Raw genomic sequence first — 112,287 nt, forward strand, 5'->3', positions numbered from 1 at the left:
CGAGGAAACGACGGCTTCCGGTCTCGTCATCCCCGACACCGCCAAGGAGAAGCCCCAGGAGGGCAAGGTTCTGGCCGTTGGCCCGGGCCGTATCGACGACAAGGGCAACCGCATCCCGGTCGACGTGAAGGTCGGCGACGTCGTCATCTACTCGAAGTACGGCGGCACCGAGGTCAAGTACAACGGCGAGGAGTACCTGATTCTCTCCGCCCGCGACGTGCTCGCGGTGGTCAACTGACCTTGCGCCGCGCGGCCGGAAGTCCCGGCCTGACGTGGTTGTCAGCCAGACGCCCCGGCCCCGCGGACAAGGGGTCGGGGCGTTCGGTTTCTCAGACGTGAAAGGGACGCAAGGCGAGCATGCCTAAGCAGATCAACTTCAACGAAGACGCGCGGCGGGCGCTGGAGCGGGGCGTGAACAAGCTCGCCGACGCCGTCAAGGTGACCCTCGGGCCGCGCGGGCGCCACGTCGTGCTCGGCAAGAAGTACGGCGGTCCGACCATCACGCTGGACGGCGTCACCGTCGCGCGCGACATCGAGCTGGAGGACCCGTTCGAGGACCTCGGCGCGCAGCTGGCCAAGAGCGTGGCCACCAAGACCAACGACGTGGCCGGTGACGGCACCACCACGGCCACCGTGCTGGCGCAGGCGCTGGTCGCCCACGGTCTGCGCAACGTCGCCGCGGGCGCGAACCCGGCGGCGCTGAACCAGGGCATCCAGGCCGCCACCGACAAGGTCATCGAGGCGCTCAAGGCCAAGGCCACCCCGGTGAAGGGCCGCGACGAGATCGCTCAGGTCGGCACGGTCACCTCGCGCGACGCCCGGATCGGCGAGCTGCTCGGCGAAGCCGTGGAGAAGATCGGTGAGGACGGTGTGATCACCGTCGAGGAGTCCTCCACGCTGGCCACCGAGCTGGTCATCACCGAGGGTGTGCAGTTCGACAAGGGCTATCTCTCCGCGCACTTCGCCACCAACCCGGAAGAGCAGCGGGCGGTCCTGGAGGACGCGTGGGTGCTGCTGCACCGGGAGAAGATCTCCGCGCTGGCGGACCTGCTGCCGCTGCTGGAGAAGGTCGTTGAGACCAAGAAGCCGCTGCTGATCATCGCCGAAGACGTCGAAGGCGAGGCGCTGTCCACCCTGGTGGTCAACTCGCTGCGCAAGACGTTGACCGCGGTGGCGGTGAAGGCTCCGTTCTTCGGCGACCGGCGTAAGGCGTTCATGGACGACCTGGCGGTGGTGACCGGCGCGCAGGTGGTGTCCTCGGAGGTCGGCCGCAAGCTGTCCGAGGTGGGACTGGACGTGCTGGGCAAGGTCCGGCGCGCGGTCATCACCAAGGACGAGACGACGCTGGTCGACGGCGCAGGCACCAAGGAGGCGCTACAGGCGCGCATCGCGCAGATCCGGCGCGAGATCGAGACCACCGACTCCGACTGGGACCGCGAGAAGCTGCAGGAACGGCTGGCCAAGCTGGGCGGCGGCGTCGCGGTCATCAAGGTCGGTGCGGCGACCGAGACCGAGCTGGCCGAGCGCAAGCACCGCATCGAGGACGCGGTGGCGTCCACCAAGGCCGCCGTCGAGGAGGGCATCCTGCCCGGCGGCGGGTCGGCGCTGGTGCACGTGGCCAAGGAGCTGGAGGGCGACCTCGGCTTGACCGGCGACGCAGCGACCGGCGTGTCGATCGTGCGGGACGCGCTGACCGCGCCGCTGAACTGGATCGCCACCAACGCCGGCTACGAGGGCCCGGTGATCGTCTCCAAGGTGGCCGAGCAGGACTGGGGTCGCGGTTTCAACGCGCTCACCGGCGAGATGGCCGACCTGGTCACCGCCGGTGTGGTCGACCCGGTGAAGGTCACTCGCTCCGCGGTGGCCAACGCCGCCTCGATCGCGCGACTGGTGCTGACCACCGAGTCGTCGGTGGTGGACAAGCCGGAGGAGTCCGACGAGGACGAAGGCCACGACCACTGACCCTGGAATGTCCGGCGGGGCGGTCACCTGAGGGTGGCCGCCCCGTTTTCTGTGCGGTGGCGGGTGTCGGCGCGCTGATTCCTGCACCGTGGCGCGTCCCGGTAGCCGGTTTCCGCATGGCGCTCCGGATCGCACCGGAAACGAGGCGGGCTCCCTGCCACGGCCTGTATCGCACGCGAAACGAGACCGGTGCCATGCCGCGCCCACATGAAACGGGGCGGGCTCCCGGTGTCCGGAAACCCGCCCCGCCGGCGTCGTGGTGGGAGGTCAGCTACTGGCGGCCAGCGCCAACGCCCGCTCCTTCTTCTTGCGCGATTTGATGATCGTCTCGCGTTCGGATTCCGACAATCCGCCCCAGATTCCGTATGGCTCGTGCACCGCGAGCGCATGAGCTCGGCACATTTGCAGCACCGGACACGATTGGCAAACCGCTTTTGCGCGCGCCTCGCGTCTTGCTCGCGCCGGGCCCCGTTCCCCGTCGGGATGGAAGAAAAATGCGCTGTCCATTCCCCGGCACGATCCCTCGAGTTGCCAATCCCAGACATCGGCGTTGGGGCCGGGTAGCCTGCGTGTATCTGCCATGGTGATCCGCCTCACGGTCGCCGTATGTTCCGGCTGGTGGTGCGCCGAAGTCGGTATTTCGACTGCTCCATTCGGCGCAGTGGCCGTAACGTTAGAAGCGCGCCAATAGTTGTTCAACAGTCCAAGGTCATTTCATTCAATAGGTATCCCCCGCGCGAGTTAGCCACCTCCCTCCAGGCCACCTGGGGTGGCACTGACCTACTGGTCAGCCGACGTTTACCCACATGAGCCGGCATGTATTCACGGCTTGCTCTGAAGTTGCTGGAGCGTGGCGCGGCCGGGATATTTGGGGCGTGCGAGCGGGGATATCGCGGTCCGAGGTGCAACGCGCCGAACGCCAGACCGGTGAGCCCACCCTCCCGGTGTCGGCGGTGGCGCGGCGACTCGGCGTGGCCCCGGCGACGCTGCGCACGTGGGATCGCCGCTACGGCGTCGGGCCGAGCGATCACACCGACGGCAGGCATCGCCGGTACTCCCCGCACGACATCGCCCGGCTGGAGATCATGCAGCGCGCGCTGCTGGCAGGCGCCTCGACGGCCGAGGCGGCCAAGTACGCGCTCGAAGCGATGGTGACCGATCCCGCGGTGGCCGACATCCCCGTGCAGCCGCGTCGACACGGCATGCCGGACGAGCCCCCGCAGGCCTCCCGGCTGGCGCGCAGCCTCAGCGCAGCGGTGTTGCGGCTGGAAAGTCATCGGGTGCAGCTGCTGCTGGAAGAGGCGATCGAGACCGCGGGGCCCGCCGTGGCATGGGAAGAGGTCGTCCGCCCGGTGCTGAGCGCGATCGGTGGCGGGTGGCGCGCGTGCCATGCGGGCGCGGAGTCGAAGCATCTGCTCAAGACGCTGATGTTGGCGGCGCTGCATCGCGCCACACCCGTCGCCCGCCGTCCGCGCAACCACCACCCGGTGCTGCTGGCCGACGAGCCGGGCGAGCGGCCGGACCTGACGGTGCACGCCCTGGCGGCGGAACTGGCCCGACGCGGCATCCACCCCATGACTTTCGGCGGCGGCCTGCCACCGGAAGCTCTGGTCGCGGTCGTCCGCCGGACCAAGCCGGCGGTGGTCGTGCTGTGCGCACAGCGCAGCGAGATCGCCGACGCCACGATCTTTCGACGGATCGCGCGGGGGCGTTCTCGGGGCCGCCTGTTCGCCTGTGGCCCGGGGTGGCAGGGCTTGGACCTGCCCAGGACCGTCGAACCGCTGACGACGCTGCCCTCCGTCGTCGACCGGGTGAGCTACGTGCTGCTGGGCTGAGTGGGCGGCTGTGTTCTGCGGTGCTGAGGGCTTGTTCGCGGTCGCCGGCCGGGACGGTTGCGTGCTGCGGTGCCGAGGGCTCGCTCCCGGTCGTCGGCTGGGAGGTTGCGTGTTGCCGGGCGAGGGTTCGCCCGCAGTTGTCGGTTGGGTCGGCTGCGTGGTGCTGGGTCGAGGGGCAGCCCTCGGCCGTCGATCGGGTCGGCTGCGGGCCGCCGGGCTGAAAGCTCGATACTGACCCGGTGAGCGAGCTGCTGGCCGACCTGCGCGCGATGGCGTTCCACGGCGCGCCCATCGACCAGAGAACGTTGGCTCGCGGCGCGTCAGGTGATCCCGAGGCGCGTTGGCTGACTGGCGTGACGCTCGGCGCTCAGGGGCGCTACGCGGCGGCCTATGCCCTCCTCGAACCGATGCGCACCGCCGCCGACACGGTGCTGGCGTCCTTGGCGTGCAGCACGATCGGGTCGCATCGCAGGCAACTCGGCGGGCACGGGGAGGCCAGGCGCTGGGATTCGACCGCCCTGAAGCTCGCCGCACAGGTCGACGCCGACGAAGCGATGGCCGACGCTCTGTTGGGGCTGGCCGCCGACGCGCTGGCGGTAGGCCGGCTGGCCGAATCCACGTCCCTGGTCTCGCGGGCCGAGAGCCGGGCGCGGAGCCAGTGGCGCACCGAGATCCGGCACGGCTGGGTGACCGCCGAGCTGGCGCTGGCCTCAGGTCGAGCGGCCGACGCCGTAGCGCCTGCGGAGGCGGCGGCGCGCTTATCTCGTGAACATCTGGCGGCCCGCCACGCGGCGAAATCCGACATCGTTCTCGCCGTCGCGCTCACCACGGCCGGCGATCCTGACGGCCGAGCCCGCCGCCTGGCCGTTGACGCCCTCGACACGGCGACCACGGCCGGTTGGTATTCGCTGTGTTGGCCTGCGGCCCTTGCGGCCGCCGACGCGACGCCGCACGACGGTGGCGAGGAGCCCGCGAAGGCCGACTTGCGTGCCTGTGCGGCAGCGCACCTACACAGAGTGTTACGAGCCGCCGATCCCGTGGCGCGCCGGGTCGCCGAGCGGTCACCCTGGGTGCCGAAGTTAGACAAACGTCCCGATTGACCCGAAATACGGACATCCGAGGGAAGAAACTCGAAAAATAGGCCACCAGATCGTGTCAAGGTTGGCCCGAAAGCGTCCGATAGGGGTTATGAGACGTCACCCGGCTGCCGGACAGCTTGACCGTTCCGGACTAGCTGGTTGCCCTCCGTGTGGGGACGCATCGGGGGACTGGCCGCTGGCTGGTGACTGTGAGTAGCGTGTGATGGACGATGAGAGAGGAACTCCCGTGACGACGGTCTTGATCTGTGACGACCGGCGCAGTGTTCGCGAAGGGCTGACGCGGGTGATGTCAGCTGTGCCAGGGGTCAGTCGCATTGACTGCGTGGCGCACGGTGACGAGTTGCTCGCGCGCTTCTCCCGACAGCCGGTGGACGTCGTGCTGGTGGGGACGCAGCGCGCGGTGCCGACCGGCGTGGAGGCCACCCGGCGGTTGGTGGCGGCCAACCCGCAGGCGAACGTCATCGTCTTCGGCGCCCCGGACGACGCGGGGAGCATCGCGGCGGCCATCGCCGGCGGTGCGCGGGGCTACCTGCGGTGGGACGCGTCCCGCCCCGAGCTGGTCGCCGCGCTGGCGCACACGCTGGCCAGCACGTCGGTGCCGACACAGCGGCAGCCGTCGGACCCGGGCGTCCAGCTGACCGAACGGGAGCTGCAGGTGCTGCGCGGCATGAGCCAGGGCAAGAGCAACGGGCAGATCGGCCGTGAGCTGTACCTGTCCGAGGACACGGTGAAGACGCACGCCAGGCGGCTGTTCCGCAAGCTGGGCGTGCGGGACCGGGCGCAGGCGGTGGCGCACGGGTTCCGACGAGGTCTCGTTTCCTGAGAGTGCGGGAATGAACAAGGGCCTTGCGACCGCGAGGCCCTTGTTCGTATGTCTGGATGCGTGCTGGGGTGCTGGACTTCGACCGGTACGGTGGTACGCAGCGGCACGGGGTGACCCGTCAGTAGCCACGCGCCGAGCACTTACCAGCACTTTGTCGTCAATGAGTAACACTGGGACAGTTGTCTGCGATGGCCAATGTGGGGGACGGACTGGACGAGTCGGTCGCCGCTGCCGTAGAGGGTGAGCCTCAAGCGGTCGAGCGGTTGCTGGCTGCCATTCGTCCTTTGGTTGTGCGCTATTGCCGAGCGCGCGTCGGCCGACGGGAAAGGTCGTTTGCCTCGGCGGACGACGTGGCCCAGGAGGTGTGCCTCGCGGTGCTGACGGCTCTGCCTACGTACCGGGATCAGGGACGACCGTTTCTGGCCTTCGTCTACGGCATCGCACAGCACAAGGTTGCCGACGCGCACCGCGCCGCCGCCCGCAACAAGGCGGAGCCGGTGGCCGAAGTACCTGATGACGTCGAAGGTGACGTCGGTCCCGAACAGCATGCCCTACAAGGCGAGCTGAACAAGCGAATGACGAAACTGCTCGAGATCCTGCCGGAGAAGCAGCGCGAGATCGTGGTGCTGCGGGTCGTGGTGGGACTGTCGGCGGAGGAAGCCGCGGAAGCGGTCGGGTCGACACCGGGTGCGGTGCGCGTGGCACAGCACCGGGCGCTGGCTCGGCTGCGCAAAGCGTTGGCCGCAGAGGAGGTGGTCTGAGTGTCGGACTCTTACGACGAGTCGTCGACGCCTGACCTGGCGGCCGTGCACGCCGACGACGCGTTGCTGGACGCCTTGGGCGGCTCGGACCGCAAGGTCGCCGACGAGCTCGGCTCCGCCGAGCTGAACTCGCTGCTGCTGGCGTGGAGCCGGGAGGTCGACAGCGAGCCGATGCCGGAACTGGTGGACACCGAGACCGCGGTGGCCACCATTCGCGCGGCGCGTGAGCAGCAGCGCAACAACAAGGCCCGCCGCAGGCGCATGCTGGTGCCGGTGGCCGCTGCGGCTGCCGTCCTCGGCGTCACGTTCGGCGGGGCGAGCATCGCCGCCCGCGACGCTCAGCCGGGCGACACCCTGTGGGGCCTGACCCAGGTGCTGTACGCGGACAAGGCCGCGTCGGTGGAGGCCTCCTTCCACGTGCGGGCGGAGTTCAAGAAGGCCCGTGAGGCGCTCAACGACGGCGACATCAGCGTCGCCAAGGACGCGCTGGACAAGGCGCAGAAGTCGCTGCGCGACGTGGCGGAAGAAGAAAACCGCGACAGTTTGAAGCAGGAGCACGACCAGCTTCGGCAAGAGCTGGACGCCGGCGGTGGCGGTGACAACTCCGACGACGAGCCGTCCACGCCGGAGGGCGAGGACCCGACGTCGAGCGACGACCCGTCCTCGCCGGGCAGCCACGAGCCGAGTGACCCGTCACCGAGCGACCCGAGCAGCGAGCCGAGTGAGCCGAGCAGCGAGCCGTCGACCCCGCCGTCGACCCCGTCCAGCTCGGAGTCGCAGGAGGCGAGCTCGTCGCAGACGCGGACGCAGTCCGAGACGAGCACCGACTCGAACGGGTAGATCCAGGCACGACGAACAGCGCTGCGCACGGCCGTCAGGCTCGCGCAGCGCTTTCTTTTCGAGTGATCTGGCCGGTGGTCAGCGTGCGGCGTCGGTCGCGCGTACGCCCTCAGCGAAACCGCGGCAGTAGTCCCAGCTCACATAGTCCATCGGGTTCGGAGCGAACGCGGGCTCGTGCGGCCGGATCTGCCCGTCGGTGAGCAGTTGCTCGAGACTGGCCCGCAACAGGTGCCACTCGTGGTAGTGCGGCTCGTTGCAGTCGGCGCAGTCGACGACGATGCCACGGATCCCCCGCGGCTCGAGAAGCTGCTGGTAGACGCGCAGATCCTGCAGGTCGGCCAACAGCTCGGCGCGCTCGTCATCGCTGATCGGCGTTGCCGGTTCGTCATCCATCGCGGCCAGATCCCGCGCCGGGTCGTGCGGGTCGTCGGCGAACGGGTCGGGCGGCATGTCATGCGAGTGCACGACAAGAACGGTACAGGGTCGGCTCGGGTGTCTGTCCAGATACCATCGACGCATGACCAGCCACACCCGGCCTGACGAGGAGTTCGTCCCGAGCAAGTTCGCGCCACTCGGGCTGACATTCGACGACGTATTGCTGCTCCCGGCGGAAACGGACGTTGTGCCGAGCGAGGTGGACATCTCCGCCCGGCTGTCCCGCAACATCACCCTGCGGATTCCGGTGGTCTCGGCCGCGATGGACACCGTGACCGAGGCGCGCATGGCGATTGCGATGGCCCGTCAGGGCGGGATCGGCGTGCTGCAGCGCAACTTGTCCATCGACGACCAGGCCTCCCAGGTCGAGGTGGTCAAGCGGTCCGAGGCCGGGATGGTGACCGACCCGGTGACGTGTTCGCCGGAGGACACGCTGGCCGAGGTGGACGCGTTGTGTGCGCGGTATCGCATTTCCGGCGTGCCGGTGACGGACCCGGACGGCACCCTTGTGGGCATCATCACCAATCGCGACATGCGCTTCGAGGTCGACCACTCGCGGCCGGTCGCCGAGGTGATGACCAAGCCGCCGTTGATCACCGCTCAGGTCGGGGTGTCGGCGGACGTCGCGCTGAGTCTGCTGCGCCGCCACAAGGTGGAGAAGCTGCCGATCGTCGACGGCGCGGGCAAGCTGCGCGGCCTGATCACGGTCAAGGACTTCGTCAAGACCGAGCAGTACCCGAACGCCACCAAGGACCCGGACGGCCGGCTGTTGTGCGCGGCAGCGGTCGGGGTCGGCGCGGATGGCCGTAAGCGCGCGCACGCGCTCGCGGACGCCGGTGTGGACGCCATCGTGGTGGACACCGCCCATGGCCACTCGCGCAACGTGCTGGAGACGATCGCCCTGCTCAAGAAGGAGCTGGGTGACACGGTCGACATCATCGGCGGCAATGTCGCCACCCGCGCGGGTGCGCAGGCGATGGTCGATGCCGGCGCCGACGCGGTGAAGGCCGGCGTCGGGCCTGGCTCGATCTGCACCACGCGGGTCGTCGCCGGGGTCGGTGTGCCGCAGATCTCCGCGATCTACGAGGTCGCGCAGGCATGCGCGCCTGCCGGTGTTCCGGTGATCGGCGACGGTGGCATCCAGTACTCCGGGGACATCGCCAAGGCCATCGCGGCCGGTGCGTCCACGGTGATGCTGGGCAGCCTGCTGGCCGGTACCGACGAATCGCCCGGCGAACTGATCCTGGTCAACGGCAACCAGTACAAGACCTACCGCGGCATGGGGTCGCTGGGCGCCATGCAGTCGCGCGCCAACGGCAAGTCCTACTCGCGCGACCGGTACGCCCAGGACGACGTGCTGTCGGACGACAAGCTGGTGCCGGAAGGCATCGAGGCCCGCACGCCGTATCGCGGGCCGCTGGCCACCGTGCTGCACCAGCTGGTCGGCGGGCTGCGGTCGGGCATGGGCTTCACCGGCGCGCGCACGATCGAGGAGCTGCAGCAGGCCCAGCTGGTGCGGATCACCGCGGCCGGGTTGAAGGAGTCGCACCCGCACGACGTGGTGATGACGGCGGAGGCGCCGAACTACACGGTGCGTAAGTAGCGGCCCCCGCCGAGGGGTCGGCATGCGGCCGACGCGGAGAAAGCTAGGCTCTACCGCGTGCGTGATGTAGTCGAGATCGGCATGGGCCGAACCGCCCGGCGGGCGTATGACCTGGACGATGTGGAGATCGTGCCGTCGCGGCGGACGCGGTCGTCCAAAATCGTCTCGACCGCCTGGCAGATCGACGCCTACCGCTTCGAGCTGCCGCTGGTGACCCATCCGACGGATGCCATCGTCTCGCCGCAGACGGCCGTCGAGATCGGCAAGCTCGGTGGGCTCGGTGTGCTCAACGCGGAAGGCCTGTGGGCCCGGCACAGCAACGTCGACGAGGTGTTGCAGGCGCTGCTGGTCGCCGCGGAGAACATGGAGGACCCCGCGGCGCTGACCCGCGAGCTGCAGCGGCTGCACTCGGAGCCGGTGCGTCCGGAGCTGATCGCGGCGGCGCTCAAGCAGGTGCGGGACGCCGACGTCACGGTGGCCGCGCGGGTCAGCCCGCAGAACGCCGCCGAGCTGACGCCGCACCTGTTGTCCGCAGGCGTGGAGATCCTGGTCGTGCAGGGCACCATCGTCTCGGCGGAGCACGTCAGCGGCGAGGACAACGAGCCGCTGAACCTCAAGGACTTCATCTCCGACCTGGACATCCCGGTCATCGCCGGTGGTGTCAGCGACTACCGCACGGCGATGCACCTGATGCGGACCGGAGCGGCCGGTGTGCTGGTCGGCCACGGTTACTCCCCAGGAGTCACCTCGACCGACCGGGTGCTGGGTATCGGCGTGCCGATGGCCACCGCGATCATCGACGCCGCCGCGGCCCGCCGGGACTACCTCGACGAGACTGGTGGCCGCTACGTGCACGTGATCGCCGACGGCGCCATCAATTGCAGCGGTGACCTGGCGAAAGCCATCGCTTGCGGCGCGGACGCCGTGATGCTCGGTGCCCCGCTCGCCGGTTACCGCGACGCGCCTGGCCGTGGCCTGTACTGGACCGCGGCCGCCGCGCATCCGTCGCTGCCGCGCTCGCGCATCGCCATGGGCCCGGACGTCGACGTCGACCTGGAGACGCTGCTGTACGGGCCGTCGTTCGAGCCGGACGGCCGGATCAACCTGTTCGGCGCCCTGCGCCGGGCGATGGCCAAGACCGGTTACTCCGACCTGAAGGAATTCCAGAAGGTCGGGCTCACCGTGCGGGCCTGATCGCCGTGACGTCGGTGACTCGTCGGTAACTTACCCGTAGTCAGCAGGCGGGTCCGCGATTACGCTGGCCGGTATGCCCACCACGCACGACTACGACGTCATCATCGTCGGCTCCGGATTCGGCGGCAGTGTCTCGGCGCTCCGGCTGACCGAGAAGGGATACCGGGTCGCGGTCATCGAGGCAGGCAGGCGGTTCTCCGACGAGGATTTCGCCAAGACGTCGTGGGATCTGCGCAAGTTCCTGTGGGCGCCGGAGTTCGGCTGCTACGGCGTGCAGCGCATCCACTTGCTCGATGACGTGCTGGTGCTGGCCGGAGCCGGTGTCGGCGGCGGGTCGCTGAACTACGCGAACACGCTCTACCGCCCGCTGAAGCCGTTCTACCAGGACAAACAGTGGGCGCACATCACCGACTGGGAGTCCGAGCTGGCGCCGTACTACGACCAGGCCTCCCGCATGCTCGGTGTCGTCGAGTGCCCGCTGGACACCCCGCACGACGAGGTCATGCGCAAGGTCGCGGCCCGGATGGGCATCTCGGAGACCTACCACGCGACACAGGTGGGCGTGTACTTCGGCAAGCCGGGTGAGCGCGCGGCGGACCCGTACTTCGGCGGCGCGGGCCCGGAGCGCACCGGGTGTATCGAGTGCGGCAACTGCATGGTCGGGTGCAGGCACAACGCGAAGAACACGTTGACCAAGAACTACCTGTACCTGGCCGAGCAGAACGGCGCCAAGATCATCCCGATGACCACGGTCACCGCGGTGCGGGAACGCTCCGACGGCGGCTTCGACGTGGACATTCGCAAGACGGGCAAGCGGTCCAAGCACTACCGGCACACGCTGACCGCGGCGAAGGTCGTGCTGGCCGCGGGCACCTGGGGCACCCAGAACCTGCTGCACAAGATGCGCGCGACCGGCCAGCTGCCCCGGCTCTCCGCCCGGCTCGGCGAGCTGACCAGGACGAACTCCGAGGCGATCATCGGCTCGTCCCGGTTCTCCGTCGACCCGAACCGGGATTTCAGCCGCGGCATCGCGATCACGTCGTCGATCCACCCGGACGAGAACACTCACCTGGAGCCGGTCCGCTACGGCAAGGGCTCGAACGCGATGGGTCTGCTGCAGACGCTGGCCACCGAGGGCGACAGCGACGTGCCGCGCTGGAAACAGTTCCTGTCGTATCTGGTTCGCCACCCGATCATCGCCGCCCGGTTGGTGCACCAGTACCGGTGGAGCGAGCGGACGATGATCCTGCTGGTCATGCAGAGCCGGGACAACTCGCTCACCACGTACACCACCAAGCGGTTCGGTCGCTGGTGGTACCGGTCCAAGCAGGGCCACGGCGAGCCGAACCCGGCGTTCATCCGGGCAGGCTACGAAGCCAACCAGGCCATCGCCGAGGAGATCGGCGGCATCGCGGGCAGCACGTGGAGCGAGTTGTTCAACATCCCCATGACCGCGCACTTCCTCGGCGGCTGCGCCATCGGCGCGAACCCGGAGGAAGGTGTCATCGACCCGTACCACCGGGTGTTCGGTCATCCCGGCCTGTCCGTGGTGGACGGCGCCGCGGTCAGCGCGAACCTCGGCGTGAACCCGTCGCTGACCATCACCGCGCAGGCGGAGCGGGCGATGTCGTTCTGGCCGAACAAGGGTGAGGAAGACCCGCGTCCGCAGCCGGGCAGCCCGTACCAGCGGATCAAGCCCGTGCCGCCGCGCCGCCCCGCCGTGCCCGAAGGGGCACCGGGCGCGCTTCGCTTGCCGCTGGTCGACGTGCGCTGACCGACCGCCGGGTCAACCTCCCGGCCGCTGACACGTCCTGCTGGGCAGGAGGTGTCAGACATGACGGTGTCCAGACGCACGGTGCTCGGCGCACTCGGCGCCGGCCTCGCCACGCTCTCCGGGTGCACCGAGGCGATCCGCGCCGATCTGGGCAGCCGGGAGGTGTCCGAGTCGACGGGGCCGTTGGCGCCGCCGTCCACGGTGCAGCCCGCGGGCTCGAGCAAGGGCTGGTCGGGCCTGCGCGACGCTCTCGAGGGACGCCTGGTGTTGCCTGCCGATTCCGGTTACGCCGCCGCGAAGCGGGCCTTCAATCCGCAGTTCGACACGCGGAAGCCGGCGGCGATCGCTCAGGTCGCGAGCGCGTCCGACGTGCAGCGCTGTGTCGAGCACGCACGGTCGGCCGACGTGCCGGTCGCCGCACGTTGCGGCGGGCACAGCTACCCGGGCTACTCCACACCGGCACGCGGGCTGATCATCGACCTCGGCAGGCTGCGTCACGTCACCGTGCGCGACGACGGGACCGCCGTCATCGGTGCCGGTGCCAGGTTGGGCGACGTCTACGCGGCACTCGCCGCGCGTGGACGGTGCCTCCCCGCCGGATCATGCCCGACGGTCGGCATCAGCGGCTTGACGTTGGGTGGCGGTATCGGCGTGCTGAGCCGGCAGTACGGGCTGACGTGTGATCAGCTGGTGTCTGCGCGCGTCGTGACCGCGGACGGTACGTACCGCTCGGTGTCCGATCAGCGGCACGCCGACTTGTTCTGGGCACTTCGCGGTGGCGGCGGAGGCAACTTCGGCGTGGTCACCCACTTCACCTTCCACACGGTCGCGGCTCCCCGCGTCACGATCTTCTCGCTGCGGTTTCCGCCGGGCAGCACCCCTGCCGTGCTGGGCGCCTGGCAGGAGTGGGTTCGCTCGGCATCCAACCAGCTGTGGTCGAACCTGGTCGTCACCTCGGGTTCGCCGCCGAGCTGCCGGGTCGGCGGCACCTTCGTCGGAGGGGCCGGCCCGCTGCAGACGCTGCTCGACCGCCTGGTGCGCGCCGCAGGGGCGACGCCGAGCACGCGCGTGGTGGGCGAGAAGTCCTATCTCGAGGCAATGCGCTACTTCGCAGGCACCGCCACCCGCGAACGCTTCTTCGGGACCTCACGCATCATGCAGCGGCCGCTGGCCGACCCGGCGCAGCTGGTCGATCCGGTCGACGGGCAACCGGGCGTGGTCCTCATCGTGGATGCCCTCGGTGGGAAGGTGGCCGCGCACCAGCCGTCCGACACGGCGTTCCCGCACCGCTCGGCTTTGGCCACGGTCCAGATCTACACGCAAACCCACGCCGACACCGCACGAGCGGTCCGTGACGAGCTCGGTGCCGTGCTGGGCGGCCACGGCTACGTGAACTACCTGGACCGCACGATGCCGTCGTGGGGCAAGGCGTACTACGGGCGCAATCTGCCGCGCTTGCGCACCGTCGGGCAGCGCTACGACCCGGATGGTGTGTTCGACTTCGCTCAGAACGTCTCCCGCGCCTGAGTTGTGCGGGCGACCTGCGATGATGAGGTACATGTCGCAGCAGCAAGCCGGCCCGGTGCTCGTCGTCGACTTCGGTGCGCAGTACGCGCAGCTGATCGCCCGGCGAGTGCGCGAGGCCCAGGTGTACTCCGAGGTCGTCGCGCACACCACGCCGGTGTCGGAGATGCTCGAGCGCAACCCGTCGGCCATCGTGCTCTCCGGTGGCCCGTCGTCGGTCTACGAGGAAGGCGCCCCGGGAGTCGACCCGCAGCTGTTCGAAGCGGGCGTGCCCGTGTTCGGCATCTGCTACGGGTTCCAGGCGATGGCCCGCGCGCTGGGCGGCGAGGTCGAGCACACCGGCAACCGGGAGTACGGCCGCACCGAGCTGTCCGTCACCGACCCCGGCGTGCTGCACGCGGAGCTGCCCTCGCGGCATCCGGTGTGGATGTCGCACGGTGACGAGGTGAGCAAGGCGCCGGAGGGTTTCACGGTGACCGCGGCGAGCCCGCGCGCCACGGTCGCCGCGTTCGAGAACCTCGAGCGTCGCCTGGCCGGCGTGCAGTACCACCCCGAGGTGGCGCACTCGCCGCACGGGCAGGAGGTGCTGAGGCGGTTCCTGCACGACATCGCCGGGGTGCGCCCGCAATGGACGACGGCCTCGATCGTGGACGAGCAGGTGACGCGCATCCGCGAGCAGATCGGCGACGGGCGGGCGATCTGCGGCCTGTCCGGTGGCGTCGACTCCGCGGTCGCGGCCGCGCTGGTGCAGAAGGCCATCGGCGACCGGCTGACCTGCGTGTTCGTCGATCACGGGCTGCTGCGTGCGGGGGAGCGCGCCCAGGTCGAGCGGGACTTCGTGGCCGCCACCGGGGTGCGACTGGTGACCGTCGACGCACGCGATCGGTTCCTCGACGCGCTGGCCGGGGTCACCGACCCGGAGCAGAAGCGCAAGATCATCGGCCGCGAGTTCATCCGGGTGTTCGAGCAGGCCGAGCGCGACCTGAAAGCCGAGGGCGACTACCGCTTCCTGGTCCAGGGGACGCTGTACCCGGACGTGGTGGAGTCGGGTGGCGGCTCGGGCGCGGCGAACATCAAGTCACACCACAACGTCGGCGGGCTGCCGGACGATCTGCAGTTCGAGCTGGTCGAACCGCTGCGGCTGCTGTTCAAGGACGAGGTCCGCCGGGTGGGCGCCGAACTGGGCCTGCCGGAGACGATCATCCACCGGCACCCGTTCCCCGGCCCGGGCCTGGCCATCCGCATCGTGGGTGCGGTCGACGCCGAGCGGCTGGAGACGCTGCGGGCGGCCGACGCGATCGCCCGCGAGGAGATCTCCGCGGCCGGTCTGGACCGCGAGATCTGGCAGTGCCCGGTGGTGTTGCTCGCCGACGTGCGCAGCGTGGGGGTGCAGGGCGACGGCCGCACCTACGGCCACCCTGTGGTGCTGCGGCCGGTCTCGTCCGAGGACGCCATGACGGCCGACTGGACGCGACTGCCCTACGACGTGCTGGAGCGCATCTCCACCCGCATCACCAACGAGGTCGCCGAGGTCAACCGGGTCGTGCTGGACGTGACGTCCAAGCCGCCGGGCACCATCGAGTGGGAGTGACGCTCCTCAGCGGCGCAGCGACGAGGCGAGCAGCCCGATGCCGAGCAGCCCGGCGATCCCGGCGAGGATCCAGCGCAGGTCGATCGCGGGCAGCCAGCTCTCGCCGCCCAGGATGTAGGCCGCGACCAGCACAGTCGCCAGGCCACCGGCCAGCGCGACCGGGTCGAGGCTGCGTTCCTGGGGAGCGGGGTCAGCGGACACGGGTCACCTCCACGGTTCCGGCCATGCTGGAGACGTCGAGGGTGATCTGCGGCCCCTCGCCGACGCCTTCCTCGGTCACGGTGACGTCGTCCACGCCCAGGCCGTGCACCTGACGGCCGAGGCAATCGATCTGGCCCATCGAGTTCTCGCAGGTCAGCGTGACGTCCGCGGTTTCGGGGAGGATCACGTTCGCTTCGCCCATGCCGACCGCGACCTTGGTTCTCACCGGCTCGGAGTCCGCAGGCAGGTCGGTCAGATCCAGTGTGATCGTGCCACCGGTTCGCTGGTAGACGTCGCGCACCTCGGCGGCGCTCTGCGGGCGCGCGTTCAGTTCGCCGAAGCCGCCGCCGGGCATCTCCGCCAGCGGCAGCGTGGTGACCAGCAGGCCCGCGATGCTCAGCGGCACCGCCAGCCCGAGCAGCGGGCGCCCGCCGCCGGTGAACGCGCTGAACACCATGCCGATGCCCAGCACAGCCAGGCTGGTCCCGATGACGGTGTCGAGCGTGAACCACGGGACGCCGAGGATCGCCAGCGTCGACGTCACGGCCGCGGTCAGCAGCATCGCCCCGACGGTGATCGCGGCGCTCACCGCGTGCCGGCGGGGAGTGGGCGGACGGCCGCCAGGCCCGCTCGGCCCGCTCGGTTGAGGGGCGGAGCCGGACTCCCCGTGTGACGTCACCGGCTCGTCGGAGAACTGCCAGCCGAGCGGGTCGGCGCCGAGCGGGTCCCACACCCCCGCCGGGGGCTGGTAGTTGCTCTCCGTGGCCTCGTCCGGCGACAGCGTCGACGGCTGTGCCGAGAAGGATGCCGACGCGGCGTGCCCGGCAACCGGCGCGGTCGGCCGATTCCGGTCGCCTCGGGTGTGGTGCAGCATGAACACTCCGATGAGGATGAGAGCGGTCAAGGCGATGCCGGTGCCCTGCAACCAGCCGCTGAACGTCCATCCGGACGTGAGGAACAGCGCGATGCACAGGCCGATGGTCACGTGCGGCGGCGTCGTGCTGTGGCCCTTGCCGACCAAGGACTCGAGCGCGGACACGTCGTCCCGCTCGTCCGGCAGCAACAGCCAGCCGATCAGGTAGAGCGTGACGCCGAAGCCGCCGAAGACGGTCGCGACGAGCAGCGCGATGCGCACCAGGACCGGATCGATGCCGTAGCGGGCGCCGATACCGGAAGCCACGCCCGCGACCACCCGTCCGCGCACCGTGCGCCGCGGGCGAGAAATCCAGAAGTCCTTCAGCGTGTCGGCCAAGTCGGAGCCGCCGCCGGACCGGTTGCGCGCTGCTGTGCTCATGGCATCGATGATGCTCGTTCGGCCCGGGCGCGCACATCGGGGAACAACCCTGATATCGGCCAGGTCGAGGCACACTAATCAGGGGGAATCCCTGATGCGGCACCTGCCTGACCCGTGTGAGCATGATCGCTGGTGACTAGACGACGCGAGCAGCCGAACAACGAGCTCCGGGCCACCGCGACCGCGGCGAGCCCGATGCTCGTGCGCGCACCAGCCGGGGTCAAGGTGCCCGCCCGAGCCACGCCGTCCGCGGTGGTGAGCCCGGAATCCGTTGATCGGCTGACCCGCAGGCGCAGCGGCCGGGTTCTCGCCGGCGTCGCAGGCGGGGTGGCCGACCACCTCGGGGTGAAGGTCGGCACGGTCCGCTTGGTGTTCGCCTTGCTGAGCGGGCTCAGCGGCGCGGGCGTGCTGCTCTACGGCCTGCTGTGGATCTTCGTGCCGCAGCGATCGGCCGAGGACGACGTCGAAGTCACCCCGCGCGAGCGTCAGCAAGCCCTCGGGCTGTTGGCACTGGGCGGCGTGCTGGCGGTGCTCGGGGGCACGCTCAGCGGGTCGTTCAGCGCCTGGGTGGCAGGCCCGCTGGCGATCGCGTTGGTCGGTGCCGTGCTGGTGTGGCGCGAGGCCGACGAGTCGCAGCGCCGCCGCTGGCGCCGGGGACCGGTCGGGGCGGTCCTCGGTGGGGGCGGCTGGCAGGCGGCGCTGCGCATCCTCGCCGGCGCCGCACTGGTGCTCAGCGGCATCGGTGTGGTGGCGTTGCGCGAGGGAACGTTCGAACAGATCCAGTTCGCCGTCATCGCGGTGGTCGCCACGCTGATCGGCGTCGCCGTGCTGACGGTGCCGTTCTGGCTGCGCATCACGCGTGACCTCGGTGAGGAGCGCCGGGAACGTATCCGGTCCGAGGAACGCGCCGAGATCGCCGCCCACCTGCACGACTCGGTGCTGCAGACGCTGGCGTTGATCCAGAAGCAGGCGGATTCGCCGCGGGAGGTCGTGCGGCTGGCCAGGGGACAGGAGCGCCAGCTGCGCACATGGCTCTACGGCGCGTCCGGTTACGGCGGCGACGATGCCGAGCGTTCGGGCTCGACGCAGCGGTTGTCGGAAGCGTTGGCCGAGGTGTGCGGCGAGGTCGAGGACACCTTCGCCATCTCGGTCCAGCACGTCACGGTCGGCGACGTCGACCTCAGCGAGCCGATCGTCGCGGTGGTGCAGGCCGCCCGCGAGGCCATGGTCAACGCCGCCAAGCACGCCGGCGTGCAGGAGGTCAGCGTGTACGCCGAGGTCGAGCCGGGCAAGGTGTCGGTGTTCGTGCGAGACCGGGGCAAGGGATTCGATCCCGACGCGGTCCCCGCGGACCGGCACGGCCTGGCCGACTCGATCAAGGGGCGGATGAGCCGCAACGGGGGCAATTGCGAGGTACGCACGACCATCGGCGAGGGGACCGAGGTGCGGCTGGAGATGCCGGTGCCGGACGCCGCATGAGCCTGGAGCGGACCCGGGCCGGGGATGCCGCGTGAGGTCACAAGACTCCCCGGCTCGTGCGCTTGCGCTGTACTAACCTGGACCAACGGCCGGCGTGGCCGATTCTGCTTGAGGTGAGGGGCGAGATCGGATGACCCAAGCACGTGAACCGGTGACGGTGTTCCTGGTCGACGACCACGGGTTGTTCCGCGCCGGTGCTCGCACCGAGCTGGAGAACTTCTCCGACAAGGTCCGCGTCGTCGGCGAGGCGGGCTCGGTGCGGGAAGCGGTGGCAGGCATCGCCCGCACCAAGCCGCAAGTGGTGCTGCTGGACGTGCACATGCCCGACGGCGGCGGAGCCGAAGTGCTGCGGCGCATCCGGCCCGAGCATCCGGACGTGGTGTTCCTGGCGCTGTCGGTGTCCGACGCGGCCGAGGACGTCATCTCGGTCATTCGCGGCGGCGCCCGCGGGTACGTGACCAAGACGATCTCCTCGCGCGACCTGGTGCAGGCGATTCTGCGGGTCGCCGACGGTGATGCGGTGTTCTCGCCGCGGCTGGCGGGGTTCGTGCTGGACGCGTTCGCCGACCGCCCGGGCGCCGCGCCGATCTCCGACCCGGAGCTGGACCTGCTGACGCCGCGGGAGCGGGACGTGCTGCGTCTGCTGGCGCGCGGGTACGCCTACAAGGAGATCGCCGCCGAGCTGTTCATCTCGGTGAAGACGGTCGAGACGCACGTGTCCTCGGTCCTGCGCAAGACCCAGCTGTCCAACCGCTACGAGCTTTCCCGCTGGGCGTCGGACCGTCGGCTGGTTTAACGCGAAATTCTTCGTCAGGTGGTGATTCCGCGGCGATTTGGGGCCAGGATTAAGGCACCAACTCATCGACGGGCCTACGCGCCACAAGCGCACCGGCCCCATCGCTGAAGGAGTCACCACCATCATGACCCTGGGAGTATTCGAGAGAGGGACTGGTCACGAGCAGGTCGTCTTCGGCTACGACCGCAAGACCGGTCTCAAAGCGATCGTCGGGCTGTATTCCACCGCTCTGGGCCCCGGCCTCGGCGGCACCCGCTTCTACCCGTACGCCGGCGAGGACGACGCCATCACCGATGTGCTGAACCTGTCGCAAGGCATGGCGTACAAGAACGCGCTCGCCGGGCTGCCGCTCGGCGGCGGGAAGGCCGTGATCATCGGCGACCCGCGGAAGGACAAGACGCCGGAGCTGCTGGCCGCTTACGGCCGGTTCATCGACTCGCTGGCCGGCCGGTACATCACCGCGGTCGACGTGGGCACCGACGCCGCAGACATGGACGTCGTGGCGACCCAGACCAAGCATGTGGTGGGCCGTTCGCCGAGCGCGGGCGGGATCGGGGACCCGTCCCCGTACACCGCTTACGGCGTCTACCAGGGAATGCGGGCCGCCGCGGAGCACCGCTGGGGCAGCCCGAGCCTGTCCGGCAAGCGCATCGGCGTGTCCGGTGTCGGCAAGGTCGGCCACCTGTTGATCGGTCATCTGCTCGAGGAAGGCGCCACGGTCGTCATCACCGACGTCCGGCAGGAAGCCATCGACGCCGTCCGGCGCCTGCACCCGGACATCGAGGTGGTCGCCGACACCGACGAGATGGTGCGCACCGAGCTGGACGTCTTCGCGCCGTGCGCGATGGGCGGTGTCCTGCACGACGGCAATGTCGACACGCTGTCCGCGCAGATCGTCTGTGGCGCGGCCAACAACCAGCTGGCGCACCCGGGCATCGCGGAGGCGCTGCGTAAGCGTGGCGTGCTGTACGCGCCGGACTACCTGGTCAACGCCGGTGGCGTCATCCACGTCGCGGACGAGCTGCACGGCTACGACGCCGAGCGTGTCCGGCAGCGGACCGCGCGCATCTTCGACACCACGCGGGAGGTGCTGCAGCTGGCGGAGAAGGAAGACGTCTGCCCGCTGACGGCCGCCAACCGGATCGCGGAAGAGCGGATGGCGAAGGGCTCGCCGCTGGTGGCGGCGCACTAGACGCTCGCAGGGGACCGGGGCCGTGCACCGCGGGTGTGCGGCCCCGGTGCTTGACCTCGAACACCGTGCGCTCCGGTTGCTCGGCGGCGTCAGACCAGGACGAGTTCGGCGAAGACCACACCGACCAGGACGGCGAGCACGATGGCCGCGGCCATCATCGGCGCCGACGGCAGCCCGTACGCCTTGGGTCCGCGGGGCCGGGACGCTTGTGCGAGGTCGAGGTCGTTGCGTGGCCACGGAATCGCCGTGGTCCGGGGCGGCACCGGGGCCTGCGGGCCGGTGATCACCACGGGATGCCGGCCCGGGTTGGCGTGGTCAGCCGGTGCGACCGCGATTCTCGGCCTGGTCGGCTGCTCGCTGTTCGCGGTTTCGGGCGGCTCTGCGGTCGCCGGGCGGGGCGCAGGAATCGTGCGTTGCTCGGCGAGGTGCGGTGCCTTGGCGGCCGCCCGCAGCTCGGCCCACGCGGTCTCCATGGTCGGCCGCAGCGCGGGATTGGCCGATAGCATCCTGCCCAGCAGCGGCTGCAGGGCCGTGTCGGCGAGGTGCCGGAACTTCGGTGGCTTGTCGTCGCTGAACGGGACGGTGCCCTCGCCGGCGTAGAACAGCGTGGCGCCGAGCGCGAACACGTCCGACTCCGTCGTCGGCCGGTCGCCGTCGATGACTTCCGGCGCTTGGAAATCCGGGTTCGCGTGCAGGCCGCCGACACCGAAGTTGGTGATCAGCACGCCACCGTCGTCGGCCAGCAGCACGTTCGACGGCTCGATCGCGCGGTGCAGCAGGCCGATCTCGTGCGCGGCCGCCACCGCCGCGGAGACCTGCGTGCCCAGCATCGCGGTGTCGGCGAACGCGAGTCTGCCGTGGCCGTCCAGGAAGTCCGCCATCGACCGGGACGGCACGTACTCGCTGACGATCCACACGCGGGGACCTTCGGCCAGCACGTCGTAGACGGTCACCGCGCAGCGATGCCGCAGCCGGGCGGCGTGCTTGGCCTGTTCCAGCGCGAACGAGGCGTCCTGCGGGCTGCGTAGCGCAACCGGTTTGGCGACGACCGTGCGGTTCACCCTGGTGTCCTGGGCGATCCACACGGATCCGGCACGCCCTTGCGCTATCGGCTGAGTGAGCCGATAGCGCTCGCCGATCAGCGTGCCTTCCATCGCCCCCTACCCGTCACTGATCGGTCGACACCTCGGACGAGGGGGGCGGATCCTCGGTCGTCGTGCCCGGCGGACCGTCGGAGTCGCTGGTCGGGTCCTCCGGCTCCGAGGTCGGTGCACTGGACGGAGGAATCTCGGGTTCCTCCGGCTCCGCCGACGGCTCGTCCTCCGGCTCCGGAGGCTCGGTGGTGAAGTCGTCCGGCGGCGGTTCCCAGTTGTTCGTGGTCGTCGTCGTGGTCGTCGTGGTTGTTTCCTGCGACGTCGTGGTGGCCTGCTTCGCCGGACGGGCCGACGAGCTGGTGGTGGTCTGCGTGCTGGTGTTGCCTGCGGGCGCCTCCTCGCCGGAGGTGAGGTACAGCGCCGCAGCGGTCACGCCGCCGACCACCAGCGCGGCCGCCGCTGCCGACTTGAGCCAGCCGCCACGCCGAGGCTCCTCGTCCTCCTCGGGCGGCAGCGGTTCCTCCTCGGCAGGGCGCAACGCGGCCGTGCGATCCGCATAGCCCATCGGCCGGGTGTAGTCGTCGGACTCGGCCGGGTAGTCGTCGTAGTCGTCGTACTCGTCGTAGTCCTGGTAGTCCTCGTCGCCCAGGTCGCCTGCCATGGCACCGGCACCCGCGACGGCACCTGCCGCCACCATGGCGGTCGGGTCGCTCTCCACCGGGCCGCCCAGCGGCGTCTCGCCCCGCGCGACCGCCGACAACAGCCGCTCCGCCTCTTCCGCGTCCGGCCTGCGCTCCTTCTCCGGATGCAACAGCACGGCAAGCACGCTGGTCAGCGGACCGGACCGGCGCGGAGGGTTGATCTGGCCCGCGGCGACGGCGTGCAGCAGGCCGAGCGTGTTCTCGCTCAGGCCGAACGGCGGCTGCCCCTCGGTCGCCGCGTACAGCGTGGAGCCGAGGGAGAAGATGTCCGATTCCGGGCCGGGGGTCTGCCCGATGGCGACCTCGGGCGCCAGATACGCCGGGGTGCCCGCGATCATCCCGGTCTTGGTGACGGTGACGTCGTCGGTGGCACGGGAGATCCCGAAGTCGGTGATCTTCACCATGCCGTCCCGGTCGAGCAGGATGTTGCCCGGCTTGATGTCCCGGTGCACCACACCGACCCGGTGCGCGGCGGCCAGTGCGGCGGCGATCTGCGCGCCGATCCGCGCCACCTCCAGCGGCGGCAGCGTCTCGCGCTGCTGCAGCACCGCGGCCAAGCTGGTCGACTCCAGGTACTCCATGATCAGGCAGGGCTGCCCGTGTTCGTCGGTGACGACGTCGAACACCGTGATGGCGTTCTGGTGGTGCAGCCGCGCGGCGATGCGCCCTTCGCGCATCGTGCGCTGCCTGGCTTCCTCCTGTTCGGCCTCGTTGAGACCGGGCTGCAACATCAATTGCTTGATGGCCACCGTCCGGCCCAGCAGTTCGTCATGCGCCTGCCAGACAGCACCCATGGCGCCGGTGCCGATCCGCCTGATGATGCGGTATCGGCCGGCGACAACACGACCTTCGTCGCTCAAATTGCTGCCCCTGTTTCCTCGGCGAGCACCGCGCGGCGGACTTTACCTCACACGCATGCCCCAGTGGTGGGTTGTTGCCCAGGTTAGGGGTTCACTGTCCGCACACGGACCCGGTACCGGCTTGCACCCCCGCCCGGGGGGTGGCAAGCCGCTGTGAGGACAGCAACACGACGTCGGTGATCGCGGGCGGGTCGACCTGCAGCTGGTGGTCGACCCGGTACGCCTCGCCGTCGGTGGTGGTCATCAGCACGGTGGCCTGCACCAGGTCATCGGCCAGTTGACGCAGGTCACGGACCTGGATCCGGTCGAGTTCGCGCCACACGGTCAACAGTGTCCGGCGCTCGTCGTCCGACAGCCTGCTGCCCAGCATGGCCAGCGCCCGCGCGGGTTCGTCGGCCAGCCTCCGGTAGAAGATGATCGCCAGCTCGCACGGGTCGGGGGTCCACATCGCTCGATGTGACGATGCGGGTTCGCTCGCCCCCGGTGACGTACCGGCGCTTCCGGCCGCGGAGGCCGCACCGCCCGGGCGTTGGGCCGCAGGGGCAGGCGCGGCGGCCACCTCGCCGTCGTGTTCGATACCCGCCAGGGCCCGGACGCCGGTCACGTGCTGCGTCGCACCCTGCTGCGGGGCGTCGCGACGCTGACGGTCCAGGAACGCCGCAGCGACGATGGCCGCACACAGCAGCGCCACCGCCGTCACGAGCGCAGCGAGCTTGGCCACCCGCATCGCGGTCGGCTCCGGCTCGGGTTCGGCCGGCTGCTGCGCCGGCCATTCGACGGCGTCATCTGCGAGGTCACCTTCGAGCACGCTCGGGTCACGCATCAGCTCGTTCAGCTCGTCGACATCGACATCGGGGTCGTTCAGCACAGCGGGGTAGAAGACCTCCTCGATGCGGCTGGGCGACCGAGTGGACCGGCCGCCGCCACGAGAGAAGCCAACCACCGGCATCGCCTCGCTTCGGCGCGTCTGTCCGACAACTGGGCCGGCGGTGCGGGCTGTTCCGCACCGCCGGAAACGCACCTACAGCCAACGATGGCGACCCACGTCAGGGCCAGTAATTGTCGGTAAAGGGACGCTCACTGTCGGCAAGCGGTTCAGAGGTCCCCCAACTGGCGTAAGAGATGCACGTGCAGGGGAAATTTCAGCGGCAATCCTGCGTGATTTTGTCGCCCTCTTCGAACCGCAGGGTGCACTGTTGGGTCTCGGTGCTGCCGTCGGTGTAGGTCACCTCGACGGTGTTCACGGTGACCCTGTTCTGCTGGTCGATGTAGATCCGCTTGACCTCGAAGTAGGCCACGTCGGAGTACTTCTCGGCCAGTGCGTCCGCGCCTTGGTCGTGCAACTTGCCGCCGGTTTGCGCGTGCGCCACCTCGGGGTTCTCGGTGACCTCGTTGAGGAAGGTCTCCGAGCGGTCTCCCATCGTCTGCGCGTCCGGCGGGAAGTTGTAGAACGCGTCCCGCTTGACCTCGCGCGGCGCAGGCGTCGGTGGCGGCTTCTCCGGCGGTTCGGGCGCGGGGGAGGAGGCCCCTTCGCTCGGCGACGGTTGCGGTGTGCTGGAGCCCTGCTGGGACGTCGTGCTCCCCGGGGTGGAGTTGCCAGCGCTGCTGGAGTCGCTGACATCGGCCACGTCGGCGATCCGCTGCGGCGTCTTCGACGTGCCGGACTTGGTGCGCGTCGCGTCCTCGTCGTCGGGCCCGCGGTCGGCTAAGCCTTCGTCGTGCGTGATCGGTGGCTTGCCGTGGAACCCGGTCCAACCGTCCACCTCGGCGTTGGTCTGGGGCTGTTGGCTGACCAGGTACGACCCGGCGAGCACCAGCGCGACCGCGACCCCGCAGGACGACATCGTGGCGAACCAGGCCGCCTTGCGCCAGCTGCGCGGGGGAGTGACCGACGCCGGGACGTTGCCGAGGTCGAACTTGCTCAAGCCGTCCACCGGCGGCGCCAGGTACACGCGGACGTCCTCGGACTCCTCGGTCGCGGGGGTCAGTGTGATCTTGGTGCGACGCGGCTTCTCGGGCGATTCGGCCGCCTGGGCCGGGATCGCGATCCTCGGCTCCGACTTCTGGGCTGCGGCAGCCGCCTTCTCAGGGGCCTTCGCCCGCTGCGTTGCTGTGGCGGGCGGCCGCTCGGGCTCGGGGTTCAGCGCCGCCGCGATCGACCGCGAGGCTTGCTCCTGCCGGGCTGCGGCGACCGGATGTGCGGGCTCGAATTCCGCAGCCGGATCGGGCTGGGGTCGTTCGGCCGCCTCGGTGTTCTCAGCCGAAGCTGGTGCGGTCTCCGACGCTGCGTGCTCGGAGGTCACGGCTGCCGCCGGCTCGGACGCCGTGGCTGCTGCCGGCTCAGCCGTCATGGCCGCTGCGGCAGCGCTGCTCTCGCTCGCCGGCGGAGCCTCGGCCGCTGCCTCTGCCGGCAGCGGGATGGGCAGCACTCCGGACATCGAGCCGATCGGAACGATCTCTTCGGTGGGGGCATCGGGAGCGCGGTGGCGGCCACCGTCGCTCACCGGGTCGACCGCGGGCGTCCACGTAGGTCCGCTGCCCGCCTTGCGCCGGTGCCGTCCCGGACGATGGGCCGGGGCGGTGCGTTGAGAACCCGCATCGCTCATGCCCCAGAGACCCCCCTTGCCGGTGTAGTTGACGGCACTGTTCGGGCGATTCCGCCGTTTGGAGTAGCGGAGAGTGATCTCGCGTGCGCGGTACGTCGTGACCGATGCGCGCGAATCTTCACGTGCACCAGCGTAGGAACTAACAGTGAGTTACCCCAGTCGGGGCGACAATTTGCCCCTAATGTCACCCGAGTGCGCGCCTCCGTCCGGGTGAAGTCACGCAATGATTACGGTTTGGCCGGCGGAAACCTTGTCGGTCAGCCGCCGATGCGGTATCGCTCCTGGGTTTCCCGCAACGACTTCACGGCGACGGCGCCCCCGCCACCCGCCACCAACGCGGCCAGCACGTCGACGGCGATCGAGTCGGCCCCGGTCATCGCCCAGCCGACCAGTGCCACGGCGGTGGCCCCCAGCGCCACCGCCCACCGGCCGCGCACGTAAGCGGCCACCGGGGCACCACCTGCCCGCTTGGCGGCCGCGTTGTTCAACAGCGCGAGGTAGGCGTCATGGCCGAGCGCGGCGAGCACGCTCGCGATGGCGATGACGACGGCGATGAGGTTGACGATCGTGCCCATACCTCGAGTGTGAACCGCTCGTGCGCGGCCCGCCTCAGGGTTTTCCCGGAGATCTGTGTCGCCGTGCGGCTACCTGCCGAGCCGTCCCCGGCCCAGGTTGAGCAGGGCGAGCGCGAGCTGACGACCGTCCGGGCCGAGCTCGCGGTAGCGGGCGAGCACGTCCATCTCACGGTTGTAGACGATGCGCGGGCCGCCTGCGGCCATCCGCGCGGCGCCGATCTTGCGCGAGACCTCCACCCGGCGCTTCACCAGACGCAAGATCTCGGCGTCGAGGTGATCGATTTCCGCTCGCAGCTCGTCGATGTCGTGCTCGGTCGGCTGTTCCGTCTCGGTGGTCACGGTTTCCTCGTCTCCTCCCGGCCACCCGGCCCCCGAGCCGACGAAAGCCCCGGGGTCGGTGGACTCCGGGGCTCGGTGTGATGGCTTGTCAGGCACTAGGCGATCACGGGAGCCGGAGTCCGGATCCCGTAGAAAAATCGCCCGTCGTAGTGCCGCATGCGGTCATTCTTGCACAGGACTGTGCCCAGCGGGTAGCCGCGACGGTGTGATGTGGGTGGGGACAAGTACCGTGGACAGTCGATGAGCACCCTTTTCGACCTCCCCGAACAGACTCCCGCCGACCGTGCGGCGGAAGAGCTGCTTGCCGACCTCAACCCGGCCCAGCGCGAAGCGGTCCAGCACACCGGCAGTCCGCTGCTGGTGGTGGCGGGCGCAGGGTCGGGCAAGACCCGTGTGCTGACCAGGCGGATCGCCTACCTGCTGGTGGCCAGGGGCGTGCATCCCGGCGAGGTCATGGCCATCACGTTCACCAACAAGGCGGCCAACGAGATGCGCGAACGCGTCGTCGAGCTGTGCGGCCGCCGGGCGAACGCGATGTGGGTGTCGACGTTCCACCGCATGTGCGTGCGGGTGATGCGCCGCGAGGCGAAGACGCTCGGCATGTCGTCGAACTTCAGCATCTACGACGCCGACGACACCAAACGCCTGGTCACGCTGGTGATCCGGGATCTGGACCTGGACCCGAAGAAGCACCCGCCGCGCGGCGTGGCCAATCAGATCTCGGACTGGAAGAACGAGCTCGTCGACGTCGAGGCCGCTGCGGCTGCGGCGGCCGACGGCGCGCAGCGGGTGGCCGCGGAGGTCTACGCGGAGTACCAGCGGCGGTTGGAGCAGGCCAACGCGTTCGACTTCGACGACCTGATCATGCGCACGGTCCACCTGCTCCAGCAGTTCCCGGACACCGCGGAGTACTACCGCAGGCGGTTCCGGCACGTGCTGGTCGACGAGTACCAGGACACCAATCACGCGCAGTACACGCTGGTGCGCGAGCTGGTCGGCACCGAGGAGTCGGAGTCCGGCGTCGAGCCCGCGGAATTGTGTGTGGTGGGCGATGCGGACCAGTCGATCTACGCCTTCCGTGGCGCGACGATCCGCAACATCGAGGAGTTCGAGCGGGACTTCCCCAATGCGCGCACGATCCTGCTCGAGCAGAACTACCGGTCGACGCAGACGATCCTGTCCGCGGCCAACGCGGTCATCTCGCGCAACCCGAACCGCAGGGACAAGCGGCTGTGGACCGACGCAGGCGACGGCGACAAGATCGTCGGTTACGTCGCCGACAACGCGCACGACGAGGCGGCGTTCGTCGCGGGTGAGATCGACGCACTGGTCGATTCCGGGAAGGCGAAGTATTCCGACATCGCGGTCTTCTATCGCACCAACAATCAGTCCCGGCCGTTCGAGGAGATCTTCATCCGGCTCGGCCTGCCGTACCGCGTGGTCGGCGGTGTGCGGTTCTACGAGCGCCGCGAGGTCCGGGACGCACTGGCCTACCTGCGGGTGCTGGCGAATCCGGAGGACACGGTCAGCCTGCGGCGCATCCTCAACGTGCCCAAGCGCGGTATCGGCGAGCGGGCCGAGGCGGTGGTCGCCACGCACGCCGAACGGGAGCGGATCTCGTTCTACTCGGCCCTGCGTGCCGCCGCCGAGGGCAAGGTCGAGCTGCTGAACACCCGCTCGCAGAAGAACATCGCCGCGTTCGTCGAGCTCTACGACGGGCTGCGGGAAATGGTGCTCGACGACGCCGACCCTGCGGACATTCTGGAGGCGGTGCTGGACCGTACCGGCTACCGAGCCGAGCTGGAGGAGTCCGACGACCCGCAGGACGCCACCAGGGTGGACAACCTCACCGAGCTGGTGACCGTGGCGCGTGAGTTCGCCGAGAACGCCTCGGCCGAGCCGTTGGACGCCGATGCCGCGGCCGCGGCCGATTCGCCCGCGCAGAGCTTGCTGGACGGCTTTCTGGAACGGGTGTCGTTGGTGTCCGACGCCGACTCCGTTCCGGACCCGGACGCCGACGGGGATGCCGAGGAGCATGCCGGCGTGGTCACGTTGATGACAGTGCACACGGCCAAGGGGCTGGAGTATCCGGTGGTGTTCTGCACCGGCTGGGAGGACGGCGTCTTCCCGCACATGCGGGCGTTGTCGGACCCGACGGAGCTGGCGGAGGAACGACGGCTGGCGTACGTGGCCATCACGCGCGCCCGCGAGCGGTTGTACCTCTCGCGGGCGGTGGTGCGCGCCGCGTGGGGCTCGCCGGTGACCAACCCGGCGTCCCGGTTCTTGGACGAGATTCCCGCCGAGTTGCTCGACTGGCGGCGCGAGGAGCCCATGGAGAGCTCGTCGGGGCCGCGCGCGGTGACCAGGTGGGGCCGTGGTGGCGGTTGGGGCGACGGCTCGGCGCAGGCGCGTATTGCGGCCGGTGGCATGCGTACGACGTCGTTCACCGGCTGGAAAGCGGCCTCCGCCAAGCCTGCGTTGCAGTTGGAGGTCGGGGACCGGGTCAATCACGACAAGTACGGCCTTGGCACCGTGATCGCCGCTGAGGGATCGGGGCCGCGCGCCACCGCGACCATCGACTTCGGGTCAGCCGGCACGGTGCGCCTGATGCTGATCGGCAGCGTGCCGATGGTGAAGCTGTGACGTTGGCGCTGTGCACAGGTGGAGTGCCGTAGGCACGGTGCTGGCGGCGCTGTGTTGCCGGCGGCATGACTGCCGCGCGGCCGTTGGTGTTGCGTTGTCGGCGGTGTGACGCGGTAGCGGTGACGTGCGGGTGGTCCCAGCCGACGGCGCGACGCGTCGCCTGCTGAGACCACCCGCGGCGCAACGCCCTGTCCCCGAGTCGCGAGCGCTGCTACTTCCATCCCTCATGGTGTCTGCACCCGCATACCGGCGACCCCGGTGATCACGCCTCCGCTCGGCGGTGTCCCCGGGTGATCAGTACCGAAGCCGTGCGAGTGCTACCCCGTTAACGATCACGTACCCGTGACGCAGCGAGTTCATGCGGTTCGCCCGCGCTCAGCACTGTGACAAGGCGCACGTCGGTGCTACAGTGGTGTTCGAACATATGTTCGATCATGCTGGGGGTGCGATGGATGAATGGTTCACGCTGTTCGCGGCTGCCGTCTGGCGCTATCTCGAGGGAGTCGGGGGTGCGCCTGCGGTGGCGCACTCGGAGACGCAGAAGCTGGCGGCGGCTTGGCGGGCGCTGCTTCGTCTGCATGAGGCCGATCAGCGGGGAACGTGTTCTCGGTGTGCACGCGGTCACCGGGGCAACTGCACGGTCTGGCAGGTCGCCATCGGCTACTTCGTACGGAGGCCCAGCTGAGGCGGGCAGGTGTGCTCAGGTGTCGCGTGTCCGAGGCGGGTGGGTGCGTGTTCGGCCGCACGTTCCGCTCCGGGTGCGCGGTCGGACTGGCATGTCGCCGCTTGCGCGTGACCAGCCAGTCGGGGCGGCCGCTCCTCGGCGTCTGGTCGTACTGTCGCGAGAGCAGCCGGAGGTGCGAGGGCGTGACTGGCCGAATGGGCCGCCCTGGGCGCGGGAGTGGCCGTGGGCTCGGTCGAGGATGAGGCCGCCGTCGACAGGCGATCGGTCAAGCGGCTTGCCGCACGCGGGCAGGCCGAAATGTGCCGCCGGTGCGCTGCCCTCGACGAGCGATCAGGTGTGGCCTCTGGGGATCGTGATGGATCAGAGGTTGACGCCGTGCTGAGCGAGCCAGCCGAGCGGGTCGATCTTGGTGCCGTTGTCGCCCGTCCAGACCTCGAAGTGCAGGTGCGGCCCGGTGGACTGGCCGGCGTTGCCGATCTCGGCGATCTGCTCGCCCGCCTTGACCTTCTGGCCCGCGACCACGTTGTAGTGGAACATGTGGCCGTAGACGGTGACCGTGCCGTCCTCGTGCTGGATCCGCACCCAGTTGCCGAAGCCGCTGGCCGGGCCGGCTTCGATGACCACGCCGTCGGCCGCCGCGACGATCGGGGTGCCGATCGAGTTGGCGATGTCGATGCCGTAGTGCGTGGTGCCCCAGCGGGCGCCGAACACGGAGGTCAGCCGACCTTCGGTGGGCTTGACCACGTCCGGGCGCATGGCCTCTTCGCGCGCCTTGCGGGCGGCTTCGGCCTCGCGCTCCTTGCGCGCGTCGGTGAACTGCTGCGCGCCGCTGAGCTTCTTGGCCTCGGCTCGCGCCGAGGACGCCGGGCCGGCTTGGTCGACGTTGACGAGCACGGGTGCGGCGGGTGCTGCGGCGTCGCCGCCGACGCCACTGGCGCCGTAGGAACCCTGCGAGCTGGCAAGCGATACGTCATCGGCGGTTTGGCTGGCAGCGCCCTGAAGGGCCTGACCTGCGGTCGCTGCAGCGAAAGCGCCTGCGGCCACGGCGGCGACAACCATCCGGCCCCGCAGCGCCGAGGAAGGCGGAGCGAGACGGTGGTGGGTGCGCGGCCGATCGGCGGCGCTCTCCATGGCGACCTGCAGGGCCGGGGACGCAAAACCGCCGGGGGAGCGGTGTCGAGCCAAGGCGGGGCCTTCCAGTACTCGGGGTGCCGATCGCGTCCGTGGAACCGGGCGGGGGATCCCGGTGAGCGGCTTCGGGGGAACCGCTCCAAGTTGCGTGACGCAACCCGTCCCGTTCGTGATCGGACTGTAATGGGGACCGCGAGACTGTAACGAATCGGTACCGCAGGGTGCAAGGTCCCCCCCGGGCTTCTGGGCCAAGTGAGTGGCCTAGATCGCACTGCGAGCTGGGGTAATGACCGACAGTAGTTTGAGTTTTACGCCAATTGGGGTGGTCGTATGTCGTGAAACGTGTCTGATTGATGTAGTTCGACCGGTTCGTTAGGCCGTTCGGGCAGTAGGGCCTGGTCCGATTGCGGATCACTGCCGCGTGGCGCAGGAGACCCCGCCGCGGGCTTGCTACGTTCGCAAGCAATGCCTGCTACATCGCGCTCCTCCGCTGCGAAGTCGGCGGAGTCGACAGCGAAGTCGGTGTCCGGGACGGCGGTGCCAACGGCCGTTCCGCGGCTGCTTACCCCTGCTCTCGTTGCCGCCGTGGTGTCGGCCGCCGCACTGACGGCCGCCGGAGTGCACGGCGTCGTCCAAGAGGCGCCGGACGCGGGCGGGCCGGCATTCACCTCCTGGCCGCTGCTGACCGTGCTCGCCGTGCTGCCCGCTGCCGTGGCCGCACTGCTGGTCTACCGCGGACGGTCCGCGACCGCCGCCGGCGTGCTGATCGGTGTGGCGGCCCTGGCCCCGGGGCGTGCGCTTGCAGATGTGCAGTTCGCCGTGGACTCCTCGCGCGCGACCAGGCCCGAGTTCCTCGTGCCCGGCTCGGTCGGTGCCGACCCGTCGTGGATCGGGTTGCTGTTGTTGCTGACCGGCCACATCGCTGCCGTCGTCGCGGGCGTACTGGCGGTGCGCGCATCCACAGCTCTGCCGGATGACGGACAGGCGCCCGAGGCAGGCAGTCGAGCGGTCGGCATGGCTTCGGTGGTCGTAGCGCTTGCGCTCGCGGTCGGGCTGCTGATGCCCCCGTACGTCTCCGCTGACGCCAACCTGTTGGACAACTCGGCGTTGGACGGCCCCCTGCTGGTCGTGCTGGGTGTGCTCGCGTGCGGGCTCGGCGCGGTGGTCGCGGTCGTGATCGCGCTCAGCGAGCGGTCGTGGGGTCGATTCACCGGGGTGCTCGCCGGTGTGGCCGTCGCGGGCGTGGCCATCGCGCTGCCGAACCTGGCAGCTGCGGTGGTGCGGCCTTGGCTGTCCGCCACGGCGGGTCCGATCGTGGTGCTCGTGGCCGCGGTCGCCCTGCTGGGCGTGCCCGTGGTCGGCACGGTGGCGTCCCGTCGCGAGTCCAGCGCGGCCGGTCCGAGCTCGCGAAACCTCTATGTCGCTGCGGGAGTCCTCGCGCTGCTTGCCGCCATCGGGGCCGTAGTGGGTTCCGGGCAGCCGCTGGTGCGGACGGCGACAGGAGGGGCGGCGGCGCTGTCCGACGCCCAGGTCTGGCTGATCCCGGCCGGTGTCGTCTACGGCCTGCTTGGCGTGGGCATGCTCGTGCCGCGGCTGGCGCCGCTGGTGCGGCCTGCGGTCGCGGTGGCGTGGGTCGGCGTGGTACTGGCCTCTGGACCGGCGCTGCAACTGGCCGTGTCCGCGCCGGATGTACTGGTCGATTCGACAACCGGCGCAGGCGCTCTGTGGATCGCGTTCGCCGTGGCGGCCGCAGCGCTTGCGGCCGGGTGTGCCGTGACCGCAGGCGTGATGGAGCGGGACGGAACCGCGGAGGTGACCAGCCCTGCGGTGCTGCGATGGCTCGCGCTGACGACTGCTGTGGTGGCGGCGGGGACCTTCGTCTTCTCGGCAGTCGGCACCACCGATCAGTACCGAGGGGTCGCGCTGGTGCACCCGCTCGACGTCGCGTTCGGCGGGGCACTCGTCTCGGCAGTGGTGGTCGTGGGCGCCCTGGCGCTGGTGCCGTGGAGCAGGCCCGCCCGCGCGGCGGGCACGCTCGTCGGCGTCCTGTGCGTGCTCCTGGTCCGGATGCTCGAGCCGTTCCTCGTGTCGGCCGCTGTCGGAACCGGCGCATGGCTGGCCGTCGGGTGCGCCGTTCTCACGCTCGTCTTGCTCTCGCTGACCTTCCGGCACGGCCGTGCCAAGAGTGATCGGTGACCCACTTCCCGGTCCTGGGCTGCAGGTTCACCGGGCGAGTCGCTAGGGTCACTGTGTCACAGAACTGTCCGGAAGCTGTCCCGCAGTTGTTCCGACAGTCGTTCCACAACGACGTGTCGTCAGGAGATGCTCCACGGTGGACCTCTACGAGTACCAGGCGAGGGATATCTTCGCCGCCCACGGCGTCCCGGTGCTGCCGGGCTCCGTGGCAGCCACACCCGAAGAAGCACGCGCCGCGGCCGAGAAGATCGGCGGCCAGGTGGTTGTCAAGGCCCAGGTCAAGACCGGTGGCCGCGGCAAGGCCGGTGGCGTGAAACTGGCCGACAACCCGGACGAAGCGCGTGAGAAGGCCGAAGCCATCCTCGGCTTGGACATCAAGGGCCACATCACCCGCAAAGTTCTCGTCGCCCAGGCCTCCGACATCGCGGAGGAGTACTACTTCTCCTTCCTGCTGGACCGCGCCAACCGCACGTTCCTGTGCATCGCCTCCGCGGAAGGCGGCGTCGAGATCGAGCAGGTCGCCAAGGAGAAGCCGGAAGCGGTGGCCAAGATCCAGATCGACCCGATCGCCGGTGTCGACCTGGTCAAGGCGCGCGAGATCGCGGCCGAGGCCAAGTACCCGGAGGCGATCAGGGACGCCGCGGCCGAGGTCATCGTCAAGCTGTGGGAGACCTTCGTGGCCGAGGACGCCACGCTGGTCGAGGTCAACCCGATGGTGCGGGACCCGCAGGACAAGATCATCGCGCTGGACGGCAAGGTCACGCTGGACGACAACGCGTCGTTCCGTCAGCCCGGCCACGCCGAGCTGGTGGACGTGCAGGCCGAGGACCCGCTGGAGGCCAAGGCGAAGGCCAAGGACCTCAACTACGTCAAGCTGGACGGGCAGGTCGGCATCATCGGCAACGGCGCCGGTCTGGTCATGTCCACCCTGGACGTGGTCGCTTACGCGGGCGAGAAGCACGGCGGCGTGAAGCCGGCGAACTTCCTCGACATCGGTGGTGGCGCCTCCGCGGACGTCATGGCCGCCGGCCTGGAAGTCATCCTGAGCGACCCGGACGTCAAGAGCGTGTTCGTCAACGTCTTCGGCGGCATCACCGCGTGTGACGCGGTGGCCAACGGGATCGTGCAGGCCTTCAAGCTGCTGGAGGAGCGCGGCGAGCAGATCACCCGCCCGCTCGTGGTCCGGCTGGACGGCAACAACGCCGACGAGGGCCGCAGGATCCTCGACGAAGCGAAGCTGCCCGGCGTGCAGCGGGTGGACACCATGGACGCTGCGGCCGACAAGGCCGCCGAACTCGCGAACGCGGGGGTCTGACAGCGATGGCTATCTTCCTCAACGAGAACTCCAAGATCATCGTCCAGGGCATGACGGGCTCCGAGGGCACCAAGCACACCGCCCGCATGCTCGCCTCCGGCGCCAACGTGGTCGGTGGTGTCAACGCCCGCAAGGCAGGCCATCAGGTCGAGATCGGCGGCAAGCAGCTGACCGTGTTCGGCACCGTCAAGGAAGCCATGGCGGAGACCGGCGCCGACGTGTCGGTGCTGTTCGTGCCGCCGAAGTTCGCCAAGGACGCGGTGATCGAGGCGATCGACGCCGAGATCCCGCTCGCCGTGGTGATCACCGAGGGCATCCCGGTGCACGACTCGGCGTACTTCTGGGCGCACGCCAAGGCCAAGGGCAACAAGACCCGCATCATCGGCCCGAACTGCCCGGGTGTCATCAGCCCCGGCAAGTCCAACGCGGGCATCATCCCGGCGGACATCACCGGCCCCGGCAAGATCGGCCTGGTCTCCAAGTCCGGCACGTTGACCTACCAGCTGATGTACGAGCTGCGCGACATCGGCTTCAGCACCGCGGTGGGAATCGGTGGCGACCCGGTCATCGGCACCACGCACATCGACGCGCTGGAGGCGTTCGAGGCCGACCCGGAGACGTCGGTCATCGTGATGATCGGCGAGATCGGTGGTGACGCCGAGGAGCGGGCGGCCGAGTTCATCAAGGCCAACGTCACCAAGCCGGTGGTCGGCTACGTCGCGGGCTTCACGGCCCCGGAGGGCAAGACGATGGGGCACGCGGGCGCGATCGTGTCCGGCTCGTCGGGCACCGCGGCGGCGAAGAAGGAGGCGCTGGAGGCGGCAGGCGTGAAGGTCGGCAAGACCCCCAGCGAGACCGCCGAGATCGCACGCGAACTGTACAAATCCCTCTAAAGCGGCACAGTTCTCGGTTCGAAGGGCGTTTCGGCCACCGCATCGGTGGCAGGAGCGCCCTTCGGCGTATTCTTCGCCAAGGCGTCCGGCAAAACGCGGTGAAACCAACTTGCCCCGGTGTACGTCGGAGCGGCGACGTCGGTTAACGTCCGCGCACGACGTGCCAGGTCCACGCGGCGCGTGGTGTCGGCCCGAGTTCCGCATAACACAACAGGAGAGACGGATGAACTACCCGAGTGGTGGGTTCCCTGCGCAGGGGCCGCAACAGCCGCAGCAGCAAGGCGGCCAGTACTACCCACAGCAGCAACAGCGTGCCGGCATGAAGATGGACATCGGCACGATCCTGCACCTGGTGATCGCCTTCTTCGGCCTGCTGATCCTGTTCTTCGGGTTCATCGACTTCGGCTCGGCGTTCGGTGGCGCGGTCAGCGCCTACGAGATGTTCTACGGCTGGATCCCGGCGCTCTACCTGACCGCAGGCCTGCTGGCGCTGCTCGGGGTGCTGCCGGGTGACGCCAAGCCCGGCGCCTTGCCCGCGATCGTCTCGCTGGCGACCACGTTCGCCCTGCTGTTCACGACGTTCGAGGGGCCGAGCCTGGAGGCAGGCGGCATCCTGATCCTGATCGTCGGCATCCTGCAGACGCTCGGTGCCGTCGCCGCCTACTTGATCTCCGAGAAGGTCATCAAGATCCCGGCGGGCGGCCAGCCGCAGCAGTTCGGCCAGCCCGGCTACGGCCAGGCGCAGGGCTTCGGTGGCCCGCAGCCGCAACAGCAGCAGTACGGCCAGCAGGGTGGTCAGCAGCAGGCACAGCAGCCCACCACCTACACCGGTCACCAGGGCCAGTTCTCGCAGCAGCCGCCGCAGAACGGCTGACGATCCGCACGTCACGGCCGGCGTTCCGGACGGGACGCCGGCCGTTGTGCTGTCCGGACACCCGGCCGGGTAAGCGTCGACACAGCGCGGCGCGCCTACCCCCGGATGGGCGAATCCGGATGTCAAGCTGCAAACACGATGGTGAGGCAGGGAGTCGCCCGCGGCGTCGGGACGGAGCGCATGCGCGTTCTCCTGACGGTCGCGACATTGCCGCTGCTGGCGGGATATGCGGCCGTGGCAGCGCTGCTCGCGGTGGTCGCCGCGCTGGCCACGCAGGCGTCGTTCTCGCCCGGTCAGATTTTGCTCGCCGCGGCGCCCGGCTGGCTCGGTGCGCACCAGGTGCCACTGACCTTGAGTGGGGAACCGCTCGCGATGCTGCCGATGGCGCTGACCGTGCTGCTCGGTGTGCTCATCGCTCGTTCGGCAGCGGGCGCGGTCGAACGGCTGGACGGCCGCAGGACGCATCGCGCCCTGGTGATCGTCAGCACGATGGCTTGCGCGCACGCGGTCGCCGGGGTGGGCATCGCGATCGCCTCGTACGGCGCACGGCTGTCCGCCGACCCGCTTGAGTCGTTCTTCATCCCCGGGTTGGTCGCGGCCGCGGCGGCGACGCTCGGACTGGTTCGTCCCTGTGGGTTGATCGCTGCGCTGCGTCCCTACCTGGTGCCGGTCGCCACGGCCGGCCTGCGCGCCGGACTGCTCGGCCTTGTCGGGCTGCTCGCGGCCGGTAGTGCGGTCTTCGCGATCGCTTCCGTGCTGTCCGCTCCGCAGGCGCAAAGTCTGTTCACCGCGGGGGCGCCGGGCTTCGGCAGCGGGCTCGGGATGCTGTTGCTGTGCCTGGCCTACGTGCCGAACGCCGCACTGGCGGCGGTCGGATTCGTCGTCGGGCCCGGGTTCTCCTTCGGCGACCTGCAGCTCAGCCCGTACTCGTACAGCACGGCGGACGTGCCCGCCGTGCCGCTGCTCGCCGCGCTTCCCGATGGGCCCGCCGACTGGTGGCGCGCGCTGGTGATCCTGCCGCTCGGCGTGGGTGTTCTCGTCGGCCTGCGCTTGCGGAAGTCGTCGCCGAGTCCGCTGCAGCGCCTGCGGTCGGTCTTCGTCGCCGGTGCCGTGGTCGGCTTCGGCATCGTCGTACTCGGCGCACTCGCGAGCGGGCGCATCGGGACGTCCGGCGGCCTGATGTTGGATCTCGGCGCGGTGTCGCTGGCCTCGTTCTGCTGGGTAGCCATACCGGCTGCCGTCGTCGCGTACTTCGCCGGTGAGCGGCCGCGGAAGCGAGCCGAGCCGAAATCCCAGCACGACGAGGACACCGCAGACGAGGAGACCGACGAACCAGAGTCGGAAGCCGAGGACGAGAAGCCGGACCAGGACGCGAAGCCGGAAACCGAAGACGAGGAGCCCGCCGAAAGCTCTGCCACCGATCAGGAGTCGGAGCCGCCGAAATCCGGCGAACCGCAGCCCGAGGAGGACGAGCAGGCGGAGAGCGAGCCCACAGCTGACGATCCCGACGAAGACGCTCAGCCGGAAAGACTCTAGGGTTGCTGGTGTCGTCATCCCGGTGAGAACGAGGCGCGTAGGTGCATAGCGAGTCCGAGTCCCCCGCAGAATCGGTGATCAGGCTCGAGCTGCCGAACCCGGCGCGGCTCGTGGTGTTGGCGTCCGGGTCGGGCACCTTGCTGCAGTCACTGATCGACGCCACTGCCTCTCCCGACTACCCGGCCGACATCGTCGCAGTGGGCTCCGACCGGCCGCAGGCGCAAGCGCTGCACCGAGCCCGCGCCGCCGGGATCCCGGACTTCGTCGTGCGACTTGCCGACCATCCCGACCGGGCGGCGTGGGACACCGCGCTGACCGAGGCCGTCGCGGCCTACCGGCCGGACCTGGTGGTGTCGGCGGGTTTCATGAAACTGCTGGGCCCACGCTTCTTGGAGAAGTACGACTCGCGCGTGGTGAACAGTCACCCGGCGCTGCTGCCGTCGTTCCCCGGCATGCACGCGGTACGCGACGCGCTGGCCGCCGGCGTCTCGGTCACGGGCACGACGGTGCACTTCGTCGACGCCGGGGTGGATTCCGGGCCGATCATCGCCCGCCGGTCGGTGGAGGTCCTGCCCACCGACGACGAGGAGAGCTTGCACGAGCGGATCAAGGTCATCGAGCGGACTCTGCTGGTCGACGTGGTCAGCACGTTGGTCCGGCACGGCTGCACCATCGTCGACGGGAGGGTCGAGATTTCATGACTGGTACGCGTCCGGTGAAGCGCGCACTCATCGGGGTGTCGGACAAGACCGGCCTGGCCGAGCTGGCCACCGGGCTGCACAAGGCAGGCGTGGAGATCGTTTCCACCGGCGGCACAGCCAAGGCCATCGCGGACGCCGGCGTACCGGTCGTCCCGGTCGAGCAGCTGACCGGCTTCCCCGAGTCGCTGGACGGCCGGGTGAAGACGCTGCACCCGGCCGTGCACGCCGGATTGCTGGCCGACCTGCGCAAGCCGGAGCACGTCCAGCAGCTCGACGAGCTGGGCATCGCCCCGTTCGACCTGCTGGTGGTCAACCTGTACCCGTTCGAGCAGACCGTGGCCTCCGGTGCGGCGCCGGACGAGTGCGTCGAGCAGATCGACATCGGTGGGCCCGCGATGGTGCGGGCGGCGGCCAAGAACCATCCGAGCGTCGCCGTCGTCGTCGACCCCGCGCACTACGAGTGGGTTCTCGAGCGTGTCGCGGCAGGCGGGTTCACGCTGGCGGAGCGGCAGAAGCTCGCGGCGCAGGCCTTCGCGCACACGGCCAGTTATGACGTGGCGGTCGCCTCCTACCTAGGCAGCGTCGTGGCGCCGGAGACCGACACCGTGTTCCCCGCCTGGGTGGGTGCGACGTGGCAGCGTTCCGGCGTCCTGCGCTACGGCGAGAACCCACACCAGCAGGCGGCGCTGTACGTGTCGGGTCGTCCTGGCCTGGCCTCGGCGCAGCAGCTGCACGGCAAGGAGATGTCGTACAACAACTATGTCGACGCCGATGCCGCGCTGCGGGCCGCGTATGACCACGAGCAGCCCGCCGTGGCGATCATCAAGCACGCCAACCCGTGCGGAATCGCGGTCGGTTCGGACGTCGCAGAGGCCCACCGGAAGGCGCACGCGTGCGACCCGCTGTCCGCGTTCGGCGGCGTGATCGCGGTGAACACCGAGGTTTCCGTCGCCATGGCCGAGCAGGTCGCCGACGTTTTCACCGAGGTCATCGTGGCGCCGTCGTACGAGGACGGCGCGGTCGAGGTGCTGCAGCGCAAGAAGAACGTGCGGATCCTCGTCTGTCCTCCACCGGAGCGCACGGGTGCCGAGATGCGGGCCGTCTCCGGTGGGTTGCTGCTCCAGCAGCGTGACGCGGTGGACGCCGACGGGGACGACCCGGCCAACTGGACGCTTGCGTGCGGTCCCGCCGCCGACGAGGCGACGTTGGCCGACTTGCGGTTCGCCTGGCGTGCGGTGCGCGCGGTCAAGTCCAACGCCATCCTCCTGGCATCCGACGGCGCGAGCGTCGGTGTGGGCATGGGTCAGGTCAACCGGGTCGACTCGTGCCGGCTCGCGGTACAGCGGGCAGGCGACCGGGCAGCCGGGTCGGTGGCCGCCTCGGACGCGTTCTTCCCGTTCCCGGACGGGCTCGAGGTGCTCGTCGAAGGTGGCGTGCGGGCCGTCGTGCAGCCGGGTGGCTCGGTGCGTGACGCCGAGGTCGTCGCGGCCGCGGAGGCAGCGGGTATCACGATGTACTTCACCGGCGTCCGGCACTTCGCCCACTGAGTCACCGCGTCACCGCAGCGATTCGAGTCCGTGGAACAAGCAGCTGGCGATGTAGGTCGGTCAGCACCGAATCGCGGATTCAGGGAATGACTGTGCGCTGCAGTTCGGCCGTGCCTTCGCACAGTGCTTGAGAGCGGGCGTCGAGGCGTTCGTCGCGGGCCGCCAGCATCCGGCGGACCTCTTGCAGGCCGTGCGGATGACGCAGGTGCGGCATCACCTCGGCCAGCATCGGGATGGGATAGCCCGCCTGGCGCAATTGGTGAACGATGCGCGCGTCCCGGACCTGGGCAGGTGTGTAGCGCCGCGTCCGGGTGTGCGGGTCGCGGTCGGGGACGACGAGTCCCTCCGCGTCCCAGTGCCGCAGCGTCGACGTGCGGATTCCGAGTGCGTCCGCGAGTTCGGAGATCGTCATCGCATCCGATGCGCGAACGTCTGCGATGGGCTCGAGAGTGATGGCCTCGGCTGCCTGCTTGGCCATGGCGAGCTGTTGGCGTTGCCGGTGGAGATCTGCGTGCGCGGCGTCCAGCAGCGCCAGTGCTTGCGATCGCGCGTTCGCATTCACTGCGCGCAGCACCTTCTTGGCTTCGACGGGTCCCATTCCGGCAGCGAGTCCGCGATAGGCCAGAGCCGCGTGAACGTGCTCGTCGCGGTAGACGCGATGGCCCCCCGGCGTACGGTCGGCCGGCGGCAGCACGCCACTGTCCTCCAGCAGGCGTATTTGCTGGACCGAGTATCCGCTGCGCCGTGCCACATCGACCGTGCGTAGTGCGACTTTCGACTTGGCGCCCATCAACCAGCACGGTAGCGACAAAAGTCGCCATAAGCACTTCAATGCGACGCTTCAAGCATGGACATGAAGGAGATCATCGACTTCGTCGCCGGGATGCCCGGGGTGTTGGCCATGCTCCCCGGGCCTGGGGACGGAACACCCGAGCTGGCCTGGGGTGACGCGTTCTTCTACTACGCACCGGACGGCGTGCCACCGAAGACCGGACAGCCGTTCGCCACGATCGTGACCAAGGACTACCCGGGCGACGAGGACTCCCGGCTCAACCGGCCTGGGGCCTTCCGGGTGAACCTCTTCGCCGGCCACGAGGCGTTCGAGCGGTGGACCGGGCAACGGCCGCGGGATTTCCGGCCGGGTTCGGTCGACGTGAGCCGATCCGATGTGATCTTCGGCCACCCGGTCTACGGCACGCTCGGCTGGCTGGCCGTGGTCAACCCTGGGCCGCGAACGGAGGCGGATGTGCGTGTATTGCTCCGAGATGCCTACCAGCTCGCCCGGACCCGTCGCGAGCGCCGAGAAGAACGCAGGAGGCCCGCGACGCCGTAAATCTGCTTCGGTAGTGCGCGGAGCATCTGCAGGTGAGAGTGAACATTGGGAAACGATGCTTGCGGTGGGGTAAGTTTCCCGCGTGACCACGCAGGGCCATCCGAGGCGTCAGCCGCCTGGCTACCGGCCGCCGCCGTCCGCGGCCTACCACCGGCCGCCCGCGGCAGGTCCGCCGCGCCGGCCGCGGTCCCGGCGCAGCTGGCCGTTCGTGGTGCTTGGTCTTGTGCTGGTCGCGGTGCTGCTGGTCGGTGGTTACCTGGCGCTGGTCTACTACCGCTCGGTCGGCGCTTCCCCACGCGCGGAGCCCGTGCCGGAGGAGTGTGAATTGCCTGCCGAGTTGCTCGCGGAGGCGGGTACGCCGAGCTGGCAGAGTGGTCCGTTGCGGATGCGAGGTGGCGTCGAGGGCGTGGGCTGCGAATGGGTCGCCGCCGCTGACGAGAACGTGCGCAAGCGTCGGCTGCTCGTCACCGTTGATCACTATCCGTCGCCCGACGCAGCCGAGGAAGCGCTGGTCGAACGCACCGCGAAGGACGAGTCGCTGGTCGAACAGGACGCGGTCGGTGACAAGGCTTTCGTGCGGGCGGTCGACGGGGCAGCCGTGTTGGTGGGTCGCCGGGGGAAGACCTTGGTCGACGTGCAGCTCGGTGGCTCGGACAAGACTTTTCTCAGCGGCCTGCTCGGCGAATCGGAGGAGGTCGCCGCGCCTGCCGGGAGGTTGCGGGAACTGACGATCGCGATCGGCCGGGAACTGCTCGACAACGTGCGCTGAGCGCCGCCGAGTACGTCTTCGGCTGAGCGCCGTCGAGTACGTCTTCGCAGGCCGGCCTGGGGCTGGTCGGCCTGTCGTTGTCACGGTCGCGATGGCCCGATGGTGTGGCCGTTCATCACGCGCTTGACAAGCGTCGGTCGGTGGCGTTCACTATGGATATCGAACATATGTTCGAAGGCGAGGAGCCACCGTCTCTCCACGGTGGCCGATGGCCGGGCTGGCGGTCGCCCGGTCATGGTTCCCGGGAGGTGATGGGTATGGCGGGCGCGCTCACGTCCACGGTGCCAGGGGGCACTGACACCGTGGACGGTGCGGTAGCCCGGCTGGCGTCGTTGCCGGGGTTGACCACCGCGAGCGAGGTGGCCGCCGACGTTGCGGGAGCGTCGGCGGCGGGCAAGCTCCTCCCGGTGGTGCCTGAACTGGAGGCCGTGCTGCCCCTCAGGGGCCTGCGGAGGGGCAGCACGGTGTCCGTCACGGGGTCGCGGGCGGCGTTGCTCGCGTTGTTGGCGCGGGCGACCGCGGCGGGGTCGTGGGCAGCCGTGGTGGGGCTTCCGGATGTCGGCCTCGTTGCGGCCGCCGAACTGGGTGTCGAGTTGCGCAGGTTGGCGCTGGTGCCTCGCCCGGGTCCGGATGCGGTGCGGGTGGCCGCGAGCCTGTTCGACGGGGTGGACATCGTCGTCCTGCCCGGCGGGGCGGGCACGACGGCGGCGTCCGCCCGGCGGTTGTCCGCTCGCGCACGGCATCGCGGTGGTGTGCTCATCGCCGAAGGCCGCTGGCCGGGGGCCGAGGTGGAGCTGACCTGCGCGCCGGGTGCGTGGGATGGGGTTGACGAGTTCGGTAAGGGCTATCTGTCCGCTCGCACGATGCGGATCCGGGGGCGCGGGAGGTCGTCGGCTCAGGTGCGGGAGACGACCGTGCTGTTGCCGGGGCCGAGCGGCCGTGTCGAGGCGGGTGAGCAGGCGCTACGGCTCGAGGTGGCGAGCTGATGGCGCGACGAGCACGGGGACGTTCACCGCGCAGCCGCTCGTCCGCGCGAGGCCGGCGTTCGGTGCGGTCGCAACCTGCGGTGGACCGTGCCGCTGGGCCGCCGTCCGAAGGCGCGAGTGTCGCCGCAGAGTCCAGTGCGGTCGATGCGCAGCGGCCTGCCCGGTTGGTGGTGGTGTGGTGTCCGGATTGGCCGGTGACCGCCGCGTGCGTGGCTGCGGGCGTTCCGTTGCACCATCCGGCGGCGGTGTTCTCGGCCAACCGGGTCGTGGCCTGCTCGGCAGTGGCGCGGAGCAACGGCGTTCGCCGGGGGATGCGTCGGCGGGAAGCGCAGGCTTCCTGCCCGGATCTGGCGGTATTGGCGGTCGACCCGGCGCGGGACGCGCGACTGTTCGAGCCGGTGGCCGCGGCGGTGGAAGAGCTGGTGGTCGGGGTGGACGTGGTGCGTCCCGGAGTGGTGGCCGCCCCGGCGGACGGTGCGCTGGCCTACTTCGGCGATGAGTATCGGCTGATGGAGACCCTGATCGACCACGTGTCGGCGAAGGCAGGCGTGGAAGTGCAGATCGGGATCGCCGACGGGCTGTTCGCCGCGTTGCTGGCTGCTCGTCGGTCGTGCGTGGTGGAGCCAGGTGCCAGTCGCCGGTTCCTCGCCCCGCTCCCGGTGACCGAGCTGGACCAGCCGGGCAGTGTCCTTGCCGAGTACGACGGCAGCGAAGAACTGGTCGACCTGTTGCGCAGGCTCGGGCTGCGAACCTTGGGCCAGTTCGCCGAGCTGCCGGAACGCACCGTGAGCTCGCGGTTCGGCAGGCTCGGCATGTTGGCGCATCGGCTGGCCAACGGGCTGTCCGAGCGTCCGCTGGACCGGAGGAGGCCGCCTGCCGATCTGGCGGTGGACGAGACGTTCGACATTCCGATCAGCAGGGTGGAGGAGGCCGCCTACATCGCGGAGCGGCTGGCCGACGAGCTGCACGCGAAGCTGGCAGGCCGCAACCTGGCCTGCACCCGGCTGGGCATCTACGCGCGGACCGAAAGCGGCGAGGAGTTGTCCCGGGTGTGGCGCTGCAGCGGCGGGGAGAGTGGCACCAACGGCGTCCCGGTCGCCGCGCGCGGTATCGCCGACCGGGTGCGTTGGCAGTTCGACAGCTGGTTGCAGGGTGAGCAGCGGCCCCGGAGTGGCGTCGTCACGCTGCGCCTGGAGCCGGAGGAAGTGGTCGAGGCCGGCCTGCTGCAGCTGCATCTGTGGCGTGGTGGGCTCGGCGACAATCCGGCGGACGACCAGGCCGATGAGCGGGCAGGCAGGGCATTGGTGCAGGTGCAGCGGCTGCTCGGGCCGGAAGCAGTGGCCACCGCGGTGCTGGACGGTGGGCGCGGCCCGGCCGAGCGAGTGCGGCTGGTGCCCTGGGGCGACGTGCGAGGCGACGAAGCCAAGGGCGCTGGTGCGCGAAGCGGGTCCGGGCAAGCGGAGGTCGCGCCGTGGCCAGGGCGGTTGCCTGCGCCTTCACCGGCGACGGTGCATCCGGAACCGGTGCGGGCGGCGGTGGTCGATCACCGGGGCCGTCCGGTACGGATGACCGCTCGCGGTGCGCTGAGCGCGCCACCTGCTCGGGTGGCGGTCGACGGTGGGCCGTTGTGGGAGGTCGCGGCCTGGGCGGGGCCGTGGCCGCTGGACGAACGCTGGTGGGATCCGGGCGCCGACGGTCCGGCGGCGCGGGTCCAGGTGGTGCTGGCCGAGGGGGGCGCCCCGGCGGGCAAGGCGCTGCTGCTGCGCTGCCGTGACGAGCGGAGCCCTCGGTGGCAAGTGGAAGGGGAGTACACGTAATGGGCTGGTTCAACTCGCCGCTGCCCTGGTCGGAAATGGAGCGCACCCTCTCCGGCAGGCCTACGCAGCAGCACGGCGACGGCGGGGACAGCCCGGCGTGGACCAGGCGCCGTGAGGGCTACTTCCGGCCGGACGACTTGGCGGAGCTGCAGTTCGACGACGATGCCGGGGCGCGGACCCGGGTGCCGTACGCCGAGCTGCACTGCCACTCCAACTTCAGCTTCCTGGACGGCGCCAGTCATCCGGAGGAGCTGGTCGAAGAGGCCTCCCGGCTCGGGTTGGACGCCATCGCGTTGACCGACCACGACGGCATGTACGGGGTGGTTCGCTTCGCCCAGGCGGCCAAGGAACTGGGGGTGCGGACGGTGTACGGGGCCGAGCTCAGCCTGGGCAGGCGCGATGAACCGAGGGGACCGACGGCGAGCGGGGCGAAAGCGAACCGGGCAAGGGCGAACGCGCCGGCGGTGAACGGGTCGGCGGCGAGCGGGCCGGCGGTGAACGGGCCGACGTCGAACGGGCGGCGCGCGAGCACGACCGAGCAGGATCTGCCGCCGCAGCCGGAGGCCCGCACGGGTTCCGCCGACCCGGGGAGCGAGCATCTGGTGCTGCTCGCCAGGGACGCGGAGGGCTATTCCGCGCTCTGTGCGGCGATCACCGACGGGCAGCTGGCCGGCCACGAAGACCCGGTGAACCGGCTGTCCGAGAAGGGACGGCCGCGGTACCGGCTGCCCGAGGTCGCCGAGCGGGTAGCCGGGCGGGTGGCGGTGCTGACCGGCTGTCGCAAAGGTCCGCTGCGTTCGGTGTTGCCCGCACCGGACGCCCCGCAGGAGGAGCGGGTCGGTGGGTACCGGCGGGCCGCGGAGCGGTTGAAGGAGCTGACCGTCCTGTTCGGCAAGGACAACGTCTATGTGGAGCTGTTCGACCACGGATTGCCGGTCGACACCGCGCACAACGACACCATGGCGGCGTTGGCGGCGGAGTTCGGTCTGCCCACGGTGGCCACGACCGGCGCGCATTACGCGGCGCCACCCCGCGGCAGGCTGGCGGCGACGGTGGCGGCGATCCGGGCCCGGCGCAGCCTCGACGAGCTGGACGGCTGGTTGCCGCCGTCCGCGAGTGCGCACTTGCGGTCCGGTGCGGAGATGCAGGCGCGGTTCGCGCGCTATCCGGGTGCCGTCCAGCGTGCCGCTTTGCTGGGGGTGGAGTGCGCGTTCGACCTCGAGCTGCTCGCCCCCGATCTCCCGCCGTTCGACGTGCCGCCCGGCCACAACGAGGTGAGCTGGTTGATCCAGCTGACCTACGAGGGCGCCGTGCAGCGCTACGGCACTCGCTACCAGAACCCGGAGGCCTACGCACAGATCGAGCACGAGCTCAAGGTGATCACCGAGCTGAACTTCCCCGGCTACTTCCTGATCGTGGCCGACATCGTGCGGTTCTGCCGGGAGAACAACATCCTCTGCCAGGGCCGTGGCTCGGCGGCCAACTCGGCGGTGTGCTACGCGCTGGGCATCACCAATGTCGACCCGGTCGAACACAAGCTGCTGTTCGAGCGGTTCCTGGCGCCGGAGCGGGACGGACCACCGGACATCGACGTGGACATCGAGTCGGACCGCCGGGAGGAGGTGATCCAGTACGTCTACCGCAAGTACGGCAGGTTGAAAGCCGCTCAGGTGGCCAATGTCATCACCTACCGGGCACGTTCGGCGGTGCGGGACGTGGCCAAAGCGCTGGGCTACGCGCCGGGGCAGCAGGACGCGTGGAGCAAGCAGATCGACCGGTGGACCACACAAGCGGCCAATGTGGACAACGACGTGCCGGACGAGGTCATCGCGCTGGCCAACCAGCTCGGTGACTTCCCGCGTCACCTCGGTATTCACTCCGGCGGGATGGTGCTGGCGGACCGGCCGGTGAGCGAGATCTGCCCGGTGGAGTGGGCACGCATGGCCGAGCGCAGCGTGCTGCAGTGGGACAAGGACGACTGTGCCGCGGTCGGTCTGGTGAAGTTCGACCTGCTCGGGTTGGGCATGCTCTCGGCGATCAAGTACGCGGTGGAAATGGTGCGCGACTACCAGGGCATCACCATCGACCTGGCCAAGCTTCCGCTGGAGGATCAGAACGTCTACGACATGCTGTGCCGGGGTGACGCCGTCGGTGTCTTCCAGGTGGAAAGCCGGGCGCAGCTGGCGACCCTGCCGAGGCTGAAACCGCGCAGCATCAAGGAACTGGCGATCGAGGTCGCGCTGATTCGGCCCGGCCCGATCCAGGGCGGATCAGTCCACCCCTACATCCGTCGCCACGCGGGCGTCGACGAAGTCACCTACGACCATCCGCTGGCCAAGAACGCCTTGGAGAAGACGCTCGGGGTGCCACTGTTCCAGGAACAGTTGATGCAACTGGCCATCGACGTCGCCGGGTTCAGTGCCGCGGAAGCCGACGAGCTGCGGCGCGCGATCGGGGCGAAGAGGTCGGTGCGCAAGATGGAGGCGCTCCGCCAGCGTTTCTACGACGGAGCGAAAGCCAACGGGGTGGATCAACCGACCGCCGAGCGGATCTTCGCGAAGCTGGTGGCCTTCGCCAACTTCGGTTTCCCGGAAAGCCACGCGCTGAGCTTCGCCTACCTGGTATTCACCAGCGCCTATTTGAAGCGCTACTTCCCTGCGGCGTTCTGCGCTGGGTTGCTCCGCGCACAGCCCATGGGGTTCTACTCGCCGCAGACGCTGGTGGCCGATGCTCGCAGGCATGGCGTGACCGTGCTGGGCGTGGACATCAATGCCAGCCTGGCGCACACCACGCTCAAGCCGGATCCCGACGGCGGCGAACCCGCGGTGCTGATCGGGCTGGGGTCGGTGCGCACGATCGGCACGGAGCTGGCCGGGCGCATCGTCGAGGAACGGCAAGCGCACGGGCCGTACCGCAGCATGACCGACCTGGCGCGCCGGGTGCGGCTGACCACCCCTCAGGTCGAGGCGTTGGCCACCGCGGGTGCGTTCCGCGAGCTGGAGCCCGATCGGCGCAAAGCGTTGTGGGCCGCGGGAGCGGTCGTCCACGAGCGGCCGGAGAAGCTGCCGGGGAGTGGGGTCGGCGTGCAGGCGCCGATGCTGCCGGGGATGGATGACGTGGAAGTGGCGATGGCCGATGTGTGGGCGACCGGGCTGTCGCCGGACAGCTTCCCGATCCAGTTCCACCGGGAACGGCTCGACCGGCTGGGCGCGATTCCCGCGGCGAAGCTGGCTTCGATCCCGCACGGCACCAGAGTGCTGATCGGTGGGGCGGTGACCCATCGGCAGCGGCCGGCAACGGCCAACGGCATCACGTTCCTCAACCTCGAAGACGAAACCGGGATGGTCAACGTGGTGTGTACCAAGGGGTTGTGGGCGCGCTACGCCACGATCGCGCGTTCCAGCCCGGCGTTGCTGGTTCGCGGCGTCGTGGAGCACGCCTCCCACGGCGACGGAGTCGTCAGCGTCCTCGCCGACCGCCTGCAGCACTTCGACGTGCGAATCCGCACCAAATCGCGCGACTTCCACTGAGCAGGCCCGGCGCAACCGGCCGGCAGACGCGCAGATCCCGGCCCGAGCACGCGGCGCGCTCCGGCCTCGCGGCGGAGTTCCACGGCGCGAGCACCGCCGATATCGGTGCCGATTCGACGCAGCCCCTCGAGCGACGAACCTACGCATCGGCCGGAGCAGGGAGCAGCTTCGCCCCGAGCTGGGCGCCCGCGTTCAGGTGCGGGGGTGGGCCGACTTGGTGGGCTGAGTTCAGGTGCGCGGGGGCGGGCCGACTTCGTGGGCCGAGTTCAGGCGCCGGGGGCGGCTGATTTGGTGGCCCGAGTTCAGGTGCTGGGCGGCTGAGTTGGTGGCCAGAGTTCAGGTGCGCGGCCGGGCCGACCTCGTGGGCCGAGTTCAGGTGCCCGGGGCGGGCCGACCTGGTGGCTCGAGTTCGGGTGCGTGGCGGGCCAGCTGGTGGGCTGGGTTCGAGAGTGTCGACGGGGTCAGCCGGCGGACCGAGTTCGAGCGCGCGGTTGGGCCGAGCCGGTGGGCTGAGTTCGCATACGACGGATCCCTGTGTGACCCAGAACATAGTTTCGGACCTACCACGGGCCTGGCGTCGCGGTCGAGTGGGACGAGTTCGACTTCTCCCGGCAGCCGTTGGATTTCCGGATGTACGACGGCACGCTCGCGCCGGGCTTGATCGGCAAGGAGTACGTGTCCCGGGTGCAGACGATCGCCCCGGACGGCAGGCGATGGACCGGAGCGGGGCACACCGAGCTGTTCCTCGACGGACCGTTCCGGCCGTACGGATTCGAGTGAGGTGAGCGATGATCGTCGAGCTCAGGCCCGCGGCGGAACGGAGTTGGCAGTTGCTGACCGACCGGCTCCACGCGGAGCAGGACCCGCGCAAGCGCGCGAACCTGGAGGTGGTGGCGCGGCACGTGCGGGAGGAGGTCCGCGGCGACGTTCCCGCGCTGATGAAGACCCTGGTCCCGGAACCGGTCTACGAGATCTGGGGTGCGTCGGACTCGGTCGGCCCCCAGGGATACGACGAGGTCAAGGCGTTCTACGAGGCGTCGATCGCGATCGGCAAGAACCGGCTGGAGTTCGAGATCACCGCCGTGCTGGTGGAGCACGACCTGGTGGCCACCGAAGGGATCTTCCGGCACGCCTACGACGGGGAGCTGCTGATCCGCCGCGGCTTCGCGCGAGCCGACGAGGTCGAGCGCCACGGTTGGTATCTCGTCGAGTATCAGGCGCTGATCCTGTGGCCGATCGACGCCGACGGGTTGATCGAAGGCGAGCGCATGTACGTGGGGGAGAAGCCGCGCGTGCTGCGTCGGCTCGAACCCGGCGAGTGCGATCACCTCGGTCCGGTCGACCGCGGCTAGCTCTACGACAGAAAGGACGTAGTAATCCATGGCACTGGATCCGGGCGCGGTCGGCGCCGAGTCGGGCCCGCGGCGCGCCACCTGGGAGAGCAAGGACTGCATCTTGTACGCGCTCGGCGTGGGCGCGGGCGTCGACGAGCTCGCCTACACCACGGAGAACACCAAGGGTGTCCAGCAGCAGGTGCTGCCGACGTATCCGGTGGTGCTGAGCATCGACCCGGGCATCTTCAAGCGATTCGGCCCGTTCGACTGGGCCAAGCTCGTGCACGCCGAGCAGGGCGTCGAGCTGCTGCGTCCGCTGCCGCCCCAGGGGGCCGTGCTCACCACCACGCGTATCGCGGACATGTTCGACAAGGGCAAGGCCGCCGTGGTCGTCACCGAGTCGGAGTCGGTCGACGAGGAGACCGGTGAGCCGATGTTCCGCGCTCGCTCGGCGTTCTTCATCGGCGGGGCAGGCGGCTGGGGCGGCGACCGCGGGCCGAGCGCGACCTGGCAGGCGCCCGATCGCGCGCCCGACCACACCGTCACGTATGCGACGCGACCCGACCAGGCGCTGCTCTACCGGTTGAGCGGGGACCGCAACCCGCTGCATTCCGATCCGGCTTTCGCGCGTCGCGCGGGCTTCGATCGGCCGATTCTGCACGGTCTGTGCACCTACGGCTTCACTGGCCGCGCCCTCCTGCACACGGTGGCAGGCGGCGAAGCTCACCGCTTGCGCAGCATGGATGCGCGGTTCGCCGCCCCGGTCCTGCCCGGCGACACCCTGCACGTCGACATCTGGACCGACGGAGAAGGCGAGGCGCTGTTCCAGACCCGCAAGGACGACGGCACCATCGTGCTGACCAACGGCCGGTGCCGGTTCACCGCGGATGCGACCCGGTGACGATCGTCGTCGTCGGTGCGGGGCTCGCCGGCCTCCGGGTCGCCGAGGAGCTGCGGAAAGCCGGGTTCGACGGCGAACTGACCCTCGTCGGAGCGGAATCCACCCCGCCGTACGACCGGCCGCCGTTGTCGAAGGAAGTTCTGCGAGGTACGCGCTCACCTGCGGACATCCGGCTCCGGGAGGACGCGTTCTTCGCCGACCACGACATCACCTTGCGGCTCGGCTCGGCGGTGACCGCGGTGCAGCCGCGGCACAAGCGCCTCACGTTGGCCGACGGCGACGTCCTCGACTACGAGCGCCTGGTCATCGCGACCGGATTGCGTCCTCGCGGTCTTCCCGGGACCGGGGCGATGCCTGGAGTGCACACGTTGCGTTCGGTGAACGACTGTCTTGCGCTGCGGCAGCGGCTGGATGGTGCGCGCGAGGTGCTCGTCGTGGGAGCGGGCTTCGTCGGGTGTGAGGTGGCCGCGAGCCTGCGGGATCTGGGGCTCGGCGTCCACCTTGTCGAGCCCCAGTCGACCCCGTTGCCGCTGCGCTGGGGGAAACGCTCGGCGAGCTGGTGGCTCGCTGGCATCGGAAAGCCGGGGTGGACCTGCGGTGCGGGGCCGGGGTGGCACGGTTGGAGCCCTCCGGGCGACGGCTGCGCGCCACACTGACGGACGGCGCCGAGATCGAGACCGATGTCGTGGTCGTCGGTATCGGCGCGGTGCCCGAAGTGGGCTGGCTGACCGGCAGCGGGATCGAGGTCGGCGACGGTGTGCTGTGCGACGAGCGCGGACGTACCAGCGTCGCGGACGTGTGGGCGGTGGGCGACGTGGCTGCGTGGCTCGGCTCGGATGGCCGCCGTCGCGTCGAACACTGGACGAATGCGGGCGAGCAGGCGCGGGTGGTGGCCAGGGACATGCTCGGGCTGCCGTGCCAGGAAACGGTCGTGCCGTACTTCTGGAGTGATCAATACGACCTGAAACTCCAGGTCTTCGGTGACGTGACCCCCTCCGCCGAGGTCCGGTTGGAAGAAGACGACGGCAGGCGCTTTCTCGCGACGTGTGTGACCGATGGGCGGCTGATGGCGGTCGTCGCGGCCGGGATGGCGGGCAAGGCGGCACGGTTGCGGCGCCGGATCGGCGAGCCGGTGGGAGTTGCGCGATGAACAGCGAGGTCGTGCGCATCGGCATCGTGGGGTTGAGTGCGTCCGGTGGTTGGGCCGCCGGGGTTCATGTGCCAGCTCTGTCCACTGTGGACGGATGTGAGCTGACCGCGCTTGCGGCGAGCTCGGCGGAGTCGGCGAAAGCCGCGGGCGCCCGTCACGGCGTGCCCGCGACATTCGGGTCGGCAGCGGAGCTGGCCGCATCCCCCGATGTCGACCTTGTGGTCGTGGCCGTGCAGGCGGCCAAGCACTACGAAGCCGTGCTTGCGGCCGTGGATGCGGGAAAGCACGTCTACTGCGAGTGGCCGCTGGCCACCTCGACTGCTGAGGCGGAAGCGCTGGCCACAGCGGCGCGCCGGCAGGGTGTCCGCGGGTTCGTCGGTCTGCAGGCACGATCGGCGCCGGTGATCCGGTACGTCAGGGACCTCGTCGCGTCGGGCTGGGTGGGCGAGGTGCTGTCGACCACCGTGGTGGCATCCGGGATGGCGTGGGGCGCGGAGGCCGATGCGCGCGCGAGCTACGTACTCGACCGGGATGGCGGCTCGACCATGCTGGCGATCCCCTTCGGGCACGTCACTGACGCGGTGAGCTTCTGTCTCGGCGAATTCACCGAGGTCAGCGCGCTGATGGCGAATCGGCGCCCGCGCGTGCGCGTGCGAGACTCCGGCGAGGTCGTCACCAAGACGGCGGACGACCAGATCGCCGTGCACGGGACGCTCGAGGGCGGCGCGGTGGCGTCGGTGCACGTCCGAGGCGGCCGATCGCGCGGCACCAACTTCCTGTGGGAGATCAACGGCGCCGACGGGGACCTCGTCGTCACCGGAAACCACGGCCACCTGCAACTGGCTCAGGTGACGCTGCACGGCGCCCGGGGCAAGGACCACGAACTGGCCGAGCTTGTCGTGCCCGACGAGTACCACCTGGTGCCGGGCTGCCGGGAACACCCGTGGAGCAACCTCGCCAACGCGTATGCGGTTCTGCTCGAAGATCTTCGTAAGGGCAGCACGGTGTTGCCCGATTTCGACCACGGGGTTCGCAGGCACAGGTTCATCGATGCCGTTCGCGCGGCGGCGGTCGACGGTCAGCGGCGGCCACTGTGATTCGGCTGGAGAACGAGGGCGACGTCGCCGTTTGGTTTCGCCACCGGCTGCCGGGCGTCGACGACGTGACGGTCGAACGGGTGGGCCGAGTGTCCCGCGGCGTGTCGCGGGAGACCTGGGTCGTCGACGTGCGGGTGATTCGCGCCGGCGTCGCCGCCGAGGAATCCTACGTCGTCCGGCGGGACCTGCCGGACGGCACCGTGATCCCGATGCCGTTACGCGAGGAGTACGAGGTCTACCGGCGGCTCGCGGACAGCCCTGTGCCGGTCAGCCGAGCGCTGTGGATCGAGGACGATCCTCGCTGGCAGCCCGACGGGCGTCCGGCCTACGTTCGCACCAAGGTCGACGGGCACTGGCACCTGCCGTTCCTGACCAGCGACGATCCGGCCGACGACGAACGCAAGATCGCCGCGTCCAAAGAGCACTTGGACAAGCTCGCGCTGGTGCACACCACCGACTGGCGTGCGCTTGGTTTCGACCGGATCGGGACCGTCCCGGCGTCGGAAAAGCACTGTGCCACGACGGTGCTCGACGACATCGAGGCCTGGCTGGCCACGTTCCAGTTCGAGCCGTGCCCGGCGGTGACCGAGGCGCTGTCCCAGCTGCGTGATCGCGCGCCGACGGACGCCCCGTGTATCGCGCTGTGCAAGGGTACGAACGGCCACGGCGAGGAGGTCTGGTCGGGCGGACAGATCGTGGCGCTGAGCGACTGGGAGCTGTGGCGGCTCGGTGATCCGGCGTACGACTTCGCGCAGCTGCAGGACATGGTGCCGGACATCGTCCGGGACGGGCGCAGGTTGTGGGGCTGGCCGGAAGCGCTGGAGTACTACCGCGAGCGGTCGGGCATCGAGATCTCGCCGGAGCGTCTCAGCTACTACCGAGCCTGCTACGGGCTGATTCAGTTCTGCTACGCCCACCACAGCGCCTACCGGGTCCGGGTGGGCGCGAGCAGCGTCCGGCTGGTGTGGAACGCGACCGAGGTGCAATACCGCAGCCAGCTCAAGCTGTGGGCCGCCTGCGGATTCGCGCCGGAGACGGGGAGCGCATGATCGAGCCGACCGTGCCTGATGTGCTGGCCGCCGTCGCCGCCACCATCGAGCGGGACATCGCGCCGAATGTCGTGGCCGACGACGACGGGTACACGGCGAGCCTGTGCCGGACCGTGGTGCAAATGCTGCGCATGGCGCGGAGCCGGATCGAGCACGAGGAAAGCGCTCTGGCTGAGGACAACGCCGAGCTCCGCGAGCTGCTCGCCACGTGGGCGTCCGCCCTGCCTGCCGAGCCGCGTCGCACGGTGGAGGCTGCCCTCCGGGAGAAGTTTGCAGCGCCGACGACCGTGGGCCGGCTCCAGGACGAAGCCAAGAGCCTCCGAAGCGCCTTGGACACGATGCTCGCGGCGCTGCCGGATGCGGATCACCCTGCGCGCGTGGCCGCGCGTGAGTATTTGCGCCGGCAGCTGGAGCGCCAGCGGCCGTGGCTGGTCGACGCGTTCACCGGCCCGCGTCGCTGAGCGATATCCGCTTCGAATTCGCTGTACCGGACGGCCCCAGGTGTCAGAGCCGGAACGCGGTTCGGGCCGCGCGCAGCAGGAACCGTGGCGTCATGAGCAGCCCGGCCATCGCGTCGGAGATCTTGCGCGGATCGGTGAGGAACTTGGTGCGCATCCGGTACGCCGAGATCCCACGCCACACGTCGTGCCACACGGTGTAGAACGTGAGCCGGTCAGCGTCCGGTGTCGGACCACCCGCGTCCTGATACGCCGCGAGAAACAGCTCCCAGTCGAGCACCGGCTCGATGCTGGGCCGCAGGTACGTCAAGTCTTCGGCGGGATGCCCCAGGTGCGAGCGTTCCCAGTCCAGCACCGCGGTGAGCGTCGTGCCGTCCAGCAGGAGGTTGTGCAGGCCGAAGTCACCATGGACCAGCACGGGGTCGCGCACGTCGTCCGGCGCGTGGGCGCGAAGCCAGCCGAGGACGAGGGCGAACAGCGCGGCGAACGGCGTCGACGGCGTCGAGACGGCATCCAGCACACCTCGGCGTTCCTCGATCGCGGAGATGATCTCGCGCTGGGTGACCATCGGCGGCAACGGCGCGTCCGTCAAACCGGCGGTGTCGAGCGAGTGCAGCCGGGCCAGGGCGGCGGCGATGGCTGAGGCGGCTTCCCGCTCGACCGGTGCGGCCGGACCCCAGACATCGCCGAGGCATTCACCGGCGACCCGGCGAGTGGCGAATGCGGGCATGCCCAGGGCGTGCTCGTCCAACCACAACGGCTCGGCCACCGGCACGCCGCCTTGCCACGCGAACGACAGTGCGGCGAACTCGCCACCCAACGTGGTGGCCGTCCTCCCTGCGGCGACCTTGCGGATCACGATGTCGTCGGTGCCCGCGGAGTGCTCCACCGTCGCGGCCAGCATCTCCTTGGAAAAGCCGCCCGACAGCATGCGGAGGTCGGTGATGCGGTGGATCGTGACACCCGGCTTGCTGTGCGCTCGAAGGCAGGCCAGCAGCTGCTCCTCGCTCACGGTTGGCCGCGCCGTGGTCTGGTACGCGGTCGATGCGTCCCGGCTCGGGGTATTCGACCGATGCGGGGTGACCTCCGGCAAGTCGGTCTCGACCAGCAGGGAGGCGATGTCGCGCAGGGCTTCGGCAACGTCCGGGTCGGACAATGCTCGTGCGGCCAGCTCGTCGGCATTCTCGCTGAGCGCCTCGAGGAGCGTTTCGGCTGCGCCGGCCGTCCCGGGCAGGACGGCGTCAACTCCGGACTGCAAGTCGGCGATGCGGTCGGCCCGGCGCTGCTCTGCCTGGTTGTCCAGCGACGCACGACGAAGGAGCGCCGCGCCGAGTTCCTTGGCGGCCTTCGCCTGCTCACTTCCGGGTGGCACGGCCGCCAGCTCGGTCGCCAGTGCCTGCTCGACGGGGGCTACAGCATCCTCTCCGACCGAAAGCCGTGCATCCACAGCTGCGCTCCCTTCACGGCAATTACTCTAGTGCAAGAGTAATTGTCGCTAGAGTAATGCGCCAGGGTGCCTGGGTCGGCGAGTCGGCCTGGCTTGCGGGCTCGCGATCGGTGTTCGGGGTTGACGCGCGCCGACGAGCCGGGCTTGTGATCGGTGTCAGGGTCGCCCGACGCTGGTGGGTCGGCTCGCGTTCGGGGTTGGGGGTTGACGCGCGCCGACGAGTCAGCTCGTCTTGGTTTCCGGCGTCGCTGGCGTCGCGCTGGCCGGGTCCGTAGTCCGGTCCGGCGTCGCCTGTCGCCGGCTGGCCGAGCGCGTCGTCGGCGTCCGGGGTTGACCCGTGCCGGTGGGTCGGCTTGCGCTCAGTGTCCGGGGCTGCTCGGCGCAGGCGGACCGGGCTCGGGCTCAGCGCCCCGTGTCGCCCGCCGCGGTCCGCAGGTCGGCCAGCAGGTTGACCAGGTTCTCCACGTCCTTCGGCTTCGCCTCGCCCATGCCGAAGCCCATCTCGCTGAGCGTCATGGTCGCCTTGGCCACCAGCTTGCGGCCAGTGGCGGTGATCGTGATGCACGTGGCCCGCCGGTCGGTGGGGTGTGGCGTGCGGCTGATCAGTCGCCGCTTCTGCAGCCGGTCGGTGGCCAGCGTGGCGGTCGTGGCGTGCACCATCAGGCTGCGCGCCAGGTTGCTGATCAGCCGGGTCCCGTTCTCCGAGAGCTGCAGGGTCATCAGCACCAGATAGTCGGTGAGGTTCAGCCGGTGGGCGCGCAGCGCCTCCTCGACCGCGTCCACGACCAGTCGCTGGTACCGCAGCAGGGACGACATCGCCAGAAAGCGCTGCTCGTCGCCCTGCAGTCCCTGCTCCTGCCAGTAGTGGTGCGCCCAGTCCACGGGGTCGGTCATGGTGTCCGGCGTCGCGGTACCGGCTTTGCGTGCGGCCATGGGCGTCGATTCCCCCAGTCGGGTCTCTCGGGGCGGTGCTCTGTTACTCGACAGTTTACTCCGCGGTGTTTTCTCCACAGTAGCGCCACGCGGGCGGTCCGGTGTGACGGTCGTGTGAACAAAAAGATCCAGTGGATAATAGTTCATTCTTAGACTATTCTGCTCGGTAGCCGTTCCGATCGACGAGGAGTTGGGGATGACCTTCGCCGCGGTGTTCGCCCGGCAGCGACCCACGCAGATCGCGCTTCGTTCGGCAGGCCGGGAGCTGACCTGGGAGCAGGTCGATCAGCTGCTCAAGCGAATGGTCAACGGGCTGCTGGCGGTGTCCTTCCGCCCGGATCGGCGGGTGGCCGTCTTCGCGGAGAACTCCGCGGAAACCTTGCTGTGCTACGTCGCCGCGACCCTCGCCGGCTGCTCGGCCGTACCGGTGAACTTCCACCTCACCGCCGACGAGGCCGCCTACATCTTCGGCGACGCGGGGGTGGACATCGTGTTGGCGGATGCGTCGACCGCAGAGCGTGCGGTGGAGGCAGCCCGACTTGCTGGATCGTCCCTGGTCATCGTCCGCGGTGCATCACTCGACGGTGCTCGGACCTGGGACGACTGGCTGGCCGAGGCGTCCGACGCCGAGCCGCCGGTCGATCGGGAGCCGTTGCCTGCGCTGGTCTACACGTCGGGCACGACGGGGCGCCCCAAAGGCACGCCGCTGCCGCCGACCTCGTTCGTGGGCGGAGCCGACATCGCTGATCATGTCGCGCGCCTGCAACAGAACCGCTGGGCCGAATTCGGTCCGCATCTGGTCGTGGGGCCGATGTATCACAGCGGGCCGCTGGTGAGCACGCGCCTGCTGGTGGCCGGTGTGCCGGTGACCGTGCTCGGCAAGTTCGACGCCGAGACCGTCCTGCGATCGATCCACGAGCATCGGATCGGCAGCACGGTCATGGTGCCGACGCACTTCATCCGGCTTCTGGCGCTACCGCGTCAAGTGCGCGAGCGCTACGACGTCTCGTCTCTGCGCTACGTCCTGCAGGTCGGCTCCAAGTGTCCGGTCGACGTGAAGCGAGCGATGATCGAGTGGTGGGGCGAGGTCGTCTGGGAGAGCTACGGCGCGAGTGAGGTGGGCACCACCTGCCTGATCAGTGCCACCGAGTGGCTGGAGCATGTCGGGTCGGTGGGCAGGCCGATACCGCCGTTCGAGGCGATGGTCGTCGACGAGAACGGCGCCGAGCTGCCGCCCGGTCGTGAGGGTCGCTTGTACTTCCGGGACACCACCGGCCGCGGCATCGTCTACCACCAGGCGCCGGACAAGGAGCGCAGCGTTCACCTCGCGCCGGGCGTGTTCACCTTGGGCGAGGTGGGCTACATCGACCAGGACGGCTACGTCTACATCACCGACCGGTTCTCGGACATGATCGTCTCGGGTGGGGTCAACATCTACCCGGCCGAATCGGAGCTCGTGCTCGCCGGCCATCCCCAGGTCGAGGAGGTGGCGTGCATCGGCGTTCCGCATCCCGAGATGGGTGAGGAGCTCAAGGCGGTCGTGGTGCCGCGCGAGAAGCAGTCGCCGCCGGACCCGGCCGAGCTGCTGGCCTTCTGCCGGGACCGTCTGGCGCACTACAAGTGCCCACGGTCCGTCGTCTTCGTCGGCTCCTTGCCGCGATCGGCGATGGGCAAGCTGGACAAACGCCGGCTCAAGGCGCAGTTCGTGCCGTCTGGTGTTTCCGGCTGACAACCCGTAGCATCAATAGTTGTGAATTAGACCAATTGCCACGGTGAGGAGCGGGTACGCAATGACGCGCACGTCCATCCCCCGAGACGCCGGACAGCTTGAGCTGTCGCTGCTGCAGCTGCTGCGGCTCAAGGGCAGGGTCAAGCCCGACGACCTGCCGGCGTCGCTGCGGCAGCCGGAGGAGGTGTGCACCGAGCTGCTGGCCTCGGCCGTGGCCGACGGGTTCGGTGTGCAGAAGGGCTCGAGCGCACGGCTCACCCCGGAGGGACGGCAACGCCTGACCGCGCTGCTGGATGCCGAGCGGGCGCGGGTCGACCAGCAGCGGCTGGCAGGGCTTTACGACGAGTTCGACCGGCGCAACACCGACTTCAAAGCGATCATCACCGCCTGGCAGATGCGGGACGGCCACCCCAACGACCATGCCGACGCCGACTACGACGCCGATGTGCTGGCCAAGTTGGACACACTGCACGCCGAGTTCACGCCGCTGCTCGAGCGGATCGTCACCGAAGCACCACGGCTGGCGCACTATCCCCCGCGGTTCGAGGCCGCGATGGACCGCATCCACGCGGGCGAGCACCACTACGTCGCGCGCCCGATCATCGACAGCTACCACACCGTGTGGTTCGAACTGCACGAAGAACTCATCGGCCTGTGCGGTCGCACGCGGGAGGAAGAAGCGGCGGCAGGGCGGGCCGTCTGAGGTGTCGCTGGGAGTTCGGGCGGCGGGCAGAGCCATGACGCACCCCGGAGTTCACGTAGCGGGCAGAGCCATGACGCACCCCGGAGTTCGCGCGGCGAGCGGAGCCATCTGACGATGTATCCCGGAGTTCACGCCGTCACCAAGCCGGCGCAGCCTGCGTTCGTCATGGCCGAGTCCGGCAGAAGCATCACCTACGCCGAGCTGAACCGGCGCTCCATCCGGCTGGCGCGGGTGTTCGACTCCGTCGGGCTGTCGTCGGCCGCGATCGTCGCGGTGGCCTGCGAGAACCGGCTCGAATGGGCGGAGATGATCTGGGCAGCGGCCCGGTCCGGGCGGTGCCTGGCGCCGGTCAACTGGCACCTCGGCGCACGAGAGCTGTCCGACGTGCTGCGGGCGTCCGGAGCCGAGCTGCTGCTGGCCGGCCCGGCGAGCCACGCGGCGCTGCGCGAGGTGACCGATCGGCCGCGCACGATCGCCATCGACGGCGACGGCACGTTCGCCGACTACGAGTCCGCACTCGCGGCCATGTCGGACGATCCCTTGCCGGTCGAGCGGCTGGGCGGCCGCATGATGTTCAGTTCCGGCACCACCGGCACGCCGAAGGGCATCCTGCATCCCGGCAGCGACATCCATCCGGCGGACGCGCCGCCGCACCTCGGGCGCTACACCGAACTGTTCGAGTTCGACCGCGACATGGTCTACCTGTCGCCAGCGCCCACGTATCACACCGCGCCGTTCCGGTTCGTCGTCGCGGTCACGCAGCTCGGCGGCACGGTCGTCTGCCTGGAGAAGTTCGACGCGCAGGCGGTGCTGGAGGCGATCGAGCGCTACCGCGTCACCCACGCCCAGTTCGTCCCCACCATGCTGCTGCGGCTGCTCCGGCTGCCCGACGAGGTCAAACGCCGGTACGACCTGAGCAGCCTGCGGGTGGCGATCACCGGCGGCGCGCCGTGTCCGCACGAGGTGAAGATGCGGCTGATGGACTGGTGGGGGCCGGTCGTGCACGAGCTGTACGGCGCCTCGGAAAGCTACGGCAACTGCCATATCGGGCCCGACGAAGTCGCGTCGCATCCCGGTTCGGTGGGGCGCGCGCTGACCGGCACGATCCACATCACCGACCCCGACGGAGCCGAGCTGCCGCCCGGCGAGATCGGGACGGTGTGGTTCGAGGGCGCCGGCACCTTCCACTACCAGGGAGACGAGCGCAAGACGCGAGAGTCGATGGACCCGCGCGGCTGGCGGACCGTCGGCGACCTGGGCTATCTCGACGATGACGGCTACCTGTACCTGACCGGCAGGCGCGACCAGCTGATCATCTTCGGCGGGGTCAACATCCACCCGCAGGAGGCCGAGGACGTGCTGCTGGTGCACCCGGCCGTCGACGACGTGGCGGTGATCGGTGTGCCCGACGAGGAGTACGGGCAGGTCGTCCACGCGCTGGTGGTACCGGCGGAAACGGCCGCGGGCCCGGACCTTGCCGCAGAGTTGGTCGAGTACTGCCGGTCCCGCCTTGCCCACTACAAATGCCCGCGCTCGGTGGAGTTCGTGGCGCAGCTGCCGCGCGGGGAGAACGGCAAGCTGTACAAACGCAAGCTCGCCGTGGAGGGCTCAACCGGCCGAGAGCGCCAGCAACTTCCGGCGTAACTGCACGCCGTCGGAGTCGTCCGGATTCGCGCGTAGCCAGTCCTCCAGCGGATCGATCAGCGAGGCGACGAGACCGGTGTAGTGCGCATGCCACTTGTTCCAGCCCGCGAAGTCCACGGCGTCCACCTCCGGGAGGTCGATCTGCCCGAAGTGGGCTCGGCGCCGCTCGTCTGCGCCCACCCAGGTACGCAGCTCGACCAGTACATCGCGCAACGCGGTTGTCTGCGTCCGGACGTGCAGCCCGGCGTTGTCCCAGTCGACCTGGGCAAGCACGGCCCGGACCTCGGCCAGCCGCGCGCGGGCGTACTCGGAAGCCAGTTCCGGCTCGATGACGTCGCGCAGAACCCGGCGCACTTGCTTGATCAGCTCGGAGGGAGTCGGACGCATGACGCCTTCTCAGGAGTTGTCGGACACGGTCGTGGCGAGCAAGCGGGTCAATCCGGTGGCGGGCGCCGCGGGGCGATCGGACTCGCCGGTGGCGAAGACGCGGACGGCCTGCAGCGCGATCACGGCGAGCCGGAACATCGCGAGGACCTGCCAGAACAGCAGAGCGTCCCGGTCGACGTGGACGCCGGTGAGCTCGGTGTACCGACGCAGAAACGCCTCCTGGTCCCAGCCGGGCAGGAAGTGTTCGCGGTGGTACAACGGCGCGCAGTACCAGCCGAGGTCGTCCAGCGGATCGCCGAGATGCGCCAGCTCCCAGTCCAACAGGACCGGCGCGGGGCCGGACTCGACGAGCACATTCGCGGGCCGGAAGTCGCCGTGCACCAGCACTTCCCTGGCCGGGGCTGGCGGGACGTGATCGCGCAACCACCGCAACGTCCACCGCAACGTCGGCTGCGGTTCCCACTCCGACTCGGCCAGCGAACGTTCCCAGCGATCGAGCTCGGCGGTGGCCGGATCGGGCTGCGGAGAAGGCAGAACAGTGCGCAACCCGGCGGCGTCCACGTCGAGTGTGTGCACCGCGGCGAGCAGGTCGCACAAGCTTTGCGCCAGTTCGGTCTGCTGCCCGGGCGTCAGGCCAAGCGGGTTCTTCTCCGGGCGTAGGACCGCGCGGTGCGCCCGGCCGGGGTGCCGGTCCACGATCATGCTGGGACGGAGCAGCTCGTCACCGCGGTCGTCCAGCCAGTGGGCGACCGGTGCCGGTACCGGGGTCGGCTCAAGCGCCTTGAGCAGGGCGAATTCGGTCGCCCGGCCGGTGTCGACCACCGAGCTCGGCGGGTCTCTGCGCAGCAGCAGGCGCCGATGCACGGCGGTGCCGTCCTCGACCCAATGGGCGTCGAACGGCCAGTTCTCCCGCGACGACCCGGTGCCGGATCGACGCAACCCGGTGACGGTCAGGCCGGCGTCACCGGTGCGCTCGGCGAGAAACGCGCGCAGCCGCTGTTGGACGACCTCGACCGACTCCGCCCCGTCGTTGCTCATCGGTCCGCCCGCGGTCGCGGTGGGATGGCGTCCGGGTACTTCGGATACCCGGGCAGCACCATGTACTCCATCACGCCGTAGCCCGTCTTGCCGTTGTGTCGCACCTCGATCAAGTGGTCGCTCGACGCCTTGGCGTAGCGGTAGAACTGCGAGTCGTCGGTGAGGTCCCAGACCTCGTGTTCCAGACTGTTCTCGCCCTTCCAGTGCCCCTGGAACCAGCCGTTCCAGCCTTCGTAGCCGCCGCCGCGCAGGCAGGCCCGGCCGGGCAACGCGCGGACCTCGAAGTCGAGCTTGTGGCCGTCGGCGAGCGTGACCACGATCGTGCCGCCGGACAGCGTCGCCGCCGGTGCGCCTGCGACCCAGGTCAGGTCGTGGTCCACCCCGACGATGGCCTCGTCGGGGAACGGGTCGTCCGCCTCCCGGCCGAGCGGGTGGGAGATGCCCGCCGACAGATGCACCGGCCGTCCCGGTTCGGCCTCGTACAGGTAGAAGTGCAGCCCGAAGTCCGGCAGCTGGATCGGGCAGAAGATGAGCATCCGCCATTCCGGGCGCTGGCCAGGGGGCGCGCCCTGCGTTCGCGGCAGCGGACGGGTGCCCCACGAGTGGTCGCGTTCGCCCCACCACTGCTCCGCCCGCACCTGCCGCTCGCCGTCCGGGGTGGTCAGCGTGCCCTCGGCGCGCCCGACCTGGACGTAGCGGATCGCGTCGTAGGTGGCGCGATTGCGGCTGATCTGGAAGTGCCTGCCCTCCAAGACCGGCTCCATCGTGCCGATCCAGTGCAGGTCGAACGTGATACCGGACGGGTTGTCGTCGAGCACCAGGTGCAGGTCCTCGAACGGGCGAACGATGTCGATGGTCAACGGGCCGACCTGCATCACGTCGCTGCGCGCGCTGAGTTCGCGGGCCAACCGCAGATTGCGCTGCTTCCCGCCCTCGGCGACCACGACGAACGCTTCCTGCACGTCCTGGTTCGGGTACTGCCCGATGCCGCAGGTCAGCACCGTGTCCTGGTTCTCGACGTCCTGGATGCTGATCCAGTACCGCTCGCGCCAGCTCGGGTCGCTGGAGCCGACCATCGAGTGCGGCAACGCGACCTGGTGATGGAAGTACTCGTCCGGAGGCGTCAGTCGCACGGAGTTCCGTCCTTCGTCAGTTCTGCTCGCAGGGCCTTCTTGTCGACTTTCTCCCCGGCCAGCGTCGGCAGCGGGTCGCCGCCGATGCGCCACCTGGTCGGCACCTCGAAGTGGGCGAGCCGTTCGCGGAGAAACGTGCGCAGTTCGTCCTCGGTGGGGACGCGGCCCGCTCGGTGGGTGACCGCGGCGGCGAGTTCCTCGCCCAGGTCTTCGTGCGGAAGACCGAACACGGCGGCCTCGACGATGTCCGGGTGGGTCAGCAGCGCCTGCTCGACGTGCGCGCACGCGATGTTCTCGCCGCCGCGGATCACGATGTCCTTGGCGCGACCTTCCAGGAACAAGTAGCCGTCGTCGTTGAGTCGTCCGAGATCGCCGGTGCGCAGCCAGCCGTCGCTGTCCACGGTGCCGTCCTGGCCGCCGAGGTAGCCGAGCATGACCGTGGGGGAGCGCAACATGATCTCGCCGCAACCGGTCTCGTCCGGGGCGTCGATGCGCAGCTCGGCCACCGGGTAAGGACGCCCGACGGTGCCCGGGAAACGTTCCAGATCGCGGTTGCCCGCCACGGTGACGAACCCGCCGGACTCGGTCATGCCCCACGTGTTGGCCAGCCCGCGCTGACGCAGTTGCGGCAGTTTGGTGCGCATCCGTTCCAGCAGCGCAGGCGAGACCTGCGCGCCGCCGAGCGGGAAGGATCGCAGGCTGGACAGGTCGCGCCGAGCGAAATCGGGATGGGCCAGCACCCGGGCGGCCATCGTCGGCACACCACCCCAGCGGTGCACCTTCTCCCGCTCGATGAGCTCGAGCACCTCGCCCGCGTCGAACCGTCCTGCCGTCATGACCAGCCGGCCACCCAGGATGAGCTGGGTGATCAGATTCGAGACGCCGCCGACGTGGAAGAACGGCGTGCAGGCCAGCATCACTTGCTGCGGCGCGTCCGTGGTCATCGTCTGCGGCAGCATCCGAGAGCGGCTGAGCAAGTTGTGCTGGTTGGCGACGACGGACCGGTGGGCGAGCACGACCGCTTTCGGCGGGCCGGACGACCCGGAGGTGAACAGCACCAGGCCGGGGGAGAGCTCGTCGTCCGGTTCCGTGACGTCGACCGGCGTGCCCGCGCCCGTGAAGTGGCGCCGAAGATCGGCGATCGGCCGCCACGGAGCCGTCACCCCGCGCGGCGCGTCCCGGTCGCTGAGAACCAGCGAAGGCTCGGTCAGCGCGACGGCGTGCTCGATTTCGCGGTCGCTCCACCAGCGGTTGCCGAGCACCGGGACGGCGCCTGCCCACCAGATCGCCCAGAGGGCCAGCACGAACTCGGGGCTGTTGTAGGCGAGCACGAGGACCTTGTCGCCCTTGTTCGCGGCCAGGGCACCGGCGGCTCGCGGCATGGCGCTCAAGAACGTTGCGAAGTCGATGCGCCGCTCGCCCTGGACGAGGAACGTGCGGTCGCCCCACCGATCGGTGCCGACGAGCATCTCGGTGATGCACCGCGGCCGCGGCTCGTACAGCAGGCAGGGGCCGTCGGGGTCCCGCACGACGTCGGTGCCCCACAGCGACGCCAACGACGACTCCACGGTGGTCATGCCCCGGTCCACCTGCCCTCTCGCTTCTCCTTGAACGCGGTGACGGCTTCCACCACATCGGCGGTGCGCGCGCTGATGGCCTCCAGGTAGAAGCCGACGTCGAAGACGTCGTCGATGCGCGCGTGCAAGTGTTTGTTCAGCGCCCGCTTGGTCAGCTGCACCGCCACCGGAGGCAACGCCGCCACTCGGTCGGCCAGCGCGAAGGCCCGCTCGCGGACCTGCTCGGCGCTGTCCTCGAGCTCGGTGACGATGCCGAGTTCGCACGCTTCCTTCCCGGTGATCGGATCTCCCCAGAGCAGCTGCCGCTTGGCGCGGACGAACGGCAGGTTGGCCGGCCAGACGACGCACCCGCCGTCCCCGGCGACCAGACCCATGTGCACGTGCGGGTCGCTCAGCCGGGCGGTGGGCGTGGCCACGATGGCGTCGGCGGTCAGCAACAGGCTCGACCCGATGCCGAAGACGTCGCCGTGCAGCGCGACGACGATCGGCTTGGGGAAGTCGGCGAACGCGCGGAACAGCTCGCGTCCCTCGTCGACCTGGCGCATCAGCACCTGGTGGTCGGCGTTTGCGGCGAGCATGGCCGCGAAGTCCCCGCCCGCCGAGAAGTGTTTGCCCGTCGAGGAGAACACCACGGCCAGCACCGCGGCGTCGTCTTTCAGTGCGCGCAACGCCGCGGTCAGCTCGGTGATCAGCGTGGTGTCGAACCTGTTCGTCAGTTCGGGCCGGGACAGGCGCAGTTCGGCCACCCGGTCCCTGGTGGTCAGCGTCAGTGCTGAGTATTCGGTCATCTCCGCCTTCCGACCAGCGGGGCAAGTACTCTAAACGTAGACCATTTACCACGCGATGGACAAGCTGTGCGCCGAGCTTTAGTCTAATCTCAGATAGTCGTCTACTAGACCAATTTGCGGTCCGGCGGTCAGGCCGGAGGCGGAGGGACGTTGATGATTCTGCTTGAGGCGGGTCGTCCGCTCGGTGGCGATCGCGAAGTGCTCGGCGGCAAAGCGTTCAGTATCGGCAAGATGCTCTCGCTCGGTCTCCCGGTGCCGCCCGCGTTCGTCCTGCCGACCGCGGTCTGTGCCGAGTATTACGCCGCCGACCGGAGGCTGCCCGGGCACGTGGTCGGCGATCTGCGCGAGGGCATCGCCGCCCTCGAGCGGGCGGTGTGCCGACGGTTCGGTGATCCGGCGGCGCCGCTGTTGGTCTCGGTGCGCTCCGGCGCCGCGCGCAGCATGCCCGGCATGATGGACACGATCCTCAACCTGGGGATCAACGCCGAGATCGCGGTCGCGTTGTCTCGGCAGTCCGGCGACGACTCGTTCGGTACCGATACCCGGCGCCGCTTCATCGAGCAGTTCACCCACGTCGTGGGCAAGCCGCCGAGTGAGAACCCGTGGGAGCAGCTCGAGCAGGCGGTGGCCGCCGTGTTCGACTCGTGGAGTTCCCCGCGTGCGACCGCGTACCGCAAGCACCACGGCCTGCCCGACGACGCCGGCACGGCCGTGACCGTCCAGGCGATGGTGTTCGGCAATCTCGGCGACGAGTCCGGGACCGGCGTGTTGTTCAGCCGGAACCCGGTGACCGGCGCCGCGGAACCGTACGGCGAGTGGCTGCCCGGCGGCCAGGGCGAGGACGTCGTCTCCGGGCGGTGTGACCCGCTGGGACTGCCCGCCCTGGCTGCTTCGCTGCCCAAGGTGCACGACGAGCTGCTTTCGGCGGCGCGCGTGCTGGAAGCGGTGTTCTGCGACGTGCAGGACATCGAGTTCACCGTCGAGTGCGGCAAGTTGTGGCTGCTGCAAGCGCGGTCCGCCAAGCGGTCGGCGGCCGCGGCATTGCGGCACGCCGTCGCCATGCGGCGCGAGGGGTTGATCGACGTCGCCGAGGCGCTGCGGCGGGTGTCGGCGGAGCAGCTGAGTTCGCTGCTGCAGCCGCATCTGGATCCCGAGGCGCGGGCGAAGGCCACCGTTCTTGCCACGGGAGAGGTCGCTTGCCCCGGTGTCGCGACGGGCGTCGTCGTCACCGATGCGGACGAGGCGGAGGACCAGGCGGCCGAAGGCAAGGACGTGATTCTCGCGCGGCCGACCACCAGTCCGGACGATGTGCACGGGATGCTCGCCGCGCGGGCGATCATCACCGAGGTCGGCGGCGCGACCTCGCACGCCGCGGTGGTCAGCCGCGAGCTGGGACGGCCGTGCGTCGTCGGGTGCGGCGAAGGCGTGTTGACCCCGCTGGCCGGACGGACCGTCACGGTGGACAGCGGGGCGGGCGAGGTGCTCGACGGTGACGTTCCCTTGAGTGGTGCCGGGTCGGGTGATCCGGTCATCACGGAGTTCTGTTCGTGGGTGTCCGAGCACGCCGACGGGGCTGCCGCTCATCTGGTGTCCGCGCTGCACGAGGCAGGTCAGGCGGTGTGACGATGCTGGTCACACAAATAGGCGCCTTGTAAATTATCTAGTCCTAGACTAATCTCGACAGTGGTGCGGCCGCGGAGTTGATCTCGCCGCCCGGCAGTTCGGGCGCGGCCCGGGCAGTCGTCGAGCAGAAGGAGGAGCCGTCTTGACCGAGACCGCTCACCAGGTGGCCACGGCCGCGGGCACGATGCCGTCGGTCGCCGACCTGGAGCGCATGTACTGGGTGATGGTGACGACGACGCTGGCCGACTCCCGGGCCCAGCAAGAGGCCAAGGCGGGCAAGCTGCAGGCGGCGTTCTACCCGGTGCGCGGGATGGAAGCGGTGTGCGCGGCCCTGGGGGCGGTGCTCGAACCCCGCGACCGCTTGGTCTCCACGTATCGCAACCTCGGCGACGTGGTGGCGAAAGGCGTGCCGCTGAAGTCGATCGTGGCCGAGCTCTACGGCCGCGTGGACGGGGTGTCGAAGGGCAAGGGCGGCCCGATGCACCTGCAGGACGACGAGGTCGGGATGACCGCGACCACGGGGGTCGTCGGGTCGGGTCTGCCGATCGCGGCCGGTCTTGGCATCGCCGCGCAGCTGGACGGGGACGGCAAGGTCGTGGCGGTGACCTTCGGCGACGGTGCCACTTCGATCGGCGCCTACCACGAGGGCATGAACATGGCCGCGCTGTGGCAGCTGCCGGTGCTGTTCATCTGCCAGAACAACCGGTGGGCCGAGCACACCCCGCTCGCCGACTACACCGCGGCGCCGGAATTCGCGCAGCGCGCCGCCTCCTACGGCATGACCGCACGCAAGGTCGACGGCTTCGACCCGATCGCCTCCTGGCGGGCGCTCTCCGAAGCGGTGCAGGCGATCCGTTCGGGCGGCGGCCCGGTGTTCCTGGAGTTCGAGACGTATCGGCTGACCGGTCACACCGGGACGGCCGACTACAGCTACGTGCCCAAGGACGAGCTCGCGCGGGCGATGACGCGGGATCCGGCACCGAATTTCCGAACCTGGCTCATCGACCAAGGGCTGGTCGCCGCGGAGCGGCTGGACGCCATCGAGCAGGAGGCCGAGTCGGCGGTGGCCGAGGCGTTCGCGTTCGGTGCCGCGCGGCCGCAGCCCGATGTCGATCAGCTGCACGAAGACGTGTTCGCCGACAAGAAGCTGGTGCTGGACCTGTTATGACGACGCTGCAAACCGCCACCGCGGTGGAGACCGAGAAGATGTCCGCCGCCGTCGCGATGAACTCGGCGCTGGACCTCGCGATGGCCAAGGACGACAAGGTCGTGCTGCTGGGCGAGGACATCGCCGACCCGATCGGCGGCGTGTTCAAGGTGACCAAGGGCCTGTCCACCAAGTACGGCAAGGGCAGGGTTCGCGCGACCCCGATCGCCGAGCAGTCGATCGTCGGCGCGGCCGTCGGGCTGGCGCTCGGTGGCTACCGCCCGGTCGCCGAGATCATGTTCTGCGACTTCCTCACGCTGGCGTCCGACCAGCTGGTGAACCACGCGGCGAAGCTGCGGTACATGTCCGGTGGGCAGAGCAGCGTGCCGCTGACCGTCCGCACGGTGGTGGGCAACAGCCGGTTCGGCGCGCAGCACGCCCAGTCGCTCGAGGCGTGGTTCATGCACACGCCCGGCATCAAGGTGGTGATGGCCTCCACCCCGACCGAGGCCAAAGGCTTGCTCACCTCGTGCGTCTTCGACGACGACCCGTGCCTGTTCATCGAGCACATCCACCTCGAGTACACCAACAAGGAAGAGGTACCCACCGGCGAGGTGACGATCCCGCTCGGCACGGCGGCGATCAAGCGCCCCGGCTCGGACGTCACCGTGATCACCTACGGACCCGCGGTGCCGTGGTCGCTGCAAGCCGCCGAGACCCTGGCCGAGGAAGGCATCAGCGTCGAGGTGATCGACCTGCGGACGCTCGTGCCGTTGGACCTGGAGACGGTGCTGGAGTCGGTGGGCCGCACCCGGCGCGCGGTGGTCGCGCACGAGGCCACGCAGTTCTGTGGTCCCGGCGCTGAGCTCGCCGCCCGGATCACCGAAGAGCTCTTCGGCGAGCTCGAGGCGCCGGTGACCAGGGTCGGCGCGACCTACGCACCGATTCCGTTCGCCAAGAGCCTGCGAGCGATCCCCGACGCCGACGACCTCGTCGACGCGGTCCGGCGCATCACGGGGCAGTAATCGGGTCCATGAGCGATTCGGTGAAGGAGACTTCCGTGTCGGTCGAAACAGCGCGCCAAGCGCCCTCGCTGGAGGATTTCCGCGCGGAAGCCGAAGCGTTCCTCACCGCGGCAGCGCCCCGCATGGAGGCGGAGCACCGCTTCGACTTCTCCGAGGAGGAGGACCGGGTGACGCTGTTCCGCGGCGCCACCGAAGCGGAAGCCGAGCGCGCCTGCCAGTGGCAGCGCACGGTGTTCGACGCGGGCTTCGGGTGGATCACCGGCCCACCGGAGTACGGCGGAGCGGGCCTCCCCGGTCGCTACGAGCGCGCCTACCAGGAGCTGGAACGCCGCTACAGCGTGCCGTCACGATCGCCGCTCGGCGTGAGCCTCGGGATGGTGTTGCCGACACTGCAGCACTTCGGCACCGAGACCGCGAAACGGCGCTGGCTGCGCGCGCTGCGGCGGGCCGACGTCGTCGGCTGCCAGTTGTTCAGCGAACCGGGCGCCGGTTCGGATCTCGCGTCGGTGTCCACCAAGGCGGACCGCGACCCGGCGACGGGGGACTGGATCGTCACCGGTCAGAAGGTGTGGACGTCCGGCGCGCACTACTCCGATCTCGGGCTGCTGCTGGCGCGTACCTCGGACGGCGAACGTCACCGCAACCTCACCGCATTCCTGGTCGACATGCACGCGCCGGGTGTCGAGGTGCGGCCGTTGCGGCAGATGACCGGCGGGGCGGACTTCAACGAGGTGTTCCTCGACGGTGTCCGGGTTCCGGACGAGAACCGGCTCGGCGAAGTCGACGGCGGCTGGCAGGTCGCCATGGCCACCCTGATGTACGAGCGGGGCGCCATCGGTGGGTCGACCGCGGGCGGTAGCGGCTTGTTCCGGTTGGAGCGGATCATCGCCTGGCTGCAGGACCTCGGGCGCACGGACGATCCCGCGGTGCGGCAGGCGTTCGCCCGTGTCCACATCGGACTTACCGCGGCGAAGGCCATGCGGGCCAGGGCGGAAGCGGCGGTGAAGGCGGGCACGACGCCCGGGCCGGAGATGTCGTTGTCGAAACTCGCGCTGACCGCCAACTTGGCCGCGCTGTCCGACCTGGTCGCCACCGCGCTCGGCCCGAAGCTGCTGGCCGACACGGGCCGACGCAGCACGTTCTCGTGGGCGGAGTTCGTCCTCGGCGTACCCGGCATGCGGCTCGGCGGCGGAACCGACGAAATCCAGCGGGACATCATCGCGCATCGCGTGCTCGGCCTGCCCAAGGAGCCGAGAACCACGACATGAAGGAGACGTGAATGGGAAGCCTGGACGGGAAGGTCGCGCTGGTCACGGGCGCGGGCAGGGGCATCGGCCGGGAGCACGCACTGCTGCTCGCCGCCGAAGGCGCGAAGGTCGTGGTCAACGACCTGGGCGGTGCGCAGGACGGCACCGGCGGCGAGATCGGGCCTGCGCAGCAGGTGGTCGACGAGATCAAAGCGGCGGGCGGTGAGGCCGTGGCCAACGGGGACGACGTCGCGGATTCCGCCGGCGCCGCCGCGGTGGTCAACACGGCGCTCGAGGCCTTCGGACGGCTCGATGCGGTGGTCAACAACGCAGGCATCCTGCGCGACCGCGTATTGATCAACATCGAGGACGAGGACTGGGACGTCGTCGTGCGCGTCAATCTGCGCGGTACGTTCCTGGTGACGCGTGCCGCTGCCCGCTACTGGCGCGAGGAAAGCAAGGCAGGGCGCGAGGTGCGTGCGTCGGTGGTGAACACCTCGAGCGAGTCGGGTGTCTTCGGCAACCCCGGCCAGGCCAACTACGCGGCGGCCAAAGCGGCCGTGGCGTCGCTGACGCAGGTGGCGTCCAAGGAACTCAAGCGCTACGGGGTGCGCGTCAACGCGATCCTGCCGCGAGCCCGTACGCGCCTCACGGAGAGCACGTTCGGCGACGTCATGGCGCCCAAGGAAGGCGAGTTCGACCGCTGGCACCCCGGCAACGTCGCGCCGTTCGTCACCTACCTGTCCAGTCCGGCGTGTGAGATCTCCGGCGAGGTGTTCCTGGTGGGTGGCAGCCGGGTGCAGCGCGTGCGGCCGTGGGAACTCGACCCCGACTGGAAGCTCACCACCGAGGGGCGCTGGACCGTGGCGGACCTGGAGAAGGCGGTCATCGAGGCCGGTGTCCCGCAGAGTCGGGCGTGGAGCGCCAATCCGTCGGGCGGTAAGAAGTGACGAGCGGGCAGGTGCGCGAGGAGCGGGAAGCGCGGATGCCCGAGGCGGTCATCGACGACGAGATGATCGCCGCGATGAAGGCCAAGGCCGGCATCCAGCTGCGCATCGCTCACTCGATCAACAACGAGGAGGCGACCCGCATCGCGGTGACCAAGTTCGCCGGCGGCATCGGCGACACCAACGAGCTGTGGACCGACCCCGACCGCGGCACGGCCTCCGACTACGGCGCTCCGGTCGCGCCACCGTCGTTCGTGATCGGGTGCTTCTCCGGGATCCAGTTCGGCTGGCCGGGCCTGGGGTCGTTCCACTCGGCCACCCAGATGGACCTGCACGCGCCGATCTACTGGGGCGACAAGATCGAGGCGAGCTGTCGCTACGACGGCTTCACCGGGCCACGGCCCAGCAGCTTCGCCGGCCGGATGGTCACCGACCACTTCGTCAACGACTACACCAACCAGCGCGGCGAGCACGTGGCGCAGATCCGCTGGCAGGTGGTCAATTACGAGCGCGCGGCGGCCCGCAAGAAAAGAACCAAACGCGCGCTGGAGATCCCGCACCCGTGGACCGAGGACGAGCTGCGCGCGGTGGAGGAGCGGGTGCTTGCGCAACGACCTCGCGGGGCGGAGCCGCGGTACTGGGACGACGTTGAGGTGGGCGACGAGATCGACCTGCTCACCAAGGGGCCGATCGGGCTGACCGACGAGGTGGCGTTCATCGCCGGCGGTGGCACCCCCATTCCGCGGTTGAAGGCGCATGCCGCGGCCCTGCAGGATTACGCGGCCCACCCGGCCTGGTCGTTCCGCGACCCGGTGACGGGTGCACAGGAGCCGATCTACGCCGTGCACTACAACAAGGCGGCGGCCAACGCGATGGGCGTGGCCTTCCAGTACGACGTGGGCTTCCAGCGACAGTGCTGGCAGATTCACCTGCTCACCAACTGGTGCGGCGACAACGGCTGGGTCAAGCACGTGACCGCGGAGTATCGCGGCTTCGTCTATCTGTCGGACGTGATCGATCTCGGCGGCACCGTCGTGGGTAAGTCGGTCGACGAGTCCGGTGAACACGTCGTGCAGGTGGAGACGTTCGCGCGCAACCAGCGCGGTGACAACGTCATGCCCGGCACTGCGGTGGTCGCGCTGCCGACCCGCTCCGGTGCGCCGAGCCCGGTGGCGGCCAGGGCGAGGACGTCGTGAGCGCGCACGACGTTCGCGCCGCGCTACGAACCGAGGTGCGGCGATGCTTGGACGAGCACGTCGACGTGCGGCCTTACCTGGTCGAAAACGGTGGCGAGGCCCGAATCGACAAGGCCTTGTGGGGAACGTTGACCGGCCAGATGGGACTGGCCGGCCTGCTCGTGCCCGAGGCGGACGGCGGATCGGGAGCTGCGGTTGCCGACCTGGCGGTGGTGTTCGAGGAGCTCGGTGCCGCGCTCGCGCCGGTGCCGATGTTCTCCACCGCGGGGTTGGTACTGCCGGTACTGCGCGCAGTCGAGAAGAGCGAACCCGTGCGCGACCTGCTCGCCGGGATCGCGTCGGGATCGACGGTGGCCACGCTCGCCTTGCACGAAGCCGACGGCCGCTACAGCCCCGAGGCGACGTCTGCGCGCGCCGAGAGGGACGGCACGGGCTGGGTGCTCAGCGGAACCAAGAGCTTCGTGACCGACGCGGCAGCGGCTGACGTGCTGGTGGTGCCCGCCCGGGTCGAGGCAGGTATCGGCTTGGTCGCCGTGCCGGCCGCGGACGCTCGCACCCGGACCGCCTCCGGGCGCTCCAGCAGCGTGCGGATCACCACGATGACGTCGCTCGACCTGCTCAGGCCACTGGCCACCGTCGAGTTCGACCGGGCCCCCGCGCAGGTCCTCGCCGGGCCGGACGTGGCGCTTCAGCTCGGATCCGGGCTCGACATCGCGCTCATCCTGTTGGCCGCCGAACAGGTCGGAGGGGCGCAGCGCTGCCTCGACAACGCGGTGAGCTACGCCAAGAACCGAGTCCAGTTCGGCAGGCCCATCGGCAGCTTCCAGGCGATCAAACACCAGCTGGTCGACCTGCTGCTGGAGGTCGAGCTCGCCCGGTCCGCGCTGACCCACGCGGTGCGCACGGCCGACGAGTACCTGCAGGATCCGTCACCGGCCACCGCCGGTGCGCTCGCCGAAGGGGCCAGCTTGGCGCGGGCGCTGTGCTCGGAGACGTACACGCACGTAGCCGACGAGGCCCTGCACATTCACGGCGGGATCGGCTTCACCTGGGAGCACGACTCACACCTCTACTACCGCCGGGCGAAGGCGGCGCAGTTGTTGTTCGGCAATCCCGACGAGCACCGGGAACGGCTCGCCGTCGCGGCGGGCTTGTGAAGGAGAGGCGGATGACGGAGCTGCTCGTCGACCGCGCGGACGGCGTGGTCACGGTGACGTTGAACCGGCCGCAACGGCGCAACGGAGTCACCTGGCCGCTCATCGAAGATCTCGTCGGAGAACTCGAGCGCATCGCGGGCAACCGGGACGACCGCGTCGTCGTGCTGACCGGTGCCGGTGGCGCGTTCTGCTCCGGGATGGATCTCGCCGAATCGGTCGCGCCGAACGAACTGCCGTTCATGCGCCGCGTCGGCCAGGTGGTGACGCTGCTGCACGACATGCCCAAGCCGGTCATCGCCAAAGTCGCCGGACCGGCCGTCGGGTTCGGCTGCAACCTTGCATTCGCGTGCGACCTGACCGTCGCCGGGGAAAGCGCGCTGTTCGGGGAAATTTTCGCCGATCGCGGGCTGACGTTGGACGGTGGCGGGTCGTGGATCCTGCCGCGGTTGGTCGGGCTCGCCAAGGCGAAAGAGCTGGTGTTCTTTTCCCGGCGGGTTTCCGGTGTTCAGGCGCAGCGGCTCGGCTTGGTGAATCTGACCGTACCGGACGAGGAGCTGGACAAAACGGTCGACGAGTGGGCGCAAACGTTGGCGGACGGCCCGACGCTCGCGCTGTCGGTGATGAAGAAGGAATTGAACAAGGCGTACGAGTCGTCGTTCGCCGAGGCCATCGAGTCCGAGAGCCTCGCGCAGGCGTTCAGTTTTTCCTCGGCCGAAGCGAGAGAAGGGATGCGGGCGTTTCTGCAACGCCGTCCGCCGCGATTTCGCGAATCGCACAACTAGTGTGCGTGGCCGGGTTCGCCGGGGCAGAGGTCGTGCCGGCGACCGGGTTGGCTGAAACGGGTCAGCGGTCGCGCCGCAGCCGGCCCGGCAGGAGGGACGTACCAGCGCTCGCGCCGGCCCGGTCAGAGAAGTACCTGCGGCCGCGCCGGCCCGGTCAGAGGTAGTACCCGCAGCCTCGGCGGCCGGGTCAGAGGAAGTACCCGCGGCCGGACCGCACGACCCGGCCGCGGACACCCTCAGTCCTGCATCAACGGCATGACCAGGTAGGCCTCGTAGGTCTGGGCGAGGGTGGTCCCGCCGACCAATGCCTCCTCGGGGGTCAAACCGGCGGCGACGGCCTCGGTCGCCGCGTAGGTGAAGGCTTGGGTTGCGGTAAGGATGTCCACCCCACCACGCGTGAAGCCGATGGCGACAGCGCGCTTGTACTGACCACCCGTCCCTTGCTCGACCGACTTGGTGCCCGCCGCGTTGATCGCGCTGCCGAGTTTCTGCGGGTCGGTGCGCAATTCGCTGTCCCGGATCAGTTCCGCGGCGCGTTCCCCTTCGCCGTCCGCCAAGGCGGTCACTACCGCGTCCGTATTGTCGATCGGCTCGGCGTCGGCAACGGAAACGCCCGCGATCTGACACGCCGCGGCGATGCCCAGCGCGCCGAGCGCCATTCGCCAATTCCTCCGCATATCGATATCTCCTCGCTGGTTCGGCCCGAGTTCGCCCGAGAGTGTTCGGGTCGCCCCGCTGCCGGTCGGCAAGCCGGATCCCTACCCTAGCGGGCTAATTATTCCATAACACGATAGCTTTGCATTAGAGTACTTCTGTCCGACACGCGAAGGAGGCAACGTGAAAGGGCGATGGCGAACTGACAAGCGGATCAGAATCGCGTCGGTCTCTGCTGCTGCGCTCATGGCGCTGGCCGTGCCCGGAATGGCAGGAGCGGCGCCGAGCGCGGATTCGTCTGCCTCGGATGCTCCGGTCATCGTGGAATATCCGGCCCACCGGCCGCTGTCGACGCCGTGCGAGGTCGAGTTCGACAAGAACGGCTACGCGTGGGTGCAAGAGGCGGTGGGCAATGCGGTCACCCGGCTCGACCCGAAGACCGGCGAGTTGAAGCCGTTCCCGTTGAAGACCCCGGCGGCGCAGCCCGGCGGCATGGAGTTCGACGAGGACGGCTACCTCTGGTTCTCCGAGGTCGTGGGCAACAACGTGGTGCGGTTGGACCCGGCGGACGGGAGCATGCAGTACTACCCGATCCCGGTGACCAACACCCAGCTCGACAGCCTGCCCTACGGCATTCGGGCCACCATCGACACCGCCATCAAGGACGGGGGCGTGTGGATGACCATGGCGGGCGCGAATGCCATCGGCCGGTTCGACATGGACACGCACGACTTCACGCAGTACCCGTTGCCCACTCCTGCCGCCGTCCCGCTGATCATCCAGGACGGGCCGGGAGACCTGCTGGTGTTCTCCGAGGCGCTGGGCAACAAGATCGGCACCATCGACGTCAAGACCAAGGAGATCCGCGAGTACGCCGTGCCGACTCCGGCTTCCGTGCCGCAGGGTGTGACCACCGCGCCGGACGGGACCATCTGGTGGAGCGGAACCGGTGGTCAGCAGCTGGGCACGCTGGACGTCAAGACCGGCAAGGTTACCGAGATTCCGTTGCTCCCGCTGCGTAAGGCGGGTCCGCTCGACATCGGGCTGGGCAACCCGCTGCCGTTCCCGGGACCGGTGCGGGTCGGGGACAACGGCAAGGTCTACTTCGCTGAAGGGAACCTCGTCCTGGGCGGTAACAAGATCGGCGAGTACGACCCGAAGACGAAGACGCTGAAGGAGTACGAGACTCCGACGCCGTTGTCCGCGCCGTGCGACCTGAACAACCAGATCCCTGGCCAGATTCACTTCGGTGAGTTCACCGGGAATCGCGTCGGACGGCTGATCTACGCCAGCTGACGCAGGTGTGATCGGGTGGTGGCGTCCTCGGCCGTCGGGGACGCCACCACTCACTTCTTCGGGGGATCGGGCGCTACGGCGTGCTCGACGATGGGAAGTGTTTTCTCACGGCTTCTCTGGGAACGGTCTGCGGCCGTCGACGTTCGAACCTTCGACGACCACGCCGTCGACCGACCGCCGCAACCTGGTGAGCCGTAATCGGCTGATGCGCCACAGACCGTCGACCCTGCGGTATTCCTCGCAGTAGTGGCCGAAGCCGGTGAGTGCCGGGAACCGACCGCCCGGCGGCGGCTCGACCAGGTCGTACATCGCCCAGGTTCCCCGCGCGTGGTCGTCGTCGAGGATGTCGATCTCCGGCATGTGGCCGTGGTGGACGGTCATGGCGTCCGACAGATGACGGTCGATCGAGGCGATGAACTCGTCCGGTGTGGACGGCTGGGACGTCGACTCGCCGATGTCGAACTCGGCGTCGTCGGTGAACAATGTGCGCAGCTCGGCCCACCAGTGCAGGTCGACGTAGCGGAAGTACCGGGCCTTCAGCGTCTTGATGTCTTCGACGGCTTCCAGCCGGGCCAAGCGCGCTTGCAGGTCGCTGTCCGTCATGGATGTCCGTTCACAGCATGGCCAGCCGGGGGTCGGTGCCCGCGCGCAGTTGCGCGCCGAGTTCGGCGTGCAGCGCCTCGGTGCTGCCGAGCACGGGTTCCAGCAACAGCGCCCACTTGAGGTAGCGATGGAAGTCGTGTTCCCAGGTGAAGCCCATGCCGCCGAGGACCTGCTGGCAGTGCTGGCGGGCCGTCTCGGCGAACCGATTCGCGGTCACCTTGGCGATGGCGGCCGCCGTGGCAGCTTCATGATCGTCCACGGGCTCCCACGCTGCGTCGGAGGCGAGCACCGCGCACTCTTGCCACAGCCGCACGTCAGCCAGCTTGTGCTTGACCGCTTGGAAGCTGCCGAGCGGACGGCCGAACTGGGTACGTGAGCTGACGTGCTCCACGGCCAGGTCGAGCATGACGCCGGTGATCCCGACCAGTTCATGGGCGAGCGCCCGATGCCCGGCCGCCCGGAGCCGGCGCCACGCGTCGGCGTCGCCGACGACGGCGGCTTCGTCGACCTCGAGCGTCGTGGTGACCGGCGACCACTCGGCCGCGGGGTCGATGCCCGTTCCGGATGCCGGCCACGAATCCTGCCACGCTGCGCGAACGAGCACAGGCCGCTCGTCGAGGACCACTGGCACGATGACGTGCGGCGGTGCGTCGGCGCTAGCTGCGACCATGCCGCGGACGTCGATGCGAAGCCCTGACGGAGTGGCGGTCGCGGTGCTGGAAGGCAGCGCGCTCCCTGGCGACGGGAGCACGATGGCGGCTTCCTCTACCCGCGCAGCACGAGCCATGACGGCACTCAGAGCGGACGTCGTGGCAAGGCTTTTGCCCTGGAGTTCGAACAGCAGAGACACGGCGACAGCTGGTTCGTCGTCGAGCAGGTCGGGCCACCCGAAGTCCGTCAGCGCAGCGTCCAACCGCTCAGCCGGGGTGTCGCGGATGATCCCGGCCAGGCTGTCCCGGAGCAGTGCTTTCTCGTCGGTGTCCACGTGCTAGTCCCTCGGCAGGCCGAGCACGCGCTCGGCGATGATGTTGCGTTGGATTTCCGCGGCTCCGCCGTAGATGGAGGACGCCCGCGAGTAGAGGTAGTCACTGCGCCAGTCGCGCGCCGACTCGTCCTCGCCGAGCAGGAGGGTGTCCGGTGCGCTGCGCAGCGCCGAGTCGAACAGGAACTTCTCCGCCGTCGACATCATGAGTTTGTCGAAGGAGGGCAGCACACCGACGTGATCCCCGTCGGACAGCGAGCGCACGGTTCGGCGGGACAGCAGCCGTAGGCAGTGCACCAAGGTGAGGGCCTCACCCGCGGTGGCGTCGGAGACCTCGGGTGCGTCGGTCACGAGGGTGCCGAGCCGCCAGCGCATCCACGCCTGTCGCTGCCAGGCCGCCGCGCCGCGCTCGCACCCGAGGATGAACATCGCGACCGCCCAGCCGCCGTCGACCTCGCCGATCGTGCGCGATTTGGGCACGGCCACGTCGTCGAAATAGAGGCTGCAGAACTCGTCGTCGCCGTTCATGCTGCGCAACGGACGGATCTCGATGCCCGGCGTATCCATGTCGACGAACAGCGCGGTGATGCCCTTGTGTGCGGATTCGACCGGTCCCGTCCGGGCGAGCAGCAGACAACGGTCGGCGAATTGCGCCCAGCTCGTCCAGATCTTCTCGCCGGAGACGCGCCACGTCTCGCCGTCGTCCACCGCGCGCAGCCGCAGCGAACCCAGGTCGCTGCCCGCGCCCGGCTCGGAGAAGCCTTGGCACCAGGTCTCGTCGCCGCGCAACAGCCGGGGCAACGCCTCGGCGGCGAGATCCGGTGGGGCGAAGCGAGCCACCGCGGGACCGAGCACCTCCTGGGTGCCGAACGAGAACGGCGGTGGGTAGCCTGCCGCGGCCAGCTCTTCGCTGACCACCGCGCGCAGCACCTGCGGGCCGCCGAGACCGCCGACCTCGTCCGGCCAGCCCAGCCTGATCCAGCCCGCCGAGTACAGCAGCTTCTGCAGTCGCGACAGCGCCGCGAACACCTCGTCCACCTGCGTGCTGAGGTGCTTGAACGGTGCGAGTTCGGCAGCGTTGTCGGCCAACCACTGCTGGAACGCGACCCGAACCTCGTCGACACCCGCGTCGGCGAGGGCGGCGACTCGGTCGTCGGCGACAGCCGTCATGCGACCGCACCTTTCTCGTGGAGCTCGGACAGCTCGTCCTGCGTGAACCCCCAGTCCGCCAGCGTCGCCACGCCGGCCGATCGTTGCTCGTCGACCGCGCCCGGCGTGCGGGAGAACCGTGGTGCGGGAGCGGGTTGGCGAACTCCGTCGATCTCGACGAAGGCGTCGCGGGCCCGCATATGGGGGTGTTCCGCGGCCTCTTCCGGGGTGAGGACCGGTGTCACGCAAGCGTCCGTGCCTGCGAAGATCTCTTCCCATTCGTCGCGCGTGCGCCGGCGGAACGCTGCCGCGATCTCCTCGCGTAGCTGCGGCCATCCGGACTGGTCGTACTGCGCGGGCAGCTGCTCGGGATCCAGCTGCAGGCCGGCAAGCAGCTGAGCGTAGAACCGGCGCTCGAGGGCACCGACGCTGACATACTTGCCGTCGGCGGTCCGGTAAGTGGTGTAGAACGGCGCCCCGCCGTCGAGCAGGTTCCTGCCGCGGTCAGCGGTCCAGTACCCGGCGGCTCGTTGTCCGTGCAGCCACGCGGTGAGCAGCGCGGCCCCGTCCACCATGGCCGCGTCGACCACCTGTCCGCGGCCCGAGCGCTCCCGTTCGTACAAGGCGGCGACGATGCCGAACGCCAGCAGGAGTCCGCCGCCGCCGAAGTCGCCGAGGAGGTTCAGCGGCGGCACCGGCGGTTGGTCGGCGGGGCCGATCGGTTCGAGCGCCCCGGCGAGCGCGATGTAGTTGATGTCGTGTCCGGCGCGGTCGGCGAGCGGACCCGTCTGACCCCAGCCGGTCATCCGGCCGTAGATCAGCCGCGGATTGAGCGCGTGGCAGTCGTCCGGTCCGATCCCGAGGCGCTCCGCGACGCCCGGCCGGAACCCTTCGACCAGCACATCCGCCCGATTGACCAGACGTTTGACCACCGCAGGGCCGTCCGGCGCTTTGAGATCGACGGAGACGGTCCTGCGCCCCCTGGCCAGTGGGTCGTGCGGCTGGGCACGGCGCTTGTTCGCGCGGTCGACGCGGAGTACCTGCGCGCCGAGGTCGGCGAGCACCATGCAGGCGAACGGCCCGGGAGCCGCACTGGCGATCTCCACGACCCGCACGCCGTGCAACGGACCGGGCACTCACGCCACCCCCGGCCTGGCCTCGAGGATGTGCACCGCGCATGCCGACGCGAGCCCGATGACGTGGGTGAGGCCGACCCGGGCGCCTTCGATCTGCCGGTCGCCCGCCTCGCCGCGCAGGTGCGTGGCGACTTCGTACAGGTTGGCGATGCCGGTCGCGCCGATCGGGTGGCCCTTGGACAGCAGGCCTCCGGAGACGTTGACCGGGATCTTGCCCTCGCGCCACGGGGCTCCGGAGTCGATGAAGTCACCGGCCCCGCCCGGCTCGCACAGCCGCAGGTTGTCGTAGTGGATCAGCTCCGCGGTGGCGAAGCAGTCGTGCAACTCCACCAGATCGAGGTCGTCCGGCCCCAGTCCCGCTTTCTCGTAGGCCGCATCGGCGGCGTTGCGGGTGAGCGTGTTGACGTCGGGTTGGGCCTGGCCGCCTTCGCTCCACGGGTCCGAGGTCAGCACCGACGCGGAGATCTTCACGGCGCGCTTGCGGACATCGGGGTCCAGCGTCTTGAGCTTCGCGTCGGAGACCAGGACCACCGCGGCCGCACCGTCACCGGTCGGGCAGCACATCGGCAACGTGTTCGGGTAGGCGATGACCTCGGCGTCAAGGATCTCCTGCAGCGTGAACTCTTTCCGGTACTGCGCGAGCGGGTTCAGCACGGAATGGGCGTGGTTCTTCTGCGCGACCCGCGCGAACTGGGCCCTCGTCACGCCGTGCTTGAGCGCGTACTCGGTACCCGCCTGGGCGAAGACACCCGGCATCAGCGACGTGCCGAGTACGCCTTCGGTCTTGATGACCGAGCCGTAGCGGCCCTTGGGCGCGTACTCCTTCTTCGCGTCCCGCTTCTTGGCGGCGCTGCCGAGCAGGCCCATTTTGCCCATCTTCTCGACGCCGACCGCCAGCGCCGTGTCGGTCTCGCCTGCGGCGATCGACAGCAGGGCGACGCGGACCGCGGTCGCTCCGGTGGCGCAGGCGTTGACCACGTTGTAGACGGGGATGCCGGTCTGTCCGATCTGCTTCTGCAGTCGTTGGCCGTTGTGCGAGTTGGCCTCGTAGACGTTGCCGAGCGTCAGCGCGCCGATGGTGGTGATGTTCATGTCGGCGTCGCGCAGCGCGCCCAGGGCGGCTTCGGCGGCCAGGTCCAGCAGATCCTTGTCGGCGAACCGGCCGAAGCGAGTCATCGCGGTCCCGACGATCCAGACGTCACCCGAGCTCATCAGTTGTCCTTCCGCACGCGGTATCCGAAGCCGATCGCCTCGACGCCGTTGTCGTCCACCCCGGCGACGAACGTGTCCAGCGCGACCGGGAGCCGAGGCGTGATCTGCTCCGGGTCGGTCACGCCGAGCAGGTTGGCCTTGACCACGCCGCCGCCGTCCAGGTCGACCACGACCGAGGTGTAGGGCGCGGGGACCGAGGGCGCCGCCCGGTGGACGATCGTGAACGCCCGTACTTCGCCCTCGTTGGCCAGCGCGCGGCGGCCGAACTCGGTGCCGCCACACCTCGCGCACGCGTTGCGCCGATCGAAGAACAGTGCCGCACACGCGCGGCACTCGTGCGCCTCGAGATGTGGTGGGTCGAGCACCAGGTAGTCGACGACGGGGATCTGCTGTGCCATTCCGCACCCAATCACTCAATACTCTAACAATCAATGATACTGCTATAGAGTAAACAGGCCGGTGTGCGGCTGTCCATCGAAGCGGGTGCTCGGGCACCGGCGGGAGGTGTCGACCATGACGCGTGAAGCGTGGATCATCGACGGGGTGCGCACCCCGCGCGGTAAGGGCAAGCCAACCGGTGGCCTGCACGAATTCCACCCACAGGAGCTGCTGGCACAGGTGCTGCAGGCGCTGGCCGAGCGCTCGGGGATCGACCCGGCGGTGGTCGAGGACGTGGTCGTGGGCAACGGCTCGCACAGCGACGACCACGCCAACGACATCGCCCGGTTGGCGGTCCTGGCGGCCGGGTGGCCGATCGAGGTGCCCGGGGTGACGTTGAACCGGTTCTGCGGGTCCGGCCAGCAGGCGGTGATGTTCGCGGCCATGGGGATTCAGGCAGGCTGGCAGGACGTCGTGGTCGCCGGCGGCGTGGAGAGCATGTCGCGCTATGCCGGCCCGGGAGCACCGCTGGATGCCGGGAATCCGGCACTGCGCGAGCGGTACCCGCTGGTTCCTCAGGGCATTTCGGCGGATCTGATCGCGACACTGGAGAAGTTCGACCGGCGGACGGTGGACGAGTTCGCGGTGCGGAGCCAGCAACGGGCTGCCGCGGCCATCGCCGAAGGCCGGTTCGACCGGAGCATCGTCGGTGTTCGCCGGGCTGACGGCGAGGTGGCCCTGGACCGTGACGAGCATCCGCGGCCGGGGACGACGGTGGAGTCGTTGGCGGCGTTGCCGCCGGCGTTCGCGCGGGCGGGGGCGAAGATCCGGGAGCCCGAGGGGCTGTCCTACGACCAGATGTGCGCGAAGGTCTACCCGGGCGTCGACGAGATCGACCACGTGCACCACGCCGGGAACTCCTCGGGTGTCGTGGATGGTGCCGGCGCGATGTTGCTGACCTCGCCGGAGTTCGCCAAGGCGCACGGGCTGACCCCGAGGGCGAGGATCGTCGCGGGGGCCGTCGCGGGCGCGGAGCCGGTCATCATGCTCACCGCGCCCGGCCCGGCGTCGCGCAAATGCCTGGAGAAGGCGGGGATGACCGTCGACGACGTGGACCTGTGGGAGATCAACGAGGCGTTCGCCGCGATCCCGCTGAAGGTGATGCGCGACCTAGGCATCGACGAGGACCGGGTCAATGTCAACGGTGGCGCCATCGCGTTGGGGCATCCGATCGGCGCGACCGGTGCGATGTTGTTCCAGACGGTGCTGGACGAGTTGGAGCGCCGGGACGAGACGGTCGGGCTGGTCACCATGTGCACCGGCGGCGGCATGGGCACCGCGACGATCATCGAGCGGGTGTAGCGCCGGCGCGTGGCTCCGCGAGGTGTGGGGGGCGACTCGGTAGGCGGGTGGTGCTGCGCGGTGTAGTGGCCGATCCGGGCCGGCGGGTGATGCTGCGAGGGTCAGCGGTCTGCGAGTTGTGTTGCGCGGTGTAGTGGCCGATCCGGGCCGGCGGGTGATGCTGCGAGGGTCAGCGGTCTGCGAGTTGTGTTGCGCGGTGCAGCAGCCGACCCGGCCGGCGGATGATGCTGCGAGGCGTAGTGGCCGGCCGGTGGTCCGCGAGGCGTAGGGCCATGCGGGTGCTGCCTCGAGGCGTGGCGACCCCGGCCAGGGGAGAGCCGCGCGGCCATGGGTCCACGCGGCGTCGCCCTCAGTCGATTCCCCGCCGCGGGAGGCTGCCGCGCGTGATGACCGGGCAGTGTCCCATCCCGGCGACCCCGTCGATCGACACCGTGACCGGCTGTTCGCGGTGCCCTGGACGTACCGGGCTGCCGTCGAGGAACACCTGCTCCGGCGGCACGTAGTCGTAGACGTCGTACTCAGCGACAGTTCCCCGCCAGGCGCCGAGCCCTCGGCGGTCCCGGTAACCGCCGTCGTAACCAGTGCCCGAGTACGCCCATGCGTGCAGCAGCGGCTCCGCTTCGACGGCGAGCGTGGTGTCGTCCTCCAAGGTCACGTCCAACTTGACGTGCTTGTACGCCCTGCTGCCTGCGACGAAATCGATGTCGAGCTCAAGGTCGCCGATCCGCCGCCGCGTGCCGTCGCTGGTGATGAGGTCACCGTCGAGCGCCAGCCGTTTGCCCTCGGCGTTCTCGCGGTACTGCAGCGCAAGGAACTTGTCGCCCGCCTCGGCGTAGAGCACGAGGTGCAACATCGATTTTCGCGGCGCGGTGGGCATGTCCGCCTTCATGCTGGGGTCGCCGTGCGACTTCTCGAAGCCGCCGACACCCGGGCGCACGCCCCACGAGTGATCGCGGGCGCCCCACCAGTCGTCGACCGCGATGCGCCCGGCGCCGTGGTCGATCCACCCGTGCCAGCGTCCTATCTGGTCGTAGCGGGTCATGTCCTGCATCGTGCGGCCCGCGGGCGCGTCGAAGTGGTGCGCTTCGAGGTGCACGGGGAACGACGACGTCCACGTCAAGTCGGCGGCGAGCGGACTGGACGTCGGATCGACGACCAGCCGGATCGTTCGGAAAGGCTCCTCGACGAGGATCCGGACGTCGCCGACCGTCATCGCATCGCGGTCCTCGTCCAACGGTCGCGCGAACCGGGCGTTGTACTGCCGGGACCCGGCTTGGATGGCGAGGTAGCCGTCGCAGCTGCCGGTGTTCTTGTAGTAGCCGATACCTGCGATCAATCCTGCCGTGCCTGCCGGGTCGGCCGCGCTCAGCCAGTACCGGTCGAAGAACCGCACGTCCGAGGTGCTCGCGTGGCGCATCGGGAACGGCGTCTGGTGGAGCAGGGCCTCGTCGAGGTCACACAGGTCCGGGTGTCCGAAACGCATCGTTGGCCGCTCCCGCGATATCTGACGCTAATATGTTTAGTGCTAGAGTAATTTGCGGAGGTGGGGTTCGGCAATCGGTCAGTCGAGCTGGATCCGCAAGCCCATGGCAGCGGCGTAAGCCAGCGCGGTGTCCACGTCGACCCGCGCACCGCTGAGCACGGCCACGGCGAGCGCAGCACCCTCGACGGCGGCGCCCCGAAGGTCTGCGTCCTCCAAGCGGGCATCGGACAGCCGGGCGCTGCGCAGATCGGTGTCCCGCAGGTCGGCCTCGCGCAGGTCGCTGCCGGTGAGGTTCGCTTCGCGCATCCGCAGCCCGCGGAAGCTGACTCCGCGCAGCGATGCGCCACCCAGGGAGACGAGCGTCAGGTCGGTCTCGTGCAGCGTGATCGGGCGCATCCGGCACTCGGTGAACGCCGAGCCGGCCAGGGAGCAGTCGCGCCACTCGCTGCCGGCCAGCACGGTTCGATCGAACGTACAACCCTGGAAGCCCGATGCGCGGTGGCGCGAGTCGCCCAGGTCGGCCCGGGTGAAGTCGCACTCGACGAACGAGCAGTTGCTGGTTTGCAGCCCGCGCAGGTCGGCGTCGGTGAAGTCGCAGGCGGTGAAGCGTCGGCCGGACCACTGCTGTTCGGTCAGGACCGCGTCCCGGTAGTTCTCGCCGATCGCTTCCTGGTCGGTCACGACTATCCGCTCTCCGGCATGGCGTCCTTGCCGGGCGGCGACGCCTCGAACGGCGGCGGGTCGTCCTGGTCGAACTCAGGGTGCGGGTCACACGGCGCGCCCGGCTCCGGGGTGGTGGCCTGGTTCTGTCGCAGCGCGGTGATGAATTGGTCGATCCGCGGGTCCTGCGGATCGCTGACCTTCAACTGGAAACCCCACGACTGCAACGAGATGGGCTGATCGAGACCGGGGTAGGGGGACATCACCGTGTAGGGCCGGTTCGTGACCCGGGCGGCGAGCTGGTCGATCGCCTGCTGTTCGAGCATGTCGGGGTTGTAGGCGATCCACACGGCGCCGTGCTCGAGGGAGTGCACCATGTGCTCGTTGCGCACCGCCTTGGTGTAGACGGCGCCGTTGCAGCCTGCCCACACCTGGTCGTGCGCACCGCCGAACGGTGGGCTTTCCTCGTAGGCGACCCGCTGCCCGGGGGCGGCGTGGACCGCGCCACGGAACTCCTTGTGCCGGATGCCCGCGATCTGTTTGGGGTCGACGGCCTGCGGCGCGGACGACGGTTCGCCGCCCATCGACGGTTCGTTCGCTTGCTGCGACGGACTCTGGCCCTGGTCGGCACCGACGGCCTTGCCTGCTTCTTCGCTCGTGCACCCCACGGCAGCGATCAGGATCGCTGCGGTCAGCGCTGCCAGACGCGGTCTCACCAGGCCGAGGTTAGCCGACCTCTCGGACGGTCCGAGCCGGGCCCGGCGTCCCCGACCGCGGCGGCGATGCGCCGAACGCTGCGGCCGTGACGACGGTGAGGCCCTCCCGCGGTTGCCCGGCGGGCGGGCTCAGGCGATCGGCGGCTCGCCCGGCTCGAGTTCGATCAACACGCCCTCGGCCAGCAGCTCCTCGATCGATGCGGGCAGCACGTACGCGGTCCCGCCGCCCGGCTGGTTGAACCACGGAATCGCCACACCGGTCAGCGCTTCGATCGGCTGCTGGACCCGATAGACGTGATACGGCCGGTCGATCCACTCGGGCACCAGCGACCGCTCGGGGAACGGAGTGCCCGCCACGTAGGTCAGGTTGCCGTCCGGGTCGCCGAACCGGTCCAGCTCACTGCCGACCGGCAGGTCCGCCAGCTTCTTGCCGCGGAACAGCGTCAGCGGCGGTTCGCCGGGCAGCGGCTGGATCGGCCAGTTACCCGGCGCCGAGGGAACTCCCGGCGATGGCACGTTCGCGGCCGGTCTGCCGCCGGCAGCGGCCGGTGGCGGTACCGGTGCGCCTCCCTGTGGTGGCGGCACCGGCGCACCTGCCTGCGGTGGTCCGGCAGCCGGGCGCGGTGGAGCCCCAGTCGGCGGGGCCGGACGCGGTTCGGCCTGCGGCACCGCGGGCTTCGTCGCGGACACCTGCCCGGCACGTGGCTCACCAGCGTCCTCCGCCTGCTCGGTTCCGCCTTGCTCGGCAGCCACCCGCCCGTTCGGCTCCAGCAGCATCTTGCCGAGCATGAACGCGGCCGCGTCCGCGGCGTCACCGAACACCGACGAATCGGCCAGCGAGTCGTCGTACCAGCCCACGCGCCAGCCCTCCGGCACCTGCTCGAGGCTCCAACCGAGCTTGGTAGGGCCACCGATCCGGTAGTCGGTCTCGGGGATGCCCAGCTCTTCGAGCTTGCCGTGCAGCCGCTCCAGGGCAGGTTCCTCGAAAGCCTGATCGGCCCGCGGGCTGCGTTCGTTCGGCGGCCGCCGAACGAACGATGGCGTCGGCACGGGCGGGGTCCCCGGCTTGGCGAACTCGGGCGGAGCGAATGCCGACGGCCCTTGCCCAGGTGCCTGCGGGCGTTCCGGCATGCCTGGCCCTTGCGGACGATCCTGCTCGACCCCAGGCCCGCGCGGTGCGGCCGACGCGGCAGGCGCCTCGGCCGTGTCCGCGGGTGCCATGTCCTCGCGGGTGTCGGCTCCCGACCGGTCGAGCTCGAATTCCTCGTCGCCTTCGAAGCGGTCGTCCGGCCCGTGCTCAGCGGCGACACCCTGGTCGAACTCGTCGTCGGCAGCGATCTCCGGCCCGTCGTGGTGTCCAGCCGACTGGCTCTGCGGCTCGAAGCTTCCCGGCACCTCGACCTCGGGAAGGTCCTGCGCGTCCGGGTCGTCGTCCAGGACCGGGCTGAAGTACTGGGTGCTCACGTGGGCCTGGGCTCGACGGTGCGCTTCGTCTGCGGTCTCGGCCGCCTCGCCGCCTTCGCTCGCGTCCTCGTCGTCGAAATCCGGAGTGAAGTACTGCGTGCCCACGTCGGCCTGGGAACGGCGCCCTTCGGCGGACCTTGGCGCGTCGCTGTCCTCGTCGTCGAAGTCCGGAGTGAAGTACTGCGTGCTCTCCTGCGGACCGCGTTGCGACGCCGGCTGTTCTGGCTGCGACTCCTCGGCGAAATCGGCGGGTGGTGCCCACACCCGCGTCGCTTCCTGGTCGCTCTCCTCGTTCCGTTCGGCCGCACGGTGCGCTCCGCGCTTCTCCTCCTCGCGGTCGCCGCCGAACCGGGAGCCCGCCGCGAACGCAGCGGCGCCCATGCCGGCCGCGGCCGCGCCGGCCGCCGCGGCACCTGCTCCCGAGATGCCACCTGGGCGATCCTGCTGGCCGGGCGCGCCCTGCTCGCCTTCGCGGCCGACGGCGCCGCGCGGCTTTTCCGGAGCGTCGTACTCGCCTCCGCGCTGCGGGCGGCCCAACGGCTCGGGCCCACCGAATTCGGCTGCTGCCTGCCGGTCGGATGGTTCGCGGCCACCGAATTCGGCTGCGGCCTCGTGGTCCGATGGTCCGCGGCCACCGTATTCGTCGGCCGCCCGCGGCCGGTCCGACTGCTCGGGCTCACCGAACTCGCCGGGAGGCATGGTGTCGTCGAACGCGCCGGGCTCGTCGTCATAGCCCGCATGCCCGCGCTCGGCGTGGGCGTCCCCGTCGTCGGGGGAGCCGCCGCGCTGCGCACCGAACCCGGCCGCCGGCTCGAAACTCTCCCGAGTTGGTAGCTCCTCGTGCCTGCCACGCCCTGCCTCGTCGTCGAAACCGGCGCCCTCGTCGCGGGCCTCGTCGAACCGGTCCTGGGGCGCGTCGAACCGGTCGCGGGTCTCGTCGAACCGGTCGCGGGGCTCGTCATAAGGCTCGTGGTGGCCGCCGTCCTCGGCGTCCTGGCCGAGGCCCTGGGCGAAACCACCGGGCTCACCGGGCCTCCCGGCAGCCGGGCCCGTCCGCCCGGCCGGACCGCCTGCACCACTCGGCTCACCGGGAACTCCAGGAACCCCGACGCCATTCATCCCGGCGCCGGGTCCGCCCGGCTCACGGCCCCGCCCGGAGGGCTCGCCGGGCTGACCGATGCCGCCCGGTACCGACGCGTGGGCAGCAGCACCGCCAGGTCGGCCTGGTCCACCCGCGCCGTCTGGTCCACCTGGGCCTTCGCCGGGCTGGCCGAAACCTGGCCGCCCGTACCCACCAGGGCTGCCCGCCTCGGCGAAGCGCGGCATGTTCGGCGCGTCGACTCCGCCAGGACCCCCAGCAGAGCCACCGGGACCTCCGGCAGCCGACCCTGGGTACTGGGCTGTCGCCTCCGCACGCCGCGGCATCGGCGGACCACCCAGTGCCGCAGGCTGCTCGGGGGCGGCATTGCCGCGGGTGAGGTAGTCCGCCGCCGCGGCGCGCTGCTCCTCACTGACCGCGGGCACCCGGTAGTCGTTGTTCCGGATGTGATCGAGCAGTCCGTAGTCCGGGGTGACGCCGTACTCGCGCAGGTAGTACGGCACCGCGGCGGGCCAGATCCACTCACCGTCGCTGTGGAAGCCGACCGGAACCGCAGGCTCCGGGTCCTCCGCCAGCCGGTCGATGTCGAAGCCGCGGCCGGGCCGCACCACCGGCGCGTCCTCCAGGTACTCCAGCACCCTGACCTGCTCGTCGGGGTCGAGCTCGTCCCGGTCGATCACCGGGCGACCGGTCTCGTCGGTGCCGTCGAAGACACGCGCGATGCGCAGCCGCGGGCCCGGTCGTTCCGGGCCGAGGCCGGCCAGCCGCCGCATCAGCCACTCCGGCACGTTTTCGTCCGAACGCGGGAACATGCGCAGCTCGTCGGCGTAGGCCTGCGGCGGCGGCAGCAGGTTCCACTCCGGCTCTTCCCTGTCGTATTCGAGGTTGTAGCTGGCAGGCGCGTCGAGCGTGTAGCGAGCGTTGAACCAGGTGCCCCGCTGTTCGCGATACATGCCGCTGCGCAGCCTGGCGAACAGAGTGGCGATGTCGTGCGTGGCGACCCATTCCGTCGTCGACCCGTCGGCGAGGGTAATCTCGCCGTCAAGTTCGTGGTATCGGCCGACGGTTCGGTAGTTGACAGCGATTCGCTTCCAGTCCCTGGGCGCGGCCCGGAGCAGGGCAAGACCGATCTGCTTGACCAGGGTGTCCTGCTCAGGTGCGCTCAACTGCGTCGGGTATGCCACTCAGACATCTTGACTCGATTCCCGTGATTTCGCACCGGCAGGGGGTAAAGACGTGAAGGGGCGGACGAGCTGAGCGGCGCGCATCGTAAGGCACTCGGCATCGCACTCGCATTGCTCGGCGGGCTGGCCGTTGCCGGGCAGTCCAGCATCAACGGCCGACTTGCCGCCCAGGTGAACGACGCTTTTTTCGCCGCGGTGATCTCTTTCGGCGGCGGCCTTGTGGTGTTGCTCGCACTGCTGTGCGTGATTCCGGGAATGCGCTCCGGGGTCAGGCGCGCCAGGGGCGCATTGGCGCAAGGTTCGCTCCACTGGTGGCACTTGCTCGGCGGGCTCGGCGGCGCCACCCTCGTGGCAGGTCAGGCGATCACCGTCAGCGTGCTCGGGGTGGCGATGTTCACCGTCGGCGTGGTGACCGGGCAGACGATCAGCGGCCTGCTCGTCGACCGGGCCGGTCTCGGTCCGGCGGGGCCGCAAGCGATCACGCCCCAGCGGCTGGCCGGAGCCGCCGTGATGCTCGTCGCCGTGGTCGTCACCACCGGAGGTGGCGCGAGCGCGGCCGACGGCAAGATCTGGCTGCTGATCCTGCCGCTGATCGGCGGGGCCGCGGTCGCCGTCCAGCAGGCGATCAACGGCCGGGTCGGTGTCGCCGCGGCGAACCCGATGACCGCGACGCTGGTGAACTTCGTCGTCGGCACGGCCGCCCTGGTCGCCGGCTGGTTCATCTCGATCATGCTGCGGGGCGGTCCCGGCCCGTTGCCGTCGAACCCGCTGCTCTACACCGGCGGCCTCATCGGCGTGGCGTTCATCGCACTGGCCGCCCTGGTGGTGCGGTGGATCGGGGTGCTCGTTCTCGGGCTGTCCACCATCGCCGGGCAGCTGACCGGATCGCTGGTGCTGGACCTGGTGCTGCCGACCCACGACGCACCGGTGACGGCGTCCACCGTGTTCGGTGTGAGCCTGGCGCTGGTGGCCATCGTCGTGACGGTCTTCCGTCGGTGGCCGCGACGGGAACGAGTCAGCAGGCAGGCGGACGAGACTCCGGCAGGCTGAGCGGACGGCTCGCGGGTGCACAGTAAAGTTCGGCCCGTACCAGGCCGAGCACGAGAGATGCGGGTGTTATGTCAGCACAGATTCTGGACGGCAGAGCCACCAAGGACGCGATCTTCGCCGAGCTCGCTCCCCGGGTGGCCGCCCTGGCCGAGCGGGGCGTGGTACCTGGGCTGGGCACCGTGCTGGTCGGGGACGACCCCGGCTCGCACTCGTACGTGAAGATGAAGCACGCCGACAGCGCCAAGCTCGGTGTCACGTCCATCCGGCGCGACCTGCCGGGCGACATCACGCAGGACGAGCTCAACGCGGTCGTCGAGGAGCTCAACGCGGACCCGGCGTGCCACGGGTACCTGGTGCAGTTGCCGCTGCCGAAGCACCTGGACTCGGCTCAAGTGCTGGAGCGGATCGACCCGGCCAAGGACGCCGACGGCCTCGCGCCGCTGAGCCTGGGTCGGATGGTGCTCAACGAGCCCGGCCCGCTGCCGTGCACCCCACGCGGAATCGTCGAATTGCTGCAGCGCTACGACGTGCCACTGGCGGGCGCGCGGGTCGCGGTCATCGGTCGCGGCATCACCGTGGGCCGCACGCTCGGACTGCTGCTGACCCGCAAGTCGGTGAACGCCACGGTGATCCTGTGCCACACCGGCACGCGTGACCTCGCCGCGGAAACCCGCGCCGCCGACGTCGTGGTCGCCGCCGCAGGCGTGCCGCACCTGATCACCCCGGACATGGTCAAACCGGGTGCCGCGGTCCTCGACGTCGGTGTCAGCCGGGTGGACGGCAAGCTCACCGGCGACGTGCACCCGGATGTCGCCGAGGTGGCCGGCTACCTCGCGCCGAATCCGGGTGGGGTCGGGCCGATGACCAGGGCGATGCTGGTGACCAACGTGGTCGAGGCGGCCGAGGCAGCAGCGCCGTGAACCCAGCAGTGCGCGCGCACCTCCCGTTCGCCTTGGTGATGGCCATCGTGGCGGCCGGGTTCGTGCGTATCGCGCAGTATCACTGGCGGGAAGGGTCGGTGCTGGTCGCCGTCGCGCTGCTGGTCGCGGCGCTGCTGCGCGCCGTGCTCTCGCCGGAGCAGGCCGGACTGATCGTCATCCGCAGTCGCGGGGTCGACATCCTGGCCTACACCGCGTTCGGGGCGATGATCCTGTTCGTGGCCCTGACCATCACCAAAGGTCCGCTCTAGTCCCGGCGGCTGAGCACGACCGCGTCCGGGCCCGGGTACATCAGCGTCTCCCGGCCGTCCTCGAAACGCACCAGGTAGGGCGGCCGGCCGTTCTCACCGCGGACTTCGATGATCTCAGCGTGCTGCTCAGCCACGCCCACTTTCGGGCCGTGCACCAGGATCTTGTCACCGGTTGAGGCATGCATTGCTAGACCACCTCCACCTCCAGATTAGGAAATATCGGGCGGCGAATCGACGGCTCGCGCTCGCGGTCGGCCGACCGGCGTAACGTACCGGCGTCCGCATGCGCATAGCTGGTGTACATGCACCCAGCAGAGAAAGCGGGCCTTCATGACCCAGCCGCATCCGCAGCAGCCGATCCCCTCTCAGCAGCCCTCGCCGGCCCACCAGCAGTGGCCCCAGCAGCAGGGCCCGTACCCGCCGCACGGGTACTACCCACAGGTCGTCCACGTGGTGCATCACCAGCCGCAGGCGGCATCGCGAGGTGACGCGATCGCGGCGCTGGTGTTCGGACTCGTGGCGATGGTCATCCCGCTCGCGCACCTGGCGCTCGCGGCGATCTGCGCGCTGATCGCCGTGATCGAAGGGTGTGTGGGCATCAGCCGCAAGCAAGGCGGCATGGCCGTGGCCGGCCTGATCCTCGGCTCGTTCGCGTTGCTGCTGTCGATCGTCTACGCCGCCTATCCCGGCTAGTCCGGTGTCGTTTGGCGACAGCCGGAGGTGGGAACACGCACCCATCTGGAGGTGAGGCGGATGGCCACCTGTGACGTGTGCGGCAACGACTACTGGATGTCGTTCGAAGTCAAAACCACCAGCGGTGAGGTGTACACGTTCGACTCGATCGAATGTGCGGCGCAGCGGATCGCGCCGGTGTGCGAGCACTGCAACTGCCGCATCCTCGGCCACGGCGTCGAGGTGAGCGGCCGGTTCTTCTGTTGCGCGCATTGCGCCAGGCACGCAGGCAGCGAAGGGGAGCAGATCCGCGACACCGTGGGCGCCCACCCGGGCTGACGCTCAGCGTGGCCGGGGCCGGATCACGACTTCGGTGACGTGCGCTTCCGGTGTGGCGGTGACGGCTGCCTGCACCGCGGCGGCCACCGACTCCGGCCGGAGGAAGTCCTCGGCCCGGTACTGGCGGCCTTCCCCGGCGATGATGTCCCGCTGCATCGGGGTGTCCGTGCGGCCGGGGAAGATCGACGTGACCCGCAACGACGGCTCTTCGGCGCGCAACACGTCGGCAAGAGCCCGGAGGGCGAACTTGCTCGCCGCGTACGGACCCCAGCCCGCTCGCGCGTTGCGTCCGGAGCCCGAGTTGATCAGGACGACGTGCCCCTCGGCGGCGCGCAGCGCGGGCAGCAGCAGCCGGGTCAGCTCCGCAACCGCGACCACGTTGATCTCGAAGTTGTAGCGCCACACATCGGCCGCCGACTCCTCGACCGTGCCCAGGGCTGCGACGCCTGCGGAGTGCACGAGGACATCGAGGGAATCCACTTCGGCCACGGCCTTTTCGACGGCGTCGGCGTCGGTGAGGTCCACCGCCCAGGGCGTGGCCTCGGGCAGCTCGTCGGCCAGCACTTGCAGCGCCTGCCGATCACGGCCACCGAGCAACAGACGGTGCGTCGGCGCCAGGGCGCGGGCGACGGCGGTGCCGATGCCCTTGCTCGCTCCGGTGATCAGCGCACGAGGTCGGCTCATGCTGGGCGCCTCATCCCTTCGCCTTGGCCGCGGCCTTCTCCGCCTTCTTGAAGGCGCGGACTTCCTGCAGCGACTCCGGCCCGGTCACGTCGGCGACCGAGCGGCGGGCGGACTCCTCGGCGTAGACGCCGGCCACCTTCTCCCAGCCGTCCGGCCGCACACCGCGCTGCTTGGCCAGCAACGCGAGGAAGATCTTGCACTTCATGTCGCCCCAGCCCGGCAGCGCCTTGAGCCTGCGGAACACCTCGGCCCCGTCCGGGTCGTCGCGCGTCCAGATGGCCGCCGTGTCGCCGTCGTACTCGGCGACGATCACCTTCGCCAGCTGCTGGATCCGCCGCGCCATCGACCGCCCGTACCGATGGATGGCAGGCGGGGTGGCACACAGTTCCTCGAACTCCGCCTCGTCGGCACCGGCGATGGCGCGAATGTCGAAACCGCCCATCCGGTCGGCGATCTTCTTCGGGCCCGCGAACGCGTGCTCCATCGGGTACTGCTGGTCCAGGGTCATGCCGACGAGCAAGGCGAACGGGTCGCTGTCCAGCAGTCGGTTCGCGTCGTCGTCGGTGGTCAGCCACAGCGCCATGCGCCCATCTTGGCACGCACGAAAGCCCGATGCCGCGCCGCCGACGTCTGCCGACGGCGGCTCGAGGGTAGTCTGCGAGCGGTCGCCCGATTAGCAGTACGCTTGTACCGTTAGCGACGAGAACCTGCAGAACCTCCCGTGAGAGGAGCGTCCCCGCTCATGTCGAAGATCAAGGTCCAGGGAACCGTCGTCGAGCTCGACGGCGACGAGATGACCCGCATCATCTGGAAGTTCATCAAGGACAAGTTGATCCACCCGTACCTGGACGTCAACTTGGCCTACTACGACCTGTCGATCCAGGAGCGGGACCGCACCGACGACCAGATCACCGTGGACGCGGCGAACGCCATCAAGGAGCACGGCGTCGGCGTCAAGTGCGCCACCATCACGCCGGACGAGGCACGCGTCGAGGAGTTCGGGCTGAAGAAGATGTGGCGCAGCCCGAACGGCACCATCCGCAACATCCTGGGCGGCGTGGTGTTCCGGGAGCCGATCATCATCTCCAACATCCCGCGGCTGGTACCCGGCTGGAAGAAGCCGATCATCATCGGCCGTCACGCGCACGGTGACCAGTACAAGGCGACCGACTTCAAGGTCCCCGGCCCCGGCACGCTGACCATCACCTACACCCCGGAGGACGGCTCCGAGCCGATGGAGTTCGAGGTCGCCAAGTACCCGGAGGGCGGCGGCGTCGCGATCGGCATGTACAACTACCGCAAGTCCATCGAGGACTTCGCCCGCGCGTCGTTCAACTACGCGCTGGACCGCGGCTACCCGCTGTACATGTCCACCAAGAACACGATCCTCAAGGCCTACGACGGCATGTTCAAGGACGTGTTCGCCGAGATTTACGAGAACGAGTTCAAGGCCGACTTCGAGGCCAAGGGCCTGACCTACGAGCACCGGCTGATCGACGACATGGTCGCGGCCGCGCTGAAGTGGGAGGGCGGCTACGTCTGGGCCTGCAAGAACTACGACGGTGACGTGCAGTCCGACACCGTGGCGCAGGGCTTCGGGTCGCTGGGCCTGATGACCTCGGTGCTGCGCACGCCGGACGGCCGCACGGTCGAGGCGGAGGCCGCGCACGGCACGGTCACCCGGCACTACCGCCAGCACCAAGCGGGCAAGCCGACCTCGACCAACCCGATCGCGTCGATCTTCGCCTGGACCCGGGGCCTGGAGCACCGCGGCAAGCTGGACAACACCCCCGAGGTGGTCGGCTTCGCGCACGCGCTGGAGCAGGTCGTCATCGAGACCGTGGAGAGCGGCAAGATGACCAAGGACCTGGCGCTGCTGGTCGGCAACGACACGCCGTACCAGACCACCGAGGAGTTCCTGGCCACGCTGGACGAGAACCTGCAGCGCAAGATGGCTTCCGCCTGACGCCCGAGTACCGCGCCGAACGCGGCGTGACGGCCGGCATCCCGCCCGCCCGTCGCGCCGCGTTCTTCGTTTTCCGGTGCCCGATCGGCTGAATTCCGTGGCGTCGGACCCGATACGGGGGACACGATCAGCGGCCATCCGGGTGGCGCAAGCCCCCACGCGCGGCCTGGTCGGGTTACGTTGCTATATCTAGGCGCGCCGTTGTCCGCGGCGGGACCACTGCGAGGAGCACCGGGTGATATTGGGGATACCGAAACGGGCACTGACGATCGCCGCAGTGCTGGTCGGCGTCGCGGTGATCTACATCATGGGTAACGGCGATCCGCAGGCGGGTGGCCAGTCCGGCGGCAGCGCGAACGCGACCGGCCCCGGGTGTCAGTTCACCGTCTCCGCGGACGTGCTCAACGTGCGCGCGGCGCCGTCCACCAACTCGCAGGTGATCGACCGGGTGACGCAGGACGAAACGGTCGACGCCGAGCCGACGGTGCGCAACGGCTTCCGCAAACTGGCCGACAAGGGCTGGGTGGCCGAGGAGTTCATCACCCCCGTCGAGGACGCCAGCTGCCGGTAACTTCCGCTCCGCCTGCGCGACAGAGCTGGCTTGGCAGGCAGCCGGATCGGGCACGTGATCGCCGCGGGCGTTCTCATGCTGTCGATGGCTGCCTGTGTGCGCGAGGTCGCCGGCGCGCCGACAGCCGCGCCTGTGCAGGCAGAGTTGCGTCCGCTGTCGGTGACCAGCGGCTGTGCGGTCGAGGGTGACCTCGAAGGCCGGTTCAGCGCGCCCGGCCAGATGCCGTCGTACCTGGAATGTGTGCTGCCCGGTGTCGTCCAGTGGCTCGGCTCGGTGTATCAGCGGATGCCACCACCGGAAGCGTTCGTGTTCGTCCCACGAGGCTTCACCGGCAACGACAGCGGCTGCGAACTCAACGCCACGGTCCTGCAGTACTGCAAGCCGTCCAGGACGGTGTACTTCGGCGAGCAGGCGGTCTGGGAGCAGTACACGACGTTCGGCGACGCGGCCCCTGCGGTGATCGCCGCCCACGAGGTGACGCACCACGTCCAGGAGCTGCTGCGCATGCCGCAGCCGACCGTGCCGAACGACGTCATCCGCTACGAGAACCAGGCCGACTGCGGGGCGGGCGCGTTCATGGCGTACGCCCGCGAACAGGGATGGCTGAGCGTCGCGGACGACGTCGAGGATCTGGCCGGATCGTTGCAGGCGGCGGGGGAGGACGACGGGCCCGAGCGCACGCACGGCACCATCGACGAGCGCCTGCGCTCGTTCGACCTCGCCTACCTGAGCAAGACCGCTCAACCGATGGCCGCATGCGTCCCGTTCGTGCCCGAAGTGCCGATCATCACCGCGCAGCCGCGGTGAGCTGTGGGGTTGCGCGGGCCTGTCGTGAGCGCGGGGTAGCCTGCCGCCGTGCTCACGCTGTCCACGGTCAACGTCAATGGTCTGCGCGCGGCCGCGCGCAAGGGTTATGTCGAATGGCTCGCTGCCACGGATGCGGACGTGGTCGCCCTGCAGGAGGTCCGGGCCGAGCCCGAGCAGCTGCCGGACCACGTGCGGCATCCCGACGGCTGGCATGCCGAGTTCGCGCCGTCGGTGCTCAAGGGCCGGGCCGGGGTGGGCCTGGTGTCGCGGCAGCAGCCGCAGGCGGTCCGGGTGGGCTTCGGCGACCCGGAGTTCGACACCGCGGGCCGGTACCTGGAGTGCGAGTTCGAGCGGGTCATCGTGGGCAGCGTCTACCTGCCCAGCGGTGAGGCGGGCACGCCCAAGCAGGCGGAGAAGGAGCGGTTCATGGGGGCGTTCCTGTTGCACCTGGCGCAGCTGCGGCGCCGGGCCGCCGCCGCGGGCAAGCAGGCCGTGGTGATGGGCGATTTCAACATCGCGCACACCGAGAACGACCTGAAGAACTGGCGGGGCAACCGCAAGAACTCCGGTTTCCTCCCGGAGGAGCGGGAGTGGCTGACCAGGGTCTACGAGGGCGCCGGGTACGTCGACGTGCACCGCAAGCTGGTGCCGGAGGGGCCGGGTCCGTACACGTGGTGGTCGATGCAGGGCAGGGCGTTCGACAACGACGCGGGTTGGCGTATCGACCTGCAGGTGGCCACCACGGAGCTGGCCGACGCGGCGGTCGGCGCGCGGGTCGAGCGCGCCCCGGCGTGGGACAAGCGCTGGTCGGACCACGCGCCGCTGACCATCAGCTACGACTGGCCGGGCCTGTAGGTCAGCCTTCCTCGAGGTACTTCTCGACGCGTTCGACCTTGGCTTTGAGCTGGTTGTCGTAGCCGGGGCGGATGTCGGCCTTGAGTACCAGACCGACGCGCGGGGAGCGGGCTGCCACGACGTCGACGGCCCGCTTGATCACGGCCATCACCTCGTCCCACTCGCCCTCGATGTTGGTGAACATCGCGTTGGTCTCGCACGGCAGACCGGATTCGCGCACCACGCGCACGGCCTCGGCGACCGCCTCGCCGACACCGCCGTCGGCGTCACTGGCTGCTGGGCTGATGCTGAAGGCAACGATCACGTCACCAGTTTGGCGTAACGGCGGTGGGATGCACCAGGCCGTCGCGCGTGCCCGCGTGCGTGCGTACGTACGTGCGCACGCCTGTGCCCGCGTACACGCGAGGTGCCGGGCTGAGCCACACCGTCCCGACCGAAGTGCAAGACTGAACCCCGATCCGACCTACACCGCAGCGAGGAGCCTGTTGTGATCACTGCGATCGTGCTGATCAATGCCGACACCGACCGCATTCCCGAGGTGGCCGAGGTGCTCGCCGGGTTGGACGGCGTCAGTGAGGTGTTCTCGGTGACCGGTCAGTTCGACATCCTGGCCATCGTGCGCGTGCGGCGGCACGAGGAGCTCGCCGAGGTCATCCCCGGTCGGATCAACAAGGTCGACGGCGTGCGGTCGACCGAGACGCACATCGCGTTCCAGACCTACTCCAAGCACGACCTGGAGGCGGCCTTCTCGCTCGGCGCGGAGGACTGAGCCGCCTGCGGTGCGCGCAGCACCCGGATCATGTACCAGTAGCTGGGCAGCACGATCAGCAGACCGCAGATCAGAATGCCCAGGATGAGCGCGGCCGTGGGCTCGCTGCCCACCCGCAGGGGTACGTCGCCGGGCAGGACCCACGGGTGCATCGCCAACGCCCAGCCGCCGAGCAAAGCCGCCGGCGCGCCCGCGGCCGCCACCCGCGCCAGGTGGTAGTGCCCGCGCCGCACCAGCTCCAGCGCCAGGGCGCCACACACCACGCTGACCGCGACCACGGGGATCGACAGCCGTTCGGCGAACCAATCCGGCAGTAGCGGCAACGCGGCGATGGCCAGACCGCCCGCGATCACACCGGTGATCAGCGCCCGCGTCCGCAGGCGTGCGACCAGGTCGGCGTCGCCTTCACGGTCGGCGTCCGCCGTCATGTACACCGCCGCCAGGAATCCGCACGCCGCCACCGCCAGCAGACCGCTCAGCAGCGGCAGCGGGGCCACGAACGGTTCGATCAAGCCCGCCGAGCCGTCCTTGCGGAGCTGTCCGGTGGTGATGCCTCCGGCCGCCGCGCCGAAGGCGAACGGCGTGATCAACGACGACACGGCGAACACCCGCGCCCACATGGCCGTGCCGCGTACCGGCCGCCCGCCGTACGGCGCCCCGTACTGGCGGAAGGCGAAGGCCGCACCGCGCAGCACGATGCCCAGCAGCGCGATCGACAGCGGACCGGTCAGTGAGCGCGACAGCGCGGCGAACGCCTCGGGGAAGCCGGAGAACAGCGCGATGGCGACGAAGATCAGCCACACGTGGTTGGCCTCCCACACCGGGGCCATGGACCGCACCACGAGGTCCCGTTGCCGTCGCTCCCGCGACAAGTCCCACAGGCCGGCGCCGAAGTCCGCGCCGCCGAGCACGGCGTACGCGGTGAGGCCGATCAGGACGAGCAGGCCCAAGCCCTCGGTCACGCTCATGCCGCACTCCGTTCCAGCTCAGCGGTCACCGGCTCGGTCGGCCGCGGGCCTTGCGCGATCCGGCGCAGGATCGCCACCAGCGCCACCGACAGCGCCAGGTAGACCGCGATGGTCACGTACAGGTAGGTGGCCAGGCCGGTCTGGCTGGTCAGCGCGTCCTCGGTGCGCATGACCTGGAAGACGATCCAGGGCTGACGGCCGACCTCGGTGACGATCCAGCCCGCGATCAGCGCCACGAACGGTGCGGGCCCGGCCAGCGCCATCGCCAGCAGGAAGGCGCGCTGGTTCGTGGGGTGGCCGCCGTGCTTGCGGTCGCGGTAGTAGCGCCACGCGGCGTAGGCGGCGAGCGCGATCAGCGCCGCGCCGATGGCGATCATGATCTGGAACGCCAGGTGCGTGATGCCCGCGGGCGGCCGGTCCGCCGCCGGGATGGCGTCCAAGCCGGTGATCCGCGCGTCCGGGTCGAAACGCAGCATCAGCGACAGCAGGTTCGGGATCTCGATCGGACCGAACGTCCACGGTGCGCCGTCCTGGGTGACCTCAAGGCCTTCCATCGCCGCGAACTTCGCCGGCTGCACGTCCGCGACCACTCGCGTGGCCCAGTCGCCCACCAGCGCTTGCGGCAGCGCCAGGCCGAGCCCGACCGTCGCGCCTGCCGCCAGCCCGCGCCGGTGGTACGCGTCGCGCTTGGCCGGGTCCCGCAGCATCGCCGTCGCGTACACCGCGGCGACCGCCAGCCCGGTGCACATGAATGCCGCCACCAGCATGTGCACCAGCTGCGTTCCCGTCGTCGCTGTCATGAACGGCCCGAGCGGTTCGGTGGACACCAGCTCTCCGTCCGGCCCGCGGACCAGGCCGACCGGGCCGTTCATCCACGCGTTGGCGGTGGTGACGAACAGGGCGGAGGCGACGCCGGAGATCGCCACCGGCACGCCACACAACAGGTGCTTGCGCGGGCTGAGCCGGTCCCAGCCGTAGAGGTAGAGCGCCAAGAAGATCGCTTCCAGGAAGAACGCGAACGACTCCAGCGTGAACGACACCCCGAACGCGGAGCCGAAGCGTTCCATGAAGTGCGGCCACAGCAGGCCGAACTCGACCGACAGCACGGTCCCGGACACCGCTCCGACGGCGAACAGCACGGCAACCGCCTTGGACCACCGACGGGCCAGCGCGGTCCAGTATCGGTCGCCGGTCCGCAGGCCCCGCCACTCCGCCCACAGCATCAGCCACGGCATGCCGACACCCAGGACGGCGAAGACGATGTGGAAGCCCAAGGAGAACGCCATCTGCTCCCGGGCCGCGGTCAGGTCGTCGATCATGACTCCACCATACTTCTACAGCTTGTAGAACTTCTACGTGCTGTAGAATACAGGCATGCCGCCATTGCCTGACCTGGAACGAGCCGTGATGGATGCGCTGTGGTCCGCCTCGGGCCCGTTGACCGCCCGTGAGGTGCAGCAAGCGCTGTCCGACCGCGAGCTGGCGACCACCACGGTGCTCACAGTGCTCGGCAGGCTGGAACGCAAAGGCCTGGTGACCAGGTCGAAGTCGGGCCGGGCGCACCGGTACCGGCCGACGGCGAGCCGCGAGGAGCACATCGCCGAGTTGATGCGGGACGTGCTCGACGGCGCCCCCGATCGCAGCGCCGCGCTGGCCAGCTTCCTCGGGTCTGTCCCGCCCGGGGACCGGCAGACGTTGCGTGATCTGTTGCGATGACGTGGGCGTGGCCGGTGCTGCTGGTGCTCGGGCTGGCACTGGCCGATCCGGTGAGCCGCCGGCTGGCCGCCGCCGAGTGGCCGCATCGCGACCCGGTGGGGGCGTTGCTGCTGTGGCAGGCCGTCGGGTTGGCGGGCGGCCTTGCGCTGCTCGGGGCCGGCGTGACGGCCGCGCTGGCGCCGCTCGGCGACGGCCTGTGGGACGCCGCCCACGCCGTTCTCGACGGTCGGCTCGGGGAGCTGGACGCCTGGCGATGGGTGGTGCTCGCGGTGACCGTGCTGGTCGCCGCTCGGCTGCTCGGCGTCCTCGCGGTCGTCGGCCTGCGCACGTTGCGGGCTCGGCGCAAGCATCGCGACCTGTTGGACGTGCTGGCGACCCCGTGGCCCGCGGCGCCGGGGGCGCTGGTGCTCGACTACCCGGTCCCGGTGGCGTATTGCCTGCCGGGGCCGAGGTCACGCGTCGTGGTCAGTCGTGGGGCGTTGACCACGCTGGCGGAAACCGAGCTGTCGGCGGTTCTGGCTCATGAGCACGCTCACCTGCGGGAGCGTCACGACCTCGTGGTGTTGCCGTTCGTGGCCTGGGGCGCGACCGTGCACGGCGTGCCCGGACTGACCGCAGCACAACGTGCGGTCGCGACATTGATCGAGATGCGAGCGGACGACGTGGCGGCCGCCGAGGTCGGGGACGAGGCGCTGGCCCGCGCGCTCCGGGCGGTGGGCAGCGGAGCCGAGGACGCCGCACACACCGCGTTCACGGCAGCCACCGAGCAACGGTTGGCCCGTGTGCGGCATCGGCCGCAGCCGTTGCCGTTCCTCGCGCGGGTGGCGGTGCGGCTGGTCGCGGTGCTGTTGATCGCGGTCCCGACGGCTCTGCTGCTGTGAAACCTCGGCCGGGCCCTAGCCCCGTGCGGCCTTGACCAGTTCGTAGCCGGCGAGGGCTTCGTGTCGTTCCTCGGCGTGATCGACGATCGGCTCCGGATAGTCGGCGACCTCGTCGCGCGGCAGCCGCCACGGTTGGTGTACCTGCTTGCCTTGGACGTGCGCCAGCTCGGGCACCCAGGTCCGCACGTAGGTGCCGTCGGGATCGAAGCGCTCGGCCTGCGTCGTCGGGTTGAAGATCCGGAAATACGGCGCCGCGTCGGTGCCGCAGCCTGCCACCCACTGCCAGTTGTGTTGGTTGGAGGCCAGATCGCCGTCCACCAGCAGCCGCATGAAGTGGCGGGCGCCCCACTGCCACGGCAGGTGCAGGTCCTTCACCAGGAACGACGCGACGATCATCCGGATGCGGTTGGGCAGCCAGGCGTCGGCCTTCAGCTGCCGCATGCCCGCGTCGACGATGGGGAAGCCGGTGCGCCCGTCACACCAGGCCTGGAACGCGCGGTCGGCGTCCTTCCCGGTGGCCCGGGGCAGTGCGTCGAACGCCTTGTCGTAGTTCTCGCGTGCCGTCTCCGGGCGGTGGAACAGCACGTCGGCGTAGAACTCGCGCCAAGCGAGCTCGCTGCGACAGGCGGCGACACCGGCTCGGCGTCCGTCGGCCAGATCGGCCAGCATGGTGCGCGGATGAACGCAGCCCAGCTTCAAGTACGGCGACATCCGGGAGCTTCCCGGTGGCTGGGGACGGTTGCGTTCCGAGCCGTAGTGTTCCAGCTGGTCGGAAACGAAGTCGTGCCACGCCGCCAGTGCCGCTCGTTCCCCGGGCTCGGGGAGGTTCGCCGACGAATCGACGTCGGGTAGCTCGGCAGGGCGCACATCGAGGTCGCCCGGGTCCATCCACTCGACGGTGTGGGCCGAGGTCTGCGCAGGTGCGGGCCAACCGTGGTCCAGCCACGCCCGGCGAAACGGCGTGAACACCTTGAAGCGTTCCCCGCTGCCGTTGCGCACCCGGCCGGGTGCCACCGCGTAAGGGGACCCCGTCGCCACCAAGTCGACGCCTTGCGCGTCGAGAGTCTCACGCACCCGGACATCGCGTTGCCCGCCGTATGGGCCGTAGTCCGCAGCGATGTGGACCGTCGACGCGTCGGCAGCCGACGCCACGCGTGGAAGAACCTTGGCGGGGTCGCCTTGCACGATCAGCAGACGTCCCCCCAGCGAACGGTCGAGTTCACGCAGGCAGCCGAACAAAAACGCGGTGCGCGCCTCGCCGGACGGGCGCAGTAACGCCGGGTCCAGGACGAAAACGGCAAGTACTGTCTCCGCACTCTCCCCAGCCGCGATCAGGGTCGGCTGATCCGCGAGCCGTAGATCGCGCCGGAACCAGACGATCGCCGTTCGGTGGTCAGGCGTCGGCACGCTTGAGTGCTCTGGCGACGTCGACGACTCGCCGGGCGGTCAACGCCGTGCTGCCCAGCGCCTTCTCGTCCGGCGGCACCTCGCCGTTCTGGCTGGTGTGCGACCCGCCGTACGGATTGCCCTGCACGAACTGGTCTTCCTCGGTGTAGCCGGGCGTCACCACGATGCCGCCCCAGTGGTAGATGCTGTTGAACAGCGCCAGCAGCGTGCTTTCGTGGCCGCCGTGCTCGGTGCCCGTGGTGACGAAGCCGCCGAAGACCTTGTTGGTCAGCTTGCCCGCCTGCCACAGCCCACCCGTGGTGTCCATGAACTGCTTCAGCTGAGCGGCGACGTTGCCGAACCGGGTCGGCGTGCCGAACAGCACCGCGTCGGCCCACTCCAGGTCGTCCAGCGAGACCTCCTCGACCTCGTCGGCAACCCGGTCCAGGTGCTTGGCCCAGTCCTCGTTGGACTCCACGGCTTCTTGCGGCGCCAGTTCCGGCACCCGCCGCAACCGCGTCTGAGCGCCCGCCTTCTCCGCGCCATCGGCCGCGGCCTTGGCCATCTCGTGTGTCGTTCCGGTGGCGCTGTAGTAGATGACAGCGACTCGGACATCATTGGTTGCGTTCACACCGGTCGGCTACCCGTCCCGGCCGCGGGCCGAAACGGTGGGCAGGCGGGTGAGCACCCATTCGCGGCAGAGGCGCAAGGTGTCGTCGACAGACCGGTCGGTGGTGTCGATCAACTCGACCGGCGGCTGAAGCGTCGCGGCGGATACGCGCAGCCATGCGGCGAAACGCAGCATCTCGGCGATCCGCTCGTCGTCGTCCCACGCGCGCCACTTCGGCCGGGCGCGCAGCCGTGCCGCGAGCACCTCGGGTTCCGCCGTCAAGGCCAGGTAGTGCACCGCGGAGAACAGCACCCGTTCCGGCCGCGGCTCCAGCTCGGGCGGGACCACGGTCCCGCACAACACCACCGGCCGCCCGGACTGATGGATCATCGCGGCCAGCCGCAACCAGGCGGACCGGAAGCGCGGGTGCCCCTCGTCGTCGTCGCGCAGGCCCGCGGTCCACAGCACGTCCTGCTCGAGCACCACGACCGTGTCGCCGAGCTCGCGCGCCAGCAGCGGCCCCACGGTCGACTTGCCGCCCGCGCTCGGTCCGGTCAGCGCGAACAAGGGCAACCGGCGGAACGCTCGCTCGTGACCGCAGTGCACGCAGTGCAGCAACTCGCCCCGAACCTGCGGCTGCTCGGTGCGCTCACCGCACTGCGGGCAGATCAGCGGATCGAGCACGTGTCAGTCGAACAGTTCCTCGAGGAAGCTGCGACGCTTCTTGCGGCGGTAGCCGTAGCCGCCGTACGGGCGGGGCGAGTCCGGGTAGCCGCCGCGGTACGGACGTGGACTGTCCGGGTAGCCGCCGCGGTAAGGGCGTGGGCTGTCCGGGTAGTGCTGATACGGCTGCCGCGGTGGCATCGGGGGCGGTGGCGCGGCGCCAGGGCCGTCCGGCGAGTACGGCGGCGGGCCCGCCGAGTAGTAGGCCGTCTCGGCCGCGGCGATCTGCTCGAGCTCGCCCCGGTCGAGAAAGACGCCCTTGCAGCCCTCGCACTGATCGATGTGCACGCCGTTCTTGTCGACGGTCCTCATCAGGTTCTGGCACTTGGGACAGATCACGAGGCCCACCCTACTGGCGGGCGACCTCACCCGGTCAGGCCCGATTGGTACGCGAACACGACCAACTGGGCACGATCACGCGCACCGAGTTTGGTCATCGCACGGCCGACGTGGGTGCGGGCCGTGGCCGGGCTGATGAACAGCCGCTCGGCGATCTCGTCGTTGCTCAGCCCCTCGCCGACCAGGCCGAGGATCTCTTTCTCCCGCTCGGTCAACGTGTCCAGCAAGGGGTGCGGCTTGCGTGGCCGAGCCTGCTGTTCGACGAACGTGCTGATCAACGTGCGGGTGACGCTCGGCGACAGCAGCGCGCCCCCGTCGGCCACCGTGCGGATGGCCTGCAGCAGGTCGGCGGGCGGAGTGTCCTTCAGCAGGAATCCGCTCGCACCGTGTCGCAGGGCGTCGAAGACGTACTCGTCGATCTCGAACGTGGTGAGCACGATGATGCGGGTGTCCGTCAGCTGCGGGTCCGCGGTGATCCGGCGGGTGGCTTCCAGGCCGTCGATGCCGGGCATGCGGATGTCCATCAACACCACGTCGGGGCGGAGCTCGCGCGCCATGGTCACCGCGGCGACACCGTCGGCGGCCTGGCCCGCGAACTCCAACCCGTCCTCGCTGTCGATCAACGCGCGCAGGCCGACGCGGACCAGCTCCTGGTCGTCGGCCACGAGCACGGACGTCATGTATCCCCTCCCGTCGGCAGGCTCGCTCGCACCCTGAAGTGCCCGTCGTCGGTGTGCCCTGCGGAGAACTCGCCGCCCACCGCCCCGACGCGCTCGGCCATGCCCTGGATGCCGAACCCGGATCCGTTGTCCGCGCGTTCGGCGTCGTCCGGATTGGACACCTCGATCACCACCGCGTCCGGGCCGTAGGACAGCCGCACGGTGGCGATCTTGTGCCTGCTGTGGCGCAGCACGTTGGTCAGCGACTCCTGCACGACGCGGTATCCGGCCACATCGACCGCGTCCGGCAGCTCGCGGCGGGTTCCGGTGGTTTCCAGCTCGACCCGTAGGCCCGCTTCGGTCATCCGCCGGAGCAGGTCGTCCAGGCGATCCAGGCCCGGGGTGGGGGCCCGGTCGGTGTCGTGCTGCCGGACCACGGCCAGCGTGCTGCGTACTTCGCTGAGCGCCTCGGTGGCCGTCCGGCTGATCGCCTGCAACGAGCGCTCGGCCTGGTGTGGATCCCGGCCCAGCAGGTGCAGGGCCACATCGGCCTGCATCTTGATCGCCGCCAGGCCGTGCCCGACCACGTCGTGGACCTCCTGGGCTATCCGCAGCCGCTCGCCGGCCACCCGCTCCCGCACCGCTTCGGCCTGCTCGCGCTCCCTGGCCTCGCGTTGCAGCCGCACCGTGACGCCGATGGCGAACGGCACGACCACCCACGCCGTGGCGGGCACGACGCCGAGCAGGCCGGGAATGGCGGCCTCGTGGGTGAACAGGTGGATCAGCAGGAACGGGACGGTCAGCGCCGCGGCCGAAGCCGACACCTTCAGGGGCCGGTACGCCGCGACGGTGAACACCGCCACCACGAAGATCAAAAAGATCGGCCCGTACGGATAGCCCAGCGTCAGGAAGGTCGTGATCGCAGCCGTCACGGCGGCGAGCACAGGCAACGGCCAGCGCCGCCGAAGCGTGACAACGGCGGCGCTGACCAGTACGAGTCCGATGGCGAGGGCGTCGACCGGCCGGTCCACGGTGGTGAGCCGATCGGTGCCGATCGTCCCGATGGTGCCGACCGTGGCCAGCGCCGCGGCCAGCAGCGCGTCGAACGGCCTCACCCGGTCCTGATCCGCCATCGGCCCCGCCCTCACGTGATGTCCCGGCGGTGCAGCAGCCACCCGCCGATTCCACAGAATGCCACCAGGTAGGCCGCCACGGCGATCGTTGCGTGGCCCGCTCCCACGATGGCGTCGACCCCAGGTGCCTGCGGCGATGCGCCGAGCGAAGCGGCCAGCGCGCCCGCGTTCGGCCCCGGCAGGTACTTCTGCAGGTCCGCGATGGCGGGCACGAGGGGAGCCGCGATCGCCGCCAGCAGGTTCTGCACCGCCAGCATCCACACCAGCCCCAGCCCGATCGGCAGCGCGACCGATCGCAGCACGATCGCCAGCGCCACGCCCAGGGCCGCCCACATCGTCGCCATCAGCCACGCGCCGCCGAGCCCGGTGGCGATGTCCACGGCGCTGGGCCACACGATGGCCTGGTCCTCCAGGCTCGCGACCCCCACGCTGCACAGCGCAGTCGCGGTGAACAGCACCAGGACTCCGGTGAGTGTGCCCGCGGCGATCGTGGCCAGCTTGGCCGTGTAGACCCGCACCCGGGACGGATCCTGGACCAGGACCGCCTTCCACGTCTCGTAGCCGTACTCGCTCCCGGCGACCAGCACGCCGAAGATCAACGCCAGCGCGCCGACGAACACCGGGAGGCCACCGACGGCCGCGCCGACGAAATTGCCAGGCAGCATCGCGTCCAGACCCCGTGCGGCGCTGCCGTCGGACAGGCCGACATAGGGCACGAGATAGCCGAACGTGACGGTCAGCAGGGTTCCGATACCCAGCAACAGCCAGCTGGCCGATCGGTGTCCTTGTTTGGTCAGTTCCGCGCGAATTGCCGTGGTCATCATGACTCCACCCCCGTGAGCTGCAAAAACATGTCTTCCAGCGCCGGCTGAAGCCAACGCAGTTCGCTGACCGACACGCCGGCGGCAACCAGTTCGGCGTTGATGCGTGCCGCCTCGGTGGCGGGCACGTCGAGTTCGAACACCTCGTTGTCGGCGTGCACGTGGTCGGCTCCCACCACGGCGGTGAGCACCGTGTAGGCGGTGTCGGCCGGGGTGGCCGTCACCCGCAAGGAACCGCCGCCGGAGGTCAACTCGGCGACCGTGGTCTCGATGAGCAGCTTCCCTTTGTGCAGCACGCCCACCCGGTCGCAGATCTGCTCCACCTCGGCCAGCAGGTGGCTGGACAGCAGCACGGTGCGCCCGTCCTCGGCCAGCCTGCGGATGGTCTGCCGCATGTCGGCCATGCCCGCCGGGTCGAGTCCGTTGGTCGGCTCGTCGAGGATCAGCAGGTCCGGGTCCTTCAGCAACACCGCGGCCAGCCCGAGGCGTTGCTTCATACCCAGCGAATAGGTGCGGAACACCTCGGCCGCGCGATCGGTCAGGTCGACCAGCTCCAGCACTTCGTCGACCCTGCGCCGGCTGACGCCCGCGTGGTCGGCCAGTACGCGCAGATTGGTGCGGCCGGACAGGTACGGATAGAACGTCGGGCCCTCGATCAGCGCGCCGACCCTGGCCAGCCCGCGGGGCCGCTCGCCGAACAACGTCAGGCTGCCGGAGGTGGGCCGGATCAGGCCCAGCAGCATGCGCAGCGTGGTCGTCTTACCCGCGCCGTTCGGCCCGAGGAAGCCGTACACCTCGCCTTCGCGCACCGTGATGCTCAGTTGGTCGACGGCCGGCGTGCTGCCGTAGCGCTTGGTCAATTTCGTGGTTTCGACGGCAAAGGACATGGATGATCACACTCCTGCGGGAACTTTCGGGCGCCGCGAGCGCGGCTCGTCGGCCCGGCGACCGATGCGAGTGCGCCCCCACGGCTTGAACACGGACAACAGGAAGGCGGTGAGCAGCAGCGTCGGCGCCACGATCACCGGGCCGAGCAGATCGGCGGGGGCGCTGAGCTGTTCACCGGCGAGCATGCGTTCGCCGAGCGTGGCCGCGTCGCCGACACCCGGGCGGAGCGCGAAGTAGATCAGCGTCGACATGCCCAGGTTGATGACGAACTTGACGACGACCCACTTGTAGCGGAGCAGTCCGTACTTGCTGCCCAGGCCGAGCACCACGCCGGTACCCAGGCACACCAGGCTGGCGGCGAACATCGGCCAGACGGCGAACATGTCGACCGCCTGCAAAGCCATGCCCGCCGTGGCCAGGTCGCTGGTGACCAGCGCGGTGACGATCAGGATTCCCAGTGCCAGGTCGACGCCGAACCACGCGGCGGCACTGACGATGTGCAGCAGCAGAACGCTCTTGCGTGCGCGGCCGCTCAGCCGGAAAGCCCTGGTACGCGGCATGGTGTCCACTTCCTTTCAGCTGTCGCTTCGCTGTAAGCGATGCTGCTCGTCGGTGGACTTTCCGGCGTCCGCTCGCACGCTGATATCTGCCTACGTCAGATCGCGTACGTCACTGTGCGTGGTCACACGGTTGCGGGCTGACAACCCGTCGACGCGCTGTCACGGTTGGATCATGGACGCGCCGGTCGCCGTGCTGTGGCTGTGGACGCTGCTCTTCGCGGCATTGGCCGTGCCGTGCGCCTATCGCCTGGCGCAGGCGGTCGATCAGCGGCGCCGGGTCGACGAAACGGCCGAGCTGTTGATGTGCGTGGGAATGCTGGCGATGGTTTCTCCGCTCGGCTGGCCGGTCCCGTTGGCCGGGTGGCGCGCCTTGTTCATGGTCTCGGCGGTGGGCCTCGCCGTGGCGTGGTGGCGTAGCCGGAGGCTGACCGTCGACAAGGGTCAATGCGGTCATCACGCGGTGATGGCCGTGGTCATGGTGTACATGCTCGTCGCGGTACCGCACGCTCATCGCGCCGGAGACCCGTGGCTGACCATGGCAGGGCATGGCGGCTCACTGGCGTTCTGGCCACTGGCCGCGCTCGCGCTGGCCTACTGCGCCGTGGACATCGTCCGCGGCGCCGCGCGTTTGCTGCGCGCGGCGCCCGGACACGGCTTGTGCGGCGAGCGTTCCCGCGTCGTGAGCAGGCTCGCGGGCAGCGCGGGCATGGGCGCGATGATCGCCGTGATGGTGTGAGGTCAGGTCCGGCGGTAGGTGAGCAGCACCAGCCCGCTGGCGAACGTGCGGCTGTCGGTCAGTTCGAAGTCGACCTTGTCGAACGGCCCGTTGAACAGCGGGATGCCGGAGCCGATCACCACCGGGTTGAGCTTGACGACGAGCTCGTCGATCTCGTGCCGCAGCGTGTGCGCCAGCCGGCCGCCGCCGACCAGCCAGATGCCCTTGCCGTCCTGCTGCTTGAGCTCGCGCACCTTGGCGACCGGGTCGGTCCGCACCAGGTGCACGTCGGGATCGGGCGCCTCGGTCATCGTGGTGGAGAAGACGTAGTGCTCCAGGTGCCGGTAGGCGTTGGTGACGCCCACGTCCAGGCCGACCTGATAGGAGTTGCGGCCTTCCACCACCGTGTCGAAATTCTTGTTCTCCGGCCAGAAATTCATCTGCTCGCGCGCCGGAGTCGGCACCATTTCCGGAAACGCCTCCAGCAGCGGCTGCATGTGGTCGCCTTCCACGGTGAAGATCGAGCCGGTGGGATCACCGCCGTCCGGGCCCGCGACGAAGCCGTCGATCGTCGACGCGACGAGGTAGGTCAAGGTGCGCACGTGGCCTCCGAGAAGCTGCAATCGACGCCTGCGGCCGCAAAAGTAGCTGCACCTGCGCAGGCTGTCGAGCGAGATTCGCAGAACCGCTCGGGCCCTCGCGGCACACGCGCTTTTCGGGGTCACTATTTTGGGCGGTACCGGACGCTGGAGAGTGCCGATGCTGCGCATTGCCACGAGGGCCGATATCCCGCAGATTGCTGCGCTGGCCGAACGGTCGGTGCTGGACTTGTTCGGAGCGTTCTACGACGAGCGGCAAACCGCGAGCGCGGCGGTCTACATCGCGCAGGTCGACCCGCAGCTGATCGACGACGGCACGTATTACGTCTACGACGCGGGCGGCGAGATCGTGGCGTGCGGCGGCTGGAGCAAGCGGGCCAAGTTGTTCAGTGGTCGCGGCAGCCGCGCTGACGACCTGCGGTTGCTCGACCCGGAGACCGAATCAGCGCGCATCCGGGCGATGTTCGTCCGCGCGGACTGGACGCGCCGCGGCCTCGGCCGCGCCATCCTGGAGGCCTCCCGCCGGGCGGCCGCCGAGGCGGGATTCCGCACGCTGATCTTGATGGCCACGCTGCCCGGTGAGCAGCTGTACCGTGCCTACGGTTTCCGGGAACGCGAACGGTCGATGATCACCATGCCGGACGGCGTGCAGATCGAAGGCGTGTTGATGGAGCGCTCGGTGGAGCCGCTCGACTAGTCCTCCAGCCGCAGCGCCTGGGTCGGGCACTGGTCGACGGCGTCCATCAGGTCTTCCCGGTCGTCCTCGGTGAATTCGGTGGTGAGCAGGTGCACCAGTCCGTCGTCGCCGACCTCGAAGATGTCCTCGCGAATGCTTTCGCAGATCCCGTGACCGGTGCACACGTCGGTGTCGATGGTGATCTTCACGAATCTGCTCCTTGAATTCCGGGTGTGCGGCGGTTGCCTTTCACGCTACCGAGGCCTCACGCCTTCGTGCAGAAGACGACGAAAGTCTCTGCAGGCC

At 69.7% G+C, this 112,287-nt stretch carries 110 protein-coding genes (1 of these 110 only partly in view); 63 read left to right on the forward strand and 47 right to left on the reverse strand.

What is annotated here, in order from left to right:
- Both groES and groL read left to right on the forward strand, forming a co-directional pair.
- On the forward strand, window positions 1-238 hold the 3' portion of the coding sequence (groES, locus tag YWM_RS0119740) for a co-chaperone GroES (protein ID WP_028852137.1). It extends 56 nt beyond the left edge of the window; 238 of the gene's 294 nt are visible here — the last part of the coding sequence; its start codon lies off the left edge, out of view; the stop codon is at window positions 236-238.
- Between the two features lie 119 nt (window positions 239-357).
- Window positions 358-1,962 (forward strand): chaperonin GroEL, encoded by a 1,605-nt coding sequence (gene groL, locus YWM_RS0119745; RefSeq protein WP_028852138.1) that lies wholly within the window; start codon window positions 358-360, stop codon window positions 1,960-1,962.
- A gap of 267 nt (window positions 1,963-2,229) precedes the next feature.
- Here groL and YWM_RS24670 read toward each other — a convergent pair whose 3' ends face one another.
- Window positions 2,230-2,544 carry a WhiB family transcriptional regulator gene (locus YWM_RS24670; protein ID WP_043662015.1) on the reverse strand — a complete coding sequence of 105 codons (315 nt, stop codon included), beginning with the start codon at window positions 2,542-2,544 and terminating at the stop codon, window positions 2,230-2,232.
- A gap of 293 nt (window positions 2,545-2,837) precedes the next feature.
- On the opposite strand from YWM_RS24670, the gene YWM_RS0119755 reads away from it, so the two are divergent.
- The 5 genes from YWM_RS0119755 (at window position 2,838) to YWM_RS24675 (ending at window position 7,321) form a co-directional block, all read left to right on the forward strand.
- Entirely contained in the window at window positions 2,838-3,797 is a 960-nt protein-coding gene (locus tag YWM_RS0119755; protein WP_281168835.1) for a MerR family transcriptional regulator, read from the forward strand.
- 239 nt (window positions 3,798-4,036) lie between these two features.
- Window positions 4,037-4,897: a hypothetical protein gene (locus tag YWM_RS0119760; protein WP_028852141.1), complete on the forward strand. Its 861-nt coding sequence runs from the start codon at window positions 4,037-4,039 to the stop codon at window positions 4,895-4,897.
- A gap of 226 nt (window positions 4,898-5,123) precedes the next feature.
- Window positions 5,124-5,720, forward strand: coding sequence for a response regulator transcription factor (locus tag YWM_RS0119765; protein ID WP_028852142.1), 597 nt, complete (start codon window positions 5,124-5,126; stop codon window positions 5,718-5,720).
- 188 nt (window positions 5,721-5,908) lie between these two features.
- Complete coding sequence (locus tag YWM_RS0119770; protein ID WP_028852143.1) at window positions 5,909-6,481, forward strand: sigma-70 family RNA polymerase sigma factor; 573 nt, start codon at window positions 5,909-5,911, stop codon at window positions 6,479-6,481.
- Entirely contained in the window at window positions 6,482-7,321 is an 840-nt protein-coding gene (locus tag YWM_RS24675) for an anti-sigma-D factor RsdA (protein WP_052345163.1), read from the forward strand.
- Window positions 7,322-7,399: 78 nt separating this feature from the next.
- Here YWM_RS24675 and YWM_RS0119785 read toward each other — a convergent pair whose 3' ends face one another.
- On the reverse strand, window positions 7,400-7,771 hold the full coding sequence (locus YWM_RS0119785; protein ID WP_028852144.1) for a DUF5319 domain-containing protein: 372 nt from the start codon (window positions 7,769-7,771) through the stop codon (window positions 7,400-7,402).
- A gap of 67 nt (window positions 7,772-7,838) precedes the next feature.
- Between YWM_RS0119785 and guaB the strand changes: the two genes are divergently transcribed.
- The 5 genes from guaB to guaA all read left to right on the forward strand — a co-directional run bounded on the left by guaB (window position 7,839) and on the right by guaA (window position 15,442).
- Window positions 7,839-9,359, forward strand: coding sequence for an IMP dehydrogenase (gene guaB / locus YWM_RS0119790; RefSeq protein ID WP_028852145.1), 1,521 nt, complete (start codon window positions 7,839-7,841; stop codon window positions 9,357-9,359).
- Window positions 9,360-9,416: 57 nt separating this feature from the next.
- Complete coding sequence (locus tag YWM_RS0119795) at window positions 9,417-10,553, forward strand: GuaB3 family IMP dehydrogenase-related protein (protein WP_028852146.1); 1,137 nt, start codon at window positions 9,417-9,419, stop codon at window positions 10,551-10,553.
- 73 nt (window positions 10,554-10,626) lie between these two features.
- Window positions 10,627-12,327 carry an FAD-dependent oxidoreductase gene (locus YWM_RS0119800; RefSeq protein ID WP_028852147.1) on the forward strand — a complete coding sequence of 567 codons (1,701 nt, stop codon included), beginning with the start codon at window positions 10,627-10,629 and terminating at the stop codon, window positions 12,325-12,327.
- 60 nt (window positions 12,328-12,387) lie between these two features.
- Complete coding sequence (locus tag YWM_RS0119805; protein WP_028852148.1) at window positions 12,388-13,854, forward strand: FAD-binding oxidoreductase; 1,467 nt, start codon at window positions 12,388-12,390, stop codon at window positions 13,852-13,854.
- Window positions 13,855-13,885: 31 nt separating this feature from the next.
- Window positions 13,886-15,442, forward strand: a complete 1,557-nt coding sequence (guaA, locus tag YWM_RS0119810; RefSeq protein WP_156914844.1) for a glutamine-hydrolyzing GMP synthase — start codon at window positions 13,886-13,888, stop codon at window positions 15,440-15,442.
- Window positions 15,443-15,448: 6 nt separating this feature from the next.
- On the opposite strand, the gene YWM_RS0119815 is transcribed toward guaA, so the two are convergent.
- Together YWM_RS0119815 and YWM_RS0119820 are read right to left on the reverse strand one after the other, a co-directional pair.
- On the reverse strand, window positions 15,449-15,643 hold the full coding sequence (locus YWM_RS0119815; RefSeq protein ID WP_028852150.1) for a hypothetical protein: 195 nt from the start codon (window positions 15,641-15,643) through the stop codon (window positions 15,449-15,451).
- A complete protein-coding gene (locus YWM_RS0119820; RefSeq protein ID WP_028852151.1) occupies window positions 15,633-16,937 on the reverse strand; it encodes a PspC domain-containing protein in 1,305 nt (434 codons plus the stop codon). Before YWM_RS0119820 ends, YWM_RS0119815 begins: the two co-directional genes overlap by 11 nt.
- Before the next feature lie 195 nt (window positions 16,938-17,132).
- On the opposite strand from YWM_RS0119820, the gene YWM_RS24680 reads away from it, so the two are divergent.
- The 3 genes from YWM_RS24680 (at window position 17,133) to YWM_RS0119835 (ending at window position 20,404) form a co-directional block, all read left to right on the forward strand.
- Window positions 17,133-18,416: an ATP-binding protein gene (locus YWM_RS24680; RefSeq protein ID WP_084612524.1), complete on the forward strand. Its 1,284-nt coding sequence runs from the start codon at window positions 17,133-17,135 to the stop codon at window positions 18,414-18,416.
- A gap of 130 nt (window positions 18,417-18,546) precedes the next feature.
- Window positions 18,547-19,212, forward strand: coding sequence for a response regulator (locus YWM_RS0119830; RefSeq protein WP_028852152.1), 666 nt, complete (start codon window positions 18,547-18,549; stop codon window positions 19,210-19,212).
- Window positions 19,213-19,336: 124 nt separating this feature from the next.
- Window positions 19,337-20,404, forward strand: coding sequence for a Glu/Leu/Phe/Val family dehydrogenase (locus tag YWM_RS0119835; protein ID WP_028852153.1), 1,068 nt, complete (start codon window positions 19,337-19,339; stop codon window positions 20,402-20,404).
- A gap of 89 nt (window positions 20,405-20,493) precedes the next feature.
- Here the strand turns inward: YWM_RS0119835 and YWM_RS24685 are convergent, their stop codons facing one another.
- The 6 genes from YWM_RS24685 to YWM_RS0119875 all read right to left on the reverse strand — a co-directional run bounded on the left by YWM_RS24685 (window position 20,494) and on the right by YWM_RS0119875 (window position 26,579).
- Entirely contained in the window at window positions 20,494-21,558 is a 1,065-nt protein-coding gene (locus YWM_RS24685; RefSeq protein ID WP_043661593.1) for a protein kinase domain-containing protein, read from the reverse strand.
- Window positions 21,559-21,571: 13 nt separating this feature from the next.
- Window positions 21,572-23,059 (reverse strand): serine/threonine-protein kinase, encoded by a 1,488-nt coding sequence (locus YWM_RS0119855; RefSeq protein WP_028852156.1) that lies wholly within the window; start codon window positions 23,057-23,059, stop codon window positions 21,572-21,574.
- A gap of 91 nt (window positions 23,060-23,150) precedes the next feature.
- Window positions 23,151-24,008, reverse strand: coding sequence for a hypothetical protein (locus tag YWM_RS0119860; RefSeq protein WP_028852157.1), 858 nt, complete (start codon window positions 24,006-24,008; stop codon window positions 23,151-23,153).
- A gap of 193 nt (window positions 24,009-24,201) precedes the next feature.
- Entirely contained in the window at window positions 24,202-25,665 is a 1,464-nt protein-coding gene (locus YWM_RS24690; RefSeq protein ID WP_156914845.1) for a hypothetical protein, read from the reverse strand.
- Window positions 25,666-25,922: 257 nt separating this feature from the next.
- Window positions 25,923-26,240 (reverse strand): hypothetical protein, encoded by a 318-nt coding sequence (locus tag YWM_RS0119870; protein WP_156914846.1) that lies wholly within the window; start codon window positions 26,238-26,240, stop codon window positions 25,923-25,925.
- A 69-nt stretch (window positions 26,241-26,309) separates the two neighbouring features.
- Window positions 26,310-26,579: a chorismate mutase gene (locus YWM_RS0119875; protein WP_028852159.1), complete on the reverse strand. Its 270-nt coding sequence runs from the start codon at window positions 26,577-26,579 to the stop codon at window positions 26,310-26,312.
- Window positions 26,580-26,819: 240 nt separating this feature from the next.
- Between YWM_RS0119875 and pcrA the strand changes: the two genes are divergently transcribed.
- Entirely contained in the window at window positions 26,820-29,222 is a 2,403-nt protein-coding gene (pcrA, locus tag YWM_RS0119880) for a DNA helicase PcrA (protein WP_028852160.1), read from the forward strand.
- Between the two features lie 1,045 nt (window positions 29,223-30,267).
- Here the strand turns inward: pcrA and YWM_RS0119890 are convergent.
- Entirely contained in the window at window positions 30,268-31,038 is a 771-nt protein-coding gene (locus YWM_RS0119890; RefSeq protein WP_084612525.1) for a M23 family metallopeptidase, read from the reverse strand.
- Between the two features lie 465 nt (window positions 31,039-31,503).
- Here YWM_RS0119890 and YWM_RS27095 point away from each other — a divergent pair, with 465 nt between their 5' ends.
- From YWM_RS27095 to purH, 7 genes are all read left to right on the forward strand, one after another.
- The gene (locus tag YWM_RS27095) at window positions 31,504-33,234 is read left to right on the forward strand and encodes a hypothetical protein (protein WP_156914847.1); all 1,731 of its coding nucleotides are present in this window, start codon (window positions 31,504-31,506) and stop codon (window positions 33,232-33,234) included.
- 136 nt (window positions 33,235-33,370) lie between these two features.
- On the forward strand, window positions 33,371-34,549 hold the full coding sequence (sucC, locus tag YWM_RS0119900) for an ADP-forming succinate--CoA ligase subunit beta (protein WP_028852163.1): 1,179 nt from the start codon (window positions 33,371-33,373) through the stop codon (window positions 34,547-34,549).
- Between the two features lie 5 nt (window positions 34,550-34,554).
- Window positions 34,555-35,442, forward strand: coding sequence for a succinate--CoA ligase subunit alpha (gene sucD, locus YWM_RS0119905; protein ID WP_028852164.1), 888 nt, complete (start codon window positions 34,555-34,557; stop codon window positions 35,440-35,442).
- A 223-nt stretch (window positions 35,443-35,665) separates the two neighbouring features.
- On the forward strand, window positions 35,666-36,316 hold the full coding sequence (locus YWM_RS24705; RefSeq protein WP_052345171.1) for a DUF5336 domain-containing protein: 651 nt from the start codon (window positions 35,666-35,668) through the stop codon (window positions 36,314-36,316).
- A gap of 180 nt (window positions 36,317-36,496) precedes the next feature.
- Window positions 36,497-37,852, forward strand: a complete 1,356-nt coding sequence (locus tag YWM_RS24710; protein ID WP_052345174.1) for a cell division protein PerM — start codon at window positions 36,497-36,499, stop codon at window positions 37,850-37,852.
- Between the two features lie 74 nt (window positions 37,853-37,926).
- Window positions 37,927-38,553, forward strand: coding sequence for a phosphoribosylglycinamide formyltransferase (purN, locus tag YWM_RS0119920; RefSeq protein ID WP_028852165.1), 627 nt, complete (start codon window positions 37,927-37,929; stop codon window positions 38,551-38,553).
- Window positions 38,550-40,100, forward strand: a complete 1,551-nt coding sequence (gene purH / locus YWM_RS0119925; RefSeq protein WP_028852166.1) for a bifunctional phosphoribosylaminoimidazolecarboxamide formyltransferase/IMP cyclohydrolase — start codon at window positions 38,550-38,552, stop codon at window positions 40,098-40,100. Before purN ends, purH begins: the two co-directional genes overlap by 4 nt.
- A gap of 79 nt (window positions 40,101-40,179) precedes the next feature.
- Here the strand turns inward: purH and YWM_RS24715 are convergent, their stop codons facing one another.
- Window positions 40,180-40,890, reverse strand: a complete 711-nt coding sequence (locus YWM_RS24715; protein WP_043661598.1) for a MerR family transcriptional regulator — start codon at window positions 40,888-40,890, stop codon at window positions 40,180-40,182.
- A 57-nt stretch (window positions 40,891-40,947) separates the two neighbouring features.
- On the opposite strand from YWM_RS24715, the gene YWM_RS0119935 reads away from it, so the two are divergent.
- The 13 genes from YWM_RS0119935 to YWM_RS0119990 all read left to right on the forward strand — a co-directional run bounded on the left by YWM_RS0119935 (window position 40,948) and on the right by YWM_RS0119990 (window position 54,527).
- Window positions 40,948-41,433 carry a DUF6194 family protein gene (locus tag YWM_RS0119935; RefSeq protein ID WP_028852167.1) on the forward strand — a complete coding sequence of 162 codons (486 nt, stop codon included), beginning with the start codon at window positions 40,948-40,950 and terminating at the stop codon, window positions 41,431-41,433.
- 82 nt (window positions 41,434-41,515) lie between these two features.
- Complete coding sequence (locus tag YWM_RS24720; protein ID WP_028852168.1) at window positions 41,516-42,202, forward strand: hypothetical protein; 687 nt, start codon at window positions 41,516-41,518, stop codon at window positions 42,200-42,202.
- 257 nt (window positions 42,203-42,459) lie between these two features.
- Window positions 42,460-43,188: a hypothetical protein gene (locus YWM_RS24725; protein ID WP_052345177.1), complete on the forward strand. Its 729-nt coding sequence runs from the start codon at window positions 42,460-42,462 to the stop codon at window positions 43,186-43,188.
- 164 nt (window positions 43,189-43,352) lie between these two features.
- Window positions 43,353-45,005, forward strand: a complete 1,653-nt coding sequence (locus YWM_RS0119950) for a DNA polymerase Y family protein (RefSeq protein ID WP_028852169.1) — start codon at window positions 43,353-43,355, stop codon at window positions 45,003-45,005.
- Window positions 45,005-48,535 (forward strand): error-prone DNA polymerase, encoded by a 3,531-nt coding sequence (locus YWM_RS0119955; protein ID WP_028852170.1) that lies wholly within the window; start codon window positions 45,005-45,007, stop codon window positions 48,533-48,535. The genes YWM_RS0119950 and YWM_RS0119955 overlap by 1 nt, the downstream gene beginning before the upstream one ends.
- Before the next feature lie 630 nt (window positions 48,536-49,165).
- The gene (locus YWM_RS25925) at window positions 49,166-49,315 is read left to right on the forward strand and encodes a hypothetical protein (protein WP_211232525.1); all 150 of its coding nucleotides are present in this window, start codon (window positions 49,166-49,168) and stop codon (window positions 49,313-49,315) included.
- 8 nt (window positions 49,316-49,323) lie between these two features.
- Complete coding sequence (locus YWM_RS0119965) at window positions 49,324-49,887, forward strand: nuclear transport factor 2 family protein (RefSeq protein ID WP_028852171.1); 564 nt, start codon at window positions 49,324-49,326, stop codon at window positions 49,885-49,887.
- 28 nt (window positions 49,888-49,915) lie between these two features.
- Window positions 49,916-50,770, forward strand: coding sequence for a MaoC family dehydratase (locus tag YWM_RS0119970; RefSeq protein WP_028852172.1), 855 nt, complete (start codon window positions 49,916-49,918; stop codon window positions 50,768-50,770).
- Window positions 50,767-51,426, forward strand: a complete 660-nt coding sequence (locus YWM_RS24730; RefSeq protein ID WP_281168836.1) for an NAD(P)/FAD-dependent oxidoreductase — start codon at window positions 50,767-50,769, stop codon at window positions 51,424-51,426. The genes YWM_RS0119970 and YWM_RS24730 overlap by 4 nt, the downstream gene beginning before the upstream one ends.
- Window positions 51,357-51,920, forward strand: a complete 564-nt coding sequence (locus tag YWM_RS27100) for an FAD-dependent oxidoreductase (protein WP_281168837.1) — start codon at window positions 51,357-51,359, stop codon at window positions 51,918-51,920. The genes YWM_RS24730 and YWM_RS27100 overlap by 70 nt, the downstream gene beginning before the upstream one ends.
- Entirely contained in the window at window positions 51,917-53,017 is a 1,101-nt protein-coding gene (locus YWM_RS0119980) for a Gfo/Idh/MocA family protein (protein WP_028852173.1), read from the forward strand. Before YWM_RS27100 ends, YWM_RS0119980 begins: the two co-directional genes overlap by 4 nt.
- Complete coding sequence (locus tag YWM_RS0119985) at window positions 53,014-54,066, forward strand: phosphotransferase family protein (protein ID WP_211232526.1); 1,053 nt, start codon at window positions 53,014-53,016, stop codon at window positions 54,064-54,066. Before YWM_RS0119980 ends, YWM_RS0119985 begins: the two co-directional genes overlap by 4 nt.
- Window positions 54,063-54,527 (forward strand): hypothetical protein, encoded by a 465-nt coding sequence (locus YWM_RS0119990; protein WP_028852175.1) that lies wholly within the window; start codon window positions 54,063-54,065, stop codon window positions 54,525-54,527. The genes YWM_RS0119985 and YWM_RS0119990 overlap by 4 nt, the downstream gene beginning before the upstream one ends.
- A gap of 43 nt (window positions 54,528-54,570) precedes the next feature.
- Here the strand turns inward: YWM_RS0119990 and YWM_RS24735 are convergent, their stop codons facing one another.
- Together YWM_RS24735 and YWM_RS0120000 are read right to left on the reverse strand one after the other, a co-directional pair.
- Window positions 54,571-55,971 (reverse strand): phosphotransferase family protein, encoded by a 1,401-nt coding sequence (locus tag YWM_RS24735; protein WP_052345184.1) that lies wholly within the window; start codon window positions 55,969-55,971, stop codon window positions 54,571-54,573.
- 402 nt (window positions 55,972-56,373) lie between these two features.
- Window positions 56,374-56,904, reverse strand: coding sequence for a MarR family winged helix-turn-helix transcriptional regulator (locus YWM_RS0120000; RefSeq protein ID WP_028852176.1), 531 nt, complete (start codon window positions 56,902-56,904; stop codon window positions 56,374-56,376).
- 196 nt (window positions 56,905-57,100) lie between these two features.
- Here YWM_RS0120000 and YWM_RS0120005 point away from each other — a divergent pair, with 196 nt between their 5' ends.
- The 3 genes from YWM_RS0120005 to YWM_RS0120015 all read left to right on the forward strand — a co-directional run bounded on the left by YWM_RS0120005 (window position 57,101) and on the right by YWM_RS0120015 (window position 60,980).
- A complete protein-coding gene (locus YWM_RS0120005) occupies window positions 57,101-58,633 on the forward strand; it encodes an AMP-binding protein (protein ID WP_052345186.1) in 1,533 nt (510 codons plus the stop codon).
- A 61-nt stretch (window positions 58,634-58,694) separates the two neighbouring features.
- Complete coding sequence (locus YWM_RS0120010) at window positions 58,695-59,336, forward strand: hypothetical protein (RefSeq protein WP_052345189.1); 642 nt, start codon at window positions 58,695-58,697, stop codon at window positions 59,334-59,336.
- 114 nt (window positions 59,337-59,450) lie between these two features.
- A complete protein-coding gene (locus YWM_RS0120015; protein ID WP_028852179.1) occupies window positions 59,451-60,980 on the forward strand; it encodes an AMP-binding protein in 1,530 nt (509 codons plus the stop codon).
- Here the strand turns inward: YWM_RS0120015 and YWM_RS25430 are convergent.
- From YWM_RS25430 to YWM_RS0120040, 5 genes are read right to left on the reverse strand one after another with little or no spacing between them, the layout of a single operon-like run.
- Window positions 60,945-61,367: a hypothetical protein gene (locus YWM_RS25430; RefSeq protein ID WP_052345192.1), complete on the reverse strand. Its 423-nt coding sequence runs from the start codon at window positions 61,365-61,367 to the stop codon at window positions 60,945-60,947. The two genes, YWM_RS0120015 and YWM_RS25430, sit on opposite strands and share 36 nt — an antisense overlap.
- A gap of 9 nt (window positions 61,368-61,376) precedes the next feature.
- Window positions 61,377-62,405: a phosphotransferase family protein gene (locus YWM_RS0120025; RefSeq protein WP_028852180.1), complete on the reverse strand. Its 1,029-nt coding sequence runs from the start codon at window positions 62,403-62,405 to the stop codon at window positions 61,377-61,379.
- Window positions 62,402-63,538, reverse strand: coding sequence for an Rv3169 family protein (locus tag YWM_RS0120030; RefSeq protein WP_028852181.1), 1,137 nt, complete (start codon window positions 63,536-63,538; stop codon window positions 62,402-62,404). The genes YWM_RS0120025 and YWM_RS0120030 overlap by 4 nt, the downstream gene beginning before the upstream one ends.
- Window positions 63,529-65,115 (reverse strand): class I adenylate-forming enzyme family protein, encoded by a 1,587-nt coding sequence (locus YWM_RS0120035; protein ID WP_043662041.1) that lies wholly within the window; start codon window positions 65,113-65,115, stop codon window positions 63,529-63,531. The genes YWM_RS0120030 and YWM_RS0120035 overlap by 10 nt, the downstream gene beginning before the upstream one ends.
- A complete protein-coding gene (locus tag YWM_RS0120040) occupies window positions 65,112-65,903 on the reverse strand; it encodes an enoyl-CoA hydratase/isomerase family protein (RefSeq protein ID WP_028852183.1) in 792 nt (263 codons plus the stop codon). The genes YWM_RS0120035 and YWM_RS0120040 overlap by 4 nt, the downstream gene beginning before the upstream one ends.
- A 153-nt stretch (window positions 65,904-66,056) precedes the next feature.
- Here YWM_RS0120040 and YWM_RS24745 point away from each other — a divergent pair, with 153 nt between their 5' ends.
- The 8 genes from YWM_RS24745 (at window position 66,057) to YWM_RS0120080 (ending at window position 75,027) form a co-directional block, all read left to right on the forward strand.
- Window positions 66,057-67,526, forward strand: coding sequence for a pyruvate, phosphate dikinase (locus tag YWM_RS24745; protein ID WP_043661604.1), 1,470 nt, complete (start codon window positions 66,057-66,059; stop codon window positions 67,524-67,526).
- Between the two features lie 142 nt (window positions 67,527-67,668).
- Window positions 67,669-68,694, forward strand: a complete 1,026-nt coding sequence (locus YWM_RS0120050) for a thiamine pyrophosphate-dependent dehydrogenase E1 component subunit alpha (RefSeq protein ID WP_028852184.1) — start codon at window positions 67,669-67,671, stop codon at window positions 68,692-68,694.
- Window positions 68,691-69,698, forward strand: a complete 1,008-nt coding sequence (locus tag YWM_RS0120055; protein WP_028852185.1) for an alpha-ketoacid dehydrogenase subunit beta — start codon at window positions 68,691-68,693, stop codon at window positions 69,696-69,698. The genes YWM_RS0120050 and YWM_RS0120055 overlap by 4 nt, the downstream gene beginning before the upstream one ends.
- A 35-nt stretch (window positions 69,699-69,733) precedes the next feature.
- Window positions 69,734-70,966 carry an acyl-CoA dehydrogenase family protein gene (locus YWM_RS0120060; RefSeq protein ID WP_028852186.1) on the forward strand — a complete coding sequence of 411 codons (1,233 nt, stop codon included), beginning with the start codon at window positions 69,734-69,736 and terminating at the stop codon, window positions 70,964-70,966.
- 11 nt (window positions 70,967-70,977) lie between these two features.
- Window positions 70,978-71,895 (forward strand): SDR family oxidoreductase, encoded by a 918-nt coding sequence (locus YWM_RS0120065; protein WP_028852187.1) that lies wholly within the window; start codon window positions 70,978-70,980, stop codon window positions 71,893-71,895.
- A complete protein-coding gene (locus YWM_RS0120070) occupies window positions 71,892-73,088 on the forward strand; it encodes an FAS1-like dehydratase domain-containing protein (RefSeq protein ID WP_028852188.1) in 1,197 nt (398 codons plus the stop codon). Before YWM_RS0120065 ends, YWM_RS0120070 begins: the two co-directional genes overlap by 4 nt.
- Entirely contained in the window at window positions 73,085-74,245 is a 1,161-nt protein-coding gene (locus YWM_RS0120075; protein ID WP_028852189.1) for an acyl-CoA dehydrogenase family protein, read from the forward strand. Before YWM_RS0120070 ends, YWM_RS0120075 begins: the two co-directional genes overlap by 4 nt.
- An 11-nt stretch (window positions 74,246-74,256) precedes the next feature.
- The gene (locus YWM_RS0120080) at window positions 74,257-75,027 is read left to right on the forward strand and encodes an enoyl-CoA hydratase/isomerase family protein (RefSeq protein ID WP_028852190.1); all 771 of its coding nucleotides are present in this window, start codon (window positions 74,257-74,259) and stop codon (window positions 75,025-75,027) included.
- A gap of 236 nt (window positions 75,028-75,263) precedes the next feature.
- Here YWM_RS0120080 and YWM_RS0120085 read toward each other — a convergent pair whose 3' ends face one another.
- Window positions 75,264-75,686: a hypothetical protein gene (locus YWM_RS0120085; RefSeq protein ID WP_028852191.1), complete on the reverse strand. Its 423-nt coding sequence runs from the start codon at window positions 75,684-75,686 to the stop codon at window positions 75,264-75,266.
- Window positions 75,687-76,002: 316 nt separating this feature from the next.
- On the opposite strand from YWM_RS0120085, the gene YWM_RS0120090 reads away from it, so the two are divergent.
- Window positions 76,003-76,977 carry a Vgb family protein gene (locus YWM_RS0120090; RefSeq protein WP_156914848.1) on the forward strand — a complete coding sequence of 325 codons (975 nt, stop codon included), beginning with the start codon at window positions 76,003-76,005 and terminating at the stop codon, window positions 76,975-76,977.
- A gap of 105 nt (window positions 76,978-77,082) precedes the next feature.
- Here YWM_RS0120090 and YWM_RS24750 read toward each other — a convergent pair whose 3' ends face one another.
- From YWM_RS24750 to YWM_RS0120120, 6 genes are read right to left on the reverse strand one after another with little or no spacing between them, the layout of a single operon-like run.
- A complete protein-coding gene (locus YWM_RS24750; RefSeq protein WP_084612527.1) occupies window positions 77,083-77,580 on the reverse strand; it encodes a nuclear transport factor 2 family protein in 498 nt (165 codons plus the stop codon).
- A 10-nt stretch (window positions 77,581-77,590) separates the two neighbouring features.
- Entirely contained in the window at window positions 77,591-78,565 is a 975-nt protein-coding gene (locus YWM_RS0120100; RefSeq protein ID WP_028852193.1) for an acyl-CoA dehydrogenase family protein, read from the reverse strand.
- 3 nt (window positions 78,566-78,568) lie between these two features.
- Complete coding sequence (locus YWM_RS0120105) at window positions 78,569-79,732, reverse strand: acyl-CoA dehydrogenase family protein (RefSeq protein WP_028852194.1); 1,164 nt, start codon at window positions 79,730-79,732, stop codon at window positions 78,569-78,571.
- Window positions 79,729-80,847: a CaiB/BaiF CoA transferase family protein gene (locus YWM_RS0120110; RefSeq protein WP_028852195.1), complete on the reverse strand. Its 1,119-nt coding sequence runs from the start codon at window positions 80,845-80,847 to the stop codon at window positions 79,729-79,731. The genes YWM_RS0120105 and YWM_RS0120110 overlap by 4 nt, the downstream gene beginning before the upstream one ends.
- Window positions 80,848-82,059, reverse strand: a complete 1,212-nt coding sequence (locus YWM_RS0120115; RefSeq protein ID WP_028852196.1) for a thiolase family protein — start codon at window positions 82,057-82,059, stop codon at window positions 80,848-80,850. It lies immediately after the preceding gene.
- Window positions 82,059-82,457, reverse strand: a complete 399-nt coding sequence (locus YWM_RS0120120; RefSeq protein ID WP_028852197.1) for a Zn-ribbon domain-containing OB-fold protein — start codon at window positions 82,455-82,457, stop codon at window positions 82,059-82,061. The genes YWM_RS0120115 and YWM_RS0120120 overlap by 1 nt, the downstream gene beginning before the upstream one ends.
- A 115-nt stretch (window positions 82,458-82,572) precedes the next feature.
- Here YWM_RS0120120 and YWM_RS0120125 point away from each other — a divergent pair, with 115 nt between their 5' ends.
- Window positions 82,573-83,799, forward strand: a complete 1,227-nt coding sequence (locus tag YWM_RS0120125; RefSeq protein WP_028852198.1) for an acetyl-CoA C-acetyltransferase — start codon at window positions 82,573-82,575, stop codon at window positions 83,797-83,799.
- 349 nt (window positions 83,800-84,148) lie between these two features.
- Here YWM_RS0120125 and YWM_RS0120130 read toward each other — a convergent pair whose 3' ends face one another.
- The 4 genes from YWM_RS0120130 to YWM_RS26985 form a co-directional block, all read right to left on the reverse strand.
- Entirely contained in the window at window positions 84,149-85,282 is a 1,134-nt protein-coding gene (locus YWM_RS0120130; RefSeq protein ID WP_028852199.1) for an Rv3169 family protein, read from the reverse strand.
- A 78-nt stretch (window positions 85,283-85,360) separates the two neighbouring features.
- Entirely contained in the window at window positions 85,361-85,963 is a 603-nt protein-coding gene (locus YWM_RS0120135; protein ID WP_043661608.1) for a pentapeptide repeat-containing protein, read from the reverse strand.
- 2 nt (window positions 85,964-85,965) lie between these two features.
- The gene (locus tag YWM_RS0120140; RefSeq protein WP_342664956.1) at window positions 85,966-86,658 is read right to left on the reverse strand and encodes a thioredoxin-like domain-containing protein; all 693 of its coding nucleotides are present in this window, start codon (window positions 86,656-86,658) and stop codon (window positions 85,966-85,968) included.
- Between the two features lie 129 nt (window positions 86,659-86,787).
- Complete coding sequence (locus YWM_RS26985; RefSeq protein ID WP_245566100.1) at window positions 86,788-90,405, reverse strand: glycohydrolase toxin TNT-related protein; 3,618 nt, start codon at window positions 90,403-90,405, stop codon at window positions 86,788-86,790.
- A gap of 99 nt (window positions 90,406-90,504) precedes the next feature.
- On the opposite strand from YWM_RS26985, the gene YWM_RS24765 reads away from it, so the two are divergent.
- From YWM_RS24765 to YWM_RS0120165, 3 genes are all read left to right on the forward strand, one after another.
- Window positions 90,505-91,455 carry a DMT family transporter gene (locus tag YWM_RS24765; protein WP_425426583.1) on the forward strand — a complete coding sequence of 317 codons (951 nt, stop codon included), beginning with the start codon at window positions 90,505-90,507 and terminating at the stop codon, window positions 91,453-91,455.
- A 68-nt stretch (window positions 91,456-91,523) separates the two neighbouring features.
- Window positions 91,524-92,375 (forward strand): bifunctional methylenetetrahydrofolate dehydrogenase/methenyltetrahydrofolate cyclohydrolase, encoded by an 852-nt coding sequence (locus YWM_RS0120160; protein ID WP_028852202.1) that lies wholly within the window; start codon window positions 91,524-91,526, stop codon window positions 92,373-92,375.
- Window positions 92,376-92,413: 38 nt separating this feature from the next.
- A complete protein-coding gene (locus YWM_RS0120165; protein WP_084612565.1) occupies window positions 92,414-92,644 on the forward strand; it encodes a DUF3017 domain-containing protein in 231 nt (76 codons plus the stop codon).
- Here the strand turns inward: YWM_RS0120165 and YWM_RS0120170 are convergent.
- Window positions 92,641-92,829: a DUF1918 domain-containing protein gene (locus tag YWM_RS0120170; protein ID WP_028852204.1), complete on the reverse strand. Its 189-nt coding sequence runs from the start codon at window positions 92,827-92,829 to the stop codon at window positions 92,641-92,643. The genes YWM_RS0120165 and YWM_RS0120170 overlap by 4 nt on opposite strands.
- Window positions 92,830-92,974: 145 nt before the next feature.
- Between YWM_RS0120170 and YWM_RS0120175 the strand changes: the two genes are divergently transcribed.
- Window positions 92,975-93,337 carry a hypothetical protein gene (locus YWM_RS0120175; protein WP_028852205.1) on the forward strand — a complete coding sequence of 121 codons (363 nt, stop codon included), beginning with the start codon at window positions 92,975-92,977 and terminating at the stop codon, window positions 93,335-93,337.
- 60 nt (window positions 93,338-93,397) lie between these two features.
- Complete coding sequence (locus YWM_RS0120180; protein ID WP_028852206.1) at window positions 93,398-93,655, forward strand: Prokaryotic metallothionein; 258 nt, start codon at window positions 93,398-93,400, stop codon at window positions 93,653-93,655.
- Between the two features lie 3 nt (window positions 93,656-93,658).
- Here YWM_RS0120180 and YWM_RS0120185 read toward each other — a convergent pair whose 3' ends face one another.
- Complete coding sequence (locus tag YWM_RS0120185; protein ID WP_028852207.1) at window positions 93,659-94,339, reverse strand: SDR family oxidoreductase; 681 nt, start codon at window positions 94,337-94,339, stop codon at window positions 93,659-93,661.
- Between the two features lie 10 nt (window positions 94,340-94,349).
- Window positions 94,350-94,922 (reverse strand): HhH-GPD-type base excision DNA repair protein, encoded by a 573-nt coding sequence (locus YWM_RS0120190; RefSeq protein ID WP_028852208.1) that lies wholly within the window; start codon window positions 94,920-94,922, stop codon window positions 94,350-94,352.
- Between the two features lie 159 nt (window positions 94,923-95,081).
- Here YWM_RS0120190 and YWM_RS0120195 point away from each other — a divergent pair, with 159 nt between their 5' ends.
- The 4 genes from YWM_RS0120195 (at window position 95,082) to YWM_RS0120210 (ending at window position 98,538) form a co-directional block, all read left to right on the forward strand.
- The gene (locus YWM_RS0120195) at window positions 95,082-96,305 is read left to right on the forward strand and encodes an NADP-dependent isocitrate dehydrogenase (protein ID WP_028852209.1); all 1,224 of its coding nucleotides are present in this window, start codon (window positions 95,082-95,084) and stop codon (window positions 96,303-96,305) included.
- A 235-nt stretch (window positions 96,306-96,540) separates the two neighbouring features.
- Window positions 96,541-96,876, forward strand: a complete 336-nt coding sequence (locus YWM_RS0120200) for an SH3 domain-containing protein (protein WP_028852210.1) — start codon at window positions 96,541-96,543, stop codon at window positions 96,874-96,876.
- Window positions 96,877-96,906: 30 nt separating this feature from the next.
- Window positions 96,907-97,683 (forward strand): neutral zinc metallopeptidase, encoded by a 777-nt coding sequence (locus YWM_RS24770; protein WP_156914849.1) that lies wholly within the window; start codon window positions 96,907-96,909, stop codon window positions 97,681-97,683.
- 48 nt (window positions 97,684-97,731) lie between these two features.
- Window positions 97,732-98,538 carry an exodeoxyribonuclease III gene (locus YWM_RS0120210; protein WP_028852211.1) on the forward strand — a complete coding sequence of 269 codons (807 nt, stop codon included), beginning with the start codon at window positions 97,732-97,734 and terminating at the stop codon, window positions 98,536-98,538.
- Window position 98,539: 1 nt separating this feature from the next.
- Here the strand turns inward: YWM_RS0120210 and YWM_RS0120215 are convergent, their stop codons facing one another.
- Window positions 98,540-98,842 carry a thiamine-binding protein gene (locus YWM_RS0120215; protein ID WP_028852212.1) on the reverse strand — a complete coding sequence of 101 codons (303 nt, stop codon included), beginning with the start codon at window positions 98,840-98,842 and terminating at the stop codon, window positions 98,540-98,542.
- Between the two features lie 183 nt (window positions 98,843-99,025).
- Here YWM_RS0120215 and YWM_RS0120220 point away from each other — a divergent pair, with 183 nt between their 5' ends.
- The gene (locus YWM_RS0120220) at window positions 99,026-99,307 is read left to right on the forward strand and encodes an Lrp/AsnC family transcriptional regulator (protein WP_028852213.1); all 282 of its coding nucleotides are present in this window, start codon (window positions 99,026-99,028) and stop codon (window positions 99,305-99,307) included.
- Here the strand turns inward: YWM_RS0120220 and YWM_RS0120225 are convergent.
- Complete coding sequence (locus YWM_RS0120225; protein WP_028852214.1) at window positions 99,256-100,275, reverse strand: cytochrome d ubiquinol oxidase subunit II; 1,020 nt, start codon at window positions 100,273-100,275, stop codon at window positions 99,256-99,258. The two genes, YWM_RS0120220 and YWM_RS0120225, sit on opposite strands and share 52 nt — an antisense overlap.
- Entirely contained in the window at window positions 100,272-101,594 is a 1,323-nt protein-coding gene (locus YWM_RS24775) for a cytochrome ubiquinol oxidase subunit I (RefSeq protein ID WP_052345201.1), read from the reverse strand. Before YWM_RS24775 ends, YWM_RS0120225 begins: the two co-directional genes overlap by 4 nt.
- Before the next feature lie 55 nt (window positions 101,595-101,649).
- On the opposite strand from YWM_RS24775, the gene YWM_RS0120235 reads away from it, so the two are divergent.
- Window positions 101,650-101,991, forward strand: a complete 342-nt coding sequence (locus YWM_RS0120235; protein ID WP_028852215.1) for a BlaI/MecI/CopY family transcriptional regulator — start codon at window positions 101,650-101,652, stop codon at window positions 101,989-101,991.
- Window positions 101,988-102,872, forward strand: a complete 885-nt coding sequence (locus YWM_RS0120240; RefSeq protein ID WP_028852216.1) for a M56 family metallopeptidase — start codon at window positions 101,988-101,990, stop codon at window positions 102,870-102,872. The genes YWM_RS0120235 and YWM_RS0120240 overlap by 4 nt, the downstream gene beginning before the upstream one ends.
- Before the next feature lie 15 nt (window positions 102,873-102,887).
- On the opposite strand, the gene YWM_RS0120245 is transcribed toward YWM_RS0120240, so the two are convergent.
- Genes YWM_RS0120245 through YWM_RS0120285 form a run of 9 tightly spaced genes read right to left on the reverse strand, consistent with a single transcriptional unit; the run spans window position 102,888 to window position 109,991 of the window.
- Window positions 102,888-104,279 (reverse strand): cryptochrome/photolyase family protein, encoded by a 1,392-nt coding sequence (locus tag YWM_RS0120245; protein WP_245566102.1) that lies wholly within the window; start codon window positions 104,277-104,279, stop codon window positions 102,888-102,890.
- The gene (gene wrbA, locus YWM_RS0120250; protein ID WP_028852218.1) at window positions 104,266-104,889 is read right to left on the reverse strand and encodes an NAD(P)H:quinone oxidoreductase; all 624 of its coding nucleotides are present in this window, start codon (window positions 104,887-104,889) and stop codon (window positions 104,266-104,268) included. Before wrbA ends, YWM_RS0120245 begins: the two co-directional genes overlap by 14 nt.
- A gap of 9 nt (window positions 104,890-104,898) precedes the next feature.
- Window positions 104,899-105,552 (reverse strand): AAA family ATPase, encoded by a 654-nt coding sequence (locus YWM_RS0120255; protein WP_028852219.1) that lies wholly within the window; start codon window positions 105,550-105,552, stop codon window positions 104,899-104,901.
- 3 nt (window positions 105,553-105,555) lie between these two features.
- The gene (locus tag YWM_RS0120260) at window positions 105,556-105,930 is read right to left on the reverse strand and encodes a TFIIB-type zinc ribbon-containing protein (RefSeq protein ID WP_028852220.1); all 375 of its coding nucleotides are present in this window, start codon (window positions 105,928-105,930) and stop codon (window positions 105,556-105,558) included.
- 26 nt (window positions 105,931-105,956) lie between these two features.
- A complete protein-coding gene (locus tag YWM_RS0120265) occupies window positions 105,957-106,610 on the reverse strand; it encodes a response regulator (RefSeq protein WP_028852221.1) in 654 nt (217 codons plus the stop codon).
- Window positions 106,607-107,722, reverse strand: coding sequence for a sensor histidine kinase (locus YWM_RS24780; RefSeq protein WP_043661613.1), 1,116 nt, complete (start codon window positions 107,720-107,722; stop codon window positions 106,607-106,609). The genes YWM_RS0120265 and YWM_RS24780 overlap by 4 nt, the downstream gene beginning before the upstream one ends.
- An 11-nt stretch (window positions 107,723-107,733) precedes the next feature.
- On the reverse strand, window positions 107,734-108,546 hold the full coding sequence (locus tag YWM_RS0120275) for an ABC transporter permease (protein WP_245566103.1): 813 nt from the start codon (window positions 108,544-108,546) through the stop codon (window positions 107,734-107,736).
- A complete protein-coding gene (locus tag YWM_RS0120280; RefSeq protein ID WP_028852223.1) occupies window positions 108,543-109,430 on the reverse strand; it encodes an ABC transporter ATP-binding protein in 888 nt (295 codons plus the stop codon). Before YWM_RS0120280 ends, YWM_RS0120275 begins: the two co-directional genes overlap by 4 nt.
- Before the next feature lie 6 nt (window positions 109,431-109,436).
- Entirely contained in the window at window positions 109,437-109,991 is a 555-nt protein-coding gene (locus YWM_RS0120285) for a hypothetical protein (RefSeq protein ID WP_028852224.1), read from the reverse strand.
- Window positions 109,992-110,163: 172 nt separating this feature from the next.
- Here YWM_RS0120285 and YWM_RS0120290 point away from each other — a divergent pair, with 172 nt between their 5' ends.
- The gene (locus YWM_RS0120290; RefSeq protein WP_028852225.1) at window positions 110,164-110,727 is read left to right on the forward strand and encodes a DUF5134 domain-containing protein; all 564 of its coding nucleotides are present in this window, start codon (window positions 110,164-110,166) and stop codon (window positions 110,725-110,727) included.
- A 2-nt stretch (window positions 110,728-110,729) separates the two neighbouring features.
- On the opposite strand, the gene YWM_RS0120295 is transcribed toward YWM_RS0120290, so the two are convergent.
- Window positions 110,730-111,308 carry a dihydrofolate reductase family protein gene (locus YWM_RS0120295; protein ID WP_028852226.1) on the reverse strand — a complete coding sequence of 193 codons (579 nt, stop codon included), beginning with the start codon at window positions 111,306-111,308 and terminating at the stop codon, window positions 110,730-110,732.
- Window positions 111,309-111,465: 157 nt separating this feature from the next.
- On the opposite strand from YWM_RS0120295, the gene YWM_RS0120300 reads away from it, so the two are divergent.
- On the forward strand, window positions 111,466-112,002 hold the full coding sequence (locus YWM_RS0120300) for a GNAT family N-acetyltransferase (protein WP_043661617.1): 537 nt from the start codon (window positions 111,466-111,468) through the stop codon (window positions 112,000-112,002).
- Here YWM_RS0120300 and YWM_RS0120305 read toward each other — a convergent pair.
- Complete coding sequence (locus YWM_RS0120305) at window positions 111,999-112,190, reverse strand: ferredoxin (protein ID WP_028852228.1); 192 nt, start codon at window positions 112,188-112,190, stop codon at window positions 111,999-112,001. The two genes, YWM_RS0120300 and YWM_RS0120305, sit on opposite strands and share 4 nt — an antisense overlap.
- Window positions 112,191-112,287 lie beyond the last annotated feature (97 nt).

Source organism: Thermocrispum municipale DSM 44069 (genome assembly GCF_000427825.1).
In the GTDB taxonomy this organism is placed as follows: domain Bacteria; phylum Actinomycetota; class Actinomycetes; order Mycobacteriales; family Pseudonocardiaceae; genus Thermocrispum; species Thermocrispum municipale.

Bases quoted from the DNA above. Each gene is read 5' to 3' on its own strand.
- groL (WP_028852138.1), top strand. From the start codon at position 358: ATGCCTAAGCAGATCAACTTCAACGAAGACGCGCGGCGGGCGCTGGAG.
- YWM_RS24670 (WP_043662015.1), bottom strand. From the start codon at position 2,544: ATGGCAGATACACGCAGGCTACCCGGCCCCAACGCCGATGTCTGGGAT.
- YWM_RS0119770 (WP_028852143.1), top strand. From the start codon at position 5,909: ATGGCCAATGTGGGGGACGGACTGGACGAGTCGGTCGCCGCTGCCGTA.
- YWM_RS0119785 (WP_028852144.1), bottom strand. From the start codon at position 7,771: ATGCCGCCCGACCCGTTCGCCGACGACCCGCACGACCCGGCGCGGGAT.
- guaB (WP_028852145.1), top strand. From the start codon at position 7,839: ATGACCAGCCACACCCGGCCTGACGAGGAGTTCGTCCCGAGCAAGTTC.
- YWM_RS0119800 (WP_028852147.1), top strand. From the start codon at position 10,627: ATGCCCACCACGCACGACTACGACGTCATCATCGTCGGCTCCGGATTC.
- YWM_RS0119805 (WP_028852148.1), top strand. From the start codon at position 12,388: ATGACGGTGTCCAGACGCACGGTGCTCGGCGCACTCGGCGCCGGCCTC.
- guaA (WP_156914844.1), top strand. From the start codon at position 13,886: ATGTCGCAGCAGCAAGCCGGCCCGGTGCTCGTCGTCGACTTCGGTGCG.
- YWM_RS0119820 (WP_028852151.1), bottom strand. From the start codon at position 16,937: ATGAGCACAGCAGCGCGCAACCGGTCCGGCGGCGGCTCCGACTTGGCC.
- YWM_RS24680 (WP_084612524.1), top strand. From the start codon at position 17,133: ATGCTCGTGCGCGCACCAGCCGGGGTCAAGGTGCCCGCCCGAGCCACG.
- YWM_RS0119830 (WP_028852152.1), top strand. From the start codon at position 18,547: ATGACCCAAGCACGTGAACCGGTGACGGTGTTCCTGGTCGACGACCAC.
- YWM_RS0119835 (WP_028852153.1), top strand. From the start codon at position 19,337: ATGACCCTGGGAGTATTCGAGAGAGGGACTGGTCACGAGCAGGTCGTC.
- YWM_RS24685 (WP_043661593.1), bottom strand. From the start codon at position 21,558: ATGGAAGGCACGCTGATCGGCGAGCGCTATCGGCTCACTCAGCCGATA.
- YWM_RS0119860 (WP_028852157.1), bottom strand. From the start codon at position 24,008: ATGCCGGTGGTTGGCTTCTCTCGTGGCGGCGGCCGGTCCACTCGGTCG.
- YWM_RS24690 (WP_156914845.1), bottom strand. From the start codon at position 25,665: ATGAGCGATGCGGGTTCTCAACGCACCGCCCCGGCCCATCGTCCGGGA.
- YWM_RS0119870 (WP_156914846.1), bottom strand. From the start codon at position 26,240: ATGGGCACGATCGTCAACCTCATCGCCGTCGTCATCGCCATCGCGAGC.
- pcrA (WP_028852160.1), top strand. From the start codon at position 26,820: ATGAGCACCCTTTTCGACCTCCCCGAACAGACTCCCGCCGACCGTGCG.
- YWM_RS0119890 (WP_084612525.1), bottom strand. From the start codon at position 31,038: ATGGAGAGCGCCGCCGATCGGCCGCGCACCCACCACCGTCTCGCTCCG.
- YWM_RS27095 (WP_156914847.1), top strand. From the start codon at position 31,504: ATGCCTGCTACATCGCGCTCCTCCGCTGCGAAGTCGGCGGAGTCGACA.
- sucD (WP_028852164.1), top strand. From the start codon at position 34,555: ATGGCTATCTTCCTCAACGAGAACTCCAAGATCATCGTCCAGGGCATG.
- YWM_RS24705 (WP_052345171.1), top strand. From the start codon at position 35,666: ATGAACTACCCGAGTGGTGGGTTCCCTGCGCAGGGGCCGCAACAGCCG.
- YWM_RS24710 (WP_052345174.1), top strand. From the start codon at position 36,497: ATGCGCGTTCTCCTGACGGTCGCGACATTGCCGCTGCTGGCGGGATAT.
- purH (WP_028852166.1), top strand. From the start codon at position 38,550: ATGACTGGTACGCGTCCGGTGAAGCGCGCACTCATCGGGGTGTCGGAC.
- YWM_RS24715 (WP_043661598.1), bottom strand. From the start codon at position 40,890: ATGGGCGCCAAGTCGAAAGTCGCACTACGCACGGTCGATGTGGCACGG.
- YWM_RS0119935 (WP_028852167.1), top strand. From the start codon at position 40,948: ATGGACATGAAGGAGATCATCGACTTCGTCGCCGGGATGCCCGGGGTG.
- YWM_RS24725 (WP_052345177.1), top strand. From the start codon at position 42,460: ATGGCGGGCGCGCTCACGTCCACGGTGCCAGGGGGCACTGACACCGTG.
- YWM_RS0119955 (WP_028852170.1), top strand. From the start codon at position 45,005: ATGGGCTGGTTCAACTCGCCGCTGCCCTGGTCGGAAATGGAGCGCACC.
- YWM_RS25925 (WP_211232525.1), top strand. From the start codon at position 49,166: ATGTACGACGGCACGCTCGCGCCGGGCTTGATCGGCAAGGAGTACGTG.
- YWM_RS0119965 (WP_028852171.1), top strand. From the start codon at position 49,324: ATGATCGTCGAGCTCAGGCCCGCGGCGGAACGGAGTTGGCAGTTGCTG.
- YWM_RS0119970 (WP_028852172.1), top strand. From the start codon at position 49,916: ATGGCACTGGATCCGGGCGCGGTCGGCGCCGAGTCGGGCCCGCGGCGC.
- YWM_RS0119980 (WP_028852173.1), top strand. From the start codon at position 51,917: ATGAACAGCGAGGTCGTGCGCATCGGCATCGTGGGGTTGAGTGCGTCC.
- YWM_RS0119990 (WP_028852175.1), top strand. From the start codon at position 54,063: ATGATCGAGCCGACCGTGCCTGATGTGCTGGCCGCCGTCGCCGCCACC.
- YWM_RS0120000 (WP_028852176.1), bottom strand. From the start codon at position 56,904: ATGGCCGCACGCAAAGCCGGTACCGCGACGCCGGACACCATGACCGAC.
- YWM_RS0120005 (WP_052345186.1), top strand. From the start codon at position 57,101: ATGACCTTCGCCGCGGTGTTCGCCCGGCAGCGACCCACGCAGATCGCG.
- YWM_RS0120010 (WP_052345189.1), top strand. From the start codon at position 58,695: ATGACGCGCACGTCCATCCCCCGAGACGCCGGACAGCTTGAGCTGTCG.
- YWM_RS0120015 (WP_028852179.1), top strand. From the start codon at position 59,451: ATGTATCCCGGAGTTCACGCCGTCACCAAGCCGGCGCAGCCTGCGTTC.
- YWM_RS25430 (WP_052345192.1), bottom strand. From the start codon at position 61,367: ATGCGTCCGACTCCCTCCGAGCTGATCAAGCAAGTGCGCCGGGTTCTG.
- YWM_RS0120025 (WP_028852180.1), bottom strand. From the start codon at position 62,405: ATGAGCAACGACGGGGCGGAGTCGGTCGAGGTCGTCCAACAGCGGCTG.
- YWM_RS0120035 (WP_043662041.1), bottom strand. From the start codon at position 65,115: ATGACCACCGTGGAGTCGTCGTTGGCGTCGCTGTGGGGCACCGACGTC.
- YWM_RS0120040 (WP_028852183.1), bottom strand. From the start codon at position 65,903: ATGACCGAATACTCAGCACTGACGCTGACCACCAGGGACCGGGTGGCC.
- YWM_RS24745 (WP_043661604.1), top strand. From the start codon at position 66,057: ATGATTCTGCTTGAGGCGGGTCGTCCGCTCGGTGGCGATCGCGAAGTG.
- YWM_RS0120055 (WP_028852185.1), top strand. From the start codon at position 68,691: ATGACGACGCTGCAAACCGCCACCGCGGTGGAGACCGAGAAGATGTCC.
- YWM_RS0120065 (WP_028852187.1), top strand. From the start codon at position 70,978: ATGGGAAGCCTGGACGGGAAGGTCGCGCTGGTCACGGGCGCGGGCAGG.
- YWM_RS0120080 (WP_028852190.1), top strand. From the start codon at position 74,257: ATGACGGAGCTGCTCGTCGACCGCGCGGACGGCGTGGTCACGGTGACG.
- YWM_RS0120085 (WP_028852191.1), bottom strand. From the start codon at position 75,686: ATGGCGCTCGGCGCGCTGGGCATCGCCGCGGCGTGTCAGATCGCGGGC.
- YWM_RS24750 (WP_084612527.1), bottom strand. From the start codon at position 77,580: ATGACGGACAGCGACCTGCAAGCGCGCTTGGCCCGGCTGGAAGCCGTC.
- YWM_RS0120105 (WP_028852194.1), bottom strand. From the start codon at position 79,732: ATGACGGCTGTCGCCGACGACCGAGTCGCCGCCCTCGCCGACGCGGGT.
- YWM_RS0120115 (WP_028852196.1), bottom strand. From the start codon at position 82,059: ATGAGCTCGGGTGACGTCTGGATCGTCGGGACCGCGATGACTCGCTTC.
- YWM_RS0120120 (WP_028852197.1), bottom strand. From the start codon at position 82,457: ATGGCACAGCAGATCCCCGTCGTCGACTACCTGGTGCTCGACCCACCA.
- YWM_RS0120125 (WP_028852198.1), top strand. From the start codon at position 82,573: ATGACGCGTGAAGCGTGGATCATCGACGGGGTGCGCACCCCGCGCGGT.
- YWM_RS0120130 (WP_028852199.1), bottom strand. From the start codon at position 85,282: ATGCGTTTCGGACACCCGGACCTGTGTGACCTCGACGAGGCCCTGCTC.
- YWM_RS0120160 (WP_028852202.1), top strand. From the start codon at position 91,524: ATGTCAGCACAGATTCTGGACGGCAGAGCCACCAAGGACGCGATCTTC.
- YWM_RS0120165 (WP_084612565.1), top strand. From the start codon at position 92,414: ATGGCCATCGTGGCGGCCGGGTTCGTGCGTATCGCGCAGTATCACTGG.
- YWM_RS0120170 (WP_028852204.1), bottom strand. From the start codon at position 92,829: ATGCATGCCTCAACCGGTGACAAGATCCTGGTGCACGGCCCGAAAGTG.
- YWM_RS0120175 (WP_028852205.1), top strand. From the start codon at position 92,975: ATGACCCAGCCGCATCCGCAGCAGCCGATCCCCTCTCAGCAGCCCTCG.
- YWM_RS0120180 (WP_028852206.1), top strand. From the start codon at position 93,398: ATGGCCACCTGTGACGTGTGCGGCAACGACTACTGGATGTCGTTCGAA.
- YWM_RS0120185 (WP_028852207.1), bottom strand. From the start codon at position 94,339: ATGAGCCGACCTCGTGCGCTGATCACCGGAGCGAGCAAGGGCATCGGC.
- YWM_RS0120190 (WP_028852208.1), bottom strand. From the start codon at position 94,922: ATGGCGCTGTGGCTGACCACCGACGACGACGCGAACCGACTGCTGGAC.
- YWM_RS0120195 (WP_028852209.1), top strand. From the start codon at position 95,082: ATGTCGAAGATCAAGGTCCAGGGAACCGTCGTCGAGCTCGACGGCGAC.
- YWM_RS0120225 (WP_028852214.1), bottom strand. From the start codon at position 100,275: ATGAGCGTGACCGAGGGCTTGGGCCTGCTCGTCCTGATCGGCCTCACC.
- YWM_RS24775 (WP_052345201.1), bottom strand. From the start codon at position 101,594: ATGATCGACGACCTGACCGCGGCCCGGGAGCAGATGGCGTTCTCCTTG.
- YWM_RS0120235 (WP_028852215.1), top strand. From the start codon at position 101,650: ATGCCGCCATTGCCTGACCTGGAACGAGCCGTGATGGATGCGCTGTGG.
- YWM_RS0120240 (WP_028852216.1), top strand. From the start codon at position 101,988: ATGACGTGGGCGTGGCCGGTGCTGCTGGTGCTCGGGCTGGCACTGGCC.
- YWM_RS0120265 (WP_028852221.1), bottom strand. From the start codon at position 106,610: ATGACGTCCGTGCTCGTGGCCGACGACCAGGAGCTGGTCCGCGTCGGC.
- YWM_RS24780 (WP_043661613.1), bottom strand. From the start codon at position 107,722: ATGGCGGATCAGGACCGGGTGAGGCCGTTCGACGCGCTGCTGGCCGCG.
- YWM_RS0120275 (WP_245566103.1), bottom strand. From the start codon at position 108,546: ATGATGACCACGGCAATTCGCGCGGAACTGACCAAACAAGGACACCGA.
- YWM_RS0120280 (WP_028852223.1), bottom strand. From the start codon at position 109,430: ATGTCCTTTGCCGTCGAAACCACGAAATTGACCAAGCGCTACGGCAGC.
- YWM_RS0120285 (WP_028852224.1), bottom strand. From the start codon at position 109,991: ATGCCGCGTACCAGGGCTTTCCGGCTGAGCGGCCGCGCACGCAAGAGC.
- YWM_RS0120290 (WP_028852225.1), top strand. From the start codon at position 110,164: ATGGACGCGCCGGTCGCCGTGCTGTGGCTGTGGACGCTGCTCTTCGCG.
- YWM_RS0120300 (WP_043661617.1), top strand. From the start codon at position 111,466: ATGCTGCGCATTGCCACGAGGGCCGATATCCCGCAGATTGCTGCGCTG.